The sequence below is a fragment of the Enterobacter sp. Sphag1F genome (assembly GCF_014193275.1).
Taxonomy (GTDB): Bacteria; Pseudomonadota; Gammaproteobacteria; order Enterobacterales; family Enterobacteriaceae; genus Pantoea; species Pantoea symbiotica.
The window spans coordinates 515,426-630,768 of the sequence record NZ_JACHZD010000002.1 but is presented as its reverse complement, the minus strand read 5'-3'; the positions used below and the strand labels follow the sequence as shown (position 1 = coordinate 630,768).

General features: G+C 54.1%; 99 protein-coding genes (2 of these 99 running past the window's edge). 60 read left to right on the top strand and 39 right to left on the bottom strand.

Annotation, left to right across the window (positions count from 1 at the left end; all coding sequences use genetic code 11):
* Positions 1 to 354 carry the 3' portion of an H-NS family nucleoid-associated regulatory protein gene (locus FHW71_RS08430; protein ID WP_008102525.1) on the top strand. It extends 48 nt beyond the left edge of the window, so the window shows 354 of its 402 coding nt (coding positions 49-402); its start codon lies off the left edge, out of view; it ends in the stop codon at positions 352 to 354.
* Positions 355 to 542: 188 nt separating this feature from the next.
* Positions 543 to 2,135 (top strand): ABC-F family ATPase, encoded by a 1,593-nt coding sequence (locus FHW71_RS08425; RefSeq protein WP_179451434.1) that lies wholly within the window; start codon positions 543 to 545, stop codon positions 2,133 to 2,135.
* Positions 2,136 to 2,217: 82 nt separating this feature from the next.
* On the opposite strand, the gene moeB is transcribed toward FHW71_RS08425, so the two are convergent.
* Together moeB and moeA are read right to left on the bottom strand one after the other, a co-directional pair.
* The gene (moeB, locus tag FHW71_RS08420; protein WP_061717213.1) at positions 2,218 to 2,970 is read right to left on the bottom strand and encodes a molybdopterin-synthase adenylyltransferase MoeB; all 753 of its coding nucleotides are present in this window, start codon (positions 2,968 to 2,970) and stop codon (positions 2,218 to 2,220) included.
* Positions 2,970 to 4,205, bottom strand: coding sequence for a molybdopterin molybdotransferase MoeA (moeA, locus tag FHW71_RS08415; protein WP_286176166.1), 1,236 nt, complete (start codon positions 4,203 to 4,205; stop codon positions 2,970 to 2,972). The genes moeB and moeA overlap by 1 nt, the downstream gene beginning before the upstream one ends.
* A 355-nt stretch (positions 4,206 to 4,560) precedes the next feature.
* On the opposite strand from moeA, the gene FHW71_RS08410 reads away from it, so the two are divergent.
* From FHW71_RS08410 to gsiD, 5 genes are all read left to right on the top strand, one after another.
* Positions 4,561 to 5,526 (top strand): isoaspartyl peptidase/L-asparaginase, encoded by a 966-nt coding sequence (locus tag FHW71_RS08410; RefSeq protein ID WP_154181443.1) that lies wholly within the window; start codon positions 4,561 to 4,563, stop codon positions 5,524 to 5,526.
* 9 nt (positions 5,527 to 5,535) lie between these two features.
* The gene (gene gsiA / locus FHW71_RS08405) at positions 5,536 to 7,392 is read left to right on the top strand and encodes a glutathione ABC transporter ATP-binding protein GsiA (protein ID WP_179451430.1); all 1,857 of its coding nucleotides are present in this window, start codon (positions 5,536 to 5,538) and stop codon (positions 7,390 to 7,392) included.
* 63 nt (positions 7,393 to 7,455) lie between these two features.
* Complete coding sequence (gene gsiB, locus FHW71_RS08400; protein WP_179451428.1) at positions 7,456 to 8,991, top strand: glutathione ABC transporter substrate-binding protein GsiB; 1,536 nt, start codon at positions 7,456 to 7,458, stop codon at positions 8,989 to 8,991.
* A gap of 49 nt (positions 8,992 to 9,040) precedes the next feature.
* The gene (gene gsiC / locus FHW71_RS08395) at positions 9,041 to 9,961 is read left to right on the top strand and encodes a glutathione ABC transporter permease GsiC (protein ID WP_061717203.1); all 921 of its coding nucleotides are present in this window, start codon (positions 9,041 to 9,043) and stop codon (positions 9,959 to 9,961) included.
* Positions 9,962 to 9,971: 10 nt separating this feature from the next.
* Positions 9,972 to 10,877, top strand: coding sequence for a glutathione ABC transporter permease GsiD (gene gsiD, locus FHW71_RS08390; protein WP_061717201.1), 906 nt, complete (start codon positions 9,972 to 9,974; stop codon positions 10,875 to 10,877).
* A 67-nt stretch (positions 10,878 to 10,944) separates the two neighbouring features.
* Here the strand turns inward: gsiD and FHW71_RS08385 are convergent, their stop codons facing one another.
* The gene (locus tag FHW71_RS08385; protein ID WP_179451426.1) at positions 10,945 to 12,606 is read right to left on the bottom strand and encodes a methyl-accepting chemotaxis protein; all 1,662 of its coding nucleotides are present in this window, start codon (positions 12,604 to 12,606) and stop codon (positions 10,945 to 10,947) included.
* A 115-nt stretch (positions 12,607 to 12,721) separates the two neighbouring features.
* Between FHW71_RS08385 and FHW71_RS08380 the strand changes: the two genes are divergently transcribed.
* A complete protein-coding gene (locus FHW71_RS08380; protein WP_008102491.1) occupies positions 12,722 to 13,171 on the top strand; it encodes a DUF4385 domain-containing protein in 450 nt (149 codons plus the stop codon).
* Here the strand turns inward: FHW71_RS08380 and rimO are convergent.
* Positions 13,168 to 14,493: a 30S ribosomal protein S12 methylthiotransferase RimO gene (rimO, locus tag FHW71_RS08375; protein ID WP_008102489.1), complete on the bottom strand. Its 1,326-nt coding sequence runs from the start codon at positions 14,491 to 14,493 to the stop codon at positions 13,168 to 13,170. The two genes, FHW71_RS08380 and rimO, sit on opposite strands and share 4 nt — an antisense overlap.
* A 326-nt stretch (positions 14,494 to 14,819) precedes the next feature.
* Here rimO and FHW71_RS08370 point away from each other — a divergent pair, with 326 nt between their 5' ends.
* The 3 genes from FHW71_RS08370 (at position 14,820) to FHW71_RS08360 (ending at position 17,468) form a co-directional block, all read left to right on the top strand.
* Positions 14,820 to 15,455, top strand: coding sequence for a carbonic anhydrase (locus FHW71_RS08370; protein WP_007887698.1), 636 nt, complete (start codon positions 14,820 to 14,822; stop codon positions 15,453 to 15,455).
* A 118-nt stretch (positions 15,456 to 15,573) separates the two neighbouring features.
* The gene (locus tag FHW71_RS08365) at positions 15,574 to 16,230 is read left to right on the top strand and encodes a DUF3313 domain-containing protein (RefSeq protein ID WP_008102487.1); all 657 of its coding nucleotides are present in this window, start codon (positions 15,574 to 15,576) and stop codon (positions 16,228 to 16,230) included.
* Positions 16,231 to 16,334: 104 nt separating this feature from the next.
* Entirely contained in the window at positions 16,335 to 17,468 is a 1,134-nt protein-coding gene (locus FHW71_RS08360) for a PQQ-dependent sugar dehydrogenase (protein ID WP_179451424.1), read from the top strand.
* 1 nt (position 17,469) lies between these two features.
* Here FHW71_RS08360 and FHW71_RS08355 read toward each other — a convergent pair whose 3' ends face one another.
* Positions 17,470 to 18,126 (bottom strand): HAD family hydrolase, encoded by a 657-nt coding sequence (locus tag FHW71_RS08355; RefSeq protein ID WP_008102483.1) that lies wholly within the window; start codon positions 18,124 to 18,126, stop codon positions 17,470 to 17,472.
* Positions 18,127 to 18,400: 274 nt separating this feature from the next.
* Between FHW71_RS08355 and FHW71_RS08350 the strand changes: the two genes are divergently transcribed.
* Positions 18,401 to 19,606 (top strand): serine hydrolase, encoded by a 1,206-nt coding sequence (locus FHW71_RS08350; RefSeq protein ID WP_179451422.1) that lies wholly within the window; start codon positions 18,401 to 18,403, stop codon positions 19,604 to 19,606.
* Positions 19,607 to 19,669: 63 nt separating this feature from the next.
* On the opposite strand, the gene ybjG is transcribed toward FHW71_RS08350, so the two are convergent.
* Positions 19,670 to 20,275, bottom strand: a complete 606-nt coding sequence (ybjG, locus tag FHW71_RS08345) for an undecaprenyl-diphosphate phosphatase (protein ID WP_061717185.1) — start codon at positions 20,273 to 20,275, stop codon at positions 19,670 to 19,672.
* A gap of 352 nt (positions 20,276 to 20,627) precedes the next feature.
* A complete protein-coding gene (locus FHW71_RS08340) occupies positions 20,628 to 22,316 on the bottom strand; it encodes an aspartate:alanine antiporter (protein ID WP_061717183.1) in 1,689 nt (562 codons plus the stop codon).
* Between the two features lie 254 nt (positions 22,317 to 22,570).
* Here FHW71_RS08340 and ybjM point away from each other — a divergent pair, with 254 nt between their 5' ends.
* On the top strand, positions 22,571 to 22,942 hold the full coding sequence (gene ybjM / locus FHW71_RS08335) for an inner membrane protein YbjM (protein WP_008102476.1): 372 nt from the start codon (positions 22,571 to 22,573) through the stop codon (positions 22,940 to 22,942).
* Between the two features lie 33 nt (positions 22,943 to 22,975).
* On the opposite strand, the gene FHW71_RS08330 is transcribed toward ybjM, so the two are convergent.
* Positions 22,976 to 23,239, bottom strand: coding sequence for a GrxA family glutaredoxin (locus FHW71_RS08330; RefSeq protein ID WP_007887673.1), 264 nt, complete (start codon positions 23,237 to 23,239; stop codon positions 22,976 to 22,978).
* Positions 23,240 to 23,408: 169 nt separating this feature from the next.
* Between FHW71_RS08330 and FHW71_RS08325 the strand changes: the two genes are divergently transcribed.
* The 10 genes from FHW71_RS08325 to rlmC all read left to right on the top strand — a co-directional run bounded on the left by FHW71_RS08325 (position 23,409) and on the right by rlmC (position 32,148).
* Positions 23,409 to 23,660, top strand: coding sequence for a DUF1418 family protein (locus FHW71_RS08325; RefSeq protein ID WP_008102474.1), 252 nt, complete (start codon positions 23,409 to 23,411; stop codon positions 23,658 to 23,660).
* A gap of 16 nt (positions 23,661 to 23,676) precedes the next feature.
* Positions 23,677 to 24,399: an oxygen-insensitive NADPH nitroreductase gene (gene nfsA, locus FHW71_RS08320; RefSeq protein WP_179451420.1), complete on the top strand. Its 723-nt coding sequence runs from the start codon at positions 23,677 to 23,679 to the stop codon at positions 24,397 to 24,399.
* Positions 24,400 to 24,416: 17 nt separating this feature from the next.
* On the top strand, positions 24,417 to 25,319 hold the full coding sequence (rimK, locus tag FHW71_RS08315; protein ID WP_061717177.1) for a 30S ribosomal protein S6--L-glutamate ligase: 903 nt from the start codon (positions 24,417 to 24,419) through the stop codon (positions 25,317 to 25,319).
* Between the two features lie 87 nt (positions 25,320 to 25,406).
* Positions 25,407 to 25,886: a YbjN domain-containing protein gene (locus FHW71_RS08310; protein WP_008102469.1), complete on the top strand. Its 480-nt coding sequence runs from the start codon at positions 25,407 to 25,409 to the stop codon at positions 25,884 to 25,886.
* Positions 25,887 to 26,258: 372 nt separating this feature from the next.
* On the top strand, positions 26,259 to 27,368 hold the full coding sequence (gene potF, locus FHW71_RS08305) for a spermidine/putrescine ABC transporter substrate-binding protein PotF (RefSeq protein WP_008102467.1): 1,110 nt from the start codon (positions 26,259 to 26,261) through the stop codon (positions 27,366 to 27,368).
* Positions 27,369 to 27,482: 114 nt separating this feature from the next.
* On the top strand, positions 27,483 to 28,616 hold the full coding sequence (gene potG, locus FHW71_RS08300; protein ID WP_008102465.1) for a putrescine ABC transporter ATP-binding subunit PotG: 1,134 nt from the start codon (positions 27,483 to 27,485) through the stop codon (positions 28,614 to 28,616).
* A 9-nt stretch (positions 28,617 to 28,625) separates the two neighbouring features.
* Entirely contained in the window at positions 28,626 to 29,582 is a 957-nt protein-coding gene (gene potH / locus FHW71_RS08295) for a putrescine ABC transporter permease PotH (protein ID WP_008102463.1), read from the top strand.
* Positions 29,579 to 30,424 (top strand): putrescine ABC transporter permease PotI, encoded by an 846-nt coding sequence (gene potI, locus FHW71_RS08290; RefSeq protein ID WP_008102460.1) that lies wholly within the window; start codon positions 29,579 to 29,581, stop codon positions 30,422 to 30,424. Before potH ends, potI begins: the two co-directional genes overlap by 4 nt.
* 71 nt (positions 30,425 to 30,495) lie before the next feature.
* Positions 30,496 to 30,963, top strand: a complete 468-nt coding sequence (locus FHW71_RS08285; RefSeq protein ID WP_179451418.1) for a YbjO family protein — start codon at positions 30,496 to 30,498, stop codon at positions 30,961 to 30,963.
* A gap of 48 nt (positions 30,964 to 31,011) precedes the next feature.
* A complete protein-coding gene (gene rlmC, locus FHW71_RS08280; protein WP_179451416.1) occupies positions 31,012 to 32,148 on the top strand; it encodes a 23S rRNA (uracil(747)-C(5))-methyltransferase RlmC in 1,137 nt (378 codons plus the stop codon).
* 62 nt (positions 32,149 to 32,210) lie between these two features.
* On the opposite strand, the gene artJ (FHW71_RS08275) is transcribed toward rlmC, so the two are convergent.
* The 6 genes from artJ (FHW71_RS08275) to FHW71_RS08250 form a co-directional block, all read right to left on the bottom strand.
* A complete protein-coding gene (gene artJ, locus FHW71_RS08275; protein WP_097094391.1) occupies positions 32,211 to 32,942 on the bottom strand; it encodes an arginine ABC transporter substrate-binding protein in 732 nt (243 codons plus the stop codon).
* A 132-nt stretch (positions 32,943 to 33,074) separates the two neighbouring features.
* Positions 33,075 to 33,743 (bottom strand): arginine ABC transporter permease ArtM, encoded by a 669-nt coding sequence (artM, locus tag FHW71_RS08270; RefSeq protein ID WP_179451414.1) that lies wholly within the window; start codon positions 33,741 to 33,743, stop codon positions 33,075 to 33,077.
* Between the two features lie 2 nt (positions 33,744 to 33,745).
* Positions 33,746 to 34,459 (bottom strand): arginine ABC transporter permease ArtQ, encoded by a 714-nt coding sequence (gene artQ, locus FHW71_RS08265; protein ID WP_179451412.1) that lies wholly within the window; start codon positions 34,457 to 34,459, stop codon positions 33,746 to 33,748.
* Between the two features lie 6 nt (positions 34,460 to 34,465).
* On the bottom strand, positions 34,466 to 35,197 hold the full coding sequence (artJ, locus tag FHW71_RS08260) for an arginine ABC transporter substrate-binding protein (RefSeq protein ID WP_008102446.1): 732 nt from the start codon (positions 35,195 to 35,197) through the stop codon (positions 34,466 to 34,468).
* A 15-nt stretch (positions 35,198 to 35,212) separates the two neighbouring features.
* A complete protein-coding gene (gene artP / locus FHW71_RS08255) occupies positions 35,213 to 35,941 on the bottom strand; it encodes an arginine ABC transporter ATP-binding protein ArtP (RefSeq protein ID WP_008102444.1) in 729 nt (242 codons plus the stop codon).
* 239 nt (positions 35,942 to 36,180) lie between these two features.
* Positions 36,181 to 36,720, bottom strand: coding sequence for a lipoprotein (locus FHW71_RS08250; protein ID WP_154153077.1), 540 nt, complete (start codon positions 36,718 to 36,720; stop codon positions 36,181 to 36,183).
* Between the two features lie 98 nt (positions 36,721 to 36,818).
* Here FHW71_RS08250 and FHW71_RS08245 point away from each other — a divergent pair, with 98 nt between their 5' ends.
* Together FHW71_RS08245 and FHW71_RS08240 are read left to right on the top strand one after the other, a co-directional pair.
* Positions 36,819 to 37,139 (top strand): heavy metal-binding domain-containing protein, encoded by a 321-nt coding sequence (locus tag FHW71_RS08245; protein ID WP_007887640.1) that lies wholly within the window; start codon positions 36,819 to 36,821, stop codon positions 37,137 to 37,139.
* Positions 37,139 to 37,963 (top strand): N-acetylmuramoyl-L-alanine amidase, encoded by an 825-nt coding sequence (locus FHW71_RS08240; protein WP_179451410.1) that lies wholly within the window; start codon positions 37,139 to 37,141, stop codon positions 37,961 to 37,963. The genes FHW71_RS08245 and FHW71_RS08240 overlap by 1 nt, the downstream gene beginning before the upstream one ends.
* A 37-nt stretch (positions 37,964 to 38,000) precedes the next feature.
* Here the strand turns inward: FHW71_RS08240 and ltaE are convergent, their stop codons facing one another.
* The 3 genes from ltaE to FHW71_RS08225 all read right to left on the bottom strand — a co-directional run bounded on the left by ltaE (position 38,001) and on the right by FHW71_RS08225 (position 41,791).
* Positions 38,001 to 39,002, bottom strand: coding sequence for a low-specificity L-threonine aldolase (gene ltaE, locus FHW71_RS08235; RefSeq protein ID WP_179451408.1), 1,002 nt, complete (start codon positions 39,000 to 39,002; stop codon positions 38,001 to 38,003).
* 67 nt (positions 39,003 to 39,069) lie between these two features.
* Positions 39,070 to 40,791 carry a ubiquinone-dependent pyruvate dehydrogenase gene (gene poxB, locus FHW71_RS08230; protein ID WP_179451406.1) on the bottom strand — a complete coding sequence of 574 codons (1,722 nt, stop codon included), beginning with the start codon at positions 40,789 to 40,791 and terminating at the stop codon, positions 39,070 to 39,072.
* Positions 40,792 to 40,894: 103 nt separating this feature from the next.
* Complete coding sequence (locus FHW71_RS08225; RefSeq protein ID WP_154192089.1) at positions 40,895 to 41,791, bottom strand: lysine exporter LysO family protein; 897 nt, start codon at positions 41,789 to 41,791, stop codon at positions 40,895 to 40,897.
* 137 nt (positions 41,792 to 41,928) lie between these two features.
* Here FHW71_RS08225 and FHW71_RS08220 point away from each other — a divergent pair, with 137 nt between their 5' ends.
* Positions 41,929 to 43,569: an ATP-dependent endonuclease gene (locus tag FHW71_RS08220; RefSeq protein ID WP_179451404.1), complete on the top strand. Its 1,641-nt coding sequence runs from the start codon at positions 41,929 to 41,931 to the stop codon at positions 43,567 to 43,569.
* A gap of 92 nt (positions 43,570 to 43,661) precedes the next feature.
* Here FHW71_RS08220 and cspD read toward each other — a convergent pair whose 3' ends face one another.
* A complete protein-coding gene (cspD, locus tag FHW71_RS08215; RefSeq protein WP_007887624.1) occupies positions 43,662 to 43,889 on the bottom strand; it encodes a cold shock-like protein CspD in 228 nt (75 codons plus the stop codon).
* Positions 43,890 to 44,212: 323 nt separating this feature from the next.
* On the opposite strand from cspD, the gene clpS reads away from it, so the two are divergent.
* On the top strand, positions 44,213 to 44,533 hold the full coding sequence (gene clpS, locus FHW71_RS08210; RefSeq protein WP_007887621.1) for an ATP-dependent Clp protease adapter ClpS: 321 nt from the start codon (positions 44,213 to 44,215) through the stop codon (positions 44,531 to 44,533).
* A 55-nt stretch (positions 44,534 to 44,588) separates the two neighbouring features.
* Positions 44,589 to 46,868, top strand: a complete 2,280-nt coding sequence (gene clpA, locus FHW71_RS08205) for an ATP-dependent Clp protease ATP-binding subunit ClpA (RefSeq protein WP_008102430.1) — start codon at positions 44,589 to 44,591, stop codon at positions 46,866 to 46,868.
* Positions 46,869 to 46,958: 90 nt separating this feature from the next.
* On the opposite strand, the gene infA is transcribed toward clpA, so the two are convergent.
* From infA to trxB, 5 genes are all read right to left on the bottom strand, one after another.
* A complete protein-coding gene (gene infA / locus FHW71_RS08200; protein ID WP_002211347.1) occupies positions 46,959 to 47,177 on the bottom strand; it encodes a translation initiation factor IF-1 in 219 nt (72 codons plus the stop codon).
* 346 nt (positions 47,178 to 47,523) lie between these two features.
* On the bottom strand, positions 47,524 to 48,216 hold the full coding sequence (gene aat, locus FHW71_RS08195; RefSeq protein WP_036647907.1) for a leucyl/phenylalanyl-tRNA--protein transferase: 693 nt from the start codon (positions 48,214 to 48,216) through the stop codon (positions 47,524 to 47,526).
* 33 nt (positions 48,217 to 48,249) lie between these two features.
* Positions 48,250 to 49,980, bottom strand: a complete 1,731-nt coding sequence (gene cydC, locus FHW71_RS08190; protein WP_179451402.1) for a cysteine/glutathione ABC transporter ATP-binding protein/permease CydC — start codon at positions 49,978 to 49,980, stop codon at positions 48,250 to 48,252.
* Positions 49,980 to 51,749: a cysteine/glutathione ABC transporter permease/ATP-binding protein CydD gene (gene cydD / locus FHW71_RS08185; protein WP_179451400.1), complete on the bottom strand. Its 1,770-nt coding sequence runs from the start codon at positions 51,747 to 51,749 to the stop codon at positions 49,980 to 49,982. Before cydD ends, cydC begins: the two co-directional genes overlap by 1 nt.
* 145 nt (positions 51,750 to 51,894) lie before the next feature.
* Entirely contained in the window at positions 51,895 to 52,860 is a 966-nt protein-coding gene (gene trxB / locus FHW71_RS08180; protein ID WP_061717155.1) for a thioredoxin-disulfide reductase, read from the bottom strand.
* Between the two features lie 519 nt (positions 52,861 to 53,379).
* On the opposite strand from trxB, the gene lrp reads away from it, so the two are divergent.
* From lrp to serS, 5 genes are all read left to right on the top strand, one after another.
* Positions 53,380 to 53,874 (top strand): leucine-responsive transcriptional regulator Lrp, encoded by a 495-nt coding sequence (gene lrp / locus FHW71_RS08175; RefSeq protein WP_006118610.1) that lies wholly within the window; start codon positions 53,380 to 53,382, stop codon positions 53,872 to 53,874.
* Positions 53,875 to 53,993: 119 nt separating this feature from the next.
* Positions 53,994 to 57,380: a DNA translocase FtsK 4TM domain-containing protein gene (locus FHW71_RS08170; RefSeq protein ID WP_179451398.1), complete on the top strand. Its 3,387-nt coding sequence runs from the start codon at positions 53,994 to 53,996 to the stop codon at positions 57,378 to 57,380.
* Positions 57,381 to 57,555: 175 nt separating this feature from the next.
* Positions 57,556 to 58,167, top strand: coding sequence for an outer membrane lipoprotein chaperone LolA (gene lolA / locus FHW71_RS08165; protein WP_008102417.1), 612 nt, complete (start codon positions 57,556 to 57,558; stop codon positions 58,165 to 58,167).
* A 7-nt stretch (positions 58,168 to 58,174) separates the two neighbouring features.
* Positions 58,175 to 59,521 (top strand): replication-associated recombination protein A, encoded by a 1,347-nt coding sequence (locus tag FHW71_RS08160; RefSeq protein WP_179451395.1) that lies wholly within the window; start codon positions 58,175 to 58,177, stop codon positions 59,519 to 59,521.
* A 99-nt stretch (positions 59,522 to 59,620) separates the two neighbouring features.
* The gene (gene serS, locus FHW71_RS08155) at positions 59,621 to 60,913 is read left to right on the top strand and encodes a serine--tRNA ligase (protein WP_179451393.1); all 1,293 of its coding nucleotides are present in this window, start codon (positions 59,621 to 59,623) and stop codon (positions 60,911 to 60,913) included.
* 168 nt (positions 60,914 to 61,081) lie between these two features.
* Here serS and FHW71_RS08150 read toward each other — a convergent pair whose 3' ends face one another.
* Positions 61,082 to 61,279 (bottom strand): hypothetical protein, encoded by a 198-nt coding sequence (locus FHW71_RS08150; protein ID WP_179450910.1) that lies wholly within the window; start codon positions 61,277 to 61,279, stop codon positions 61,082 to 61,084.
* On the opposite strand from FHW71_RS08150, the gene FHW71_RS08145 reads away from it, so the two are divergent.
* Positions 61,227 to 62,378 carry an MFS transporter gene (locus FHW71_RS08145; protein ID WP_179451391.1) on the top strand — a complete coding sequence of 384 codons (1,152 nt, stop codon included), beginning with the start codon at positions 61,227 to 61,229 and terminating at the stop codon, positions 62,376 to 62,378. The two genes, FHW71_RS08150 and FHW71_RS08145, sit on opposite strands and share 53 nt — an antisense overlap.
* 55 nt (positions 62,379 to 62,433) lie before the next feature.
* Here the strand turns inward: FHW71_RS08145 and pflA are convergent, their stop codons facing one another.
* The 4 genes from pflA to ycaO form a co-directional block, all read right to left on the bottom strand.
* Entirely contained in the window at positions 62,434 to 63,174 is a 741-nt protein-coding gene (gene pflA, locus FHW71_RS08140) for a pyruvate formate lyase 1-activating protein (protein WP_008102409.1), read from the bottom strand.
* A 164-nt stretch (positions 63,175 to 63,338) separates the two neighbouring features.
* Complete coding sequence (gene pflB, locus FHW71_RS08135) at positions 63,339 to 65,621, bottom strand: formate C-acetyltransferase (RefSeq protein ID WP_179451389.1); 2,283 nt, start codon at positions 65,619 to 65,621, stop codon at positions 63,339 to 63,341.
* Between the two features lie 69 nt (positions 65,622 to 65,690).
* Entirely contained in the window at positions 65,691 to 66,551 is an 861-nt protein-coding gene (gene focA, locus FHW71_RS08130) for a formate transporter FocA (RefSeq protein ID WP_179451387.1), read from the bottom strand.
* A gap of 356 nt (positions 66,552 to 66,907) precedes the next feature.
* A complete protein-coding gene (ycaO, locus tag FHW71_RS08125) occupies positions 66,908 to 68,671 on the bottom strand; it encodes a 30S ribosomal protein S12 methylthiotransferase accessory factor YcaO (RefSeq protein ID WP_179451385.1) in 1,764 nt (587 codons plus the stop codon).
* A 309-nt stretch (positions 68,672 to 68,980) separates the two neighbouring features.
* On the opposite strand from ycaO, the gene serC reads away from it, so the two are divergent.
* From serC to FHW71_RS08065, 12 genes are all read left to right on the top strand, one after another.
* On the top strand, positions 68,981 to 70,066 hold the full coding sequence (serC, locus tag FHW71_RS08120) for a 3-phosphoserine/phosphohydroxythreonine transaminase (RefSeq protein WP_179451383.1): 1,086 nt from the start codon (positions 68,981 to 68,983) through the stop codon (positions 70,064 to 70,066).
* A gap of 81 nt (positions 70,067 to 70,147) precedes the next feature.
* Positions 70,148 to 71,434: a 3-phosphoshikimate 1-carboxyvinyltransferase gene (gene aroA / locus FHW71_RS08115; protein WP_179451381.1), complete on the top strand. Its 1,287-nt coding sequence runs from the start codon at positions 70,148 to 70,150 to the stop codon at positions 71,432 to 71,434.
* 198 nt (positions 71,435 to 71,632) lie between these two features.
* A complete protein-coding gene (cmk, locus tag FHW71_RS08110; protein WP_179451792.1) occupies positions 71,633 to 72,313 on the top strand; it encodes a (d)CMP kinase in 681 nt (226 codons plus the stop codon).
* 121 nt (positions 72,314 to 72,434) lie between these two features.
* The gene (gene rpsA, locus FHW71_RS08105; protein ID WP_052025984.1) at positions 72,435 to 74,111 is read left to right on the top strand and encodes a 30S ribosomal protein S1; all 1,677 of its coding nucleotides are present in this window, start codon (positions 72,435 to 72,437) and stop codon (positions 74,109 to 74,111) included.
* 86 nt (positions 74,112 to 74,197) lie between these two features.
* A complete protein-coding gene (gene ihfB, locus FHW71_RS08100; RefSeq protein ID WP_003849360.1) occupies positions 74,198 to 74,482 on the top strand; it encodes an integration host factor subunit beta in 285 nt (94 codons plus the stop codon).
* 207 nt (positions 74,483 to 74,689) lie between these two features.
* Entirely contained in the window at positions 74,690 to 76,948 is a 2,259-nt protein-coding gene (locus FHW71_RS08095; protein WP_179451379.1) for a DNA internalization-related competence protein ComEC/Rec2, read from the top strand.
* Between the two features lie 34 nt (positions 76,949 to 76,982).
* The gene (gene msbA / locus FHW71_RS08090; RefSeq protein ID WP_179451377.1) at positions 76,983 to 78,731 is read left to right on the top strand and encodes a lipid A ABC transporter ATP-binding protein/permease MsbA; all 1,749 of its coding nucleotides are present in this window, start codon (positions 76,983 to 76,985) and stop codon (positions 78,729 to 78,731) included.
* The gene (gene lpxK, locus FHW71_RS08085) at positions 78,728 to 79,729 is read left to right on the top strand and encodes a tetraacyldisaccharide 4'-kinase (RefSeq protein ID WP_179451375.1); all 1,002 of its coding nucleotides are present in this window, start codon (positions 78,728 to 78,730) and stop codon (positions 79,727 to 79,729) included. Before msbA ends, lpxK begins: the two co-directional genes overlap by 4 nt.
* Positions 79,730 to 79,751: 22 nt before the next feature.
* Complete coding sequence (locus FHW71_RS08080; RefSeq protein ID WP_179451373.1) at positions 79,752 to 80,969, top strand: winged helix-turn-helix domain-containing protein; 1,218 nt, start codon at positions 79,752 to 79,754, stop codon at positions 80,967 to 80,969.
* Positions 80,970 to 81,059: 90 nt separating this feature from the next.
* Complete coding sequence (locus tag FHW71_RS08075; RefSeq protein WP_007887424.1) at positions 81,060 to 81,242, top strand: Trm112 family protein; 183 nt, start codon at positions 81,060 to 81,062, stop codon at positions 81,240 to 81,242.
* Complete coding sequence (gene kdsB / locus FHW71_RS08070) at positions 81,239 to 81,988, top strand: 3-deoxy-manno-octulosonate cytidylyltransferase (protein ID WP_154153026.1); 750 nt, start codon at positions 81,239 to 81,241, stop codon at positions 81,986 to 81,988. Before FHW71_RS08075 ends, kdsB begins: the two co-directional genes overlap by 4 nt.
* A gap of 110 nt (positions 81,989 to 82,098) precedes the next feature.
* Entirely contained in the window at positions 82,099 to 82,992 is an 894-nt protein-coding gene (locus FHW71_RS08065) for a YcbJ family phosphotransferase (RefSeq protein ID WP_179451371.1), read from the top strand.
* Here the strand turns inward: FHW71_RS08065 and elyC are convergent.
* The gene (gene elyC, locus FHW71_RS08060; RefSeq protein ID WP_179451369.1) at positions 82,972 to 83,757 is read right to left on the bottom strand and encodes an envelope biogenesis factor ElyC; all 786 of its coding nucleotides are present in this window, start codon (positions 83,755 to 83,757) and stop codon (positions 82,972 to 82,974) included. The genes FHW71_RS08065 and elyC overlap by 21 nt on opposite strands.
* Before the next feature lie 124 nt (positions 83,758 to 83,881).
* Here elyC and cmoM point away from each other — a divergent pair, with 124 nt between their 5' ends.
* The 7 genes from cmoM to FHW71_RS08025 all read left to right on the top strand — a co-directional run bounded on the left by cmoM (position 83,882) and on the right by FHW71_RS08025 (position 94,558).
* Positions 83,882 to 84,652: a tRNA uridine 5-oxyacetic acid(34) methyltransferase CmoM gene (cmoM, locus tag FHW71_RS08055; RefSeq protein WP_179451366.1), complete on the top strand. Its 771-nt coding sequence runs from the start codon at positions 83,882 to 83,884 to the stop codon at positions 84,650 to 84,652.
* Between the two features lie 11 nt (positions 84,653 to 84,663).
* Complete coding sequence (gene mukF, locus FHW71_RS08050) at positions 84,664 to 85,986, top strand: chromosome partition protein MukF (protein ID WP_007887410.1); 1,323 nt, start codon at positions 84,664 to 84,666, stop codon at positions 85,984 to 85,986.
* The gene (gene mukE, locus FHW71_RS08045; RefSeq protein WP_008102376.1) at positions 85,967 to 86,701 is read left to right on the top strand and encodes a chromosome partition protein MukE; all 735 of its coding nucleotides are present in this window, start codon (positions 85,967 to 85,969) and stop codon (positions 86,699 to 86,701) included. The genes mukF and mukE overlap by 20 nt, the downstream gene beginning before the upstream one ends.
* The gene (gene mukB, locus FHW71_RS08040) at positions 86,698 to 91,164 is read left to right on the top strand and encodes a chromosome partition protein MukB (RefSeq protein WP_179451364.1); all 4,467 of its coding nucleotides are present in this window, start codon (positions 86,698 to 86,700) and stop codon (positions 91,162 to 91,164) included. Before mukE ends, mukB begins: the two co-directional genes overlap by 4 nt.
* A 156-nt stretch (positions 91,165 to 91,320) precedes the next feature.
* The gene (gene ldtD / locus FHW71_RS08035; protein ID WP_179451362.1) at positions 91,321 to 93,150 is read left to right on the top strand and encodes a L,D-transpeptidase; all 1,830 of its coding nucleotides are present in this window, start codon (positions 91,321 to 91,323) and stop codon (positions 93,148 to 93,150) included.
* Positions 93,151 to 93,337: 187 nt separating this feature from the next.
* Positions 93,338 to 93,889, top strand: a complete 552-nt coding sequence (locus FHW71_RS08030; protein WP_008102370.1) for a YcbK family protein — start codon at positions 93,338 to 93,340, stop codon at positions 93,887 to 93,889.
* Positions 93,890 to 93,925: 36 nt separating this feature from the next.
* Positions 93,926 to 94,558 carry an MBL fold metallo-hydrolase gene (locus FHW71_RS08025; RefSeq protein WP_179451360.1) on the top strand — a complete coding sequence of 211 codons (633 nt, stop codon included), beginning with the start codon at positions 93,926 to 93,928 and terminating at the stop codon, positions 94,556 to 94,558.
* Between the two features lie 44 nt (positions 94,559 to 94,602).
* Here FHW71_RS08025 and FHW71_RS08020 read toward each other — a convergent pair whose 3' ends face one another.
* The 4 genes from FHW71_RS08020 to pncB form a co-directional block, all read right to left on the bottom strand.
* Positions 94,603 to 95,793 (bottom strand): amino acid aminotransferase, encoded by a 1,191-nt coding sequence (locus FHW71_RS08020; RefSeq protein WP_179451358.1) that lies wholly within the window; start codon positions 95,791 to 95,793, stop codon positions 94,603 to 94,605.
* A 199-nt stretch (positions 95,794 to 95,992) separates the two neighbouring features.
* Entirely contained in the window at positions 95,993 to 97,102 is a 1,110-nt protein-coding gene (gene ompF / locus FHW71_RS08015) for a porin OmpF (protein ID WP_008102365.1), read from the bottom strand.
* 299 nt (positions 97,103 to 97,401) lie between these two features.
* Entirely contained in the window at positions 97,402 to 98,802 is a 1,401-nt protein-coding gene (gene asnS / locus FHW71_RS08010; protein WP_008102363.1) for an asparagine--tRNA ligase, read from the bottom strand.
* Between the two features lie 152 nt (positions 98,803 to 98,954).
* The gene (gene pncB, locus FHW71_RS08005; protein WP_036647933.1) at positions 98,955 to 100,160 is read right to left on the bottom strand and encodes a nicotinate phosphoribosyltransferase; all 1,206 of its coding nucleotides are present in this window, start codon (positions 100,158 to 100,160) and stop codon (positions 98,955 to 98,957) included.
* Between the two features lie 253 nt (positions 100,161 to 100,413).
* Between pncB and pepN the strand changes: the two genes are divergently transcribed.
* Positions 100,414 to 103,029 (top strand): aminopeptidase N, encoded by a 2,616-nt coding sequence (pepN, locus tag FHW71_RS08000; protein WP_179451356.1) that lies wholly within the window; start codon positions 100,414 to 100,416, stop codon positions 103,027 to 103,029.
* 39 nt (positions 103,030 to 103,068) lie between these two features.
* On the opposite strand, the gene ssuB is transcribed toward pepN, so the two are convergent.
* Genes ssuB through ssuE form a run of 5 tightly spaced genes read right to left on the bottom strand, consistent with a single transcriptional unit; the run spans position 103,069 to position 107,335 of the window.
* Positions 103,069 to 103,860 (bottom strand): aliphatic sulfonates ABC transporter ATP-binding protein, encoded by a 792-nt coding sequence (gene ssuB / locus FHW71_RS07995; protein ID WP_008102357.1) that lies wholly within the window; start codon positions 103,858 to 103,860, stop codon positions 103,069 to 103,071.
* A complete protein-coding gene (gene ssuC / locus FHW71_RS07990; protein WP_008102356.1) occupies positions 103,857 to 104,645 on the bottom strand; it encodes an aliphatic sulfonate ABC transporter permease SsuC in 789 nt (262 codons plus the stop codon). The genes ssuB and ssuC overlap by 4 nt, the downstream gene beginning before the upstream one ends.
* A gap of 11 nt (positions 104,646 to 104,656) precedes the next feature.
* Positions 104,657 to 105,802 (bottom strand): FMNH2-dependent alkanesulfonate monooxygenase, encoded by a 1,146-nt coding sequence (ssuD, locus tag FHW71_RS07985; protein WP_008102354.1) that lies wholly within the window; start codon positions 105,800 to 105,802, stop codon positions 104,657 to 104,659.
* A 2-nt stretch (positions 105,803 to 105,804) separates the two neighbouring features.
* Entirely contained in the window at positions 105,805 to 106,773 is a 969-nt protein-coding gene (locus tag FHW71_RS07980) for a sulfonate ABC transporter substrate-binding protein (RefSeq protein WP_061717113.1), read from the bottom strand.
* Positions 106,774 to 106,783: 10 nt separating this feature from the next.
* Positions 106,784 to 107,335 (bottom strand): NADPH-dependent FMN reductase, encoded by a 552-nt coding sequence (ssuE, locus tag FHW71_RS07975; RefSeq protein ID WP_008102350.1) that lies wholly within the window; start codon positions 107,333 to 107,335, stop codon positions 106,784 to 106,786.
* A gap of 755 nt (positions 107,336 to 108,090) precedes the next feature.
* Here ssuE and FHW71_RS07970 point away from each other — a divergent pair.
* The 5 genes from FHW71_RS07970 (at position 108,091) to FHW71_RS07950 (ending at position 113,358) form a co-directional block, all read left to right on the top strand.
* Positions 108,091 to 108,918, top strand: a complete 828-nt coding sequence (locus FHW71_RS07970; protein ID WP_179451354.1) for a hypothetical protein — start codon at positions 108,091 to 108,093, stop codon at positions 108,916 to 108,918.
* 97 nt (positions 108,919 to 109,015) lie between these two features.
* Positions 109,016 to 110,533, top strand: coding sequence for an oligosaccharide flippase family protein (locus FHW71_RS07965; protein WP_061723609.1), 1,518 nt, complete (start codon positions 109,016 to 109,018; stop codon positions 110,531 to 110,533).
* 2 nt (positions 110,534 to 110,535) lie between these two features.
* Entirely contained in the window at positions 110,536 to 111,537 is a 1,002-nt protein-coding gene (locus FHW71_RS07960) for a glycosyltransferase (protein ID WP_238541688.1), read from the top strand.
* A gap of 119 nt (positions 111,538 to 111,656) precedes the next feature.
* A complete protein-coding gene (gene pyrD / locus FHW71_RS07955) occupies positions 111,657 to 112,667 on the top strand; it encodes a quinone-dependent dihydroorotate dehydrogenase (protein WP_154192141.1) in 1,011 nt (336 codons plus the stop codon).
* Between the two features lie 148 nt (positions 112,668 to 112,815).
* Positions 112,816 to 113,358 (top strand): cell division protein ZapC, encoded by a 543-nt coding sequence (locus FHW71_RS07950; RefSeq protein ID WP_179451352.1) that lies wholly within the window; start codon positions 112,816 to 112,818, stop codon positions 113,356 to 113,358.
* Between the two features lie 5 nt (positions 113,359 to 113,363).
* On the opposite strand, the gene FHW71_RS07945 is transcribed toward FHW71_RS07950, so the two are convergent.
* Positions 113,364 to 114,473, bottom strand: coding sequence for an MOSC N-terminal beta barrel domain-containing protein (locus FHW71_RS07945; protein WP_179451350.1), 1,110 nt, complete (start codon positions 114,471 to 114,473; stop codon positions 113,364 to 113,366).
* Positions 114,474 to 114,581: 108 nt separating this feature from the next.
* Between FHW71_RS07945 and rlmKL the strand changes: the two genes are divergently transcribed.
* Positions 114,582 to 115,343, top strand: the beginning of a protein-coding gene (rlmKL, locus tag FHW71_RS07940) for a bifunctional 23S rRNA (guanine(2069)-N(7))-methyltransferase RlmK/23S rRNA (guanine(2445)-N(2))-methyltransferase RlmL (RefSeq protein WP_061717099.1). 1,356 nt of this gene lie beyond the right edge of the window; 762 of the gene's 2,118 nt are visible here — the first part of the coding sequence; its start codon is at positions 114,582 to 114,584; its stop codon lies off the right edge, out of view.

The following is a 115,343-nucleotide window of genomic DNA, read 5'->3' as shown; positions in this document are numbered from 1 at the left end:
CAGGCTCGTGAACTGCCATTGACCGATCTGGAAGAAATTCTGGAAAAATTAACTGTTGTTGTGACTGAACGTCGTGACGAAGTAAACGCAGAAGAAGCGCAGAACCGCGAAAAAGAAGAGAAGCTGTCTAAATATCGCGAAATGCTGCTGGCTGACGGTATTGACCCGAACGAATTACTGGGTGCTCTGGAAGTTGGTAAAAAACGCGCTAAGCGTGCACCACGTCCAGCAAAATATTCTTACACCGACGAAAACGGTGAAGTAAAATCATGGACCGGCCAAGGCCGTACCCCAGCTGCGATTAAAAAAGCGCTGGATTCAGGTAAAAGCCTCGATACTTTCCTGATCAAATAATCCGCACAATCCTTGTAAGTGGGAGCCGAAGGCCAACGCCTTCGGCTTTTTTATTTATTTTTTTGTATTAGCTCAAGACGTTCAGCCGATTACCCTCTCTGCCTCTGGCGCAGAGGTGGCGTACGGGTGCCCGCTTCTGGCATAATGCCCGCTGTTTTTTCCTCCACTGCGTAACAAAGGTCAATGCCGTGTTAGTTTCCAGCAATATCACCATGCAGTTCGGCAGTAAGCCGCTGTTCGAAAATATCTCCGTTAAATTTGGCGGCGGTAATCGTTACGGTTTAATCGGTGCGAACGGCAGCGGTAAATCTACCTTTATGAAAATACTGGGCGGCGACCTGGTGCCGACGGGTGGAAATGTTTCCCTCGACCCCAATGAGCGTATCGGTAAGTTACGTCAGGACCAATTTGCCTTTGAGCAATATAGTGTGCTGGACACCGTGATCATGGGCCACAATGAATTGTGGGCAGTGAAGCAAGAGCGTGACCGTATATATGCTTTGCCGGAAATGAGCGAAGAGGAAGGCTATAAAGTCGCCGATCTCGAAGTCGAATACGGCGAGATGGACGGTTACAGTTCGGAATCACGTGCCGGTGAATTATTACTGGGCGTTGGCATTCCGGTGGAGCAGCACTACGGTCCGATGAGCGAAATTGCACCGGGCTGGAAATTGCGTGTGCTTTTAGCGCAGGCATTATTTGCTAATCCGGATATTTTGTTGCTCGATGAACCGACCAACAACCTGGATATCGATACCATTCGTTGGTTGGAGCAAGTGCTCAACGAACGTAACAGCACCATGATCATCATTTCGCATGACCGTCACTTCCTGAATATGGTGTGTACGCATATGGCGGATCTGGATTACGGCGAACTGCGCGTTTATCCAGGTAATTATGACGAATATATGACCGCGGCTACTCAATCACGCGAACGTTTATTATCGGATAACGCCAAGAAGAAAGCGCAAATTGCCGATCTGCAATCGTTCGTTAGCCGTTTTAGCGCCAATGCCTCTAAATCACGTCAGGCGACTTCGCGTGCCAAGCAGATTGATAAAATTAAGCTGGAAGAAGTTAAAGCGTCCAGCCGTCAAAACCCGTTTATCCGTTTTGACCAGGATAAGAAACTGTTCCGTAATGCGCTGGAAGTTGAAGCGCTGACCAAAGGTTTTGATAACGGTCCGCTGTTTAATAAACTCAACCTGATGTTAGAAGTCGGCGAGAAATTGGCGATCCTCGGTGCCAACGGTATCGGTAAAACCACGCTGCTGAAAACGCTGATCGGTGAACATACGCCGGATAGCGGCACAGTGAAATGGTCCGAGAATGCGCGCATTGGTTATTACGGCCAGGATCACGCAGAAGACTTTGCTGAAGACCTGACGGTATTCGACTGGATGAGCCAGTGGAAGCAGGAAGGCGATGACGAACAAGCGGTGCGCAGTATTCTTGGCCGCCTGCTGTTTGGTCACGACGAGATCAATAAGCCAGCCAAAGTGCTGTCGGGTGGTGAGAAGGGCCGCATGCTGTTTGGCAAGCTGATGATGCAGAAGCCGAACATCCTGATCATGGATGAGCCGACTAACCACCTTGATATGGAATCGATCGAGTCGCTAAACATGGCGCTGGAGATGTACGAAGGTACCCTGATTTTCGTCTCGCACGACCGTGAGTTTGTCAGCTCGCTGGCTACCCGCGTGATGGAGATGAAAGCCGATCGTATCATCGACTTCACCGGTAACTATGAAGATTACCTGCGCAGCCAGGGGATTGTTTAAGTGTGAAAAATAAGGTGCGCATTAATGCGCACCTTACGAAAAATCGCACCTTACATATGTAGGGTCGCCATTTATGGTGACCTTATTCACCACACACTTCGCAATGCGCGTCTTGTGCCACCTTCATGCTGCGGAATTCTGCGCTCATCGCATCGTACATCAGTAAGCGCGAGCTAGCGGGTTGACCGAACGTCGTTAGCACTTTTAAGGTTTCCATCGCCTGCATTGCGCCAACCACGCCAACCAGCGGCGCCATCACGCCCGCCTCTACGCAACTTAACACCTGATCGCCAAACAAACGGCTAATACAGCGATAACATGGCTCGCCGGGCTGCCAGGTGAAGACGCTGAGCTGGCCTTCCATGCGAATCGCTGCGCCGGAGATCAGCGGCACCTTGTGCTGAAAACAGAGGCGATTGATCTGCTCGCGGGTATCGACGTTATCGGTGCAATCCACCACCGCGTCGTGCCGCGCAATCAACGCGCTGAGCTGCGCGTCGTCAAGTTGTGCATCAATTGGCTCCAGCTGGCAATGCGGATTGATTGCCGCCAGCTGCTGCTGTGCCGAGGCGACTTTTGCCATGCCAATCTTCGCATCGCTGTGCAGGATCTGACGCTGCAGATTGCTGAAGCTAACGGTATCGAAATCGAGCAAGGTGAGATGTCCCACGCCCGCCGATGCCAGATAGGGCGCTGCTGCACAGCCGAGTCCGCCGAGGCCGACCACCAACACGCGTGATGCCTTTAGCTTCTCCTGGCCATCAAAATCAAAACCGCGCAGTACGATCTGGCGGTTATAGCGCAGCATCTCTTCATCGCTCAACTCAACGCTCATTAGCCCTCCAGCAGCGTGTTAAAGGCTTCGATCTCCACCCATTCGCCGGGTTCGACATCGCCGCGATCGCGCTCGAGCACCACAAAGCAGTTGGCGAGCGCAAACGAGCTGAACACATGCGAACCTTGCGCACCGGTGCTGCGCACTTCCAGCACGCCGTCATCGCCACGGCTAACAATCGCACGCTGGAAGTCGAGACGACCCGGGGATTTCTTCAAACGCTGGGTGGCGCGTGCGCGTTGGCGCAGCGGCATGATGCGCGTGGTTTGACCGGTTAAGGTGGCCAGCAGCGGCTGGACTAATTGATAGAAAGTTACTGCCGCAGAAACCGGATTGCCCGGTAAACCGCAGAACCAGCTGTTTGCCAGACGCCCAAAGGCAAAAGGTTTACCCGGCTTAATCGCCAGTTTCCAGAAGGTGATGGCGCCGAGCTCTTCCAGCATCGCACGGGTGAAGTCGGCCTCGCCAACCGACACGCCGCCGGTGCTGATCACCACATCGGCCTGACGATCGGCTTCGGTAAAGGCGGTACGCAGCGCCGCCTGATCGTCGGCAATGACGCCGAGATCGATCACTTCGCAGCCCAGCTTGTTAAGCATTAACGCCACGGTAAAGCGGTTGGTGTCGTAAATCTGGCCTTCCGCCAGCGGCTGACCGACTGCTTGCAGTTCATCTCCGGTGGAAAAAATCGCCACACGCAGTTTGCGCAGTACGCTGACTTCAGCAATCCCCAGCGACGCCAGCAGCGGCAGTTCGGCCGCGCCGAGACGCACACCGGCGTCCAGCACCTGCTTGCCCGCCTGAATGTCTTCGCCGATGCGACGAATGTTCTGCGCGGCCTGCACCGGCGCGGTAATCACAATGCCGCCGTCGCGCTGCTCCGTTTGCTCCTGCATCACCACGGCATCACAACCGGCGGGAATCGGCGCGCCGGTCATGATGCGGATCACGCTGCCCGCTGGCCACGCACCGTTAAACGGCGCGCCAGCAAACGCTTTACCGGCCACCGGTAATACGCGGTCAGGCGCGATATCAGCCAGACGCAGCGCGTAACCGTCCATCGCCGAGTTATCAAACGAGGGCACATCCAGCGGCGAAAGAATCGGCTTCGCGGTGATGCGTCCGGCGGCTTCAAACAGCGAGACGTTAAGCGAATCGCTGATCGGCGTCAGCTGTTGCAGCATCTTTTGCTGCGCGTCTTCGAGGGAGATTAATCCTGCGGTAAAAGGTTCCATGTCCATCTCTGCCTGGTTAATTTCAGATGCGGTCTATTATGGGTAATGCGTGGCCGTTAAGCGAGAGTTGGTGGTCAGGAAGGGGTATTTCACGCTACGGCTGATTGAATTTTCGGTCACCATAAATGGCGACCCTACAATATTGCGCGTGTATTTGTAGGGTCGCCATTTATGGCGACCGGAAAAACCACTCACAACCAAAAAAGCATAATCCACAATAAAAGGTTATGACCGCGCAGGCAGTTTCTGCTTTACAAGATGAGGGGGCCTTTCTATAGTCGAAAATTGCCAAAAAAAGATGAAAACCATTCTAAATCAGTGTTTTTGGTTCTGATTCCTTCACAGGGTACCGGTTATGGCTAAAGCAGTTATCGCAATTCACGGCGGTGCGGGCGCGATTACGCGTGCGGCAATGAGCGCCGAAAAAGAGCAGCACTATCGTCAGCAACTCAGCGCAATCGTTACCGCAGGCCAGCAGATTCTGGCCGCCGGCGGCAGTGCGCTGGATGCCGTTACCGAAGCTGTGCGCCTGCTGGAAGAGTGTCCGCTGTTTAACGCGGGCAAGGGCGCGGTGTTCACCCATCAGGGCACGCATGAACTCGATGCCAGCATTATGGATGGCCGCACGCTGGACGTCGGCGCGGTCGCGGGCGTCAGCCACATCCGCAATCCGATTCTGGCGGCGCGTAAAGTGCTGGAAAACAGTCCGCACGTACTGTTTATCGGTGCGGGCGCAGAAGCCTTTGCCGCCGAGCAGGGTTTAGCGCCGGTCGAGGCAGATTTCTTCTCCACGCCGGAACGCTGGGAACAGCTGCAGCGCGCGCTGCACAGCCAGCAAATGGTGCTGGACCACGACGGCGAAGCAAACAGCCACAGCGACGATCCGCTGGACCCGGATCGCAAATTTGGCACCGTTGGTGCGGTGGCGCTCGATCTTCAGGGTAATCTGGCGGCCGCCACCTCAACCGGCGGCATGACCAACAAACAGGCCGGTCGCGTGGGCGATTCGCCGTTGGTCGGTGCGGGCTGCTACGCCAGCAACGACACAGTAGCGGTCTCCTGTACCGGCACTGGCGAAGTGTTTATCCGTACGCTCGCCGCTTACGACGTGGCGGCGCAGATGCATTACGCCGGACGCTCGCTGCAACAGGCCACCGCCAACGTCATTCATGACAAAGTGCAGGAGCTGGAGGGCAGCGGCGGGCTGATTGCCATTGACGCCGCAGGCAATGTGGCGCTGCCGTTTAACAGCGAAGGCATGTATCGCGGATTCGCCTACGTGGATGGCGACGTTGAGGTAGCGATCTACCGCGACAGCTAAGGAGCAGGCATGACGGACCAACAGCTGCAGTTTGCGCCGGAGCAGGTTCTGGCGGTGCGCGATCTTAACGTGCGCTTTGAGCATGAAGGTCGCATTACCGAAGCGGTACGCAACCTGTCGCTCGACCTGCATCGCGGTGAAACGTTGGCGCTGGTGGGCGAATCGGGCTCGGGCAAATCCGTCACCTCGCTGGCGCTGATGCGTTTGATTCAGCAGGCCGGCGGTGAAGTGAGCGGCGAAATCCAGCTGCGGCGTCGCAATGGCGAGGTGTTGGATGTGATGCGCGCGTCGAACGGTCAGATGCGCAAAGTGCGCGGCGCCGATATGGCGATGATTTTTCAGGAGCCGATGACCTCGCTCAATCCGGTATTCACCGTTGGCGAGCAGATTGCGGAATCCATCCGTCTGCATCAGGGCAAAAGTCATCAGCAGGCGCTGGCGGAAGCGCGGCGCATGCTCGATCTGGTGCGCATTCCCGAAGCGCAAAACGTGTTATCACGCTATCCGCATCAACTCTCCGGCGGCATGCGCCAACGCGTGATGATTGCCATGGCGCTGTCGTGTAAACCGGCGCTGCTGATTGCCGATGAACCCACCACCGCACTCGACGTCACCATTCAGGCGCAGATTCTGCAGCTAATCCGCGTGCTGCAAAAAGAGATGCAGATGGGGGTGATTTTTATCACCCACGATATGGGCGTGGTGGCGGAGATGGCCGATCGTGTGCAGGTGATGTATCGCGGTGATGTGGTGGAACGCGCGCCGGTGCAGCAGCTATTTGCTGAACCGCAACAGCCGTATACCCGCGCGTTACTGGCGGCGGTGCCCAAACTGGGGGCGATGCACGGCCAGCCGTTACCGGCTAAATTCCCCTTATTGCACAGCAACGGACGCGAAGAGCAGGCCGTGCCGCAGGACACGGTGCGCCACGATCGACCGCCGATTTTGCAGGTGCGTGATTTAGTCACGCGCTTTGATATTCGCGGCGGTTTGCTCAATCGCGTCAAGCGTCGCGTGCACGCGGTGGAGAAAGTCAGTTTCGATCTCCATGCCGGTGAAACGCTGGCGCTAGTGGGGGAATCCGGCTGCGGAAAATCCACCACCGGACGTTCACTGCTGCGGCTGGTGGCCAGCCAGGGCGGCACCATCACCTTTGACGGCCAACGCATCGATGCGCTGCAGGGCAATGCGCTGGCGTCGCTGCGCCGCGATATCCAGTTTATCTTCCAGGATCCTTACGCCTCGCTCGATCCGCGTTTGACCGTTGGTTTTTCAATCATGGAACCGCTGCTGGTGCATAAAACGCTGGATCGCCGTCAGGCGGAGAAACGCGTTGCCTGGCTGCTGGAGCGCGTCGGTTTGCTGCCAGAACATGCGCAGCGCTATCCGCACGAATTTTCCGGCGGCCAGCGCCAGCGTATTTGTATTGCACGCGCGCTGGCGCTCAATCCCAAAGTGGTGATCGCCGATGAGTCGGTGTCGGCGCTGGACGTGTCGATTCAGGCGCAGATCATCAACCTGATGCTCGATTTGCAGCGTGAATTTGGTATCGCCTTCTTATTTATCTCGCACGATATGGCGGTAGTGGAACGCATCAGCCATCGCGTGGCGGTGATGTATCTCGGACAGATTGTGGAGATGGGGCCGCGCCAGGCAGTATTTGAGCAGCCGCGCCATCCGTACACCAAAAAACTGATGGCCGCAGTGCCGGTGGCCGATCCGGCCCATCGGCATCGTGAGCGGGCGCTGATGGTGGATGAGATCCCCAGCCCGATTCGCCCGCTGGGCGATGAGCCGGAAGTGGCGCCTTTACTGGAAGTGGCGCCGGGCCATTTTGTCGCCCGACACGCAATTAGTGGCGCCTGAGCAGCAAACAACCGCACATCTTTGGATGTCGCGCATGACAGGGATTACAGGAGAACGATAACGATGCACCATATTATGCGAAAAGGGGTTATCACTGCCGGTTTGTTGAGTTCGGCGCTGGCGCTGCCCGCGTGGGCGGCGAAAGATGCGGTGATTGCGGTGGCCTCGACCTTTACCACGCTCGATCCGTATGACGCGAACGATACGCTGTCGCAGGCGGTAGCCAAGTCCTTCTACCAGGGCTTGTTCGGCTTCGATAAAGATATGAAGCTGACCAACGTGCTGGCAGAAAGCTATCAGGCAAGCAGCGACGGTTTGACGTACACCATCAAGCTACGCCCTGGCGTGAAATTCCAGGATGGCACCGACTTCAATGCCGAAGCGGTAAAAGTAAACCTCGATCGCGCCAGCAATCCGGATAACCATCTCAAGCGCTATAACCTGTTCAAATATATCGCCACCACCGAAGTGGTCGATCCGACCACGGTGAAAATCACCCTGAAGCAGCCGTTCTCGGCCTTCATCAACAACCTCGCGCACCCGGCGGCGGTGATGATTTCGCCAACCGCGCTGAAAAAATATGGCAAGGATATCGGCTTCCATCCGGTGGGAACCGGCCCGTTTGCCTTTGATACCTGGAACCAGACCGACTTCGTTAAAGTGAAGAAGTGGGATGGCTACTGGAAAAAAGGTTATCCGAAGCTGGATAGCATTACCTGGCGTCCGGTGGTGGATAACAACACCCGCGCGGCGATGCTGCAAACCGGCGAAGCGAGCTTTGCTTTCCCGGTGCCGTTCGAGCAGGCCAAACTGCTGGAAGGCAACAGCAAGCTCGATGTGGTCACCACGCCATCGATCATGCAGCGCTACATCAGCCTCAACGTGACGCAAAAGCCGTTTGATAACCCGAAAGTGCGTGAAGCGCTGGAGTACGCCATCAACCGTCAGGCGCTGGCGAAAGTCGCCTTTGCCGGTTACGCCACGCCAGCTACCGGCATCGTGCCACCGAGCATCGACTTTGCGCAGAGCTATCCGGCAATCAAATACGATCCGGCCAAAGCACGCGAACTGCTGAAGGAAGCGGGCTTCCCGAACGGCTTCGAAACCACCTTGTGGTCGTCGCATAACCACAGCACCGCGCAGAAAGTGCTGCAGTTCACCCAGCAGCAGCTGGCGCAGGTGGGCGTGAAGGTGAAAGTGACGGCGATGGATGCCGGTCAACGTGCCGCTGAAGTGGAGAGTAAAGGGCAGAAAGAGAGCGGTGTGCGCATGTTCTACACCGGCTGGTCAGCCTCAACCGGTGAAGCCGACTGGGCGCTGACGCCGCTGTTCGCCACCACCTCATGGCCGCCAGCGATCTTCAACACCGCGTTCTACAGCAATCCGCAGGTGGATAAAGATCTCGCCGATGCGCTGAAAACCACCGATCGTGACCAGAAAGCCAAACTGTACAAAGACGCGCAGGATCGCATCTGGAACGACCATCCGTGGATCCCGCTGGTGGTGGAACAACTGCTGTCAGCCAACAATAAAAACCTCAGCGGTTTTTATGTCATGCCCGATACCTCATTCAATTTTGATGAGGCCGATCTGAAGTAACAGACGCGGCCAGCCTTAGCGGGCTGGCCGATGCTGCGCAGGACTTCGCATGCTCAACTATTTTCTCAAACGATTACTGGGACTGATTCCCACGCTGCTGATTGTGGCGGTGCTGGTGTTCCTGTTCGTCCATTTGCTGCCGGGCGATCCGGCGCGCCTGATTGCCGGCCCGGAAGCGGATGCTTCAGTGGTGGCGCTGGTGCGTCAGGATCTCGGCCTCGATCAGCCGCTGATCAAGCAGTTCTGGCACTTTATGATTAATGCAGTGCAGGGCGATTTCGGCCATTCGCTGGTCTCGAAACGTCCGGTGATTGACGAAATTGCCGCGCGCTTTTTCCCGACGCTGTGGCTGACACTGAGCAGCATGGTGTGGGCGGTGATTTTCGGTATGGCGATTGGCATCACCTCGGCGGTATGGCGCAATCGCTGGCCCGATCGCATCGGTATGACGCTGGCGGTGTCGGGTATTTCGTTCCCGGCGTTTGCGCTCGGCATGCTGCTGATGCAGGTGTTTTCCGTCGAGCTCGGCTGGTTGCCGACCGTAGGCGCGGATAGCTGGAAACACTACATTTTGCCGTCGATCACCTTGGGTGCAGCGGTGGCGGCGGTGATGGCGCGCTTCACCCGCGCCTCGTTCGTGGAGGTGATGCAGGAAGATTACATGCGCACCGCACGCGCCAAAGGGGTACGCGAATCGCTGGTGGTGGTGAAACACGGCCTGCGTAACGCCATGATTCCAGTGGTTACCATGATGGGCCTGCAGTTTGGTTTTCTGCTCGGCGGCTCGATTGTGGTGGAAGTGGTGTTCAACTGGCCAGGCTTAGGCCGCTTGCTGGTGGATTCGGTCGAGATGCGCGATTACCCGGTGATTCAGGCCGAAGTGCTGCTGTTCTCGCTGGAATTCATTCTGATCAACCTGATTGTCGATGTGCTGTACGCGGCAATCAACCCGGCAATTCGCTACAAGTAAGGAGTCGCAATTGAAGAACTGGCGACGAGCCGCGGCATTGAAAACCATGCCGACTATCACGGAAAACCGGGTACGCACGCCGTGGCGCGAATTCTGGCGGCGCTTTCGCCGTCAGCATGTGGCGCTGCTGGCCGGATTGTTTGTGCTGCTGCTGATTGTGGTGGCGTTTATCGCGCCGCTGATTGCGCCTTTTGATGCGGAAAATTATTTCGATTACGACCGGCTAAATGAAGGGCCGTCGCTGATGCACTGGTTTGGCGTTGATTCGCTGGGGCGCGATATCTTCAGCCGCGTGCTGGTAGGCACGCGCATTTCGCTGATTGCCGGTTTCTTTTCGGTAGCGATTGGCGCGCTGATCGGCACCGTGTTAGGTCTGCTGGCGGGCTATTACGAAGGCTGGTGGGATCGCATCACCATGCGCATCTGCGATGTATTGTTCGCGTTCCCCGGCATTCTGCTGGCGATTGCGGTGGTGGCAATTATGGGCAGCGGCATGAGCAACGTGATTGTCGCGGTGGCGATCTTCAGCATTCCGGCGTTTGCCCGTTTGGTGCGCGGCAATACGTTAGTGCTGAAACATCAAACCTATATTGAATCGGCGCGCAGTATTGGTGCGTCGGACTGGACCATTATCATGCGTCACATCCTGCCCGGCACGGTGTCGTCGATTGTGGTCTATTTCACCATGCGCATTGGTACATCGATTATTACGGCGGCGAGTTTGTCCTTTCTTGGCCTCGGCGCGCAGCCGCCCACGCCGGAGTGGGGCGCAATGCTCAATGAAGCGCGCGCCGATATGGTGATTGCGCCGCATGTCGCCATCTTCCCAAGTCTGGCGATTTTCCTTACCGTGCTGGCGTTTAACCTGCTGGGTGATGGTTTGCGTGATGCGCTGGATCCGAAATTGAAGACCTGATGCTGTTTCGGTCGCCCGTAAGGTCGCCATTTATGGCGACCTTTTCACCCACCGCACAATCCCGCCCTTAAAACGTTTCCCAATTGTCATTACTGTGCGCGGCGGCAGGTGCGGCGCGGGTTGGCGTCATCACCGGTTTCACCACTTTCGCCAGCGGCGCAGCGGCCTGGCGAGCGCCGGTTTTGAAGCGGGCCACCGCAGAAGAGAGGCTGCTGGCCTGCTGTTCCAGCGATGCCGACGCATTAGCCGATTCCTGCACCAGCGTGGCGTTCTGCTGCGTGACGCGATCCATCTCGTTCACCGCCTGCCCAATCTGGTCGATGCCGCGACTCTGCTCATCGGATGCCGAAGCAATCTCGCCCATGATATCGGTGACGCGCGTGACGGCGCTCACGATCTCCTGCATGGTTTCACCGGCGCTGCTTACCTGTTGCGAACCTGTGTTAACACGCTGCACGGAATTCTCAATCAGCAGTTTGATCTCTTTCGCCGCCTGGGCGCTGCGCTGTGCCAGATTGCGCACTTCGCCTGCCACCACGGCAAAACCGCGCCCTTGTTCACCGGCACGCGCCGCTTCTACCGCTGCGTTAAGCGCAAGGATGTTGGTCTGGAAAGCGATGCCATCAATCACGCTGGTGATATCGGCGATTTTCTTTGAGCTGTCGGCGATATCGCGCATGGTTTTCACCACGCCATCCACCACGTTGCCGCCTTTGTCGGCGGTTTCCGAAGCGGTTTTCGCCAGTTGAGTCGCCTGACGCGCGTTATCGGCGTTCTGTTTCACCGTGGCGGTCAGCTCTTCCATGCTCGCCGCAGTCTCTTCCAGTGACGCCGCTTGTTGCTCAGTGCGTGAGGAGAGATCGTTATTGCCGGTGGCGATCTCGCTGGCGCTGCCAAAAATTGCATCCGCGCTATCACGTACATTGTTGATGGTGCTGAGCAGCGACTGCTGCATGTGGTTGAGGCTGGCGGCAATCGACGCCATTTCGCTGCGGCCTTCCACCTGCAAACTGGCGGAGAGATCGCCGTCGGCGAAGCGCTCCATCTGTTGCTGCACCTGCTTCATTGGTGCCAGCAGAATGCGACGCACCAGAATCCACACGGCAACCAGCAGCAGCAACACAACCACAGCCATTACGGCCATCATCACCAACATATGCTGGTAGGCGCTGTCGTAGTCTGCACTGCGCTCCGTTAACAATTGCACGTTATGTTCACGCCACTGTTTATAGGCCGCTTCCAGGTCATCCTGCGCCTGCTGGGCATCAAGATTTCCATAGGAGGCGTAATCATTGGCTTTCAGGAACGTCGCCGACTGTTTCAACAAATCAGCGAAGGCAGCAAACTTAGCGTCAACTACACTGGCTGAGTCCGCGCTTTGTCCGGCAATGTGCGGCATGCTCTTGTAGAGATCGTAATGTTGCTTTGCTTCATCCAGTGACGCACTTGCGCTGATCAGCAGTTTGTTGATGGCGGCGACTGACGCTTCATCCGTCTGTTTTTTCAGGATACGAATGGCGACGCGGTTGATGATCACACGGGTTTTCACCAGCGTTTGCCAGCCATCGGCCAGCTCACGCTGCTGGTGCGACAGCTGATTGCTGGTAGTGAAATTATGCTGTCCGGTAATCAGTGATGATAAAAACAGCGAGCCGGAAATCGCCTGCATCGCGGTGAAAACCACCAATATCATCATGATGGCCGTCACAATTTTCATTCGTTTAAACATAGGTGCGTCTCTGAGGAAGTAGGCTGATATTGAAGTTATCGGTATAAAAGCAAATCGCTTAAGTGCCAGCGGGAAATAATTACGTCACGGGATGATGAGAGGCGGGAAAAAACAGATGAAAGCGTTTAATTACGAGCAGGATTTCAAGCACATCGATTTTCGCCAGCAGCCAGAACTCTATCAGGTGGGGCGCGGCGAGCAGGGCGTGTTGATGGTCGAACCTTATAAAAGTGAGATTCTGCCGCACTGGCGTTTTCGCACCGTCGAGCTGGCAAAACAATCTTCACAGCAGATTATGCAGTTATTTGAAGCGTATCGCGCGCAGGACGATTTTGTCGGCATGGATATGGCGCGCAAATATATTCAGATGGGTTATACGCGTGCGCGCCGCTACAGCAATCATCAGGGCGGGCGGAAATATGACGAGGCGGGCAACGAACTGCCGCGAACTACAGAAAAAGAAAAGGCCGCTGCGGCGGCCGTTTTCAAAGCGTGCTGGGATAAACTGCGCGCGGATACTGACTATCTGGCGCGCAAACGTGCGCACCAGCAAAAGTATGGTTAAACGCGCGTGCCCCAAAGATCGTATTCGTCGGCGTGTTCGACTTTAACGCGTACCACATCACCGACTTTCACCTGACGATCGCCGTTCAGATAGACCGCGCCATCGATTTCCGGCGCATCAGCCATGCTGCGGCCTACCGCGCCTTCTTCGTCCACTTCATCAATCAGCACCAGCACTTCGCGGCCGATTTTCTCCTGCAGACGTTCGCTGGAGATCTTCTGCTGCAGCTGCATGAAGCGATCAAAACGATCCTGCTTCACGTCATCCGGTACCTGATCCGGCAACTGGTTGGCGGTTGCGCCATCTACCGGGCTGTACTGGAAGCAGCCAACGCGATCGAGGCGCGCTTCCTGCAGGAAGTCGAGCAGCATCTGGAAATCTTCTTCGGTTTCACCGGGGAAGCCGACGATAAAGGTTGAACGCAGCGTCAGCTCTGGGCAGATTTCACGCCAGCGCTTAATGCGCTCCAGCGTACGCTCTACCGCGCCTGGACGCTTCATCAGCTTGAGGATGCGCGGGCTGGCGTGCTGCAGCGGAATATCGAGGTACGGCAGAATCTTGCCTTCAGCCATCAGCGGAATGACGTCATCCACATGCGGATACGGATAAACGTAGTGCAGACGCACCCACACGCCGAGTTTGGCTAACTGCTCGCACAGGCTCACCATGCTGGTTTTCACTGGCGATCCGTTCCAGAAACCGGTGCGATGTTTGACATCCACGCCGTAAGCGGAGGTGTCTTGTGAGATCACCAGCAGCTCTTTCACGCCGGCTTCGACCAGACGTTTGGCTTCGTCGAGTACCGAACCGATTGGACGGCTATCCAGATCGCCACGCATCGATGGAATGATGCAAAAGGTGCAGCGATGGTTGCAGCCTTCGGAAATTTTCAGGTAGGCGTAATGGCGCGGCGTCAGTTTGACGCCTTGCTCTGGCACCAGGCTGAGGAACGGGTTGTGCTCTGGCTTAGGCACATAAGTGTGCACGTGCGACAAAACCTGCTCGTAGCTGTGCGGGCCGGTGATCTCCAGCACCTTTGGATGCACTTCGCGGATCTGATCCACTTTGGCACCGAGGCAGCCGGTGACAATCACTTTGCCGTTCTCGTTCAGCGCTTCACCAATCGCTTCCAGAGATTCCTGTACGGCGCTATCAATAAATCCACAGGTGTTAACGATGACGATCTCCGCATCATCGTAGCGTGGCACCACGTCATAGCCTTCAGTACGCAGCTCCGTCAGGATGCGTTCAGAGTCGACGAGGTTTTTCGGACAGCCGAGGGAGACGAACCCCACGCGCGGTGGATTTTTGACTTGGCTCATAAGGTTAAAAATTCATCATAATTAGTGTGGATAGGGGGGCGATTGTACAGAGGTTGCAGAGGAAAATGTATAGGCTGTGTAAGAATCTCCTTATCGACAACCAATGTGCTGTAGATATGCTTAACTCAGTGAGCGACGCGCGCTCTGGTTAAGCGCCGCGCCTGAGTTGCTCGTCTGCGAACGTGATCCGAGTTGTGTAAGCTGACGTGTTTTGCTTAAATGTTGGGTCGGTAAAGGTAAGTACTTATCTTCACTGAAAATTTCAAATCGCACTGATAGTGAATCCTCACTGCCAGGGCAGAAGTGGATAATGTGAGAGCAGACATATGCAAGAGATCGTCAAAGGTTTTCTGAATTTTCAACAGAATGTGTTCCCTGAAAGGAAGGATCTTTTCAAAAGTTTGGCATCCAACCAAAATCCCAAAGCCCTGTTTATCTCCTGCTCAGACAGCCGTCTGGTGCCAGAGCTGGTGACGCAGTCGGAGCCGGGTCAGCTGTTCGTGATCCGTAACGCCGGTAATATCGTGCCACCGTTTGGTCCAGAGCCGGGCGGCGTGTCCGCCACCATTGAGTACGCAGTAGTGGCGCTGGGCGTGACCGAAATTATTATTTGTGGTCACTCCAACTGCGGTGCCATGAACGCGATTGCTTCCAATGCCGATCTGGAAACCATGCCAGCGGTTGATCACTGGTTGCACTACGCCAACGCGGCGAAAGCGGTGGTGGAAGAGCGCAACTACGATTCGGTTGAGAAACGTCTCAACGAAATGGTGAAAGAGAACGTGATCGCGCAGCTGCACAATATCAAAACACACCCTTCTGTGGCGGTCGCGCTGCGTAAAGGCAAAGTGCGCCTGCACGGGTGGGTTTATGATATTGAGAGCGGTGGCATCATTGCGCTGACCAAAGGCGGTGAATCCTTTATTTCACTGTCGGAAAACCCGGAAACCTGCTTCGAGTAATTCCGCCTAACCACCTGCAATGCAGGTGGTTTTTCCTCGCATTTCGCTAATATTTCCTCCCGCGCTGAAAACCAACTTCTACACTTGAGAAGCAATTACCTCTGATAAGGGCTCTCTCATGCGATTTCCCCTTTGTGTTCCCGTGTTAACGCTGGCACTGCTGGCCGCGGGTTGTACCTCTCATGTGGCCGACAAAAAACAATATTCCGGTTTTCTCGGCGATTACAGTCAGCTGCAATCGACCCAATCGCCAAGCGGTAAACCGACGCTGCGCTGGATCTCTCCCGATTATCACGATGCTGATTATCGAGGCGTGGTTTACACGCCGGTGGTCTATTATCCGGCGGCGCACCCGACTGCACGTATCAGCCAGCAAACGCTGGATGAGGTGCGCAGTTACACCGATAGCCAGCTGAAGCGGGCGATTTCTGAACGCAAACCGCTGGTGACCACCAAAGGCCCGCGTACGTTGCTGGTAAAAGCGGCGATTACGGCGGTATCGGCAGAAAATGAAGGCGTGCAGTTCTACGAAGTGGTGCCGATTGCCGCCGTTGTTGCCAGCACCATGGCGGCCACCGGGCACCGCACGCAAGAGAGTTCGCTGTTCCTCGAAATCGAAGCAGTGGATGCTCAAACCGGTAAGCCGATGATTAAAGTGGTGCGTAAAGCCTTCGGCAAAACCTTACCGAATAACAACACGCCAATTACCCTCACCGATCTCCGTCCAGGCATTGATGAGATGGTGCGCGACACGTTGGCGTTCTCCGTGCCGTGAACCTGTGCCCGGCCGTGTGCCGGGCTTAATGTTTTGTAAATCCTGCACATCCTTTGTCACGCGCTGACTACCCTTAACGGCAGACCGTGATAAAGGAGAATGCCATGCGTTTACTGCCCGCCGCGCTGCTGTTTGGCGCTTTAAGCACGTCCTTACCGTTATTCGCTGCCGATGTGCAGGTTCAGGTGCTGCAGGACAAGCTCGATCATCCGTGGTCCGTGGCTTTTCTGCCCGACAATCAAACGCTGTTAATCACTGAACGATCCGGCCAGCTGCGCAGCTGGCAGCCGGGCAAAGGCCTGTCGCAACCGATCGGCGGCGTGCCGAAGGTGTGGGCGAATCGTCAGGGCGGCTTGCTGGATGTGGTGCTGGCGCCGGACTTTGCCCAAAGCCGCCGCGTGTGGCTCAGCTACACCACCGCCGATGCCAGCGGCCGCGCCGGTGGCGTGGTGGGTTATGGCCGATTAGGCGATGACAACCGCCAACTGAGCGACTTTAAAGTGGTGCTGGAGCAAACGCCGAAGCTGTCGGGTGGCGCCAATATCGGCACGCGACTGGCGTTTGATCGTCAGGGCTTTCTCTATATCGCCTTCGGTGACAACTTCGCCAGCAGCAGCGCGCAGCAGCTGGATAAGCTCTCCGGCAAAATCGTGCGTCTGACCAAAGACGGTGAAATCCCGCCGGACAATCCGTTTGTCGATCGCCAGGGCGCGCGCGCTGAAATCTGGTCTTACGGCATGCGCAATCCGCAAGGGCTGGCGCTCAATCCGTGGACGCAGCAAATGTGGGAAAGCGAACACGGCCCGCGCGGCGGCGATGAGGTAAACATCCCGGAGAAGGGCAAAAATTACGGCTGGCCGCTGGCAACTTACGGCATTGATTACAGCGGAGAGAAAGTGCCGGAAGCGAAAGGCAGTGAAGTCGAAGGTACCGAGCAACCGCTGCACTACTGGAAAGTCTCGCCCGCCATCAGCGGCATGGCTTTCTATAACAGCGCGCGCTTCCCGCAGTGGAAAAACTCACTGTTTATCGGCGCGCTGAAGGAGAAGAGTTTGATTCGCTTGCAGGTGAATGGCGAGAAAGTGGTGGAGGAGCAGCGCTTACTGGAAGATCGTGGCGAGCGTATTCGTGATGTACGACAAGGCCCGGATGGTTATCTCTATGTGCTAACCGATGAGTCCAACGGCAAGCTGCTGAAAGTGGGGCTGCCAGACGCCGCCAGCGCCCCACGCGGTTAACTTAGCGTGCCCAGTTACACACTTCCCATCCGCGCTGCTGTGCTTCCTGCAGCAGCAGCGGATTGGGATTCACCACCCATGCATGGTCGGCATGCGCCAGCAGCGGTAAATCATTCATTGAATCGCTGTAAGCCCAGGTGCGTTCAAAGCGTTGGTCCTGCTGTAACGCTTTCCAGTCGCTGAGGCGCGTCACTTTGCCTTCACGATAGGTCATGGTGCCGTAAGTTTGCCCGCTGTAGCGTTCATCCACCACTTCAACGCCAATAGCCAGTGCGCCGTGAACACCAAGGCGCTCGGCGATGGGAACAGCAAGATGATCGCCGCTGGCGGTGATGATCATTACCGTGTCGCCGCGCTGCTGATGCCACTCAATACGCTCGCGGGCGGCGGGGAAAACGCGCGGCATGATGTCGCGATGGATAAAGCGGCGTACCCAGCCTTCCACGGTCATGGTGGCCATACCGGCGAGTGGCGCCAGCGTGGTGTTCATATACTCTTCAATCGATAACGTACCGGTGTGATATTTTTCCATCAGAATTTTCTCCTGCTGGATGATCTCTTCGGGGGCAAAGCCCTGTGAAACCAACCAGCGCAGCCACAGGCTGGTGCTGTCTTCACAAATCAGGGTTTCGTCCAAATCGAAAATGGCTAAGTCCATCGCGGCTCTCCTCAGGCTGACTGAATTCAGGTTAGCGGAAATTTGTGACTGGCTTAACCGTTCTGCGAAAAATCGGAATTACACGCAAAATTTTTCAATAGTCAGATGGGCAAAAGTGGCGGCGCTGCACGGTTGGTGCCAGGGTTACTCTAATAAACTCTATAAAACTTTACGATTGGACGGTTTTTTTCGCTGGCCTGAACCGTTAGCGTGGGATGAGACACGTCTTATCTGCAAAAAACCAAGATTTAACAAGGACAATCTGGTCATCCTCATGAGAAAAAACACCTTCGCTACTGCATGGCGGCCGCTGGCTGCATCGTCACTATTATTACTTTTCATTCCTATTTCAACGCTGGCAGAACAAGCTCCAGCCGCTCCGCAGATAGACGCCAAAGCCTGGATCTTAATGGATTACAACAGCGGCAAAGTGCTGGCGGAATCCAATGCCGATCAGCGCCTCGATCCCGCCAGTTTGACCAAAATGATGACCAGCTATGTGGTCGGCCAGGCGCTGAAATCGGGCAAGATTACCAACGATGATATGGTCACCATCGGCCAGGATGCGTGGGCAACCGGCAATCCTAAACTGCGCGGTTCATCGCTGATGTTCCTCAAACCTGGCGATCGCATTCCGGTCTCTGAACTGAATAAAGGCGTGGTGATTCAATCTGGCAACGACGCTTGTATCGCATTGGCTGATTATGTCGCGGGCAGCCAGGATTCGTTTATTGGGTTGATGAACAATTACGTAAAAGCCTTTGGTCTGCAAAATACCCACTTTATGACGGTGCACGGCCTGGACGCCGAAGGGCAATACAGCACCGCGCGTGACATGGCGATTATCGGCCAGCGCCTGATCAGCGATGTGCCGGAAGAGTATGCGATCAACAGCGAAAAAGAGTTCACCTTCAATAAAATTAAGCAGATGAACCGTAACCGTCTGCTGTGGAGCACCAATCTGAAGGTGGATGGCATCAAAACCGGTCACACCTCCGGCGCGGGTAATAATCTGGTGGCCTCGGCAACTGAAGGTGATATGCGCCTGATTTCCGTGGTGCTTGGCGCGGCAACCGATGCAACGCGTTTCCGCGAAAGTGAGAAGCTGCTGACATGGGGTTTCCGCTTCTATGAAACCGTGACGCCGATTAAAGCCGAAAAGCCGTTTGCGCAGCAGCGCGTATGGTTTGGCGATCACAGCCAGGTCAATCTTGGCGTGGCAAAAGACGCTGCGATCACCGTGCCGAAAGGGCAGATGAAAAACCTTAAGGCCAGCTTTACTCTGAATTCACCGCAGCTGGAAGCGCCGCTGGAGAAGAATCAGGTGGTGGGCACTATCGATTTCCAGCTGGATGGCAAAACCATTGAACAACGTCCGCTGGTGGCGATGGAAGCAGTGCCGGAAGGGGGCTTTATTGGCCGGATTTGGGACTTCATTATGATGAAATTCCACGGCTGGTTCGGGAAGTGGTTTAGTTAATAAAAAACGGTGCGCATCAAGCGCACCGTGTTGTAGGGTCGCCATTCATGGCGACCTCATCCCTCACTCACGTATCCACCCTTTCTTAATCGGCATAGCAAACAGTGCGCGATACACCTGATGCGTAAACGCCAGCATCCGCTCGCCATACAGTTGCCACGCCATATGCGACGCCAGACACGCCAGCAAACCAACCAAAAAGCCGCCCAGCATATCCATTGGCCAGTGCACGCCAAGGTAGACGCGTGACCACGCAATGGCGCTGCCGATCACCAGCAACAGCACGCCCGACCACAAGCGATGCCAGAAGATAAATGCCAGGGCAAAGGTAAAAATGGTGGTGCCGTGATCGCTCGGATAAGAGTCATCTGCGGCGTGAGATAAGAACTGATGTCCGAAGCCAATGGCAAACGGACGTGGATGCGGCAACAGCTGGCCGACGCACCATGAGATACTCAGCGCGTACAGCAGCGCCATGCCGGTTTTCAACACCAGCGCACGTTGCGATTGCACATGTTCGCGCGGTCCCCACAGCCACAGCGCCACAATCAGCAGCGGCACGATGGCAATCACATCTTTGGCAATAAAGGTCGCCAGACTAATCAGCCACTGCGGCGAATCCTGTGTGGCGTTGATCCATAAAAAAAGCGTGTGGTTCAGAGCTTCCATCACGATTCCTTGTCCTCGTCTTGTTTACCCGAAAAACAGCAGCGCAAATATGGCTGCAAAATAAGTTTGATAGCCTAAAAGCGGACCAGCTATGAGTACATAGTCGCGCTCTTAAACTTATTGCGGGTTGTTGGAGTGTTTAACTTTGATGAAAGTTGCAAGAAGGTTTAATTAAAACAGGGCGAAGCAAGAGGATGACGAAGGGGATTTTGGCAATCTGGCGAAAAAGCCATAAAAAAACCCGCAAGTCAGTGACCGGCGGGCTCCACAATTTGGGGATTTCAAAGAAAAGCAGTGGCACTTATTCAGACTGCGCCCCCCAAAGAAAGTTCTGGACAGCGCGAAAATATTTTTATAAAGGCAAAAGCGGCCAGATTATCACGATCAAGGTGCCGGCCAACGTCAGCAAAACGTTAGCAATCGCATACGTTCCTGCATAGCCTAAAGCTGGAATGCTGCTGCGCGCGGTATCGCTGATGATCTCCATTGCTGGCGCACAGGTGCGCGCGCCCATAATGGCACCAAACAGTAGCGCGCGATTCATGCGCAGCACATAAGCGCCGAACAGATAGCAAATCACCACCGGCAGCAAACTCACCAGTAAGCCGCTCACCAACATCAACGCACCGGCGCTGCCAAAACCGTGCTGCAAACCGCTGCCCGCGCTCAGGCCAACGCCCGCCATAAACACCATCAAACCAAACTCTTTCACCATCGTCAGCGCACCCTGCGGGATATAGCCAAAGGTCGGATGGTTGGCGCGCATAAAGCCGAGCATGATGCCCGCGAACAACAAACCGGCGGCGTTACCGATGCCAAAGCTGAAGTTGCTGAACTGGAAGGTGATCATGCCGATCATCAAGCCGACGATAAAGAAGGCGCAGAAGGCGAGCAGATCGGTGATTTGGCTGTGAATGGCGATAAAACCAATGCGATCGGCAAGGCTCTTGACGCGGCGTGCTTCGCCGCTTACCTGCAGCACATCGCCTTTGTTGAGCATAATGCTGTCATCGATCGGCATCTCGATCTGGCTGCGAATCACGCGGTTGAGGAAGCAGCCGTGATCGGTCAGCTTGAGATGGCTCAGGCGCTTATTCACCGCGTTGTGGTTTTTCACCACGATCTCTTCGGTGACGATGCGCATATCCAGCAGGTCGCGATCGAACACCTCTTTGCCGTTACGGAAGCTGGGATCAAGGCGCGCGTGCGCATCGGGATAGCCCACCAGCGAGATATCGTCGCCCAGCTGCAGCATCGCGTCACCGTCCGGGCTGGCGAGAATGCCGTTGCGGCGCAGACGCTCGATGTAGCAGCCGGTCTGGCGATGAATGCCCAGCTCGCGCAGGTTTTTGCCGCCGCTCCACTCCACCAGTTCCGGACCGACGCGATAGGCGCGAATCACCGGCAGAAACACTTTGCGCTGGCTGTCGGCGTCGAGGCCGCGCTCACGCGCGATTTGCTGCGCACAGGTCGGTAGATCCTGATGTTGCAGGCGCGGCAGATAGCGTGCGCCAAAAATCAGGCTGACTAAACCCACCAGATAGGTGAGGGCATAACCGAGGCTGAGATTATCCTGCATCAACGTGAGCTGATGGCTGTCGCTGATGCTTTGCCGCAGCGTATCGCCAGCGCCCACCAGCACCGGCGTCGAGGTCATCGAACCGGCTAACATGCCTGCGGTTAAACCAATATCCCAGCCGAATACTTTGCCAAGCGTCAGGGCGATTAACAGCGCGCTGACCACCATAACAATCGCCAGGAAGAAGTAGTTTTTACCGTCGCGGAAAAATATCGAGAAAAAGTTAGGTCCGGCTTCCACGCCGACACAAAAAATAAACAACATAAAGCCCAGACTTAATGCGTCAGTATTAATGGCGAAATGCTGTTGACCTAAAATCAACGAAACAACCAGGACACCAATGGAATTACCGAGTTGGACCGAGCCGAGGCGTAATTTACCTAAGCAGAGTCCGAGTGCTAAAACGACAAATAATAACAGAACGTCATTTCCGCTTAACAATTCTGCGACGTTAATGTTCACGGTTTAACTTCTTCTTAACCTGTAACCAGTTGATGAGAGAGACTTTTTTCGCTATCTTGTGCCGAACGTTAAGGTTCCTGCAACAAAAGCGTTCAAGCCGAAATCTAAAGCGGCGTCATTCTAATCATAATTAACACCCTCAGCTATCGGCAGTTTTCATTCCTTTCGCCTCCAGCTGTTTCTTTTTATTTCCAGTCGTGCGCATCAGGGCAGAAAAAGTTTCATAATTGTTAACGTCAAAGTTGAGGATAATTATGTTGCAGCGCAATAATCGCTGGCCAGCATCCATTCTGGGCGTGATGCTTTATACGCTGGTGTTTATTTATGCACATCATTTCTGGGCCGCCGCCAGTGAACAAGCCGTGCGCGGACAGCCAGAATTACTGCTGTTTTTACTGCCGGGATGTTTGATGGCGCTATTGCAGCCGGAAAGTCCGCTGATCAGCACCTTGTGGGTGGCGCTGGGCGGTACGCTGCTGGGCATGATGTGGTTGATGCTGGCGGTGCCAATGACGCATAGCGGCTTGTTGATTGTGGCCTGGAGTTTGAGTGCGCTGTTCTGGGCGGGATGTGGTGCGCTGCTGGTGCGCTTGCTGCGGATTATGCTGGCGATGCGTGCCGAATAGCACCAACAAAAATGGGCCCGCAGGCCCGTTCTCTTATGCTTCGATACCCAGGTTTTCTTTGGTCCAGGCAGCGAATTCGGTGTAACCACCAATGTGCTGATCGTCGAGGAAAATCTGCGGCACGGTTGTTACCGGCTTGCCGGCACGGGCTTCCAGATCGGCTTTAGTAATGCCGGTAGCCTGAATATCAACGTACTGATAGTTAAAATCGTCGCGCTCGCTGGTCAGCTTGGCGGCCAACTCTTTCGCACGTACGCAGTAAGGGCAGCTAGAACGGCCAAAAATCACTGCAATCATTGCTTCTCTCCTTCCGCTGCTGTTTTGTGACTAGAATCACATCACAGCGTGAATAATGCGTCACATCATGCCCGCCCATCCTGCTTAATGAAAGAAGAAGTTACCTGTTATTCTGATACCTGCTGCCTATGCAGACGCTTAAACTGATTGAACGCCAAGGAACCCTCGCATGCGTGATCTCGCCACATTACCGAAACCCGTGTTACTGCTCGAAGTGCTCGGCGTGCTTGCCGTGATTGGCGCATTGTTGCTTACCAACGATTGGGTGAGCGCACCTGATTTCATCGCGAAAAAGCCGCTGGCGACGCTGCTGTTTTTTCTCGGCATCGCGCTGATGCTGCCTGCCGCATGGATGATGATGTGGCGCACGGCGAAGGCGATGGCTCCACAATTGTTCAATCATTCCAACAAAAAGAAGTAACCACCGGAGAGGATTTATGACGCCGACTATCGATTTACTGTGCAGCCACCGTTCTATTCGCGCCTTCACCGAACAAGGTATTGATGAAGCGCAACGCAGCGCCATTATTGCAGCGGCACAAGCGGCTTCGACCTCCAGCTTTTTACAATGCTCCTCAATTATTCGTATCACCGATCCCGCAAAGCGCGAGCAGTTGGTACAGCTGACTGGCGGCCAACCGTGGGTCAGCGCGGCGGCGGAGTTTTGGGTGTTCTGCGCGGATTTCAATCGTCACCAGCAGATCTGCCCAGACGCGCAACTCGGGCGTGCTGAACAGCTGCTGCTCGGCTGTGTTGATACCGCGCTGATGGCGCAAAATGCCATGGTGGCGGCGGAATCGCTGGGCCTTGGCGGTGTATTCATTGGCGGGATTCGTAATAGCATCGCTGAAGTTACCGAGCTGCTGGAGCTGCCGAAGTTTGTGTTGCCGCTGTTCGGCTTCTGCGTCGGTCATCCAGCTGATGCGCCAGACGTCAAGCCACGCATGCCGCAAGCGATGCTGGTGCATGAAAATCGTTATCAGCCCGTCGATAAAAAGCTGCTGGCACAGTACGATGAGCAAATTACTGCCTATTATCAGCAACGTGATAGCAACCAGCGTTCCGAAACCTGGAGCCAGCTGATTCAACGGCTGATTATTAAAGAAACGCGTCCCTTCATACTGGATTACCTGCATCAGCAGGGTTGGGCGACGCGCTAAGCACAAGGAACTTTGCAATGAAAATGGCCATTCTCACCCGCGATGGATCGATCTATTCGTGTAAGCGTCTGCGCGACGCAGCGGAGGAGCGTGGTCATCAGGTGCAGATCATCGATCCGCTCTCCTGTTACATGAACATCAATTCCGATTCACCGGCGGTGCACTATCGCGGCGAGACGCTTGGGCATTTTGATGCAGTGATCCCGCGTATCGGTACCGCCACCACCTTTTACGGCACCGCAGTGCTGCGCCAGTTTGAGGTGCGAGGCAGCTATCCGCTCAATGAATCGGTGGCGATCACTCGCGCGCGCGACAAACTGCGTTCGCTGCAGCTGCTGGCGCGTGAAGGCATTGATATGCCGATCACCGGTTTTGCCTCCTCGCCGGATGATACCGATGATTTGATTGCGATGGTCGGCGGCGCGCCGCTGGTGGTGAAGCTGGTGGAAGGGACGCAGGGGATCGGCGTGGTGCTGGCGGAAACGCGCCAGGCGGCGGAGAGCGTGATCGACGCTTTTCGTGGCCTCAATGCGCATATTCTGGTGCAGGAGTTCATTAAGGAGGCGCAAGGACGTGATATTCGCTGCCTGGTGATTGGCAATGAAGTGGTGGCGGCGATTGAGCGTGAGGCGAAAGAGGGCGATTTTCGCTCTAATCTACATCGCGGCGGCAAAGCGCGCGCCGTGCACATCACCGATCAGGAGCGGGATATCGCGGTAAAAGCCGCCAGTACGCTGGGGCTTGAAGTGGCTGGCGTGGATATCCTGCGCGCCCATCGTGGACCGCTGGTTATGGAGGTGAACGCCTCGCCCGGACTGGAAGGAATTGAAGGCATTACCGGTTTAGATATCGCCACCATGATGATCAAGTGGATTGAGCAGCATGCTTGCCCCGGCTATCGTCCTAAAACCGGCGGCTAACCCGCGCTTTTCAGCGGTTTTCGTGGCATCCAGATCGGTTTTTCCGTAAGCTAAGGCGCTCATTTCTTCACCCCACAGGATATTACGATGGATTCACTGGTCGTTCCGGACATTGACGTGCTGCGTCGCTGGCTGGATCAACAAAATATCACCTGGTTCGAATGCGATGCCTGTCAGGCACTGCATCTGCCGCATATGCAGAATTTTGACGGGGTGTTTGATGCAAAAATTGACCTGGTGGATAACGTTATCCTCTTCTCCGCGCTGGCAGAAGTAAAACCGACGGCGCTGATTCCGCTGGTAGGCGATTTATCGCAGATCAACGCCAGCTCGCTCACTATTAAAGCCTTTGTTGATATTCAGGACGACAATCTACCGAAGCTGATTGTCTGCCAGTCGATCAGTACCAGCGCCGGATTAACCTTCGGTCAGTTCTCCCACTTTATGAAGCAGAGTGAAGAGGGCGTTTCCATGGTGATCATGGAAGCCTTTGCTAACCACTTGCTGGTGGTCGAAGAAGAAGAGGAGCGACAACCCAGCTCCAGCAGCCACGCGATGCTGCACTGAGTTCCCCGCCTCGCTAACTGCCGCTTTTTGCGGCAGTTTTCATTTTTGCCCCACCATTTTTTATTCTGCACTTTGCCCTTTATTGCCAGATATTAGTCGTGCTTTATGCCACTAACGCCAAACCCCATAGCAGAAACATGCATAACTTATCGCGAAAAGGCGTTTTTTAAGCTGGGATCTGGTGCAGGTGGTGCGGGGGGGCTATTCTTGCGGGGCTGCTTGAGACGTGCAACCTCAGCGCAGGTATAGGTTTTTGCTATTAAACTCCCGCTGAATATTGATTCATTGTGTGCCTGTGATTTAACAGAAAACGCAACGTCCGGATCGCCGTGTATGCAGCGTTGTGATGACCCGCTCAGGAGGAAGTAAAACATGTTCAACCAACGTAAAAAATGGTTGTCAGGTGTGGTTGCTGGTGCATTGATGGCTGCGGCCGGCGGTGCGCAGGCCGAAGGTAGTACGGTTCATGTGTATAACTGGTCCGATTATATCGCGGCGGATACCGTGCCGAACTTCGAAAAGCAGACCGGCGATAAAGTGGTTTATGACGTCTTTGACTCCAACGAAGTGTTGGAAGGCAAACTGATGGCCGGTAGCACCGGTTATGACGTGGTTGTGCCCTCGTCGAGCTTCCTCGCGCGTCAGCTGCAATCCGGCGTGTTCCAGGAGCTGGATAAGAGCAAGCTGCCGAACTACAAAAATCTTGATCCCGATCTGATGGCGAAAGTAGCCCAGCACGATCCGGGTAACAAATACGCGATTCCTTATCTGTGGGGCACCACCGGCATCGGCTATAACGTCGATAAAGTGAAAGCCGCACTGGGCAAAGATGTACCGCTGGATAGCTGGGATCTGGTGCTGAAACCAGAAAACCTGGAAAAACTGAAAGGCTGTGGCGTCTCCTTCCTCGATGCACCGGAAGAGATCTTCGCTACCGTGCTGAATTACCTCGGCAAAGATCCAAACAGCTCTGACGCGAAAGATTACTCTGGCGCGGCGACTGATCTGCTGCTGAAACTGCGTCCAAACATCCGTTACTTCCACTCGTCGCAGTACATCAACGACCTGGCGAACGGCAACATCTGCGTGGCGATTGGCTGGTCGGGCGATATCCTGCAGGCGAAAGATCGCGCGGATAAAGCCAACAACGGTGTGCATCTGGGCTACATCGTGCCGAAGCAGGGCGCACTGGCGTTCTTCGACATGTTTGCGATTCCTAAAGACGCGAAAAATGTGGAAGGGGCGTATCAATTCCTCAACTACATGATGGATCCAAAAGTCATTGCTGACGTTTCCAACAACATGAACTATGCCAACGGTAATAAAGCCTCGCTGCCGCTGATCAATGCGGACGTGCGCAACAATCCGGGCATCTTCCCAACGCCGGATGCCATGGCCAAACTGTTTGTGCTCAAGGTCCAGGATCCGAAACTGGATCGTGTGCGTACCCGTGCATGGACTAAAGTAAAAAGTGGTAAGTAATTCGTTCTGAACGATTATTGCCTGAAGACGACAGCAGAGGCGCAGTGATGGCCTCTGTTGTGCCATTTTTAGCGGCTGGCTGTGCCGCGCGATTTTAGCGCCGGAGAAATGTTAGTGAACGACGCGATTCCCCGCCCCCCAAATAAAACGGCTAAGGCGATGACGCCGCTGCTGGAAATTCGCAACCTGACCAAATCTTTTGACGGCCAGCATGCCGTAGATGATGTCAGTCTGACCATTTACAAAGGTGAGATTTTTGCGCTGCTGGGCGCATCCGGCTGTGGCAAATCGACCTTGCTGCGCATGCTGGCGGGATTCGAACCGCCAACCAGCGGCCAGATTGTGCTGGATGGTCAGGATCTCTCCCATGTTCCGCCGTATCAGCGCCCAATCAATATGATGTTTCAGTCCTACGCACTGTTCCCGCACATGACGGTGGAGCAGAACATTGCCTTCGGCCTGAAGCAGGACAAACTGCCGAAAGGCGAAATCACTAGCCGCGTCGAAGAGATGCTATCGCTGGTGCACATGCAGGAGTTCGCGAAGCGCAAGCCGCATCAGCTCTCTGGCGGTCAGCGTCAGCGTGTGGCGCTGGCGCGTAGTCTGGCGAAGCGTCCTAAGCTGCTGCTGCTCGACGAACCGATGGGCGCGCTGGATAAAAAACTGCGTGACCGCATGCAGCATGAAGTGGTCGATATTCTCGAGCGTGTCGGCGCTACCTGCGTGATGGTGACGCACGATCAGGAAGAGGCAATGACCATGGCGGGCCGTATCGCCATCATGAACCGTGGCAAATTCGTGCAGATTGGTGAGCCGGAAGAGATCTACGAGCATCCAACCAGCCGCTACAGCGCGGAGTTCATCGGTTCGGTGAATGTGTTTGAAGGCTTGCTGCGCGAGCGCGGTGAAGACGCGCTGATCATTGACGCGCCTGGCTTAGTGCATCCGCTGAAAGTGCAGACCGATGTCTCCGTGGTGGATAACGTGCCGGTGCATGTGGCGCTGCGTCCGGAAAAAGTGATGTTGTGCGAAGAAGTCCCAGCCGATGGCTGTAATTTTGCCGTGGGTGAAGTGGTTCACATCGCCTATCTCGGCGACCTGTCGATTTATCACGTGCGTCTGCGCAGCGGCCAGATGATCAGCGCACAGTTGCAAAACGCCCATCGCTACCGCAAAGGCGCGCCAACGTGGGGCGATGAAGTGCGTCTCTGCTGGGACGCCGACAGCTGTGTGGTTCTGACGGTTTAAGGGGGCGATATGAGCCAGATTTCTCAACGCAGCGAGCCCGAAGTGGTGGGCACGCCGCTGCAGCGCTGGGCCACGCGCATCAAGATGCAGCACGGCCGCAAGCTGGTGATTGCCTTGCCATATCTGTGGCTGATCCTGCTGTTCCTGCTACCGTTCCTGATCGTGCTGAAGATCAGTTTCGCCGATATTGCGCGCGCCATTCCGCCGTACACCGATTTGGTCACCTGGGCCGATGGCGAGCTCAATCTGGTGCTTAACCTCGGTAACTACTTCACGCTGACCGACGATCCGCTGTATGCCGACGCATATCTGACGTCGCTGAAAGTGGCGGGCATCTCCACCATTATCTGCCTGATGATCGGATATCCGCTGGCGTGGGCGGTGGCGCACAGCAAGCCATCAATGCGTACGATTCTGCTGCTGCTGGTGATCCTGCCGTCGTGGACCTCGTTCCTGGTGCGCGTATACGCGTGGATGGGCCTGCTCAACAACAACGGCATTCTTAACCGCTTCCTGATGTGGCTCGGCGTGATCGATCATCCGCTGGTGATCCTCTACACCAACACGGCGGTGTATATTGGCATCGTTTACTGCTATCTGCCGTTTATGGTGCTGCCAATTTATACCGCGCTGACGCGTATTGATTATTCGCTGGTGGAAGCCTCGCTGGATCTCGGTGCACGTCCGTTGAAAACTTTCTTCAGCGTGATTGTGCCGCTGACCAAAGGCGGAATTATTGCTGGCTCAATGCTGGTGTTTATTCCGGCGGTCGGTGAGTACGTGATCCCGGAACTGCTCGGCGGCCCAGACAGCATCATGATTGGGCGTATTTTGTGGCAGGAATTCTTTAACAACCGCGATTGGCCGGTAGCTTCCGCGCTGGCGGTGATCATCCTGTTGATTCTGATATTGCCGATTATCTGGTTCCATAAGCACCAGAACCGTGAAGTGGGAGAGAAAGAATGAGCCAGTTACCGACCATTCGCTCTCCGTGGCGCACAGTGATTCTGGTGCTGTGCTTTATGTTCCTGTACGCGCCGATGCTGCTGCTGGTGGTTTACTCCTTCAACAGTTCGCCGCTGGTTACGGTGTGGGAGAACTTCTCATTCCACTGGTACAAGGTGCTGTTCCAGGATCAGGCGATGCTGGATGCGGTGGGTCTCAGCCTGACCATCGCCGCGCTCTCAGCTACCATGGCGGTGGTGCTTGGCACCATGGCGGCGGTGGTGATAGTGCGCTTTGGTCGCTTCCGTGGGCATAACGGCTTCGCCTTTATGCTGACAGCGCCGCTGGTAATGCCCGATGTGATCACCGGTTTATCCTTGTTGCTGCTGTTCGTGGCGATGGGCAATACCTTTGGCTGGCCGAGCGATCGCGGCATGCTGACTATTTGGCTGGCGCACGTGACCTTCTGTACCGCTTACGTGGCGGTGGTGATCAACTCGCGTCTGCGTGAGCTGGATCGCTCGATTGAAGAGGCGGCGATGGATCTCGGCGCAACGCCGGTGAAAGTGTTCTTCGTGATCACCGTGCCGATGATCGCGCCCGCGATTGTTACCGGCTGGCTGCTGGCGTTTACCCTATCGCTGGATGATTTGGTGATTGCCAGCTTCGTGACCGGCCCAGGCGCGACCACTTTGCCGATGGCGATTTTCGCTACCGTGCGTCGTGGCGTGAATCCGGAGATCAACGCTTTAGCCTCGCTGATTCTGTTTGTCGTCGGTTTAGTCGGTTTTATCGCCTGGCGCTTTATGGCGCACGAAGAAAAGCAGCGTTTACGCGATATTCAGAAGGCAAAACGTGGCTGAACGCCGTAACATTAGGATGTACGGTTTTGTAGGGTGCGCATTTATGCGCACCTCAGTCACGGAGCTCCACCATGTCGGAAACCCTGAAACACGGTTCAATGATTAACGCTACGCCGGTGCCGGTAATGGTCGCAGGCTGCGCCATCATCATTACGCGCTGCCTCAGCGTGTTGATGCTGGCCAACGAACTGGGTTACGACGAACTTGCCAATTTCGTGCATCGCAGCGCGCAAGCCTGGGATTCCACGCTGATCTTTATCGCCAGCCAGCTGATTTTCCTGTTTGAACTGCGCTGCGCTTTTACCCTTATGCGCGGCAAAAATCGTGGGCGCTGGGGCTATGTCGCGACGCAAATCATTGTGTTGATCTACATGTTGATGGCATCGGTGGGCTGGATCTACCCGGAAATTTTCAGCATCCCTGGCGAAAGTAATGCGCAAATTATTCATCACACGCTGCTGCAAAAACTGCCGGATGTGCTGGTGTTAGCGCTGCTGTTTGTGCCCGCCAGCAGTCGCGCTTTTTTCCGGCACCGGTGATACAATCGCCCCCCATTTTTTCTCCCGATTCTGAATACAGGCATTTGCATGCATTGCGCGCTTTATGATGCCGGTCGCTGTCGTTCGTGCCAGTGGCTGGAAAAACCCTATCCGCAACAGCTCAACGACAAGCAGTCGTTGCTGGAACAACTGCTGGCTGAGAGGCCGGTGGGCGAATGGTTGCCGCCGGTGCAATCCGCGCAGCAAGGATTTCGTAATAAAGCCAAAATGGTGGTGAGCGGTAGCGTTGAGCGGCCGATTTTCGGCATGGTGGCGCGCGACGGTGATCCGGTCGATCTCTGCGCTTGTCCGCTCTATGCCGACAGCTTCAGCGCGGTGTTCACGCTACTCAAACCCTTTATCGCCCGCGCTGGTTTAACGCCGTATAACGTGGCGCGCAAACGCGGTGAACTGAAATTCCTGTTGCTGACCGAGAGTACCCAGGGCGGCATGATGCTGCGTTTTGTGCTGCGTTCCACCAGCAAGCTGCAGCAGCTGCGCGCTGCCTTGCCGTGGCTGCAACAGCAGCTGCCGCAGCTGAAGGTGATCTCCGCTAATATTCAGCCGGTGCATATGGCGATTCTTGAAGGTGATGAAGAAATTGCGCTGACGCCGGATCAGGCGCTGGCGGAGCGCTTTAATCAGGTGCCACTGTATATTCGTCCGCAAAGCTTCTTCCAGACCAATCCACAGGTTGCCGCCGATCTCTATGCCACCGCGCGTGATTGGGTTGCGCAGTTGCCGGTTAGCAGCATGTGGGATCTGTTTTGTGGCGTCGGGGGATTTGGTTTGCACTGCGCAACGCCGGAGATGCAGCTGACCGGTATCGAAATCAATGCTGAAGCCATCGCCTGTGCGCAGCAGTCGGCGCAGCAGCTTGGATTAGAAAAAGTGAGTTTTGCCGCGCTGGATTCCACTCAGTTCGCCACTTCGCGTGAAGCGGTGCCGCAGCTGGTGCTGGTGAATCCGCCGCGTCGTGGTATCGGCGCAGAGTTGTGTGCTTATCTCAGTGAGATGGCGCCGGATTACATTCTCTATTCCAGCTGCAATCCCACCAGCATGGCGCAGGATATTGCGCGTCTGGCGGAGTATGACGTGATCCGAGTGCAGCTGTTCGACATGTTCCCGCATACTGCGCATTTTGAAGTGCTGTGTTTGTTAAGCAAGAAGGGCGGAACAGCGTAGCGTTCACCGGAACGGAGGACGTGCAGAACCTGTCTGGCGCCCGCCACGCTATCCCATAATGCTTATTCCGGGAACCACTTCTGATTGATCTGCTGCCAGGTGCCGTTGGCTTTCAACGCCACTAACGCGCTGTTCAGCTCGTTGAGCAGCGGCTCATTGCCTTTGCGTACTGCAATGCCTAAACCGGTGCCGAAGAAGTCGGTATCGGTGATGTGCTCGCCGACAGCGCTGAGATCATCATTGGCCTTCAGCCACTGATTTACCACCGCCGTATCACCAAACACGCCGTTCAGCCGACCGTTTTTCAGATCGAGAATCGCGTTCTGATAGCTGTCATACGCCACCGCAATCACCTCCGGATGTTTCTCCAGCAGGTATTTTTGATGCGTGGTGCCGTTCTCAACGCCAACGCGTTTGCCTTTCAGCTGGCTGAAATCGGTGAACTGGCCTTTATGCGCAATCACAATCGCCGAGTTAGCGTAGTAAGGCTGGGTGAAATCGACCTGCTTACTGCGATCGGCGGTGATGTCCATGCCGGAAATCACCGCGTCATAGCGACGGAATTTCAGCGATGGAATCAGGCTATCGAAGGCGTTATTGGTGAAGGTGCAATCCGCTTTCATCTGCTGACACAGTGCTTTTGCCAGATCGATATCAAAGCCAACGATTTGGTTGTCGTGATCAAGGGATTCGAACGGGGGATAAGTTGCGGAAGAGGCGAAGCGGATTTTTTCAGCCGCATAAGCATTCATTGCCAGAGTTGCCAGTGCAGCAGCAACGATCCATTTTTTCATTATGTAACTCCTGTAAACCATGCCAGAGACGGAACGGGTTACACGATGCCAGTTAATGAATTTATATGCAATATTTTTGCTTAATAATTTAAATTAAATCAGGCGCCGTTTCGGGCGCCTGTTGTGGTGACATCAGTTACGGTGCTCGAATGCCAGCGCACGCTTCTCAACCAAACGCATCATCAGCGTCAGTAAGCCGTTAACCACCAGATAGATCAGGCCAGCGGCAGCGTACACCGAGATATCGTAAGTGCGGCCATACAGCAGCTGCCCGTGGCCCATCACTTCCATCAGCGTAATGGTGTAAGCCAGCGAGGTACTTTTGAATACCAGCACCACTTCATTGGAGTAGGACGACAGGGCGCGCTTGAAGGCGTACGGCAGCAGAATGCGCAGCGTATCTTTGCGGTTCATGCCGAGCGCCGCGCAGGACTGCCATTGACCGGACGGAATCGCGCGCACCGCACCGTAAAACAGCTGAGTGGTGTAAGCCGCACTGTTGAGTGACAGCGCCAGCAGCGCACACAGCCACGGCTGCGACAGCAGATGCCACAGCCACGGAATGTTCTGGATGCTGGGGAATTGGCCGGGACCGTAATAGATCAGGAAGATCTGCACCAGCAGCGGCGTGCCGGTAAACAGGGTGATATAGCCTTTCACCAGCCAATTCAGCACTGGCACTTTGAGCGCCAGCACGATGGTGCAGAGCACAGAGAGCACCAAAGCCGCAATCAGCGAAGCCACGGTCAGCGTCAGGCTGGTGTGTAACCCTTTCAGCAGCTCGGGTAAGTAATCCAGCATGCTTAAGCCCCTCGCTCAAAACGCGTGGTGCGCAATTCAATGCGGCGCAGCACGAACTGACTGAACAGCGTAATAATCAGATAGATCGCCGCGGCCACCAGATACCAGGTAAAAGGCTCTTGGGTGCGCGTGGCAATGCTTTTGGTTTGCAGCATCAGATCGTTGACGCTGATCAGCGAGACCAGCGCAGTATCCTTCAGCAAAACCAGCCATTGGTTACCCAAACCGGGCAGCGCGTGACGCCACATCTGCGGCATGATCAGGCGCAGAAAAATCGCCGACTTCTTCATACCCAGCGCCTGGCCCGATTCCCATTGACCCACCGGTACCGCTTTCAGCGCGCCGCGCAGGGTTTGTGACGCATAGGCGGAATAGAGCATCGCCAGCGCAATCACACCACACAGGAAAGGACTGACGTCGAAGTTTTCAATCTGCACCTGCACCGGAATGTTGAACAGGCCGAGATTGATGTGGAAGCCATCGGAGAGCGTCAGCAGCAGCTGAGAAGCGCCGAAATAGATAAACAGCACCACCAGAATTTCCGGCAGGCCGCGAATCAGCGTGACCAGCGCGGTACCGAGCCACGCCAACGGTTTCCAGCGTACCGATTCCCAGCCAGCAAAAATCATCGCCAGCACAAGGCCGGCGATCAGTGCACAAACGGCAAGGCCGACGGTCATACCGGCGGCGCTTGCGAGTGGAATCATTTCATTCATCAGAAATTACTGCTGGAACCATTTGCTGTAGATGGTTTTGTAGGTGCCGTCAGCTTTGATCTTCTCCAGCGCAGCGTTGAATTTGCCCTGCAGCTCGCTGTTGCCCTGACGCACGGCAATACCTAAACCGGTACCGAAGTAATCTTTGTCCGTCACTTTCTCACCCAGCGGCGCGAGGTTGGCGTTCTGCTTCAGCCACTCGTTCACCACGGCGGTGTCACCGAATACGGCATCGATGCGACCGTTTTTCAGATCCAGCACCGCGTTCTGGTAGCTGTCGTAAGGCACAACGGTGATGTCGCTGTGCTTGTCAGAGAGATATTTCTGATGCGTGGTGCCGTTCTGCACGCCAACACGCTTGCCTTTCAGCGCGGCCACGTCAGCCATTTTGCCTTTCTGCGCAATGAAGATGGCAGAGTTGTCGTAGTACGGCTTGGAGAACAGCACTTGCTTCTCACGATCTGGCGTGATGTCCATGCCCGCCATCACCGCGTCAAAACGACGGAATTTCAGGCTGGGGATCAGGCTATCGAACGCCTGATTGGTGAAGGTGCAGGTCGCATCCATCTCTTTACACAGCGCGTTAGCCAGATCGACATCAAAGCCCTGAATTTTGTTATCAGAGTCGACGAATTCAAACGGAGGATAAGAAGCCTCGGTAGCAAAACGCAATGTCTGTGCCGCTGAAGCGCTGAGGCTCAGGCCAGCAAGGAGGGCAGCAATTACAACTTTTTTCATTAGAAGCATCCTGACTTAATGCGAAAGATAATTAGCAAACGCGTCGGTTTGCGGCTGTGTAAAGTGGCTGGCATCGCCTTGCTCAACAATGTGACCGTTTTCCATATACACCACGCGGCTGGCGGTTTTACGCGCCACTTCCACTTCGTGCGTGACGATCACTTGTGTGATGTTGGTCTGTGCCAGCTCACGAATAATGCTGACGATCTGGGCGGTGATTTCGGGATCAAGCGCGGCGGTCGGTTCATCAAACAGCAGCACCTGCGGCTCCATCATCAGCGCACGGGCAATCGCGACGCGCTGCTGCTGGCCGCCGGAAAGATGCAGCGGGAAGCGATCGGCGTACGGCGTCAGGCGCAGACGATCCAGCAGCTTTTCCGCACGCGCACGCGCGGCATCTTTGCTGAGACCGAGCACGCGGCACGGCGCTTCAATCAGGTTTTGCACCACGCTAAGGTGCGGCCACAGATTGTATTGCTGGAATACCATGCCCACGTTCTGCCGCAGCTCGCGAATCGCGCTGTCGGAAGGGGCTTTGGTGAAATCAAACTGGTTGCCGGCAATCTGCAGGCTGCCGGAACGCGGTTGCTCCAGCAAGTTGAGAACGCGCAGGAGCGAACTTTTACCCGCGCCACTCGGGCCGAGCAACACCAGCGTTTCACCCTGCGGACAAGCCAGGTTGATATCGAACAGTGCCTGATGGGCACCGTAAAAACAGTTTATGGCGTTTAGTTGAATACTCATGCGCTAAAAATGAATAGTAATTAGTGTCGCGGATTTTAACGTCACCAGAATAGTTATGCAATTGTGGTGGGTTAATATTTATTAAAGAGCAGTGAAACCTCCAAAGCGTAGCACAATATCGCGCAACTCAAGGTGGATGAGGGCTGGCGAGCCCTATTTAGTTCACAAAATATCAACAAAAAGCGCCGCAAGGATGCGGCGCGCTAATCAATGGTGTTAACTGCGGGAAAAGTGAACGGTTACTTTTTCGCTTCCAGCAGCTGCGTCAGCGAACCGCCACCGACGTGTGGCACCTGGCCGACATAACGCACATCATCAACTACCCAGCAAGTGCCTTCGTGGATCATCAGCACTTCATCTTTCCAGGTTTTGTTATCGCGGCTCAGCTCAACGCGCAGCGGGATATTGCGCGCGTCGCGATTAGGAATGGTGGATGCGCTGGCAACCTCTGCCGACGTTGGGCCTTGCGCCAGGCTGGAGAAGAGATCGCCGCTGGTCCAGGCCGCCGGTTTTGGATTCTGGCTGCTGGCACTCAGCAGTTTCTGATACAGGTGATCGCTGAGGTAAGGGCGATATTTCGCCAGCGTGTTGCTGTCTGGCAAACCTTGTGTCGGCTGACTGACGCGTAAATCGTAGAACTGTTGTGCCACGCTGTCCGGACCACCTTCAACACAGGCAGCGGTGCGCGGGCCATTATCCTTAATGACCGGCTCAACGGTGGTACAAGCACTCAGCAGCAACGCTGCAGGAATAAGCAGCGCAAAGGCATTGTTTCTCATCTCGATTTCCTTATTGTTCACTGGCAAAGCGCCATTTTTAGCATAGAGTATAGCCTTGCTTTTAAGCGCTACGAGCTGATTCAGAAAAGGAGAACATCATGAAATTTTCTACAACGCCCACGCTGGAAGGACACAGCATCAGTGAATATTGCGGCGTGGTCGCCGGTGAAGCGATTCTCGGCGCCAATATTTTCCGCGATTTCTTCGCCGGCATTCGCGATATCGTCGGTGGCCGCTCTGGCGCCTACGAAAAAGAGTTACGTAAAGCACGCCAGATCGCCTTCAAAGAGCTGGAGGAGCAGGCCAAAGCGCTTGGCGCCAACGCGGTAGTAGGCATCGATATCGACTACGAAACCGTGGGTAAAGAGGGCAGCATGTTGATGGTGAGCGTCACCGGCACCGCCGTGATTATTCGCTAATGCGCGTGGTGGTTCTGTTGGCGATGGCGTTGTTACTGAGCGCTTGTCAGTCATCAATTGAAGCGCGCCACGGTTATTGGGTCGATACCGCGCATCCGGCGCAGGGCGCGCGACCGCGCATTAAGGTGGTGGTGATTCACTACACCGCCGAGGATTTCTCCAGTTCGCTGGCGACACTGACCGATCGGGACGTTAGCGCGCACTATCTGATTCCGCAGCATCCGCCGCAGAAAAACGGCAAGGGCGTGTTGTGGCAGCTGGTGCCGGAAAGTCAGCTCGCGTGGCATGCGGGCCCGAGTTTTTGGCGCGGCGCAACGCGCATCAATGACACCTCGATTGGCATTGAAATCGTCAACAGCGGCTATCGCCGCACTTTGACGGGTTTGCAGTGGCAGCCTTTTACGCCGCAGCAAATCAGCGCGCTGATGGCGCTGGTAGAGGACATCACACAGCGCTACGGTATCGCGCCGGAAAATGTGGTCGGACACAGCGATATCGCGCCGCAGCGTAAGCAGGATCCCGGACCGCTGTTTCCGTGGCAGCAACTGGCAGAGCAGGGTTTAGGCGCGTGGCCAGAGCAGGCAACGGTGCAGCGCTATCTTAACGGACGCGAGGCGGAGGAGGGCGTGGATCAGGCTGAATTGCTGGATGCGCTGCAGCGCTATGGCTACGATGTCCCGGCGGCAACCACGCCGCAGATGCAGCGCAAGCTGATTGCGGCGTTTCAGATGCATTTCCGACCGCGTGATTATCGCGGCATCGCCGATGCGGAAACCCTGGCGATTGCGCGTGCGTTATTAGCGAAGTACGGTGCGGCGCAGTGATGCGCCGCATCGGTCGTCATAAATGGCGACGGTTTGTTTACTGCTGCAGAAACGCCTGCCAGTGTGCCACCAGCCGTTGCAGATCCTGACGGCTGACATCCAGATGCGTGACAATACGCGTCACGGGCCCGACGCTGATTAACACATCGCCTGACTGCATCCAGCTTTTCAGCGCTTCAACTTTTTCGGTTGGCACCTTCACAAACAGCATGTTGGTGTGCTGATTGAGCACTTCAACGCCGATGGCACTCAGCTGCTCGCCTAACCATGCTGCGTTGTCATGGTCGTCTTTGAGACGCGCGACATTGTGCTTTAACGCATACAGGCCCGCAGCGGCCAGAATGCCCGACTGGCGCATGCCGCCGCCGGTCATTTTGCGCCAGCGACGCGCTTGCTCAATGTAGGCTTCATCGCCACATAACAGCGAACCAATCGGCGTGCCGAGCCCTTTTGACAGACAGATGGTTAAGGTGTCGCAGTAACGTGCAATCGCTTCCAGTTCAACGTTCTGTTCCACCACAGCGTTAAAAATACGCGCGCCATCAATGTGCAGCGCCAGCTTGCGCTCGCGGGTGAATGTCCAGGCTTGCTCCAGATAGCTGAGCGGCAGCACTTTACCGTGATGGGTATTTTCCAGGCTCAACAGACGCGTGCGGGCGAAGTGGAAATCGTCGGGTTTGATGGCGGCAGCTACATCCGCCAGCGGCAGGGAACCATCTTCGGCGTGCAAAATCGGCTGCGGCTGAATGCTGCCGAGCACCGCTGCACCACCGGCTTCATATTTATAGTTGTGCGCCTGCTGACCCACGATATATTCATCGCCGCGCTGGCAGTGACACAGCAGCGCCACCAGATTGGCCTGCGTGCCGGTAGGGAAGAACAGGGCAGCGGCTTTGCCGCTCAAGCGTGCGGCTTCGACTTCCAGTGCGTGTACGGTGGGGTCATCGCGGTAGACATCATCGCCAGTTTCGGCTGCCATCATGGCATCGAGCATGGCAGCACTCGGGCGGGTTACGGTATCACTGCGTAAATCGATCACGTCGCTCTCCTGAAATAAAAAAGCGGGCAGAGCGCCCGCGTTATCATCATGTTTGGCCTGAATTGTTTTACCTCAGCCAGTTGGTTTTCGCCAGCTCCACGATCTCATCACCACGTCCATTCAGAATGGCGCGCATCATATAGAGGCTGAAACCTTTGGCCTGCTCGGCTTTGATCTGCGGCGGCATCGACAACTCTTCCTTGGCGGTAATCACATCAAGCAGCACCGGACCATCATGTGCAAAGGCTTCCTGCAGCGCGCCGTTGAGATCGGAGGCTTTCTCGACGCGAATGCCTTTGATGCCGCAGGCGGCGGCAATGGCGGCGAAATCAGGGTTTTCGAGATCGGTGCCATCGGTTAGATAGCCGCCAGCTTTCATCTCCATCGCCACAAAGCCCAGCACGCTGTTATTGAAGATCACCAGTTTCACCGGCAGTTTCAGCTGCGCCACCGAAATGAAATCGCCCAGTAGCATGCTAAAACCGCCGTCGCCACACAGCGCAACCACCTGACGCTGCTTGTCCAGCGACTGCGCGCCCAACGCCTGCGGCATGGCGTTGGCCATCGAACCGTGATTGAACGAGCCGATTAAACGACGTTTGCCGTTCATCTTCAGATAGCGCGCCGCCCACACGGTTGGCGTGCCGACGTCGCAGGTAAAGATGGCGTCGTCATCGGCATATTCACTGATTTGCTGGGCCAGATATTGCGGGTGAATTGCCAACTTATCGTTGGCGGTGGCCAACTCATCCAGCCCTTTACGCGCATCGACATAATGCTCCAGCGCTTTATCCAGATGCTGGCGATCGGTTTTGCTGGTGAGCTGCGGCTGCAGCGCATGCAAGGTGGTTTTGATGTCACCGACCAGCGCCATATCCACATGGCTGTGGGAGCCAAGGCTGCCGGGATTGATGTCGATCTGGATGATTTTGGCATCGGCCGGATAGAAGGCGCGATAGGGGAACTGCGTCCCCAGCAGCACTAAAGTATCGGCGTTCATCATGGCGTGGAAACCAGAGGAAAAGCCAATCAATCCGGTCATGCCGACATCGTAAGGGTTGTCGTATTCGATGTGCTCTTTACCGCGCATCGCATGCACGATCGGCGCTTTCAGCGTTTCTGCCAGCTTCACTACTTCGGCGTGCGCGCCAGCACAACCGCTACCGCACAGCAGAGTGATATTTTTCGCTGCGTTCAGCGTTTCGGCTAAGGCGGATACTTCGCTGGCGGTTGGCACCACATGCGGCAGCTGCGGTGGATACCATTCGCTGCGTGCGCTTTCCGGCGCTGGCTGCAACGCCACGTCACCGGGGATCACAATTACCGATACGCCACGATTGAGAATCGCTTTACGCATTGCAATGCCCAGCACCTGCGGCAGCTGCTCCGGATTGGACACCAGCTCGCAATAGTGGCTGCATTCGCGGAACAATTCTTGCGGATGGGTTTCCTGGAAGTAGCCGCTGCCGATTTCGCTGGAAGGGATGTGGGCGGCGATCGCCAATACCGGAACGTGGTTGCGGTGGCAATCAAACAAGCCGTTGATGAGATGCAGGTTGCCCGGTCCACAGGAACCGGCGCATACCGCCAGCTCGCCGCTGATTTGGGCTTCGGCGCCGGCCGCGAACGCCGCCACTTCTTCATGGCGCGTTGGCATCCATTCAATGGTGCCCATGCGATTCAGGCTGTCGCTCAGCCCGTTAAGTGAGTCACCGGTGACGCCCCAAATGCGTTTCACGCCGGCGTTTTCGAGGGTTTTTGCCAGCATTGCTGCCACAGTTTGCTTCATCGTTATGCTCCTTTCTGGTGTTGAGCCATCCATGCCGATGGCGAAAACGTGTCAGTCAGAAAGCGTAGACGATGAAGCTGGCGTGCAGCCGTGAAAAAATGCGTTATGCCGAGAACAGTGCGATCAGGATAGGCGCCAGCAAACTCATAATAAAACCGTGCACAATGGCGGCGGGCACGATTTCCATGCCGCCGGTGCGTTGCAGGATCGGCAGGGTGAAATCCATCGAGGTCGCGCCGCTCAAACCTAGCGTCATGCTGCGTTGACGCGTTATCAGCAGCGGAATCAGCATAATGGTAATCAGCTCACGCAGTAGGTCATTGAAGAAGGCGGCGCTGCCTATCACCGGGCCGAACGATTCGCTCATCAGTATTCCTGAGAGTGAATACCAGCCGAAGCCGCTGGCTAACGCCAGACCGGTTTTAAGCGGCAGATCTAACAGCAGCGCGGCAATCATGCCGCCCACCAGTGCACTGCACAGCGATACCAGCGCCACCAACATGCCGCGCCGGTTGATGGTGATTTGACGCAGCGTCATGCCGCTGCTGCGCAGTTGAATACCGACCAGCAATAGCATCAGCATCAAGGCGTATTCACTGATCGTCGAGGCATGACGAAGCGGCGCCCACTGACTCAAACCAAGCAGAAAGCCCGCCAGCACCGAACCGCACAACTTGAGCGACTCCAGCGCCATATGCAGCCTTGACGGCAGCGCTTGAGGTTTGTGCTGATGACGCCACGGCCAGCGCCGCTCCAGCAGCCACAGCGCCAGCAGCGAGCAGGCAAGAATGCTCAACATACTCACCAGCGCGATGTGGAAAATGGCCAGCAGATTGCTGCTCAGGTTATCGAGAAACGCCAGGCTGGTGCCCATAAAGAACAGAATGATGTAGACCAGCGCGCTCAGCGTGCGGCCAACCGCCTGTAAAAGCGTGGTGTGCCGCAGCGGCAGCAGATAGCCGAGAATCAGCGGCAAAAGGATGATAATCAATCCGTACATGTGGGTTTTCGATCCATGATTGGCGGGCTGCCACGCTAGCGAAAAACAGTTGAAGTGTAAACCTTTTCCCCCGTCGCTGACTTGACCAACGCAACGTGGCGGACCATGCTCAGGCAAAGCTTCGGATGGAATGTATGATGATTCTGGAACATATCGAAATTCACGGTTTTCGCGGTATTAATCGGCTGTCGTTGCCGTTGACCAACACCAATTTGCTGATTGGGGAAAATGCCTGGGGTAAATCGAGCCTGCTCGATGCCTTGACGCTGTTGCTGGCGCCTGCCGCCGAGCCTTATCAATTCACTGAACACGACTTCCACTTTCCTCCCGGCGATATTGATGCCCGCATGCGTCAGTTGCAGCTGATATTTCGTTTTCGCGCTCAGAGCGATGATGAAAGCGCGTTGTTTCAGCCCTTCTGGCAGCACGATGAGCACGGCCGCTACATTCGCTTTAGCACTCGCGCTAAGCGTCAGGATCAGGGCGTAAAAACCAGCTGGCGGTTCATCGATCAGCATAACGATGTGTTGCCGCTGGCAGGCACCGACGCGGCGCTGGCACATCTGCGCGCTTATTATCCGGTATTGCGTTTACGCGATGCGCGTTTTGGCCGTCGTAACCGCCATGCGGACAGCGATGTTGAACGCCGCGCGACGACGCTGACGGCATTGGCACAGGAAGTGGAAAATCTGACGCGCGATTTGGTGGTGCGGCCACAAACGCTGAGCGACGAGCTGTTGCGGCAGGGATTGCACACCATGCAGCAGCTGCTGGAACACTATTTTCTGGTGCAGCAATCAGGCAGTAGCGCGCCGCGCGTGGCACCGGAAGTTCGCGATGGCAGCGAAGGCTGGCGATCGCTGGATAAACTAAACCACCTGATTGCCGGTACGGAATCGCGCAGTCGTCAGGTGATTTTGCTGCGTATGTTCTCGCTGTTGATTCAGGCGCACGGCAACGAACCGCTGCCGGCGGGCGCGCATCCGCTGCTGCTGGTGGAAGATCCAGAAACGCGGCTGCATCCCATTATGCTGTCGGTGGCGTGGAATTTACTGGAGCTGATGCCGCTGCAAAAAATCGCCACCACCAACTCGGGCGAACTGCTATCGCAGGTGCCGCTGGAGAATATCTGTCGTCTGGTGCGCGAACCCGCGCGCGTGGCGGCATGGCGCATTGGACCCGAAGGTTTAAGTGCTGAAGAGAGCCGCCGTATCGGTTTCCACATCCGTGTGAATCGTCCTTCGGCGCTTTTTGCCCGCTGCTGGCTGCTGGTGGAAGGCGAGACCGAAGTGTGGATCATCAATGAGCTGGCGCGACAGCGTGGCTATCACTTCGCTGCGGAAGGGGTGAAAGTAATTGAGTTTGCGCAATCGGGTTTGAAACCGCTGCTGAAGTTTGCTCAACGCATGGGCATCGCCTGGCATGTGCTGACCGATGGCGACCAGGCGGGCAGCAAATATGCAGCTACCGCCCGCAGTCAGCTGCCATCGGCGGCGCGGGAGAGCGATCATCTCACTCAGTTTCCAGCACCGGATATCGAACATTTTCTCTATAAACAGGGCTTCAGCGATGTTTATCACCAGACGGCGCACCTGCCGTTAAACGCGCCGATGAATACGCGGCGTATTATTAGTAAAGCCATTCAGCACAGCTCGAAACCTGAGCTGGCGATTGCCGTCGCGATGGCTGCGGCTGAACGCGGGCCACAGGCGATTCCGCCGTTGCTGGATCAACTGTTTGCGCACGTGATGTGGTTGGCGCGCGGTCGGGCGGATTAATGAAAGGGTGAGATGCGCCAAATAAAAATGCCAGCGTCTGCGGCTGGCATTTTTTTTCGGGAGTGGTCAGAATATGTGAAACAGCATGCGTGTTAAGCGACCGCAGCTTGCGTAGCTTCACAGGGCACGATCAGGCTGGCATGATTGCCTTTTGGTCCTTCATGGACATCAAACTGAACCTGCTGGCCAGCTTTCAGCGTTCTGTATCCCTCCATCTGAATCGTGGAGTAGTGTGCGAAGATATCGTCGCCGCCGCTAATCGGACAGATAAACCCGAAGCCTTTGGCGTTGTTGAACCATTTTACTGTACCCGTCTCCATGCTTTTACTTCCCTCGCAAGACATTTTGATAAGTAGGTGAGGTCATTGAAGCTGTGAGTCGAGTTTGTTTAAAACTCAATCAGCTTGTGTTAGTAGAATGTAGAGAAACGGACCTTATCGTCAAGCAAACGGCCCTGGCGGACGGGGATAAATTCATCAAAATTTGAGGCAGTTAACGCTATTGCAAATTTTGTGATACAGGTCGCGCATGTGCTTTTAGGGCCAGTTTTTATCATCTGAAAACCGGCTTGACAGGCATGTTAAACTTTAGGAATGGGCGCAGAGATGTGCACAACCGTAACGCAGAATTTCGACGGAACATTATGGCAAACACAAACGACTGGCTTAATTTTGAACATCTAGCCGAAGATAAAGTACGCGAAGGGTTAAAGCCGCCTTCAATGTATAAAGTCATTCTCAACAATGACGATTATACACCTATGGAATTTGTTATTGACGTTCTGCAAAAGTTCTTTTCTTATGATATTGAACGTGCAACGCAGCTGATGTTGAAAGTTCACTACCATGGAAAAGCAATCTGTGGTGTATTCACTGCAGAAGTGGCGGAGACCAAAGTAGCCCAGGTGAACAATTACGCACGAGATAATGAACATCCGTTGCTGTGTACGCTAGAAAAAGCCTGAAGCCATCTCCATATAGGAGATAGGTTGTCAGAGCGATAATTGGGGGAGGTGCCAAATGCTCAATCAAGAACTGGAACTCAGTTTAAATATGGCTTTCGCCAGAGCGCGCGAGCACCGTCATGAGTTTATGACCGTCGAGCATCTGTTGCTGGCATTGCTCAGTAACCCGTCGGCCAGAGAGGCACTGGAAGCCTGCTCGGTGGATATCGTGGCTCTGCGTCAGGAACTCGAAGCCTTCATCGAACAAACCACGCCGGTGCTGCCTGCCAGTGAAGAGGAGCGCGATACCCAACCTACGCTCAGCTTCCAGCGCGTGTTGCAGCGCGCGGTATTCCATGTCCAGTCTTCCGGTCGCAGCGAAGTCGCAGGCGCGAACGTGCTGGTCGCGATTTTCAGCGAGCAGGAGTCGCAAGCGGCTTATCTGCTGCGCAAACACGAAGTGAGCCGCCTCGATGTGGTGAACTTCATCTCCCATGGTACGCGTAAAGACGAACCCGGCCAGCCGCAGAACAACGCGGAGAATCCGGTTAACGAAGAGCAAGCAGGCGGGGAGGATCGTATGGAAAACTTCACCACCAATCTTAATCAGCTTGCTCGTGTCGGCGGAATCGATCCGCTGATCGGCCGCGATAAAGAGCTGGAACGTACTGTTCAGGTATTATGCCGTCGTCGTAAGAACAACCCGCTGCTGGTGGGCGAATCGGGCGTGGGTAAAACCGCGATTGCTGAAGGGCTTGCCTGGCGCATTGTGCAGGGCGACGTACCGGAAGTGATGAAAGAGTGCACCATCTATTCACTCGACATCGGTTCGCTGCTGGCGGGTACCAAATACCGTGGTGATTTTGAAAAACGTTTCAAAGCGCTGCTGAAACAGCTGGAACAGGACAGTAACAGCATCCTGTTTATTGATGAAATTCATACCATTATCGGTGCCGGTGCGGCATCGGGTGGCCAGGTCGATGCGGCAAACCTGATCAAACCATTGCTCTCCAGCGGTAAAATCCGCGTGATGGGTTCAACCACTTATCAGGAATTCAGCAATATCTTTGAGAAGGATCGTGCGCTGGCGCGTCGTTTCCAGAAGATCGATATTACCGAGCCTTCTGTGGAAGAGACCGTGCAGATCCTTAACGGCCTGAAGCCGAAGTACGAAGCGCACCATGATGTGCGTTATACCGCGAAAGCGGTGCGTGCGGCGGTGGAACTGGCGGTGAAATACATCAACGATCGCCATCTGCCGGATAAAGCTATTGACGTGATCGACGAAGCCGGTGCGCGTGCGCGCCTGGTGCCGGTCAGCAAGCGTAAGAAAACCGTCAACGTTTCGGATATCGAAACGGTGGTGGCGCGTATTGCGCGTATTCCTGAGCAGAGCGTGTCAGCAACCGATCGCGATACGCTGAAAAATCTTGGCGATCGTCTGAAGATGCTGGTGTTTGGTCAGGATAATGCGATTGAAGCACTGACTGAAGCGATCAAAATGAGCCGTGCAGGTTTGGGTCAGGATCGTAAACCGGTTGGTTCCTTCCTGTTTGCGGGCCCAACCGGTGTCGGTAAAACAGAAGTTACTGTCCAGTTAGCCAAAGCGCTGGGGATCGAGCTACTGCGTTTTGATATGTCCGAGTATATGGAACGTCACACCGTCAGCCGCTTGATTGGTGCGCCTCCGGGCTACGTTGGCTTCGATCAGGGCGGTTTGCTGACAGATGCGGTCATTAAACACCCGCACGCTGTGGTGCTGCTGGATGAAATTGAGAAAGCGCACCCGGATGTCTTCAACCTGCTGCTGCAGGTGATGGACAACGGTATGCTGACCGATAACAACGGCCGTAAAGCAGACTTCCGCAACGTGGTGCTGGTGATGACCACCAACGCCGGTGTACGCGAGACTGAACGTAAGTCGATTGGCCTGATTCATCAGGATAACAGTACTGACGCGATGGAAGAGATCAAAAAGATCTTCACGCCAGAGTTCCGTAACCGTCTCGACAACATTATCTGGTTCCGTCACCTGTCTCAGGAAGTGATTCATCAGGTAGTGGATAAATTCATCGTCGAGTTGCAGGCTCAGCTGGATGCGAAGGGCGTATCGCTGGAAGTTAGCGATGACGCGCGCGATTGGCTGGCTGATAAAGGTTACGACAAAGCGATGGGAGCGCGTCCGATGGCACGTGCCGTACAGGAAAATCTGAAGAAACCGTTGGCGAATGAACTGCTGTTTGGTTCGCTGGTTGATGGTGGATCGGTATCAGTAGCGCTGGATAAAGATAAAAACCAGCTTACTTACCATTTCCTGAGTGCGGAAAAGCGTAAAACCGAAGGTACAGTGCACTAAGCGAAATGCAGATATGAAAAAGGCCGGATGCGAATCCGGCCTTTTTTTCGCGCTATGTAAATATAACCATCGCGAGATGTGAATATTTACTTAGCGACTACGGAAGACAATGCGGCCTTTGCTCAGGTCGTACGGGGTCAACTCGACAGTCACTTTGTCGCCCGTCAGGATGCGGATGTAGTTTTTGCGCATTTTACCGGAGATATGAGCGGTAACCACGTGCCCGTTTTCAAGCTCTACGCGGAACATGGTGTTCGGTAACGTATCCAGTACGGTACCTTGCATTTCAATATTGTCTTCTTTGGCCATCGAATCCTCTGGGTGTACTACCAAACTGTTGAACCGGCAAGATAATGCCGAATTCCATGATTTATGTAAAGAACCGTTGATGATTTTGCCAACGCTTCGCCGTGCGTCGCGCCGTTGCGCGTGCAGTACGGATAAATTAGGGTGTTTTTTGACGTCTGCGGGGGATTAGCGGGCTAAGAATCTGTAGCAATCGGCATCAGTTGCACAATCAAAACAGCTTCGGGAAATGTGTGAGATTCCCAACCTGGCAATTCCGGCTCGCCACAGCGAAGCGCGGACGACATACCAAACTCGCTTATTGTATCACTTTTGTCGGGAATTGTGTGCAAAACATCGGTGACCGATGTCAAAAAAGGGTTTGTGTTTGCCAGCAACTCTCGGAAACCGGTTGCCACGCCAGCGTTTGCACGTACTGTAGATAATCGACGCGGGGAATTTCAACCGCACCAAGGGAAGCGGTATGCGGGTTCAGTACCTGACAATCAATCAGTCGGCCCTGATGCGCGAGAAAATGTTGCGCGAATACCCAGAGTGCGGTTTTCGAAGCATTTTCCTGACGGCTAAACATCGATTCACCGCAAAAAATTTGCCCCAGCGCCAGGCCATACATCCCGCCAACCAGTTGCTGATCGCACCAGACTTCGATCGAATGTGCATGGCCCAGTTCGTACAACCGTAGCCACGCACGTTTCACTTCAAATGTAATCCACGTACCTTCCTGTCGACCGCTGGCGCAGCCTTCCAGCACCTGTGGAAATGCATGATTCATGGTAACCCGATACGGTGAGCGCTTATGGAAGCGCGCCATACTGCGGCTGAGATGGAAAGATTCTGGCAGCATTACCGCGCGGGGATCCGGCGACCACCAAAGAATCGGATCGCCCGGAGAAAACCACGGGAAAATGCCACGCTGATAAGCATTCATCAGGCGAGCAGGGGAGAGATCGCCGCCCATCGCCAGTAATCCATTGGGCTCGCGCAGCGCCATTTCCGGTGGTGGGAAATTTAATGAATCTCGTGAAAGCTGTATCAGTCTCATTGCGTCAATCACACTCAGGGCTGTTGGCTAAGACTATAGCGTAAAGCGCTGATGGAAACGCCAGTAGCGGCCTGCTTTTGAGATTAATTCGGCGTGTGAACCGGATTCGATAATCTGTCCCTGATCCATAACGCAAATACGGTCCATGGCATCTAAACCGCTTAAGCGATGCGTCACCATAATCAGCGTTTTACCGCGGGTGACGTGCTGCAATAGCGTCAGAATCTGCTGCTCGGTGCTGGCATCAAGACCTTCAGTGGGTTCATCCAGCAGCCACAAATCGCCATCGTGCAGCAGAGCGCGCGCAATTGCCAGACGACGCAGTTCACCGCCAGATAACGGTCGACCGCCATCGCCCATCCATGCGTTCAATCCTTCGTTGTGTTCGGCCAAATGAGCCAGATCGACCTTGTTTAATGCATCAACCAGTTGCACATCACTGGCATCAGGTTTTGCCAGCAACAAATTGTCGCGTAGCGTTTGGCTAAACAGATGCACGCGCTGTGTTACCACGCTAATGCGGCTGCGCAGCGAAGCTTCATCCCATAAAGCGATATCGTTGTCGTTCAGGCTAATCGAACCTTGTTGCGCTTCCCAACCTCGGGTAATCAGCGCCAGCAGGCTGGATTTGCCGCAGCCGGTTGGACCGAGCAGCGCCAGATGTTCGCCTGCATTTAGCGATAGAGAGAAATGCTGCAACACCGGTTCAGGACGTTGCGGATAGCTGAAACTGATGTTTTCCATTTTCAGGTTAATACCTGAAGCACTACTGATTTTAGCGTGGGGAAAATGTATCGCAGCGGGCTGCTCAATGATTTCCTGTACCCGCTTAGCGGCGCTGGTCACCTGTGAAAGCGGCAGAAACGCTCCGGCAACTGGGGCCAGCGCTTCGAATGCCGCCAGTCCGCAGAACACAAACAGCGCGATAAATGCGCCCGGTGCACTGTTTCCCCCTACGCCATTGGCGGAGATCCATAACAACAGCGTCACCGTTGCGCCGCTGATGACCAGTAGCAGACTTTGCGCCAGCGCCTGCAGGCGATGCTGTCTGCGTTGCGCCTGTTGCCAGTTGAGTTCTTCGCGATCAAGCTGGGCGCGCCACAGATGTGCAGCGCCATAAATTTTCAGCTCGGACAGACCAGTAATCCAGTGCGTCAACTGCATGCGCCAGATGGCCTGATGCAGGGCAATCTGGTGTCCGGCTGAAGTGCCAAGCCGCCAGAATAGCGGCGGCATAAGCAATAGCGTCAATAGCATGATGCCGCCGAGCAGCAAAGCTAGCGGTACATCCAGCAAGGCTAAGCCGCAGGTGACCACCACAATCACCACGGCTGCGCCAATTAACGGCGAGATCACACGCAGATAGAGATGGTCGAGGGTATCGACATCGCTGACAAAACGGTTGAGTAACTCGCCCTGACGAAATCGTGCCAGCTGTTCTGGCGCGAGGGCGATGAGTTTGCCAAAGGTAAATACGCGCAAATGTTGCAGCACACGGAAGGTGGCATCGTGGCTCACCAGGCGCTCAAAATAACGCGCAGCTGTTCGCGTGATCGCCGCGCCACGTACGCCAGCTGCGGGCAACATATAGTTGAACGTGTAAAGTCCCGCTACGCCCGCCAGTGAAGAGGCGGCGAGGAACCAGCCGGATAACGTAAGCAGTCCAATACTGGCAAGCAAGGTGATGATGGCAAGAACAACGCCAAGTCCTAAACGCCATGGATGACGGCTAAACAGACGCAGGAAAGGCAATAAATCGTTCATTATGCGATCTCCTTTTGACGATGCTGCGCCATTTCACGCAGTGGTCCATCTTGTTCAATCAGCTCCTGCCAATGACCTTGTTGCACCAGTTGCCCCGCCTGCATCACCCACACTTCATCCCAACTCGCGAGCTCGTTAAGTTGGTGTGTGATCATCAACGTGGTTTGCTGAGTGGCTGCTTGTTGCAAGGCATTGATGACATGCTGCTCGCTCTGGCTATCCAGTCCGGAACCGGGCTCATCAAGCAGCAGCAATTGCGCTGGTTTAAGCAATGCACGCGCTACGGCAATACGCTGCGCCTGACCGACGGAAAGACCCACGCCGCCATCGCCTAAAACGGTATCTAATCCTTGTGGCAGACGATCTAAAAATTCATCAACACCCGCGCGCTGTAGAACCGTCATGAGCGTAGCGTCATCAATGCGGCTATTGAGCAGCAGATTTTCGCGCAGCGTTTGCGCGGGTAAATGGGGATTTTGGCCTACCCAGGCGATATGTTTTTGCCAGCTATCGCGGCTGATATCGCGCAGCTCCTGTCCATTGATCTGCAGCGAACCTTGATAAGGCAGGAAACCCAGCAAAACGTTCATCAGGGCGGTTTTCCCTGCGCCGCTTTGTCCTACTAACGCCACGCGTTTACCTGCGTCGAGAGTAAAATTCAGCGATTGAGACAGCGCTTCACCGCTGGCGGTCATTACCACTAGATCCTGCGCATGAAGGTGTAGCGGTGCTGTGAGGGAAAGCTCGCGAGAAGCGTGTTCTAAGGTTGGATCGGGACTTTCACGTAGAAATTGGTCCAGCGCATCAGCTCCGCCAATCGCTTGCGCTTTGGCGTGATAAAAGGTGCCTAAGTCCCGCAACGGCTGGAAAAATTCAGGTGCCAGAATTAAGGCCAGGAAACCGGCAAACAGGGTTACGCCGGTGCTGTAATGACCAAAATTCAGTTCGCCAAGGTAAGAGAAACCGAAATAGACCGCGACGACAGCAATCGCCAGTGAGGCAAAAAACTCCAGCACGGCGGAAGAGAGAAACGCCAGGCGCAACACTTCCATGGTGCGTTGACGGAAATCGGTGGTGCTGGTTGCAATCGCTTCTTGCTCTGCCGCGCCGCGATAGAACAAGCGCAGCGTTTCACGTCCACGCAGACGATCATAAAAATCACCGCTTAGTCGGGCGAGAGCAACAAAGTTACGGCGGTTGGCATCCGCCGCGCCCATACCAACCATCGCCATAAACAGGGGAATAAGTGGCGCGGTCACCAGCAGAATCAATCCTGCCGCCCAGTTAATCGGGAAAATGGCGATCAAAATAGCTAATGGAATAAAGACCGCCAGCGACATTTGTGGCAGATAGCGCGCGTAGTATTCCTGCATCTCTTCGATTTGCTCGAGCAGCAGCGTAGCCCAGCTGCCTGCGGGTTTGCCCTGAATCCAGGCGGGACCGAGCACATTGAGGCGATCCAGAACCTGCTGACGCAGCGCACGGCGAATGGCGACGCCAGCGCGATGTCCTGCCATTTCGCGGGCGTAATGCAATCCAGCACGTAAGACAAAGCACAGCAGCAGCAACAGAAAATCGGTGAGCAGTGATGCGCGAGGTTGTTGCGCGACCAGCAGATTTTGCAGCAGTGAAGCCATTAACCAGGCTTGGGCGATAATGACCAGTGCGCCAGCAAAACCCAACAGCGAAGCCGCACGCAAGTTGCGCGCACCGTGATGACGTTGCTGACGGAGCCAGCGGAGAAGTTCTTGTTGCCGTGATTTGTTCATGCGATGCCGTTTGGTAACTCAAAAGAGATGTGAATCCCGGATGAAAACCCAGCAATGTCGGGCGCGTGAACTGTAGCACGCAGGTAACAAAAAAGGCGACCAAAACTGGCCGCCTTTAGGCGATTATGATCAGGTTATTAACAACTTACTTATCGTTTTTAACCAGTCCATCGAGGAAGCGCTCGGCATCCAGCGCAGCCATGCAGCCGGTACCGGCAGAGGTAATGGCCTGGCGATAAATATGATCCATCACATCGCCGGCAGCGAACACGCCAGGGATACTGGTTTGCGTGGCGTTACCGTGCAGACCAGACTGCACTTTGATGTAGCCATTTTCTAAATCCAGCTGACCATCAAAGATTGCGGTATTTGGACTGTGGCCGATAGCGACAAACAGACCAGCGACATCGAGTGATTCCGCCGCTTCACCTTTGGTAGAAAGCAGTTTCAAGCCCGTCACGCCCATTTGATCGCCGACCACTTCGTCCAGCGTGCGGTCGGTGTGCAGCACGATGTTGCCATTACGCACTTTTTCCATCAGGCGGTCGATGAGGATTTTCTCCGCGCGGAAGCTGTCGCGACGGTGAATCAGATGCACTTCAGCGGCAATGTTAGCCAGGTAAAGTGCTTCCTCAACGGCGGTGTTACCTCCACCTATCACGGCAACTTTCTGGTTGCGGTAGAAGAAACCGTCACAGGTCGCGCAAGCAGATACGCCTTTGCCTTTGAACGCTTCTTCTGATGGCAGACCGAGATAACGCGCTGAGGCGCCAGTTGCGATGATCAAGGCATCTGCAGTGTATTCACCGCTGTCGCCGACCAGACGGAACGGACGGTTCTGCAAATCGACGGTATGAATGTGGTCAAAAATGATCTCGGTGTTGAATTTCTCAGCATGTTCTTGCATGCGCTCCATCAACGCTGGACCGGTCAGATCGTTTGCATCGCCTGGCCAGTTCTCCACTTCGGTGGTGGTGGTGAGCTGACCCCCTTTCTCCAGCCCGGTGATTAATACCGGATTCAGGTTAGCGCGCGCTGCATATACCGCAGCAGTGTAACCGGCAGGGCCGGAGCCCAGAATGAGCAGCTTACTGTGTTTGGCCGTACTCATGCGTTCCTCAATTTTTCTGACAACATAGTTTTTGATTGTAGGGAAATTAACGTCGCAAAAAAAGGCTTCAGCAATTTTGTTAACAATCACTGCGAGCGGCGTAGACGATGAGTGTAAATTTTGCACGCGCCTTGCGCCAAAAGGGGGCAATGCTCGGCAATTTGTGGTGCAGCAGCATAAAAATTCTCATTTAAAAACAGCAACCCAGAACTCTATCTGGCATCTTGTACTGAATTTGGATGTTTTACTTTGACAATCGCCTGCGCTTTTGCGAAAACATTGGGAGAAGCAGAGAATATTTAGCGATTCAAAACAGAATTTCATTTCTGTTTTGGCTTTTTTAGCCGAATAAACTCAGCCTGACATTGGTAGTGACGCATGATGTGGACAGACAACATGCGTCATACGGATGGACGCGTTACTGCACAGGCTTATGGTCTTCACTTCAGTAAGGCCCTGAACAATGAGCGTTTTCAGGGTGTGGCAGGTAAAGGGAAGGAATTAAGAGAGACAATAATAATGGTAGACAATAAGAAACGCCCCGGAAAAGATTTAGATCGTATCGACAGAAATATTCTGAATGAACTGCAGAAAGACGGTCGAATTTCCAATGTCGAGCTTTCCAAACGTGTTGGATTATCGCCAACTCCTTGTCTTGAGCGCGTACGCCGCCTCGAGCGTCAAGGCTTCATTCTGGGCTACACTGCGCAGCTCAATCCCCATTATCTGGATGCTTCACTGCTGGTTTTCGTTGAGATTACTCTGAATCGTGGTGCGCCAGATGTGTTTGAACAATTTAACGCCGCTGTGCAAAAACTTGAGGAAACTCAAGAATGTCACCTCGTTTCCGGTGACTTTGACTACCTGCTGAAAACTCGCGTACCGGATATGTCCGCCTATCGTAAACTGCTGGGTGAAACCTTGCTGCGTCTGCCGGGCGTAAACGACACCCGTACTTACGTGGTGATGGAAGAGGTCAAACAGAGCAATCGTCTGGTGATCAAAACCCGGTAGTGCAGGGCAGGTGCAAAGCTTGCAGGATTTCGGTACACTCCTGTGAATTCATACAGGACCAGCGTCGGGCATGCCCGACGTTGTTGCCTTCTTAATTTACAGGCACCTGGAGAGTTCTCTTGAGCCAGGAATATACAGAAGATAAAGATGTTTCGTTACAACCGCTGAGCAGTGGACGTCGTCTGCTGGAGGCGTTGCTCATTCTTGTGGCCTTGTTCGCCATCTATTTGATGGTGTCGTTGGTCAGTTTTAACCCTTCAGATCCAAGCTGGTCACAAACCGCATGGCACGAACCTATCCATAATTTGGGTGGTAGCGTCGGCGCATGGCTGGCCGATACGCTATTGTTCATTTTTGGCGTGATGGCTTACGCCATTCCTCCCGTCATTATTGGTCTGTGTTGGATCACCTTCCGCCAACGCGATCGTCAGGATTACATCGACTACTTTGCCGTTGGTTTACGTCTGATTGGCGTACTGGCCCTGGTGGTGACGACTTGTGGTCTTGCGGCGCTCAACGTTGATGATATCTGGTACTTTGCTTCCGGCGGCGTCATTGGCAGCCTTGTCAGCAATGCGATGGCGCCGTGGTTCAGTTCCGCTGGCGGCACTTTAACGCTGCTTTGCGTCTGGGCTGCCGGGATCACCCTTTATACCGGTTGGTCATGGCTGACGATTGCCGAGAAGATCGGCGGCGTTGTAATGGGTGTTCTGACCTTTGCCAGCAACCGTTCACGGCATGACGAACCCTGGCAGGAAGAAGAATACGACGACGAAGAGCACGCTGATGAGGTGTCACCTTCAATGCCTGCTTTACAGCCTACAAATGAAGAAGACGATGTCTTGTTAGCCAAACCGCGCAAGATCAGCGAACCCGTTGTTGCAGAGTTGGGCGATGATCCGCTACTAGCGAAGGCCAGTGCGGCAACTGCCGCTGCAATTGCGGTTACCACGCAAGCCGCACAGCAAACCCCTGCAGCCACGCAGCCTGCGGCAAGTGCGCCTGCAGAACCGGCCGCAGTGCCCCGCGTTGCTGAACCTGCTGCCCAGCCAACTTCGGTTCCACAGCCTGCCACTGCGCCGCCTGAACCGATCGCGCAGCCTTCTACGCCGCTCTATCGTTTCGAGATGCCAAATGAACCGGCACCTTCGCCGTTTTCGCCGGCTGATGACGATGAAGGCCCGAGTATGGGCAACTGGCAGGATGCCGCTCCATCTTCAGCGCCTTTAAACAGTGTCGCCGCTGCATCATTGGCTGCGGGAGCAGTAAAAGCAGCATCTTCAACAGCTGCTTATTCGCCTGCTTTCGATATCGTGCCTGAGCGTGATTACAACCCGCAGGTCAAGCAGGGCATTGGCCCAGAATTGCCGCGTCCGAATAAGGTTAAGTTGCCAACACGACGCGAGTTAGCGTCGTACGGCATCAAGTTGCCTTCGCAGCGTATGGCGGAAGAGCAGGCTAAAGATGCTGAGCAGCAACAGCCGGAAGTCACCGCGTCTTACAGCGTTCCTCCTCAGGAAGAAGCTGTTGAGCTGCAAGAGGCGCAGTTGCGTGAAGCCTTCGCATCACAGCAGCAGAATCGTTACGGTGAAAGCTGGCAGGATGTGGCTGAGTCTGAAGATGAGGATGCATTGCAGCAGGCTCAACTGGCGCGTCAGTTCGCCGATCAGCAGCAGCAACGCTATAACGAACCTGAAGTGAAGGAAGCGCCGGTCTTTAATCTGGACACATCGTCTGCTTTTGATTTTTCGCCAATGAAAGATCTGGTCGACGATAGCCCAAGCGAGCCGCTCTTTACGATTTCTGCAGCGCCAGAGCCAGAAGAACCTGCGCAGTGGCAGCAACCCGCAGCGCCGGAGCCAGCGTCATTACCTTCGTTGAGTGCTGAATCTAGCCCGTGGTCGTCACCGGAACAGGAAGCCTATTCTGCGCCGCCTGCGCCAGTGAAACCTGCAGCGCCAGCGCAGGATAGCTTGTTCCATCCGTTCCTGGTTCGCCATGAACAGCCGCTGGAAAAACCCTCTACGCCGCTCCCAACGCTGGATCTGCTCACGTCACCACCGGCAGAAGAAGAGCCGGTTGATATGTTTGCACTTGAGCAAACGGCGCGACTGGTTGAGGCTCGACTGGCTGATTATCGTGTGAAGGCGGAAGTAGTAGGTATTTCGCCTGGGCCAGTCATCACCCGTTTTGAGCTCGACTTAGCGCCAGGCGTTAAAGCCTCACGTATCTCTAACTTATCGCGTGACCTGGCGCGTTCATTGTCAGCGGTTGCCGTGCGCGTGGTGGAAGTGATTCCAGGCAAGCCTTATGTTGGGCTTGAACTGCCAAATAAACATCGTCAAACCGTTTATCTGCGCGAAGTGCTGGATTGCCCTAAATTCCGTGAAAATCCGTCACCGCTTGCAGTGGTGTTGGGCAAGGACATTGCTGGCCAGCCGGTTGTGGCTGATTTAGCGAAAATGCCTCACTTGCTGGTTGCCGGTACCACTGGTTCCGGTAAATCGGTGGGCGTTAACACCATGATCATCAGCATGTTGTATAAAGCCACGCCGGAAGAAGTGCGCTTTATCATGATCGACCCGAAAATGCTTGAGCTGTCAGTCTATGAAGGCATTCCGCACCTGCTGACGGAAGTGGTTACCGATATGAAAGATGCGGCTAATGCGCTGCGCTGGAGTGTTGGTGAAATGGAGCGCCGCTATAAGCTGATGTCTGCATTGGGCGTGCGTAACCTTGCCGGATATAACGAGAAGATTGAGCAGGCTGCAGCGATGGGCCGACCAATTCCCGATCCGTTCTGGAAGCCGGGCGATAGCATGGACACCACGCCGCCGGTGCTGGAAAAACTGCCTTATATCGTGGTACTGGTCGACGAATTTGCTGATCTGATGATGGCGGTCGGTAAGAAAGTTGAAGAGTTGATTGCTCGTCTGGCACAAAAAGCACGTGCGGCGGGTATTCACCTGGTGCTGGCGACACAGCGTCCGTCGGTCGATGTGATTACCGGTCTGATCAAAGCCAACATCCCGACGCGTATCGCCTTTACCGTTTCCAGTAAGATCGACTCACGTACCATCCTCGATCAGGGCGGTGCGGAATCGCTGCTGGGCATGGGTGACATGCTGTACATGCCGCCAAACTCCTCAATGCCAGTGCGTGTGCACGGTGCATTCGTGCGCGATCAGGAAGTCCATGCGGTCGTTCAGGACTGGAAAGCACGCGGTCGCCCGCAATACATCGAAAGCATCACCGCTGGTGAAGAGAGCGATAGCGCGGCTGGCGGTATGATGGGTGATGAAGAGCTGGATCCGCTGTTCGATCAGGCCGTCTCTTTCGTGGTGGAAAAACGCCGGGCGTCCATCTCTGGGGTTCAGCGCCAGTTCCGTATCGGTTATAACCGTGCTGCACGCATCATCGAGCAGATGGAAGCGCAGGGCATCGTTTCTGAACCGGGACACAATGGCAACCGTGAAGTGCTTTCACCGCCGCCACACGAAATGTAAATTATCGCGTGTGATTGTCTGCTTATGGGCCAGTTAACACTGGCCCATTGTTTATCTGTTGGTCGATCCCCATATCTTCGGGAGCTTTCGGCTTTTTCTCCTGTCGAAGAGACAGGACGGCAACTACGTTTAATGCAGTAAGTGTCGGGAAACAATGAATAAGGAATCGAATCAGATGAAATTACGCGTTATTGCCTGTGGCCTGTTGGCCAGTTTTGTTTCCGCATCAGTATTGGCGGATGCGTCCAGCGATCTGCAACAGCGTCTCAATAAAGTGAACAGCTTCCATGCCAGCTTCAGTCAGAAAGTGACCGATGGCAGCGGCGCTAACGTGCAGGATGGTGAAGGTGAGCTGTGGGTTAAGCGTCCAAGTTTGTTTAACTGGCACATGACCGCGCCGGACGAAAGCGTAATTATTTCTGATGGCAAAAACCTGTGGTTCTACAATCCCTTCGTTGAACAAGCCAGCGTTAGCCTGCTGCAAAATGCGGCAAGTAATACGCCGTTTATGCTGATTGCGCGTAATCAGCCAAGCGACTGGAAACAGTACAACATCAAGCAACAGGGCGATAACTTCGAGCTAACGCCGAAGAGCAGTGATGGCAACCTCAAGCAGTTCACCATCAATGTGACATCGTCTGGCACCATCAATAAGTTCAGCGCGATTGAGCAAGATGGTCAGCACAGCGATTATCAGCTGAAGAGCCAAAACAACGGCGCCATTAGCCCAGATAAATTCACCTTTACGCCGCCAAAAGGGGTAACGGTGGACGATCAACGTCAGTGAGGTCACGGTGAGTAACCTGTCTCTGGATTTCGCACCTTCGAATGAGTTTCAGCCGCTGGCCGCACGTATGCGGCCAGCTACGCTGCAACATTACATTGGGCAGCAGCATTTGCTGGCGCCTGGTAAACCGCTGCCGCGCGCTATTGAGGCCGGGCATCTGCATTCGATGATTTTGTGGGGACCGCCGGGGACAGGGAAAACAACATTAGCCGAAATCATCGCCCATTACGGTAAAGCTGATGTTGAGCGGATTTCTGCGGTTACTTCTGGCGTCAAAGACATTCGTGAAGCGATAGAGCGCGCCCGACAAAATCGTCAGGTGGGCCGACGCACCATTCTGTTTGTCGACGAAGTTCATCGCTTTAACAAAAGTCAGCAGGATGCATTCCTGCCACATATTGAAGATGGCACCATAACGTTTATCGGTGCCACCACCGAAAATCCCTCGTTTGAGCTCAACTCGGCGCTGCTATCGCGTGCTCGTGTCTATTTACTCAAATCTCTCACCACTGCTGATATCGAACAGGTTTTGCTGCAGGCGATGCAGGATGACGATCGCGGTTATGGCAAAAGCGATATAGTGCTGCCGGATAATACGCGCCGCATGATTGCAGAGTTGGTGAACGGGGATGCGCGTCGGGCACTGAATACGCTGGAAATGATGGCGGATATGGCCGAAAGTAACGCTGAAGGCCAGCGTGAATTAACGCCACAATTGCTGAACGAAGTTTCCGGTGAAAGAGCGGCGCGTTTTGATAACAAAGGCGATCGTTTCTACGATCTGATCTCCGCTCTGCATAAATCGGTACGCGGTTCAGCACCTGATGCGGCGCTTTACTGGTATGCAAGAATCATCACCGCCGGCGGCGATCCGCTTTATGTCGCCCGCCGTTTGCTGGCTATCGCCTCGGAAGATGTGGGTAACGCCGATCCGCGCGGTATGCAAGTTGCGTTAGCGGCCTGGGATTGCTTCACCCGCGTCGGTCCAGCTGAAGGCGAAAGGGCGATTGCGCAGGCGATTGTCTACCTTGCCAGCGCACCCAAAAGTAATGCCGTTTACACCGCTTTCAAAGCCGCGATGCGCGATGCGCGCGAATTTCCTGACTACGATGTGCCGGAACATTTACGCAATGCTCCGACCAAATTGATGAAGGAGATGGGGCTGGGTAAAGAGTATCGCTATGCGCACGACGAGACTAACGCCTATGCCGCTGGCGAAGTCTATTTCCCGCCAGAAATGGCGCAGACACGCTACTATCAACCGACTAATCGCGGGCTTGAAGGGAAAATTGGCGAAAAACTCGCCTGGCTGGCTGAGCAGGATCAAAATAGCCCGATAAAACGCTACCGCTGATAAACACCTTACGGTAAGGTGAGCAAGGATTTCATTGCATTCCATAGGGATGCAAGTCCCGCCATTCGTTCAATCAACCTTTTATTACACAGGATTAGCATGCTCGATCCCAACCTGCTGCGTAACGAGCCAGACGCAGTCGCAGAAAAACTGGCACGCCGAGGATTTAAACTGGATGTGGAAACCTTACGTTCGCTCGAAGAGCGTCGTAAAGTCTTGCAGGTAGAAACTGAAAATCTGCAAGCTGAGCGTAATTCCCGTTCCAAATCCATCGGTCAGGCCAAAGCACGTGGGGAAGACATCGAGCCGCTGCGTCAGGAAGTGAACGCACTGGGCGAACGCCTGGATGCGGCTAAAGCAGAACTGGATGCCCTGCAGAACGAAATTCGTGACTTTGCCCTCGTATTGCCAAACCTCCCGGTTGACGAAGTCCCGTTAGGTAAAGATGACAGCGAGAATCAGGAAGTCAGCCGCTGGGGCCAGCCGCGCCAGTTCGATTTCCCGGTAAAAGACCATGTTGAGTTGGGTGAAGCTGCCAAAGGTCTGGATTTTGCCGCAGCGGTGAAACTGACGGGTTCACGTTTCATTGTGATGCAGGGCCAGATTGCGCGTCTGCACCGTGCGCTTAGCCAGTTTATGCTTGACCTGCACACGCAGCAGCACGGTTATCTTGAAACCTATGTTCCGTATCTGGTCAATCAGGAAACGCTGTATGGAACCGGACAGCTGCCGAAGTTTGGTGAAGATCTGTTCCATACCAAGCCGCTGGGCGAAGAAGCAGGTAGCAGCAACTATGCGTTGATCCCAACCGCTGAAGTGCCGCTGACCAATCTGGTGCGCGATGAAATCGTTGAAGAAGAATCTTTGCCGCTCAAACTCACCGCACACACGCCATGCTTCCGTTCTGAAGCCGGTTCGTACGGACGTGATACGCGCGGTTTAATCCGTATGCACCAGTTCGACAAAGTGGAAATGGTGCAGATTGTGGCGCCTGAAACTTCTATGGACGCACTGGAAGAGTTGGTCGGCCATGCAGAGAAAGTGCTGCAGCTGCTCAATCTGCCATACCGTAAAGTGCTGCTTTGCACCGGCGATATGGGCTTCGGTTCTGCCAAAACTTACGATCTGGAAGTTTGGCTGCCAGCACAGGACACCTATCGTGAGATCTCCTCTTGCTCCAACATGGGTGATTTCCAGGCTCGTCGTATGCAGGCGCGCTGCCGCAGCAAAACCGACAAGAAACCACGTTTGGTGCACACGCTGAACGGTTCTGGTCTGGCGGTTGGTCGTACTCTGGTTGCTGTGCTGGAAAACTACCAGCAAGCAGATGGTCGCATTGAAGTGCCTGAAGTGTTGCGTCCTTATATGGGCGGACTGGAATTCGTTGGCTAATCAACGCGCAATTATATAAGCCCGGCAATGCCGGGTTTTTTGTTTCTTAAGCTGAAAAATAATTATTTTTTAGTCGGAATTAATCAGAAATAAACGTTATCGATAATAAATGGCCGTTAACCATTAAAAATCTTAAATTCAAATAGATAGATGCCTGCCTGTTATCTTTCACCCTGCCTCTAACCCGCTGAAGATAAATAAAATAAATTGTGCTGCAGCAAATCGTGCGGCGACGATTTTTTGCACATTGACTTTAAAATAGCAAATGGCAAACTGCGCGCAATTATCGTCATCTCTTTTGGTTTTATTCCCTATGTCAACCTGGTCGCGCCCCGTCGTTTTGCTGCTTTGCGGCTTAATGCTCATGACGGTGTCTATCGCTGTGCTTAATACGCTGGTACCGCTATGGCTTACCCATGATCAATTGCCAACCTGGCAAGTGGGTATGGCTAGCTCATCGTATTACACCGGTAATTTGCTGGGAACTTTGCTCGCCGGCTGGTTGATCACGCGTTACGGTTTTAATCGCTGTTTCTATCTTGCCAGCCTACTTTTTGCCGTGGCGACCATGGGCATGGTGATGCTGGATGGTTTCTATAGCTGGACCATGCTGCGTTTCACCGCAGGTGTGGGCTGTGCACTGATTTGGGTGGTGGTGGAGAGCGCCTTGTTATGCAGCGGCACCGTGCGTAATCGTGGTCAGCTGCTCGCGGCATATATGATCATCTACTACCTCGGCACGGTTGCCGGCCAGTTGTTGGTGAGTCGCGTGTCGACAGAGCTGCTTCACGTGATTCCGTGGGCGACTGCGTTGATTATCTGTGCGGTATTGCCGGTCGTGTTTGTGCATGTTAACGCCAGCGCTGCGACGGAAGAAGCCTCAACGGGTCGCCTTTGGGTGATGTTGCGTCGTCGTAGTTCTCGTCTCGGCATCAATGGCTGCATCATTTCCGGTATCGTTCTCGGCTCGCTTTATGGCTTGATGCCGCTGTATCTCTCTCATCAGGGCATGAGTGATGCTACCGTCGGTTACTGGATGGCATTACTGGTTAGCTCGGGTATTGTCGGGCAATGGCCAGTAGGACGTTTAGCCGATCGCTTTGGTCGCCTGATGGTGCTACGTGTGCAAGTGTTCGTGGTTATTCTGGGTGCGATTGCCATGTTGGGTGATGCAGCTATGGCGCCAGCACTGTTTGTGCTGGGGCTGGCGGGTTTTACTCTCTACCCAGTGGCGATGTCCTGGGCGTGCGAAACCGTGGCGCATCATGAGTTAGTGGCGATGAATCAGGCATTACTGTTCAGCTATACTGTAGGTAGTTTGGTGGGGCCGGGAATGACGTCAATGCTGATGCAGAATTACTCTGACCGCCTGCTGTTTGTGATGATTGCTGCAGTTGCACTGGTTTATCTGGTGATGTTACTGCGCAAAGCCGATCATCAGGCAACGCCGGTTGCACATGCTTGACGCATTAATATGAAATAGTAAAAAGGGGAGCCAGCGGCTCCCCTTTTGTTTGCGGTTAATACATCACTTCATGACCGTAGCTGGCGAGGATATTCTTCACTCGCTCCATGGTTTCTTTGCTCGGCGGCTTAACACCATCCAGCTTGTACTCTTCACCCATGGCAATCCATTTATGTTTGCCTAACTCGTGATAAGGCAGCAGTTCAATCTTCTCAATGTTATCCATATCCTTAGTGAACTCACCTAAGCGATGTACGGAATCATCATCATCAGAGTAACCAGGCACAACAACGTAACGAATCCAGGTTCGTTTGCCTCTCTTCTGCAGATAACGAGCAAAATCCAGCGTGCGGTGATTGGAAACGCCAACCAGAACTTCATGCACCTCATCATTAATTTGTTTCAGATCAAGCATGACCAAGTCAGTGGCATCCAGCAATTCATCGATCACCGGGTCGTAGCGACGAACAAAGCCGTTGGTGTCAAGGCAGGTGTGAATACCTTCTGCCTGGCAGGCGCGGAACCAGTCACGCACAAACTCGGCTTGTAAGATCGCTTCGCCACCCGACGCGGTCACGCCGCCGCCAGATGCATTCATAAAGTGACGATATGAGAGCGCATCCTTCATCAACTCTTCAACGGTCACTTCTTTACCGCCATGCGTGTCCCATGTATCGCGGTTATGGCAATACAGGCAGCGCATAAGACAGCCCTGAAAAAAGGTGATGAAACGGATGCCTGGGCCATCAACGGTGCCGCAGGATTCAAAGGAGTGGATACGACCGATGGTTGACATTGCGATGGGTTCTCCAGGTGAGCCTGAACATCAGGCAGCACAATCTATGTCGTGCTCTAAAAGTGAAAGTCGATTTTGCCAGGTCGCCAGCACCAGCAAGCTGGCAAAACGGACTTGTGGAGAAAAGGCTCCCGCAGGAGCCTTTTAATCTCAGTAAAGTGCTATTACAACGACTGAGTGAACGTACGGGTAATTACATCTTTCTGCTGCTCTTTGGTGAGCGAGTTGAAGCGAACAGCATAACCGGATACGCGAATGGTCAATTGAGGATACTTCTCAGGATGTTCCATCGCATCCAGCAGCATCTCACGATTCATCACGTTAACGTTCAGATGCTGACCGCCCTCAATGTTAGCTTCATGGTGGAAATATCCATCCATCAAGCCAGCAAGGTTAGTTTTACGCACGTTATCATCTTTACCCAGTGCATTCGGCACGATGGAGAAGGTATAAGAGATGCCGTCTTTAGCGTAAGCGAAGGGCAGTTTCGCGACCGAGGTCAGTGAAGCCACCGCACCTTTCTGGTCACGGCCGTGCATTGGGTTAGCACCCGGTCCGAACGGCGCACCCGCACGACGTCCGTCTGGCGTATTACCGGTTTTCTTACCATAAACCACGTTAGAAGTGATGGTCAGTACTGACTGAGTTGGCACCGCATTGCGGTAGGTTTGCAGTTTCTGAATTTTTTTCATGAAACGTTCAACCAGATCGCACGCCATGTCATCAACGCGCGAGTCATTGTTACCAAACTGCGGATATTCACCTTCAATTTCAAAGTCTACCGCTAAACCATCTTCATCACGGATGGTTTTCACTTTGGCGTATTTGATGGCTGAAAGTGAGTCAGCCGCAACAGACAGACCCGCGATACCACATGCCATGGTGCGATAAACGTCACGATCGTGCAGCGCCATCAGTGAAGCTTCATAGCTATACTTATCGTGCATGTAGTGAATGATGTTCAGGGAGGTGACGTACTGCTTCGCCAGCCAATCCATGAAGTGATCCAAGCGCTCCATCACGATGTCGAAATCAAGAATTTCGTCAGTGATTGGTGCTTCTTTCGGGCCTACCTGCATTTTCAGTTTTTCATCAACGCCGCCGTTGATTGCATACAGCAGGGTTTTTGCCAGGTTGGCACGCGCACCGAAGAACTGCATCTGCTTACCGACAATCATTGGGCTAACGCAGCAGGCGATAGCATAGTCATCGTTGTCGAAGTCAGGACGCATCAGGTCGTCATTCTCATACTGCAATGAGGACGTATCGATAGAAACTTTTGCGGCGTATTTCTTGAAGTTAACCGGCAGTTTTTCTGACCACAGGATGGTCATATTTGGCTCCGGAGATGGACCCATGGTGTAAAGCGTATTCAGGAAACGGAAGGTGCTTTTGGTCACCAAAGTACGGCCATCGACGCCCATACCCGCTAATGATTCTGTTGCCCAGATTGGGTCACCGGAGAACAGCTCATCGTATTCAGGCGTACGCAGGAAGCGCACCATACGCAGTTTCATCACCAGGTGGTCAATCAGTTCCTGTGCGTCTTCTTCAGTCAGTTTCCCGGCCTGAATATCGCGATCAATGTACACATCAAGGAAGGTGGATACGCGACCGAAGGACATCGCCGCACCATTCTGAGATTTCACCGCCGCGAGGTAGCCGTAGTAAGTCCACTGAACGGCTTCTTGTGCATTGGTAGCGGGCAACGAGATATCTGAACCATACTTCGCAGCCATCTCTTTGATTTGACCCAGCGCACGATGCTGTTCAGAAATCTCTTCACGCAGGCGAATAGTGGCTTCGAGGTCAACGCCATTCTCCATATCGCTTTGCAGAGAATTGAACTGAGCAACTTTGTCTTTCATCAGGTAATCGATGCCGTACAGCGCGACGCGGCGATAGTCACCGATGATACGACCGCGGCCATAGGCATCAGGCAAACCTGTCAGTACGCCTGATTTACGGCAGCGCATGATGTCTGGGGTATAAACATCGAATACGCCCTGGTTATGAGTTTTACGGTAATCAGTGAAGACTTTTTTCAGTGCGGGATCGAGTTCGCGGCCATAAACCTTGCAAGAGCCCTCAACCATTTTGATGCCGCCAAACGGAATGATGGCACGTTTCAGAGGCGTTTCAGTTTGCAGACCAACGATTTTTTCCAGCGATTTGCTGATGTAGCCGGCGTCGTGAGAGGTGATGGTTGAAGCCAAATCGGTGTCAAAATCCACCGGCGCGTGAGTGCGGTTCTCAATTTTGATGCCTTCAAGCACGCTGTCCCACAGTTTGGTCGTGGCTGAGGTTGCGCCAGCGAGGAAGGATTCGTCGCCTTCATACGGTGTATAGTTTTTCTGGATAAAGTCACGGACGTTGACGCTGTTCTGCCATTCGCCGGCGCTAAATCCTTCCCAGGCTGACGCCATTTTTTCATTCAGTTCGGACATGATATACCTGCCTTATTTAGGGAGACTTTGACGTATGGCGCGCTGCTTCAGCACGCCAGTACCAATTCATTAATGCACCGGCTCATCGCCACGCAGATAGATTACCCAGTAGGTCAAACCGACTAATAATCCGCCGCCAATAATGTTGCCGATGGTTACGGGAATAAGGTTATTAAGAATAAAATCGCTAACGCTGAGTGAGGGAAACTGTGCTGCGCTTGCACCAGCCATTTGCCAGAATTCCGGGCTGGCAAAATCACGGATAACAATGGCCATCGGAATAAGGAACATGTTGGCGATGCTATGTTCAAAGCCGCAGGCAACAAACATCGCTACCGGTAAGATCATCGCAAACATTTTATCCATCAGGCTGCGGCCGGAGTAACTCATCCATACCGCCAGGCAAACCATCAAATTAGCGAGCGTGCCGAGACTGACTGCTTCGATAAAGGTGTGATGCATCTTGTGGTCGGCGGTTTGCAGAAGGTTCAAGCCCCAGGCACCATTCGCCACCATGTGTTCACCGGCTAACCAGATCAGCGCTACAAAGAACAGCGCGCCAAACAGGTTACCTATATAGACAGTCAACCAATGTCGACCGAGTTGGAGCCAGGTGATTCGGCCGCTGGCTTTTGCCACTACGATCAGAACAGTTGAGGTGAACAGGTCAGCGCCACACACGACTACTAACATTAAACCGAGTGAGAAACAGATACCGCCGATCAGTTTTGCTATGCCGTAGGGCATGGCTCCACTTCCGGTAGTTGCAGTGATATAGAAGACAAATGCAATTGAGATAAATACGCCAGCAGTGATGGCAAGGAAGAATGTGGTTAAAGGATGTTTAGTAGCTTTATATATGCCGGCTTCTTCTGCAACTTTCGCCATTGCCGCCGGTAATAATGAATTAAAAGGGTTGTCAGCTTTCACACTAACGCTCTCCAAAAATTGCCTGTAAAGATACTAACAAAGGAGTATAGGTCAGAAATTGATATGGATCATATTTGACCGGGAGGCTGCTGGTAAGCGAAGCGATAAAGTAAGTGTTTTGAATTTAATCTATTGAATTAATTGAAATAAATAAATTTTAAATTATGCAAAATAAGTTTAAGGTAGCTGTAGTTAAGGATGGTTTTGTTAAATATCATTAACGAATAAAGCTTAATTGTTATTCAATAATGCGCTTTAATCTCTTTGCATGACCAATATAAAAAAATGGCACTGATTTTTTCAGTGCCATTTACCAATATGCTAATTTTTATAAATAACCATTAAAAGCGCCAAGGCTATTTTTGTGACCAATAACGACGTTTAGCTGTCTGCAGTTTTTCATAGGCAGCGAGTAATGATTGATGCGCTGGAAAGGCTTTCAGGTCCAAATCGACCGCTTGCAATCCATAGAAAGGCACTTCACCACTGATAGCCGCTGAAGCGGCCTCAACTGCCGCCTGGCCATACATACGGATAAAGGCACGATGATATTGAAGCGGATCGCGTTCCTCTTCCATTGCCAGCAGCAGCAAGGTTTGCAGGCAGCGATAGTAGTTAGCGCGCTCTTCGCTGAAGATGGACTGGTTAAATTCCATCGTCCATTCAGTCCAGATCAGAGCCTGATCCAGGTCGCCACCTGCCAGCGCTAGCATCGCTTTCAGCTCGCCGATACGCAGCGTGTACCAAGCATTATCTTTGCCTGATGCCAGACCCAGCAGTTCGCGCACGCGAGTAAAGTCATCATGACCTTCCTCATCCAGTTGCACGATCAGCTCGAGATAGGCCTCAGGTTCCCATTGGCTTTCCGGCAGCGCCAGCAGCGTTTCGCGCAGTGGTGCACCCATGCTGTTATTCGCCAGCAGCAGATCTTCCGCTGGATAAATATCAGACATACCAGGAACGATAATGCGGCAAGCGTAAACGCTCAGATGTTCATAGTCAGCGATATAGACTTCTTTCTCTTCCGCACGGAAGATCGCCATCAACGTATCAAACTCTTCGTGCGTGGTACCCGCAAAGCTCCAGTCGACGAAAGGATAGTCAGCATCGTCTTTGAACATATCCCATGAAATCAGACCGCTTGAATCGATGAAATGCGTTTCCAGGTTAGCGTGTTCCGCCACTTCTTCATCATCAAACGTCGGCGGTGTGAACACGTCGAGATCTTTCAGACCACGGCCCTGCAGCAGTTCAGTAACGGTACGCTCCAGTGCGACGCCAAAGTCCGGATGTGCACCAAATGAAGCGAAACAGGTACCATTTGCTGGATTGAACAGCACTACGCAGATAACCGGATATTTACCGCCCAGTGAAGCATCGTAAGAGAAGATTGGGAAACCTTCTGCTTCCAGACGTTCAATCGCTTCAATTACGCCAGGATAACGTTGCATCACCTCTGCTGGAATTTCTGGCAGGCTGATGGATTCGGCGATGATGCGATTCTTGATATGGCGCTCAAATACCTCAGACAGGCCTTGTACGCGCGCTTCGTTCGCGGTGTTACCAGCTGACATACCATTCGAAACGTACAGATTTCCGATGATGTTCATCGGGATATAAACCGTTTGCTGGTCAGATTGGCGGGTAAATGGCAGGCCACAAATACCGCGCTCATCATTGCCGGATTGCAGATCAATCAGCTCTGAAGCACCCAGGCTCTCTTCAGGATCATAAAATTTGCGGAGGCGCGCATCCAGAATGCCTTCTGGCAGGCTGTCGTCCTCGGTGAGCGGGAACCACTTTTCATTCGGATAGTGAACAAAATCACCATTAGCGATGGATTTACCTAACCAGAAATCGGCGAAGAAGTAGTTAGTAGAGAGGCGCTCAAAATATTCGCCCAGTGCTGAAGCCAGAGCGGCTTTTTTGCTAGCACCTTTGCCATTTGTAAAGCACAGCGGGCAGTCGCGATCGCGAATGTGCACTGACCAGACGTGTGGTACCGGATTCAGCCAGGAAGCTTCTTCAATATTGAAACCAAGGTCTTGCAGTTTCTGTTGAAAGCGTGCAATGGAATCTTCCAGTGCGGCGTCTTTTCCGGGGATAAACGTTTGCGTCATGGTGGCGCTCTCTTAAGTCAATGGGGTGGGCGTAAAGCGCGCAATAATACGGGTTTTATGCATGCTTCGCTATTCAGTCAGCCAAATTTATCTCAGTCTGGCTAAGGTTTTTACGCCATTCGGCTTTCCCCTTTTCTTTCTGGAACTACATCACAAAATTCCATAGCTTAATGCATTTATGACATAAGCTGCGGTGGAGCTGGCTCTGGAAATGTGATCGCTGCCGGATTAATGATTGCAGCCATCTGGAGGCAATGATAAAACCGGTGAAGTATTCATAACCGTTCGATATGACAGTAGTGAGGGGAAATGACTCAGGTTTATAATTTTAGCTCTGGCCCGGCTATGCTGCCGGTAGAAGTGCTCCGTCGCGCAGAACAAGAACTGACAAACTGGCACGGGTTAGGCACCTCGGTGATGGAGATCAGTCACCGCAGTAAAGAGTTTATTGCTGTTGCTGAAGCGGCAGAACAAGATTTTCGCGATCTGCTGAAGATCCCAGCCAATTACAAAGTTTTATTCTGCCACGGCGGTGCGCGTGCACAATTCGCGGCCATCCCCGGCAACTTATTGGGTGAGGCAAAAACCGCAGATTATATTGACGGCGGTTACTGGGCTCACAGCGCAATTAAAGAAGCCGAAAAATTCTGCTCGCCAAATACCATTGATATAAAAACCACGCGTGATGGTAAACGTGCTTTATTACCAATGCGTGAATGGCAGCTAAATGATGATGCGGCTTACGTCCATTTCTGCCCGAACGAAACGATTGATGGCATTGCTATCGATGAAGAGCCGGATTTTGGCGATAAGATCGTGGTTGCCGATCTCTCTTCTACTATTCTGTCTCGTCCAATCGATGTGAGTCGTTATGGCGTGATCTACGCCGGCGCGCAAAAAAATATCGGTCCGGCGGGCTTAACCTTGGTGGTTGTGCGCGAAGATCTGCTGGGTAAAGCACAGCGTTATGTGCCTTCAATCCTTGATTACAAGGTGCTGGCCGAAAACGAATCGATGTTCAACACCCCGCCAACTTTCGCATGGTATCTCTCTGGGCTGGTATTCAAATGGCTGAAAGAGAAGGGCGGCGTGGCCGAGATGGACAAGCTGAATCAGGCAAAAGCCGACTTACTGTATGGCGTGATTGATAACAGCGCGTTTTATCGCAACGATGTCGCAAGCGAAAACCGTTCACGTATGAACGTGCCATTCCAGTTAGCCGATTCATCTTTGGACAAAGTGTTCCTGGAAGAGTCTCTCAAGGCTGGTCTGCATGCGTTGAAAGGCCATCGCGTGGTTGGCGGTATGCGTGCATCGATCTACAATGCGATGCCGCTGGAAGGCGTTAAAACGCTGACTGAGTTTATGGTCGACTTCGAACGTCGCCACGGCTAATTGCTTTTTTCATGCCAGCTTGTCTGGTATCAGACCCCGTCGCAAGATGGGGTCTCGTATTTTCTGGAGATTTGGTTTCACATGCAGGACTCCCTGACTCTACAACCGATTGCTCGCGTTGACGGCACGGTAAATTTACCGGGTTCAAAAAGCGTCTCGAACCGCGCTCTCTTGCTGGCCGCGCTGGCAAAAGGCACCACTCGCCTGACTAATTTGCTCGATAGCGATGACGTTAAGCACATGCTGAACGCCCTGAAAGCGCTGGGTGTCAGCTATACACTCTCCGAAGATCGCACCGTATGCGAAGTAGTGGGTAACGCTGGACCTTTGCGCGCTGAAAAGCCGCTTGAGCTGTTTCTGGGTAACGCAGGCACTGCGATGCGTCCATTGGCCGCTGCGCTGTGTTTGGGCCAGCAGTCAATTGTCCTGACTGGCGAGCCGCGCATGAAAGAGCGTCCGATTGGTCACCTGGTTGATGCACTGCGTCAGGGCGGAGCAAAGATCGACTATCTTGAGCAGACCGATTACCCACCAGTGCGTCTCAATGGCGGTTTTATTGGGGGCGAAGTCAGCGTTGATGGCAGCGTATCAAGTCAGTTCCTGACGGCGTTGCTGATGACCGCGCCGCTGGCGCAGCAAGACACCATCATCACCATTAAAGGCGATCTGGTTTCCAAGCCTTATATTGACATTACCTTGCACCTGATGCGCTGCTTTGGTGTGGACGTTGATAACCAGAACTATCAGCGTTTTGTGGTCAAAGGAGAGCAACAGTACCAGTCTCCGGGCGATTACCTGGTGGAAGGTGATGCGTCTTCTGCTTCTTATTTCCTCGCTGCGGCAGCCATTAAAGGCGGTACCGTGCGTGTAACCGGTATTGGCCGCAACAGTGTGCAAGGCGATATCCGTTTTGCTGATGTGCTGGAAAAGATGGGCGCAGTGATTGAGTGGGGCGATGATTACATCTCCTGTACGCGTGGATCGTTGACGGCAATCGATATGGATATGAACCATATTCCCGATGCGGCAATGACGATTGCAACCACAGCACTGTTCGCACAAGGCACCACGCTGATGCGCAACATCTATAACTGGCGCGTAAAAGAGACCGATCGTCTGGCTGCGATGGCGACTGAGTTGCGTAAAGTCGGTGCTGAAGTGGAAGAAGGACACGACTTTATTCGTGTGACACCGCCAGCTCAGTTGCAACATGCGGATATCGGTACCTATAACGATCATCGTATGGCGATGTGCTTCGCCCTGGTGGCTCTGTCTGATACGCCGGTAACCATCCTTGATCCAGGCTGCACCGCGAAAACCTTCCCAAGCTATTTCCAGCAGTTGGCGAAAATCAGTCATACTTCCTGATCGTCTAACCCGGCGCACTACGCCGGGTTTCTTTGCTTTCCTTTGGCCTTATCAGGCGGAAATTCTTCTGAATCTGTCTATATTTCTAGCGATGTCTACGCTAAAGGGTAACTAACCTGATGCGGGCAGCGTATAATGCCGCGCAATCCAGGCGGCCTGGAAGGGCTGACAATAAGCATGCAGCAACAGGAGAGAACAATGACGGCAATCGCCCCGGTTATTACCATCGATGGGCCAAGTGGCGCAGGTAAAGGGACTTTATGTAAAGCGATGGCGGAGTCGTTGCAGTGGCACTTACTGGATTCTGGCGCTATTTATCGCGTTTTAGCATTGGCTGCACTTCACCATCAGGTGGATATTGAGTCTGAAGAAGCATTAGTTCCGATTGCTGCGCATCTTGATGTGCGTTTTCTGTCGGTAGACGGTGAAATGCAGGTAGTGCTTGAAGGTGAAGACGTTACCGGTGAAATCCGCACGCAAGAAGTGAGCAACACCGCATCGCGCGTCGCCGCTTTTCCGCGGGTGCGTGAGGCGCTGCTTCGTCGCCAACGTGCATTCCGCGAAGAGCCCGGTTTAATCGCTGATGGACGCGATATGGGAACCGTGGTTTTCCCAGATGCACCAGTGAAAATTTTCCTCGACGCCAGCTCGGAAGAGCGTGCGCATCGCCGTATGCTACAGTTGCAGGAGAAGGGCTTTAATGTTAACTTTGATCGCCTTTTATCCGAGATAAAGGAACGCGACGACCGCGATCGTAATCGTGCAATCGCACCTTTAGTGCCTGCCACAGATGCTCTGGTACTGGATTCAACCAGTATGTCGATTGAGCAAGTGATTGAAAAGGCACTTTATTATGCTAAGCAAAAGCTCGGCATTTAATCTTTCGGCAACCGAATTGCTGTAACCCTGTACCAAGGACCCGGTGCAGGGCATGTGAAACAACCCCATCCGACAATGAAGTCAGGTGGACGTTAAATTGAAGAATCCTAAGATTATCAATATGACTGAATCTTTTGCTCAACTCTTTGAAGAGTCCCTGAAAGAAATCGAAACCCGTCCGGGTTCCATCGTTCGTGGCGTTGTTGTCTCTATCGACAAAGACGTAGTTCTGGTTGATGCGGGTCTGAAATCTGAATCTGCAATTCCTGCAGAGCAGTTCAAGAACGCAGCCGGCGAACTGGAAATCCAGGTAGGCGACGAAGTTGACGTTGCGCTGGACGCAGTAGAAGACGGCTTCGGTGAAACCCTGCTGTCCCGTGAGAAAGCTAAACGTCACGAAGCTTGGATCACGCTGGAAAAAGCTTACGAAGACGCTGAAACTGTTACCGGTGTTATCAACGGCAAAGTTAAAGGTGGCTTCACAGTTGAGCTGAACGGTATTCGTGCGTTCCTGCCAGGTTCATTGGTAGACGTTCGTCCGGTTCGCGATACTCTGCACCTGGAAGGCAAAGAGCTTGAATTCAAAGTAATCAAGCTTGATCAGAAACGTAACAACGTCGTGGTTTCACGTCGTGCAGTTATCGAATCTGAGAACAGCGCTGAGCGCGATCAGCTGCTGGAAAACCTGCAGGAAGGCATGGAAGTTAAAGGTATCGTTAAGAACCTCACTGACTACGGTGCATTCGTGGATCTGGGTGGCGTTGACGGCCTGCTGCACATTACCGATATGGCTTGGAAACGCGTTAAGCATCCGAGCGAAATCGTCAACGTGGGCGACGAAATCACTGTTAAAGTGCTGAAGTTCGACCGCGAGCGTACCCGTGTATCTCTGGGCCTGAAACAGCTGGGCGAAGATCCTTGGGTGGCTATCGCTAAGCGCTACCCAGAAGGCACCCGCCTGACTGGTCGTGTAACCAACCTGACTGATTACGGCTGCTTCGTAGAAATCGAAGAAGGCGTTGAAGGTCTGGTACACGTTTCTGAAATGGACTGGACCAACAAAAACATCCATCCGTCTAAAGTTGTAAACGTAGGCGACGTGGTTGAAGTAATGGTTCTGGACATCGATGAAGAGCGTCGTCGTATCTCCCTGGGTCTGAAGCAGTGCAAATCTAACCCATGGCAGTTGTTCGCTGAGACCCACAACAAAGGCGATCGCGTTGAAGGTAAAATCAAGTCAATCACTGACTTCGGTATCTTCATCGGCCTGGACGGTGGCATCGACGGTCTGGTTCACCTGTCTGACATCTCCTGGAACGCGACTGGCGAAGAAGCCGTTCGTGAGTACAAAAAAGGCGACGAAATCGCTGCCGTTGTACTGCAGGTTGATGCAGAGCGCGAGCGCATCTCTCTCGGCGTGAAGCAGTTGGCTGAAGATCCATTCAACAACTACATCACCCTGAACAAGAAAGGCGCTATCGTGACTGGTAAAGTCACTGCAGTTGATGCTAAAGGTGCTACAGTTGAATTAGCTGACGGCGTAGAGGGTTACCTGCGCGCTTCTGAAGCTTCTCTGGACCGCATCGAAGACGCAACTCTGGTTCTGAGTGTTGGCGACGACGTTGAAGCTAAATTCACTGGCGTTGACCGTAAGAACCGCGTTGTGAGCCTGTCTGTTCGTGCTAAAGACCAGGCTGATGAGAAAGAAGCTATCAACACTGTTAACACCAAACAGGATGAAGGCAGCAACTTCTCTAGCGCGATGGCTGAAGCGTTCAAAGCGGCTAAAGGCGAGTAATCGACCTAAGGCACCGGACGATGAAAATCGTCCGGTTTCGGTAAAAGCTGTCATACCTTTCCCAATAAGGATTAACCGGAGGTTACATGACCAAGTCAGAACTGATTGAAAGACTTGCTGGCCAGCATACTCATATTCCGGCGAAAGTCGTTGAGGATGCGGTCAAAGAGATGCTTGAGCACATGGCCACTACGTTGGCCCAGGGCGAGCGCATTGAAATCCGGGGATTCGGCAGCTTTTCTTTGCATTACCGTGCACCGCGTACGGGTCGTAACCCGAAAACGGGTGACAAAGTGGATCTGGAAGGTAAATACGTTCCCCACTTTAAGCCGGGCAAAGAATTGCGTGACCGTGCGAATATCTACGGCTAAGCCGTTACCGAACGATAAAAACGACACTTTAGGGTGTCGTTTTTTTTTTGCTTCAAGCATGCTGAACTGCGAGCTGGTTACCAAAATAAAGTCTCACCAATGTAATCTCTGCAAAAGTCTCTGAACCCATCGCAACACACTCTCTTTTCACTGAAGCAAATCCCCCGTCTTCACTGCACACTCTTCCCCCAACGAGGGAGAGCACAAATGCATATGAACTGGATTGTTCTGGCGAGATTGATGATTGCCTCGGCGTTGCCGTTGGGCATATTGCCGCACATACCCACTGCGAGCGTAATACTCACCATGGCTGGATTCGCAGTATTGCTCGTGTTGACGCCAATCATGTGGCTGCGGATTTCAGGTATTGCTCTGTTAATGTTGGCCTGGACATTGAATGAAGCTCGTCAGATGGTCAATAGCATTGAGGAACTGGCTGCCGCATCTATTGAAGCTACAGTACATATCACTGAAGTGCGTGAACAGAAGCAGCAGCTGACAGCGCAAATACTGCGTGTCGGCCAGCGTTATCAATTTCCACCTCTTTTTGTGACGCTCAATAATGCTTCCACTAAGGAACAGTATTGCGCCGGTCAGCGCTGGAAGATGAAACTGCGACTGCGTGCCGTGCACGGCAGACTGAATGAAGGGGAGTTCGATCTGCAGCGTTTTGCTTTATCAAATCACACCCCACTACAAGGGCGCATCATCAGTCAGCAGGTCGAATCCCTAACCTGCAATTGGCGCACGCGTTTCATTAATTATCACTTACCAACATTCGATACGCTCCAGCAATCCGCAATTATGCAGGCTTTAGCATTTGGTATACGTGCCAACATGACCGAAGAGCAGCGGCAGTTGCTGCGGGAGACAGGCACCGCCCACTTGATGGCCATCTCAGGAATGCACATTGCGTTAGCTGCCAGTGTTGGATGGTTATTGGCGCGTGTTATACAAGTAACTTTACCTGCACATTTGATTGGCTATTTGTTTCCGCTGCTAATTAGCATCATAACCGCAGCCATCTACACGTGGGTTTCTGGCAGCCATGCACCGGCCCAGCGCGCGATTATCGCGCTCATGCTTTGGACAGGTATTCGTAGCGTTGGTTGGCAACTCAGTGGCTGGCAAGTCTGGACGTTGTGTATTGGCGCATTGCTGGCACTTGATCCATTAACCGTTCTGTCAGAAAGCTTTTGGTTGTCAGCGCTGGCGGTCGCGATGCTGATTGTCTGGTATCAATGGTTTCCATTGCCGCATCGCTTGCGCGCAAAGCGTCGCTGGCTGCTACTGCAATTGCTACATCTGCAGCTTGGCATGATGATCCTCATGGCACCGCTACAAATCTTCCTGTTTCAGGGAATAAGCCTGAGTGCTTTATTGGCAAATCTGATCGCGGTGCCGGTTGTGTCATTTGTCACGGTGCCAGTGATATTGCTGGCAATGCTCTTGTCTGTGCCGCCGATTTCAGCGGGATTATGGTATCTGGCGGATCTTTCTATAAACAAAGTATTGCTAGTGCTGCAGTGGTTACCCGCGGGCTGGTGGGCATGGAGCGATACCTTACCCGCGATCGTGCTGCTGTGGGTGGGATTACTTCTTTGGCGTAGCAAGCTGATATATCGCAGCCTTATGCCGTGTTTTAGCCTGGTACTCGCGATCATCCTTTGGCGCAGCACTACTCAGCGTGATGATTGGCAAATCGACATGATTGATGTGGGGCACGGCCTGGCTATTGCCATTACGCAAGGCAATGAAGTGGTGCTATATGATGTTGGACCGGGCTGGAAGCAGGATGATGCCGGTTCACGCGTCATCCTGCCATGGTTGCAGTATCACGGCAGAAGCCTTCATTCTCTGATACTAAGCCACAAGCATCTGGATCACCGTGGTGGGCTACACTCATTGCTCAAAGTTAATCCAGCGGTAGCAATTCGAAGTGCCTTAGCGGAAAAGGGACACCTGCCATGCTTCCGTGGCCAGCAGTGGCAATGGGGCAAATTGCAATTTACCGCCTTGTGGCCGCCAAAGAGTCAGACTCAGGGACAAAATAACGATTCGTGTGTGGTGCGAATCGATGACGGGCAATTTAGCGTATTGCTCACCGGTGATATTGAGTTAGAAGCCGAGAGAAAAATTGTCGCGCTGGAAAAAGATGCGCTCAACGCGACGATTTTGCAGGTGCCGCATCATGGCAGTCGCACTTCGTCAGGCGCGTTACTGTTACGTAATGTTGCTGGTAAGGCGGCATTCGCTTCGGTGGCGCGTTATAACGCCTGGCGTATGCCGGCACCAGCCGTGGTGCAGCGCTATCGTCAGCAAGGCTACATGTGGTACGACACGGCACAATCGGGGCAGATTCATGTGGGTATCAGACAAGGTCATTGGCAAATTAAGGGCTTAAGAGAGCAAATAAAGCCTCGCTGGTACCATCAGTGGTTTGGCGTCAAACGCGATTCCAGGTAGAATGAGCGGCTATTTCAAACAGCGTGAATAAATAATGCATCAAGATAAAGATCTCTCAACGTGGCAGACATTCCGTCGACTCTGGCCGATGATTGCGCCCCACAAGGCTGGCCTGTATGTGTCAGCGGTGGCGCTGATACTCAATGCGGCAGGCGATACCCTGATGCTCTCTCTGTTGAAACCTTTACTGGATGATGGCTTCGGTAAAGCTGACAGATCCGTAATGCTGTGGATGCCGCTGGTGGTAATCGGCCTGATGCTGGTGCGTGGCGTGACCAGCTATATCTCCAGTTACTGCATCTCATGGGTTTCCGGCAACGTGGTCATGAACATGCGTCGCCGTCTGTTCGGCCATATGATGGGCATGCCGGTTACCTTCTTCGATCAACAGTCAACGGGTACGCTGCTATCACGCATCACCTACGATTCTGAGCAAGTTGCCTCTTCTTCTTCAAGCGCATTGGTTACCGTGGTGCGTGAAGGGGCCTCGATCATTGGCCTGTTCATTATGATGTTCTATTACAGCTGGCAGCTGTCTCTGATTCTCATTGTGTTGGCACCGATCGTCTCCTTTGCTATTCGTACCGTTTCCAAGCGTTTCCGCAGCATCAGCAAGAACATGCAGAACACTATGGGACAGGTGACAACCAGCGCCGAACAGATGCTGAAAGGGCATAAAGAAGTGCTGATTTTTGGTGGTCAGGAAGTTGAGGCAAACCGTTTTTCTCAGGTCAGCAATAAAATGCGTCAGCAAGGCATGAAACTGGTGTCGGCGTCTTCAATTTCTGATCCTGTGATTCAGTTGATTGCCTCGCTGGCACTGGCATTTGTGCTTTATGCCGCCAGCTTCCCAAGCGTGATGGATACGCTCACAGCCGGTACCATCACCGTGGTCTTCTCTTCAATGATCGCCCTGATGCGTCCGCTGAAGTCACTGACCAACGTCAATGCGCAGTTCCAGCGTGGTATGGCGGCATGTCAGACGCTGTTCTCGATTCTCGACAGTGAGCAGGAAGTGGATAACGGCAAGCGTGAGATGGATCGCGCCAAAGGTGATGTTGAATTCCGCAACGTGACCTTTACCTATCCAGGCCGTGAAATCCCTGCGCTGCGCGATATCAACCTGTCGCTGCCTGCCGGTAAAACGGTTGCACTGGTCGGTCGTTCCGGCTCGGGTAAATCCACCATGGCCAGTTTGTTGACGCGCTTCTACGACATCGACAGCGGTGAAATTTTGCTGGATGGTCACGATTTGCGTGAATACACCCTGCGCTCACTGCGTAACCAGGTCGCGCTGGTTTCCCAGAATGTGCACCTTTTCAACGACACCATCGCCAACAACATTGCGTATGCCCGCAATGGCCAATACACGCGTGAACAAATTGAGCAGGCTGCGACCATGGCGCATGCGATGGACTTCATCCAGAAGATGGATAACGGCCTCGATACCGTGATTGGTGAGAATGGCGTGCTGCTTTCTGGTGGTCAGCGTCAACGTATTGCGATTGCGCGTGCGTTATTGCGCGACTGTCCAATCTTGATTCTCGATGAAGCCACATCAGCGCTGGATACCGAATCTGAGCGTGCGATTCAGGCCGCACTAGATGAGCTGCAGAAGAACCGTACCTCACTGGTGATTGCGCACCGTCTGTCGACCATTGAAAAAGCTGATGAGATCGTCGTGGTTGAAGATGGTCGCATTGTCGAGCGTGGTACTCACAGCGTGCTGCTGGAACAGAAGGGCGCCTATGCGCAGCTTCACAAGCTGCAGTTCGGTCAATGATTGAACGCATCTGGAGCGGGCGCTCGCCGTTATGGCTACTACTATGGCCGCTGAGTCTGCTTTATGGGGCGATCACCTGGCTGATTCGCCTCAGCTTCCAGCGCGGGTGGCGAAAAAGCTGGCGCGCTCCTTGCCCGGTGATTGTGGTGGGGAACCTCACCGCAGGCGGGAATGGTAAAACGCCCGTAGTGATTTGGTTGGTGCAGGCGCTGCAACAACGCGGTTTACGTGCTGGCGTGGTGTCGCGGGGTTACGGCGGAAAGGCTGAACGATATCCGCTGTTGGTTACCGCTGAAACGCCCACGGCGCAGGCTGGCGATGAACCTGTTTTAATCGCTCAGCGTACGCAGGCGCCAGTCGCGGTTGCACCGCAGCGGCGTCTGGCGGTAGAAGGTCTGCTCGCTGCGCACGATCTGGATGTGATCATTACCGATGATGGCCTGCAGCATTACGCGCTGCAGCGCGATCGTGAAATCGTGGTGGTGGATGGTATGCGTCGTTTTGGCAATGGCTGGTGGTTACCGGCTGGGCCGATGCGTGAACGTGCTTCGCGACTTCAGACGGTGAATGCGGTGATCGTTAATGGTGGTGATGCGCAGGCAGGCGAAATTGCGATGACATTGCAGCCCGGTCTGGCGGTAAACCTGATCAGCGGCGCAACCGTAGCGTTAGCGCAGTTGCCGGAAATTGTCGCGATGGCCGGTATTGGTCATCCGCCGCGCTTCTTCAACACGCTCAAACAGCAAGGTATTCAGCCGGTGGCAGAAATTGCCTTCGCCGATCACCACGCTTACAGCGAAGACGAATTGCAACGTCTGACTCAGGCAGAACAGTGTTTGCTGATGACGGAAAAAGATGCGGTCAAATGCCGTGGCTTTGCTCGCCGAAACTGGTGGTATCTGCCGGTGGATGCGCATCTGCAGGGCGCGACGGTGGCAACCTTGTTAGACGATATCACTCATCTCTGCAGCAACGCGCGCGACGCCCGTTCGCGCTAATCTCCGAAAAGGGAACTGAGTCATGAACCGCGTCGCTTCCCTCTCGTTACAAACTGCTCGTCACCTTCATCTGGCTGCTCAGGGACTGTTACGTCCTCTGGGCCGCCGAGCGCGCTTTACCGATATTCACGCCACTGTGCGTCAAATGTCTTTGCTGCAAATCGATACCATCAATGTGGTGGCACGCAGTCCTTATCTGGTGCTGTTTAGCCGCCTTGGCGCATACCAGGCCAATTGGCTGGAACAGGCGCTGGCATCTGGCGCGTTATTTGAATATTGGGCGCATGAAGCCTGTTTTATTCCTGTCGAAGATTACCCATTGCTGCGCCATCGCATGCTGGAACCGCAGCGACTTGGCTGGAAGTACAACCAACAGTGGGTTGAGGAACATCAACAGGAAATCACTGACCTTCTGCAACACATATCCGCCAATGGTCCGGTACGTGCAGCCGATTTCAGCAATGATAAACAGACCAAACCAGGCTGGTGGGCGTGGAAGCCGCATAAGCGTCATCTGGAGAATTTGTTCAGTGCCGGTCAATTGATGGTGGTGGAGCGGCGCAACTTCCAGCGGGTTTATGATCTGCACAGCCGCGTAATGCCGGACTGGATTGATGAACAGCATGCACTGAGTGAAGACGAAGCAGTGATACAGATGTTGAGTCACAGCGCGCGCAGCCTCGGCATTTTTCGTGATAGTTGGCTAGCTGATTACTATCGCCTCAAACGCGCACCACTTAAGTCGTGGCTCATGGATGCCGCCGCACGCGGAGAGATAGCTCGCGTTGAGGTCGAGCAGCTGGGTGAAATGTGGCTACACCACGCGTTATTACCGCTGCTGGAAAAACCACTCTCGGCCACGCATACCGCGCTGTTGTCACCCTTTGATCCGGTGGTATGGGATCGTCGTCGTGCGCTGGAGCTATTTAATTTTGATTACCGCATCGAGTGCTACACGCCAGCAGAGAAGCGCAAATATGGTTATTTTGTCCTTCCAGTGCTACATCGTGGCGTATTGAAAGCGCGCATCGACGCCAAAATGGGGCGTCAGGCACAACAATTGGTAATTCGTGCATTCTGGCTGGAAGAAAGCACACGCGTCAGTAACGCTTTCCTTAATGACGTACAAAAAGCCATTAATCGCTTTGCTGCGTGGCAAGGTGCCAATGAAGTGATTATCGAAAATGCGCCGGCAGAACTGCTGGCTGCCTGGTCAAATCGCTGGTCGATTGGTGAATAAAGCCGCCATTTGTCTGGCTTGAGTGCGCCATTCACGCGCACGCTATTATGATATGCTAACCGCCTGAATCGGTCCTGAATGGAGAAGATTATGGATCACCGTTTACTCGAAATCGTTGCCTGCCCGGTATGCAACGGAAAACTCTATTTCAACAAAGAGCAGCAAGAGCTGATCTGTAAACCGGATGGCCTGGCTTACCCGGTACGTGACGGCATTCCAGTGCTGCTGGAAGTGGAAGCTCGGACGCTGTCTGTTGAAGAGATCCATCCATGAGTTTTGTTGCCATTATTCCCGCGCGTTACGCTTCAACGCGTCTGCCCGGCAAACCGCTGGTGGATATTCAGGGTAAACCGATGGTGCTGCACGTCATGGAACGCGCGCGTGAATCGGGTGCCGATCGCGTGATTGTCGCCACCGATCATCCGGATGTGGCGGCGGCGGTAACCGCAGCGGGCGGCGAAGTGTGCATGACGCGAGTCGATCATCAGTCCGGCACCGAGCGTTTGGCAGAAGTTGTCGAGAAGTATCAGTTTGCCGACGACACCATCATCGTTAACGTGCAGGGCGATGAGCCGATGATCCCGGCGGAGATTGTTCGTCAGGTGGCAGGCAATCTGGCGCAATCTGAAGCCGGAATGGCGACGCTGGCGGTACCGATTACCGATGCAGAAGAAGCCTTTAACCCGAACGCGGTGAAAGTGGTGATGGACGCCAAAGGTTATGCGCTCTACTTCTCACGCGCCACCATTCCCTGGGATCGCGAGCGTTATGCTCAATCGCGCGAGCAGATTGGCGATACGCTGCTGCGCCACATTGGTATCTACGCTTATCGCGCCGGTTTTATCCGTCGCTATATCGCGTGGGAACCTTGCCCGCTGGAGCACATTGAGCTGCTCGAACAGCTGCGCGTGCTGTGGTACGGTGAAAAGATTCACGTCGCGGTGGCAAAAGCTATCCCAAGTGTTGGGGTGGATACGCCGGAAGACCTTGAGCGGGTTCGTCTCGCTATGCAGGGTTAATCTCCGACCGGCCAGCGGCTCTCGCTGGCCTTAAAGTTTGATCTGGCGCTAAGCTTTGCGCCGCCATCACCTCCAGCATATTCCAGCCCTTTGACTTCGGAGGATATTGCATGGAACAGCTCCGTTCAGAACTCGCGTTGGTGCTCGGTGAAAGCATCAGTCGTCTCGAAACCATTAGCGAGAATACGCACACGCGGTTGTATGCGCTATACGATAACGCCGGTAAACCGATGCCGCTGGTAGCGAAGTATTTTCGTCATCAGGGACGTGCTGCGCTGGAAGCCAAAAAGCTGACCATGCTCGGCCATGATGGCTTAATTGCTGTGCCCGCAGTGTTTGGTCTGGTGCTTAGCCAGCAAAAGCCGGTACATGAAATGTTGCTGATGGCGCGCTTTAACGGCGTCTCGGCGGAAGCTCCGGCACGCAGCGCAGCACGCTGGGAACAGCTGTGCGAGCAGATCGTCGAAGGCGTATTGGCGTGGCATCGCATCGACAGTCATGGCTTAGTCGGCAGCGTGGACAGCGTGCAGGAAAATAGCTGGCCCGCATGGTATCGCCAGCGGGTGGATGTATTGTGGTCGACGCTGGGTTATCTGTCGCCGCCGTTTTTCACGCTGGAAGATCGTCAGATTCTGTTTCGCAGCCGTCAGTTATTACCGCGTCTGTTCAACGGCTTTGATGATCCCTGCGTGTTGATGCATGGCAATTTGCGCTTAGCCAGCATGCTGAAAGATGCGCACAGCGATCAGCTGATTGCGATGATGCAGCCGGGCAACATTCTCTGGGCACCACGCGAATATGATCTGATGCGCCTGGCGGATAGCGGCGCAGAAGCGTCACTGCTGCAACACTATCTGCAGCGTGCGCCCGTGGCGGAAGGTTTTCTCTGGCGACGCTGGATGTATCAACTGTGGGATTGCGTCGACACGCTGGTCAGCAGCGGACAGTTTGACCGCCCGCGCTTCGATCATGCTCGTGCGCAATTACTCCCCTGGCTGGGTTGAGGTGAGATCGTCACCGCGCAGTTTCTGCCAGATCTGTCCCAGCGTTTCATAGATCGCTCGCTCACTGTGACCGAGCCACAGCGGTGACGGAATGGCGCGTTCCCACCAGTTGAGCGGCGATGTCACCGCCAGCTGGTTCGCCGGTGCAGCCAGCGGATTCATGCCAGCACTTTGGAAGAATTGCATCGCACGTGGCAAGTGGTTGGCGGATGTCACCAGTAAAAACGGATGTTCCCCAATCGTCTGTTTCACCGCGCGAGCTTCACCAATCGTATCCCGTGGTTGATCCAACTGAATAATCGCTTCTGATGGCACACCCAGACTTTCTGCCACTTCAGCCGCCACGCTGGCGCTGCTGCGTGGGTTTTCGCCTGCTGCTGCGCCAGTAAAGATCATTTTCGCCTGCGGATAGCGCCGCCACTGACGCACGCCTTCAGCCACGCGCGGCAAACTGTTACTGATTAAATTCGAACTCGGCGCCCAATTCGGATTGAAGGTATAGCCGCCGCCAAGCACCACGATATAATCGACCGGCTCGTTACCGTTCCAGGTGGGATAATGATTTTCCAGCGGTGATAGCAGGCGATCGGCAATCGGCTGCAGGCTTAAAACCAGTAATAGCAGCCAACTGCAAGAGATGAGGATTTTGCCGCTTTTTTGCCAGCGGCTGAACCAGAGCAGTAAAAGTCCTGCCGCCATCAGCAATAACAGCAGCGGCAAGGGGAGCAACATCCCGCCAATGACTTTTTTAAATGCGAAAAACATCGAATATGGCCTCTTTTGTCCAAAAAAACAGCTGCCAGACGGTTACTGCGGCATGAAAGGTTCATTCTTGTTGAGCCTGTGACAAAATAGCACAAGTTGAATGCAGCAAAGCGGAGCCATCATCATGCAGGATCGTAACTTTGACGATCTGGCGGACAAATTCTCACAGAACATTTATGGCACGCGCAAAGGGCAAGTGCGCCAGGCGATTGTCTGGGACGAGCTGGAAGCCCTGTTACCGACACTGCCTGCCGGACCTTTAAAGGTGCTGGATGCCGGCGGTGGCGTGGGACAAGTCTCAAGCGGGCTGGCGGCGCGCGGTCATCAGGTGGTGCTGTGCGATCTCTCTGCTGAGATGCTGAAGCTGGCGGAAGCCCATGCGCTCGCCGCAGGTGTGAGCCACAACATGCAATTCAAACAAATTAGCGCCCAGCAGGTGGGCGAACATTTGGATACGCAGGTTGATCTGGTATTGTTTCACGCGGTGTTGGAATGGGTCGCGCATCCGGAAGAGGTGCTGCAAGCGCTGTGGCACACACTCAAGCCCGGCGGCGTGCTGTCGTTGATGTTTTACAACGCGCACGGCTTAACCTTCCGCACCCTGACGCTCGGCAATTTCGGCTATATGCGCGCCAATATGAGCAAACGTAAAAAGCGCACGCTGTCGCCCGATTTCCCGCGCGATCCCGATGATGTGACGCGCTGGCTGACAAACTGTGGATTTGAAATTGAACGGCGTGCAGGCATTCGCGTCTTCTGTGATTACATGAAGCCGCAACCCGGCGCAGGGAAGAGCGTTGAGGAAATCATTGAGATGGAACGGCGTTTCTGTCGCCAGGAGCCCTTTTTAAGTTTAGGGCGCTATATCCACGTGACCGCGCGCAAACCCAGCTAGAAGGATCAACTATGAGCGAATTTTCCCAGACGGTCCCCGAATTGGTGGCATGGGCGCGCAAGAACGATTTTTCGCTTGCGCTGCCGGTAGAACGTCTGGCCTTTTTGCTGGCCATCGCCACCTTAAACGGTGAGCGCATGGACGGCGAGATGAGTGAAGGCGAGCTGATTGACGCGTTTCGTCACGTTAGCAAAGCATTCGAACAAACCCACGAAACCGTGCAGGTCCGTGCCAACAACGCCATCAATGACATGGTGCGTCAGCGCTTGCTTAATCGCTTTACCAGCGAGCTGACGGAAGGCCACGCCATCTATCGTCTGACGCCGCTCGCCATCGGCATTACCGACTATTACATCCGTCAGCGCGAGTTCTCGACGCTTCGCCTGTCGATGCAGCTGTCGATTGTGGCGCAAGAGTTAAAACGTGCCGCAGATGCCGCCGAAGAAGACGGTGACGAATTCCACTGGCATCGCAATGTGTTTGCACCACTGAAATATTCGGTGGCGGAAATCTTCGATAGCATCGACATGACGCAACGTCTGATGGATGAGCAGCAGCAAGCGGTGAAAACCGATATTGCCGATCTGCTCAACAAAGACTGGCGCGCGGCGATCTCCAGCTGTGAAATGCTACTGTCGGAAACCTCCGGTACGCTACGTGAACTGCAGGATACGCTGGAAGCAGCGGGCGATAAGCTGCAGGCCAATTTGCTGCGTATTCAGGATGCAACGCTGAGCAGCCCGGATCTGGGCTTTGTCGATAAGCTGGTATTTGACCTGCAAAACAAGCTCGATCGCATCATCAGCTGGGGCCAGCAGGCTATCGATCTGTGGATCGGCTACGACCGCCACGTACACAAGTTTATTCGTACCGCCATCGACATGGATAAGAACCGCGTGTTTGCGCAGCGTTTACGCCTGTCGGTGCAAAACTATTTCGATCAGCCGTGGGCGCTGACCTACGCCAATGCCGATCGTCTTTACGATATGCGCGATGAAGAGATGACGCTGCGTAATGACGAGGTGATGGGCGAGCTGCCGCCGGAAATGGAATACGAAGAGTTTAATGAGATTCGCGAGCAGCTGGCCGCGATGATCGAAGAGGCGCTGCAAATTTATAAGCAGGAGCAGAAGCCGCTCCATCTTGCCACGGTGATGCGCGACTATCTGTCGCAGTATCCGCGCGCGCGCCACTTTGATTTGGCGCGTATCGTCATCGATCAAGCGGTGCGACTCGGCGTGGCCGAAGCTGATTTAGCCGGTCTGCCTGCGCAATGGCAGGCCATTAATGATTACGGAGCCAAGGTGCAGGCACATGTCATCGACAAATATTGAACAAGTGATGCCAGTCAAACTGGCATTGGCTCTGGCAAACCCGATTTTCCCGGCGCTCGATAGCCAGTTACGCGCGGGTCGCCACATTGGCATTGAAGAGCTAGATAATCACGCCTTCCTGATGGATTACCAGGAATATCTCGAAGAGTTTTACGCGCGCTACAACGTTGAGCTGATCCGCGCGCCGGAAGGCTTCTTCTATCTGCGTCCGCGTTCAACCACCTTGATTCCGCGCTCGGTGCTGTCCGAGCTGGACATGATGGTGGGCAAAATTCTTTGCTATCTCTACCTCAGCCCGGAACGTCTGGCAAATGAGGGGATTTTTACCCAGCAAGAGCTGTATGACGAACTGCTGTCGCTGGCCGATGAGAGCAAACTGCTTAAGCTGGTAAACCAGCGATCCACCGGTTCCGATCTTGACCGCGCCAAGCTGCAGGAAAAAATGCGTGCGTCGCTGAGCCGCCTGCGCCGTCTTGGCATGGTGTGGTTTATGGGCAACGACAGCAGCAAATTCCGCATCACCGAATCGGTGTTCCGCTTTGGCGCCGACGTGCGCAGCGGTGATGATGCGCGTGAAGCGCAGCTGCGCCTGATTCGTGACGGTGAAGCGATGACGCTGGAAAGCGCGCCGGCTGCGGCAGAAAACGATGAAGCAGATAACGATATTGACGCTGATAGCGACGCGAGTGATAACGCGGAGGATGAACAAGCATGATTGAACGCGGTAAATTTCGTTCGCTAACGCTGATCAACTGGAACGGCTTCTTTGCCCGTACTTTTGATCTTGATGAACTGGTCACCACGCTTTCGGGCGGTAACGGTGCGGGTAAATCCACCACCATGGCCGCCTTCGTTACGGCGATGATCCCTGACTTAACCTTGCTGCACTTCCGTAACACCACTGAAGCCGGTGCAACATCGGGCTCACGCGATAAAGGTCTGCACGGCAAGCTGCGCGCTGGCGTCTGCTATTCGGTGCTGGATGTGGTCAACTCACGCCATCAACGCGTGATTGTTGGCGTACGTCTGCAGCAGGTAGCGGGACGCGATAAAAAGGTCGATATCAAGCCATTCAGTATTCACGGCTTGCCGAGCGATTCACAGGCCACCGATATGCTGACCGAAATCCTCAACAACCGTCAGGCGCGCGTATTGCCGCTGGCGGAAGTGAAGGAGCGCGTGGAAGCGCAGGAAGGCGTGCAGTTCAAACAGTACAACTCGGTCACCGATTATCACGCGGTGCTGTTCGAGCTCGGCGTGGTGCCGCGTCGTCTGCGTAACGCCAGCGATCGCAGCAAGTTCTATCGTCTGATCGAAGCCTCGCTGTACGGCGGTATCTCCAGCGCCATCACCCGCTCGCTGCGCGATTACCTGCTGCCAGAAAACGGCGGCGTGCGTAAAGCCTTCCAGGATATGGAAGCCGCGCTGCGTGAAAACCGTATGACGCTGGAAGCGATTCGCGTCACCCAATCCGATCGCGACCTGTTTAAGCATCTGATTTCTGAAGCCACCAGCTACGTTTCCGCCGACTACATGCGCCACGCCAACGAGCGTCGCATTCACCTCGATGGCGCGCTGCAGCTGCGTAATGAGCTGTTTACCAGCCGCAATCAGCTGATTTCCGAGCAGTATCGCCACATTGAAATGGCGCGTGAGTTGTCCGAGCACAACGGTGCCGAGAGCGATCTGGAAAGCGATTATCAGGGCGCCAGCGACCACCTGAATCTGGTGCAAACCGCCATGCGCCAGCAGGAGAAGATTGAGCGTTACGATGCCGATCTGGAAGAGCTGACTTATCGCCTTGAAGAGCAAAATGAAGTTGTAGCCGAAGCGCGCGAAGTGCAGGAAGAGAATGAAGCACGCGCCGAAGCGGCTGAAGTGGAAGTGGATGAGCTGAAAAGCCAGCTTGCCGACTTCCAGCAAGCGCTCGACGTGCAGCAGACGCGTGCCATTCAGTATCAGCAAGCCTTGCAGGCGCTGGAGAAAGCACGCACACAGTGTCAACTGCCCGATTTATCTATCGATAACGCCGCTGAATGGCAGGAAACCTTCCAGGCGCGTGAAGAGGAAGCCACCGAGCGCCTGCTGCGTCTCGAACAGAAGCTGAGCGTCGCCGAAGCGGCACACAGCCAGTTTGAGCAAGCGTTAGCGTTAGTCACCAGCATCGCCGGTGACGTTGGTCGTCAGGATGCGTGGCAAGTGGGGCGTGATTTACTGCGTGACGCCGGCAATCAGCGTCATCATGCCGAACAACTCTCCTCGCTGCGTCTGCGTCTCAATGAATTAGAAACCCGTCTGCGTGAGCAGCATGATGCCGAGCGTCTGCTGGCGGATTTCTGCAAACGTCAGGGCCAGCAATACGATGCGGATGCGCTGGACGGCTTGCAGCGTGAACTCGAAGCGCAGATTGAACAGCTGAATAGCAGCGTTGCCGATGCCGGCGAACGCCGCATGTTGATGCGTCAGGAGCTGGAGCAGCTGCGTGAACGCATCACTGCGCTGACCGCGCGTGCGCCACACTGGCTGGCGGCGCAGGAAATTCTGACGCAGCTGAGCGAGCAAACCGGTCAGGAGCTGACCAGCAGCCAGCAGATCACTGAATTTATGCAGCAACTGCTGGAGCGCGAGCGTGAAACCACGGTTGAACGCGACGAGCTGGCCGCGCGTAAGCGCGAAGTTGAACAGCAGATTGAACGTCTGAGCCAACCGGGCGGCGCGGAAGATGCGCGCCTGACGCAGCTGGCGGAACGTTTTGGCGGCGTGCTGCTGTCAGAAATTTATGATGACGTTACGCTGGATGACGCGCCGTACTTCTCGGCGTTATACGGTCCATCGCGCCACGCCATCGTGGTGCCGGATCTGTCGCTGGTGCGCGACTTGCTCGACGGTTTAGACGAGTGCCCGGAAGATCTCTATCTGATTGAAGGCGATCCGCAAGCCTTTGATGACAGCGTATTTAGCGTCGAAGAGCTGGAAAAAGCGGTGGTAGTGAAAGTGGCTGAGCGTCAGTGGCGCTATTCCCGCTTCCCGAAAGTGCCGCTGTTTGGTCGCGCGGCGCGTGAAAACCAGCTTGAGTTGCTGAACAACGAACGTGAACAGCTGGCTGAGCGTTATGCCACGCTGTCGTTTGATGTGCAGAAAACCCAGCGTCTACATCAATCCTTCAGCCGCTTTATCGGCAGTCATTTAGCGGTGGCGTTTGACGAAGATCCGGAAGCGCAGATTCGTCAGCTTAACAGCCGCCGTGGCGAGCTGGAGCGGGCGCTGGCGCAGCATGAAAATGACAATCAGCAGCAGCGTGCGCAGTATGAACAGGCAAAAGAGGGCGTCAGCCAGCTGAACCGCCTGTTGCCACGCGTTAATCTGCTGCTCGACGACACGCTTGGCGATCGCTGTGAAGAGATCCGCGAGCGCGTGGAAGAAGCGCAGGAAGCCGCGCGCTTCCTGCATCAGCACGGCAACAAACTCAGCAAGCTGGAGCCGCTGATTTCTGTACTGCAAAGCGATCCGCAGCAGCACGATCAGCTGCAACGTGACTATCAGCAGGCACAGCAGCAGCAGCGCGATGCGCGTCAACAGGCCTTTGCCCTGACCGAAGTGGTGCAGCGTCGTGCGCACTTCAGCTATGAAAGTTCGGCGGGCATGTTGGGCGGTAACAGCGATCTCAATGAACAGTTGCGTCAGCGTCTGGAACAGGCGGAAGGTGAGCGCAGCCGCGCACGTGAACGTCTGCGTGGACATCAGGCGCAGTTGACGCAGTATTCGCAGGTGCTGGCTTCGCTGAAAAGTTCTTACGATGCCAAACGCGACATGCTGAAAGAGTTGCAGCAAGAGATGCAGGACATCGGCGTGCATGCCGATGCCAGCGCAGAAGAGCGTGCGCGCATTCGTCGTGATGAGCTGTACAGCGCGTTGAGCCACAACCGTGCGCGTCGCAACCAGCTGGAAAAACAGATCACCTTCTGTGAAGCTGAAATGGACAGCCTGCAGAAGAAACTGCGCAAGCTGGAACGCGATTATCATCAGATTCGTGAGCAGGTGGTCAGCGCGAAAGCCGGCTGGTGCACGGTGTTGCGCCTGGTTAAAGAGAACGGCGTTGAGCGTCGTCTGCATCGTCGTGAACTGGCCTATCTCAGCGGCGATGAGCTGCGTTCGATGTCGGATAAGGCGCTGGGGGCTCTGCGTCTGGCGGTAGCGGATAACGAGCATCTGCGCGATGTGCTGCGCATGTCGGAAGATCCGAAACGTCCGGAACGCAAGATTCAGTTCTTTATCGCGGTGTATCAGCATCTGCGCGAGCGTATTCGTCAGGACATCATTCGTACCGACGATCCAGTTGAAGCTATCGAGCAGATGGAAATCGAGCTGAATCGTCTGACCGAAGAGCTGACGGCGCGTGAACAGACGCTGGCAATCAGCTCACGCAGCGCGGCGAACATCATTCGCAAAACCATTCAGCGCGAGCAGAACCGTATCCGCCAGCTGAACCAGGGTTTGCAGGCGGTGAGCTTTGGTCAGGTGCGCAGCGTGCGCCTCAACGTGAACGTGCGTGAAGCGCACTCAACGCTACTGGATACGCTGTCGGAAGAGCATGAACAGCATCAGGATCTGTTTACCAGCAACCGCTTAACCTTCTCGGAAGCGCTGGCGAAACTCTATCAACGCCTGAATCCGCAGATCGATATGGGCCAGCGTACGCCGCAAACCATTGGTGAAGAGCTGCTCGACTACCGCAACTATCTTGAGATGGAAGTGGAAGTGAATCGTGGCTCTGATGGCTGGTTACGTGCAGAAAGTGGTGCGCTCTCGACCGGTGAAGCGATCGGTACCGGGATGTCGATTCTGGTGATGGTTGTGCAGAGCTGGGAAGAGGAATCACGTCGTCTGCGCGGCAAAGATATCTCGCCGTGTCGTCTGCTGTTCCTCGATGAAGCGGCACGTCTGGATGCCCGTTCAATCGCCACGCTGTTTGAGCTGTGCGAACGTCTGGAGATGCAGCTGATCATCGCGGCACCAGAGAATATAAGCCCAGAAAAAGGCACCACTTACAAACTGGTGCGTAAAATGTTCAATAACACCGAACACGTGCATGTGGTCGGTCTGCGCGGCTTCTCGGCGGATCCTGCACCGAGCAAGGATCAAAGTCCTAAGGTCGGTCTTGAATTTGAGAATTCATAGCGCTTAATCTGGTTAAAAAACAGCACTACGTTTAATCTGTATGCGGCATCTGCACTTAGAGGCAGATGCCGTTTTTTATTCGTATACTCAACATTAAGAGTATGGCTGTACATGGCGATCACAGGGCGCTATGTCATTGGTGAGAAGGGGGCAGGGATGTTGCTAAACAATAAGCGCAAAATGAGCCGTGCTGCAGTAGCACTCGGTTTGTCACTGGTATTATCGCCGCTGGCTGTCAGCCATGCGGCCATCACCTCTACGCTACCCAACTCGACGCATCACAGTTCGATGTCGGTTGCTGCCAGTCAGCAGCAGATTCAGCAGGCGTTTAGCGCCACTGAACAACCCTTCTACTTGCCAGGCTTGGCCGGTATTTATGCGTCGCGTGACATGGCACCGCTGTGGCAGGACCCGCAAGCGGTGCAGGCCTTCCAGCAGCAGCTTGCGGAAGTGGCGCTCTCTGGCGTGCAGCCGCAGTTCACTCGCTGGGTGGAGCGGCTGACCAATCCGAACATTAAAGGCATGGCGCGCGATATCGTGCTCAGTGATGCAATGCTTGGCTATCTGCAATTTGTTGCCAATGTGCCGACGCAGGGTGAAAACTGGCTTTACAGCAACGTGCCGTACAAGCTGACCATGCCATCGCTGGCAGCCATCAATCAGTGGCAGAATGCGGTGAATGGCGGTGGCAGCCGTACTTTCGTGGTGTCACTGCAGCCGCAGCATCCGCAATATCTACCGATGCACAATGCATTGAAAACGCTGCTAAATGATCATCATCCGTGGCCACAGCTGCGTGATACCGCTACGCTGCGCCCAGGACAAATCAGCAATGATGTGCCTGCACTGCGTGAGATTCTGCAACGCACCGGTATGTTGACCGCCAGCCACAGCACTACACCAACGCCGGCGGAAGATGCGGTACCCACGGCGCCGGTTCCGGTGAGTCAGAGCAATCAGCCGGTGGCGGTGAGCCCGTCAGCGGCGAACTTTGATGATATTGATGCGGCTCCGGCACTCGCTGCTGCGCCTGAAGTCGCTAATAATGTGGCTGCCAATCCAGCGGCAACCGGACCCAACGTCTATGACGCTGCGCTGGTGGAAGGTGTGAAACGCTTCCAGCACTGGCAAGGCTTAGCCGATGATGGCGCAATTGGTCCGCGTACCCGTGAATGGCTGAATGTGCCGCCGCAGATGCGCGCCTCGCTGCTGGCGCTCAATATTCAGCGTCTGCGCCTGCTGCCAGATGATATGCATAACGGCATCATGGTAAACATTCCCAACTATTCGCTGACCTACTACAACAATGGTGCCACCATTTTGTCATCACGCGTGATTGTGGGCCGTCCCGATCGCAAAACGCCGCTGATGCGCAGCGCGCTGAATAATGTGGTGCTGAATCCACCTTGGAATGTACCAACCACGCTGGTGCGCCAGGATATTGTGCCGAAGGTGAAGCAGGATCCGTCATATCTTTATAAGCACGGTTATACGCTGCTGTCGGGTTGGAGTGCGGATGCGGAAGTGATCGATCCTTCAATGATTGACTGGCATATGGTGTCGGCGGCGAGCTTCCCGTATCGCATTCGTCAGGCGCCAGGCGCGACTAACTCGCTGGGTCGCTACAAATTCAATATGCCGAGTTCGGATGCTATCTATCTGCACGATACGCCAAACCATAATCTGTTCCAGCGCGATATTCGTGCGCTCAGTTCAGGTTGTGTGCGCGTCAATAAAGCCTCGGAATTGGCCGATCTGCTATTGCAGGATGTGGGCTGGAATGACGGCCGTATTTCGGACACCTTGAAAGAGGGGAATACCCGTTATGTGCCGATTCGCCATCGCATCCCAGTGAATCTTTACTACCTCACCGCATGGGTTGCAGATGATGGACTCCCGCAATATCGTACAGATATTTACAATTATGATAACCCCGCGCGTTCCGGCAGTCAGGTGCTGTATAAAGCCGGCCAATTGTTACTCTAGTACTTGATTTGTCTGTTTTCTCTTCACATGAATTTAACCAAGACCAGTCTCGAAAGTTTGATTTTGAGCTGGTTTTGGTCTTCTGCAACATATTCTGGGTTGACTGAGTCTTAGGCGGACGTTAATGTTCGGCCTTGTGTATTTTTCGCACATATTTTATCCGCTTTAGACTAGGTAACCTCGCTTCATGGCTAATATTGATTCTCAACGTCGTCGATTACTCTTGATTGGAGGCGCAGCTGCAGGATTATCACTGCTTCCTGGCTCCGCTCTGGCTTCGCTTTCCACCGCCCGCCCTCGAGTATTGACACTTAGTAACCTTCACACCGGCGAAACCCTTAAAACGGAGTTTTTTAACGGTAAGCGTTATGACAAGGATGAGTTAGCCCGCTTAAATCACTTTTTCCGTGATTACCGCGCCAATCAGGTGAAGAACATCGATCCCCATCTTTTTGATCAGCTTTACCGCCTGCAAACGTTGCTCGATACGCGTAAGCCGGTGCAGTTGATTTCGGGTTACCGCACTTTAGCCACTAACACTATGCTGCGTGAATCGGGTCCGGGCGTGGCGAAAAAAAGCTATCACACCAAAGGACAAGCGATGGATTTCCACATTGAGGGAATTTCGTTGAGCAATGTTCGCAAAGCCGCGTTATCTATGCGCGCCGGTGGTGTAGGATATTACCCGCGCAGCAACTTCGTACACATAGATACCGGGCCTGCAAGGCACTGGTCCTGATACCGGCAGCGCTGCGTGTGTCGGTCATGGAGCGCTATGAATTACCAAATTATTCCGGTTACGGCTTTTTCCCAAAACTGTTCAGTTATTTGGGATGACGAAACCCAACAAGCCGCATTGGTCGATCCCGGCGGCGATGCAGAAACCATTAAAGCCGTGCTGGCAGAACGTGGTTTAACGCCGTCACAAATCCTGCTCACACATGGACATCTCGATCACGTTGGTGCCGCTGCGGAACTTGCAGCACATTATCAGGTGCCGATTGTCGGTCCGCATCCGCTTGATGCTTTCTGGTTAGACAATCTGCCTACACAGAGCCGCATGTTTGGATTACCCGAATGCGCGCCGTTGACGCCCGATCGCTGGCTGGAAGAGGGCGAAACAGTGCAGGTCGGTAATGTTGTGCTGGAAGTGCTGCTTTGTCCTGGCCATACGCCGGGACACATCGTGTTCTTTGATCGTGCAGGACGTCTGCTGATTTCAGGTGATGTGATTTTCAACGGTGGCGTGGGACGTACCGATTTCCCGCAGGGCAGCCATAGCGACTTGATCGATGCGATTAAAACCAAGCTGCTGCCGCTGGGCGATGATGTGACTTTTGTGCCGGGTCACGGGCCTATCTCAACGCTAGGTCGTGAGCGCCTCAGCAATCCGTTCCTGCAAGAATAAAAAATGGGCCATCTAGGCCCATTTGTCGTTATTTGTAACCTGGCTTATAAAACCGCGACAATCGCTTCACACAGCGCCGACATGTTATCTGGCGTCATGCCTGCCACGTTAACGCGACCAGAATTTACAGCATACACACCAAACTCTTCACGCAGACGTACTACCTGATCTTTGGTCAGGCCGCTGAACGAGAACATACCATTTTGCTTGATGATGAAGCTAAAGTCCTGATTAGCACCTTTCTCTGCCAACGTGTTCACAAATAGCTGACGCATGCGCTGGATACGCTGACGCATATCGGTCAGCTCCTGAATCCAGATGGTACGCAGCGCATCGTTGCTGAGGATGGTGGCGACAACTGCCGCACCGTGTGACGGCGGATTGGAGTAGTTGGCGCGAATCGTATATTTCACTTGGCTAAACGCGGTTTTTGCCACGTCGCTGCTCGCTGCAACCAGCGTTAATGCACCAACACGCTCGTTATATAAACCGAAGTTCTTCGAGTAAGAGCTGGCAACGATCAGTTCCTGATGTGAAGCGGCAAAAATACGCAGCCCTTCCGCATCTTCGTCCAGACCGCGAGCAAAGCCCTGATAGGCGAAATCAAACAGCGGCAGCCAGCCTTTCTCTTGCGACAGCTGCGCCAGCTGCTGCCATTGCTCTGCAGAAGGATCAACGCCGGTTGGGTTGTGGCAGCAGCCGTGGAACAGGACTACATCGCCCGCTTTGGCTTCCTGCAGTGATGCAACCATAGCGTCGAAATCCAGGCTGTGGCTTGCAGCATCGTAATAATCGTAATCACATACTTCGAGGCCAGCAGCGTTGAACACATTGTTATGGTTCGGCCAGCTTGGATTGCTCACCCAAACGCGCTTTACGCTGGTCTGGTTTGCCAGAAAATCTGCCGCAACGCGCAGGGCACCGGTGCCGCCTGGCGTTTGTGCGGTGCAGGCGCGACCGGCTGAAATCAGTGCGCTCTCTTTGCCGAACAGTAACTCCTGCGTGCAACGTGCGAAATCCGCCAGACCATCAATGCTCAGGTAGTTCTTGGTGGTTTCATTTTCCAGCAAATACTGCTCAGCTTTTTTAACACTGGTGAGCACCGGCGTTTTACCGGTTTCATCTTTATAAACACCAATGCCAAGATTGATTTTATTCGTGCGGTCGTCGGCACGAAAAAGGTCAGCCAGTCCCAGAATAGGATCGGCGGGTGCGGCAGAGATCGATTCAAACATGAGTCAGTTCCGTTTGGGTGAACTTTAGCGAAATGAGTTATCAGGTTAACGTCAGTTGGCACGCTTGCCAACCGCTGATATAAAAAAGAAATATGTCAGCAGGATAAAGTAGAAAAGCTAATTGCGAAGCCGATCACTGAAATGCAAAACGGAGCCCGAAGGCTCCGTTTTTAGGTATTACGCAAATCTAATCGGGTGATTAGAACTGGTAAACCAGACCCAGTGCAACTACGTCGTCGGTAGCAATACCCAGTGGGTTGTCATCGTTCAGCTGGTTGATTTTGTAATCAACGTAGGTAGCCATGTTTTTGTTGAAGTAGTAAGTTGCGCCAACTTCAATGTATTTAACCAGGTCAGCATCGCCAACGCCTTCGATGTCTTTGCCTTTAGACTGAACATAGGCGATGGACGGACGCAGACCGAAGTCGAACTGGTACTGTGCAACAACTTCGAAGTTCTGAGCTTTGTTAGCGAACGCAGACAAGTCACCAGAGCTGATTGGAGTCGAGTTACGAGTTTCGCCGTACATTGCTGCCAGGTATACGTTGTTAGCGTCATACTTCAGAGCAGTTGCCCAGTTTTCAGCACGTTTACCAGCGCCAACACCAGTCGCTACGTTGGTTGAAGTATCAGTATCACGCACAGTACCAGCTGACTGCGCATTAGTACGGTCGCTGCTGCTATAGGCTGCAGCTACACCAACACCGATTGGTGAGGTGTAAGAGGTTGACAGACCATAGCCGTCACCGTTTGCACGGCGGATATCAGAGCGATCGTTTTTGCCCTGGTACTGTGCTGCGAAGTTCCAACCGTCAACCAGACCGAAGAAGTTGGTGTTACGGTAGGTCAGCAGGCCGGTGCTACGACCGTTCATGAAGTTGTCTGAGTAACCTGAGTCGCCACCGAATTCTGGCAGAACGTCAGTCCAGCCAATTGCGTCATATACAACGCCGTAGTTACGACCGTAGTCGATTGAACCCGCATCGCCAAATTTCAGACCTGCGAAGCCCAGACGGGTTTTGTTGCCGTCTTGTGCATCAGAACCTTCAGAGTTGTTAGCCTGAATGTTGTATTCCCACTGGCCGTAACCGGTCAGTTGGTCATTAATCTGGGTTTCACCCTTGAAGCCGAAGCGAACATAAGTCTGGTCGCCGTCGCTGCCAGCGTCATCCGAGAAATAGTGCAGACCAACAGCTTTACCGTACAGGTCCAGCTTGTTGCCGTCTTTATTATAGATTTCTGCTGCGTTTGCTGCGCCGGCAGCTAACAGAGCAGGGATAACCACTGCAAGAATGTTGCGCTTCATCATTTTTTATTACCCTCATTGGAGTTATTTGGACATCTGCCACTGCTGCCAAGAAATCTTTACAGAACCTTGAAAGAAGTTTGATGTCTCCTGTGTCTGCACGCATCTTTCCATCACAGGGTTGCTAATTCTAGCCCGAAAATGATTCAAATCTCTCGATTAGGTATCAAAAGGAAAATATGTATTACAAAATGTAAAATATCGGGAACTTTGTGAGAGAACTCTAAATTTACAAAAATAAAAAAAGGCCGGCTAGGCCGACCTCTTTATATATATGAATTACTTATAATTAATCGCTAAATTTAGAAATTCGCGTTGCGTGGAGTACGTGGGAAGGGGATAACATCCCTTACATTTTGTACGCCGGTGACATAGGCGATTAATCGTTCGAAACCTAATCCAAAACCAGCATGTGGCACGGTGCCATAACGACGCAGGTCACGATACCACCAATAATCTTCTTTATTGAGACCCATTTCCGCCAGACGCGCATCCAGCACATCCAGACGCTCTTCACGCTGTGAACCACCGATGATTTCACCGATGCCCGGCGCGAGTACATCCATCGCCGCCACGGTTTTGCCATCTTCATTCATACGCATATAGAAGGCTTTGATGTCTTTCGGATAGTTTTTCACTACCACTGGCGCTTTGAAGTGCTGCTCTGCGAGGTAACGCTCATGCTCGGATGACAGATCCACGCCCCATGAAACCGGGTTCTCGAAGGTCTGGCCGCTTTTCAGCAGGATTTCAACCGCATCGGTGTAATCCACCTGAGCAAAGTCGGTAGTCACGAAACGCTCGAGTCGCGCAATCGCATCTTTATCCACGCGCTCAGCAAAGAAGGCCATGTCATCAGCACGCTCGTTGAGAACGGCCTGGAACACGTATTTCAGCATAGATTCAGCCAGAGCTGCGGCATCATCCAGCGTTGCGAAAGCAATTTCCGGCTCCAGCATCCAGAATTCCGCCAGATGGCGGCTGGTGTTGGAGTTTTCTGCGCGGAAAGTTGGACCAAAGGTATACACCTTCGACAGCGCACAGGCGTAAGTTTCGGCATTGAGCTGGCCGGATACGGTCAGGAACGCTTCTTTACCGAAGAAGTCTTTATCGAAATCGATTTTGCCCTGCGGATCGCGCGGCAGGTTTTCCAGGTCCAGCGTTGAAACGCGGAACATCTCGCCGGCACCTTCGGTATCCGAAGCGGTGATCAGCGGAGTCGAAACCCAGAAATAACCGTTTTCGTGGAAGAAGCGATGCAGCGCTTGCGCCAGCGTATGACGCACACGTGCCACGGCGCCCACCAAATTAGTACGCGGACGCAGATGCGCCACTTCACGCAGGTATTCGATGCTGTGACGTTTTGCCGCCATCGGATAGGTGTCCGGATCGTCAACCCAACCGGTGACTTCAACCTTGGTTGCCTGCATCTCGAAGGCCTGGCCTTCGCCTGGCGACTCGACCACTTTGCCGGTAATGATCACCGAGCAGCCGGTGGTCAGACGCAGCACTTCATCCTGATAATTATTCAGAGAATTATTGACGACGGCCTGAACGGGATTAAAGCAGGAACCGTCGTAAACGGCGATAAAGGAAAGACCAGCTTTGGAATCTCTTCGGGTACGCACCCAACCACGTACGGTGACTTCACTGTCAACCGCGACACGGCCGTGCAGTACATCCGCTACAGGCACAACGCTCATAAAGTTCTCTCTATATATAAAAGAAGGTGGATAAAAGCCCTTTTTCAGGGTTTTGCTATGTTACTTGCGAGCCGACAGGAAACAAGCAAAATTGCCGGGTTAATCGGAGATTTGTTGCGTGAAAGCAGGGTGCAAGCACCCTGCAATAAGAATCAGCTGGCTCTTTTGACCAGCGGCAGATCGAAGGCTTTGCGCAAGGCGCGCACGAAGGCTTTATCCTGGCAAATGGTTTTGCCGGGGCTGTCGGAGAGTTTTGCCACCGGTTTGCCATTGCAGCTCACCAGTTTGATCACGATATTCAGCGGCGTCACGCCCGGAATATCGCAGGACAAGCGCGTTCCGATACCGAATACCACGTTGGCCCGTTGGCCGAAGTGACGATAGAGCGCCAGCGCTTTATCCAGATTGAGATTATCTGAGAACACCAGCGTTTTGCTTTTTGGATCGATATCCAGACGCTGATAGTGCGCAATGGCTTTTTCACCCCATTCCACTGGATCGCCGGAGTCATGGCGCAGGCCTTGATAACGATGAGCAAAACCGGGACCAAAGTCGCGCAGGAAGGCATCCATGGTGATGCAGTCGGTCAGGGCGATACCTAACTGGTCGTCATACTCGTCCAGCCAGGATTGCAGCGCCGCACGTTGGCTGTTCGCCAATACCGGACTGATTTGCTGGTGCGCCTGGAACCATTCGTGTGCTTGCGTGCCCACCGGATTAAGCTGCAGGCGACGCGCCAAATCGTAGTTACTGGTGCCAACCAGCCACGGAAATTCCGCTTTGAGCGTAGCGACAATCGCTTCCTGCACCGCTTTGGAGTAGCGCCGACGCGTACCAAAATCCATCAACTGGAAGCGTGACATATCCAAATCGCCGACCTGCTGGCGGAAATCCGTAAGCTTGTGCTGCAAGTGCGCAACAGCCTGATCCACACCCATTTGCGGCGTGCGATGGCGATGCACCACCTCACTGATCAGCGCCAGCAGCGGCACTTCCCACAGAATCACTTCACGCCACGGCCCGCTGATCTGAATCGTCAGATGGCCGTTGTTATTACGCACGTTGACTTGTGACGGATCGAGGCGGAACTGGCGCAGCCAGTTAAGGTAATCGCTTTGGAAGAAAGGCAGCCCGCTGAGGTAGTGATACTCATCGTCGCTCAGGGCGAGCGTTTGCAGGGTTTCAATTTGTGCGCGGATCTCGTCCGCATAAATACCGAGCAGTTCGTCGCCACGGCAGCGAAATTCCGCCGTAACCGGGACATCATAATAGCGATGATAGACGGCCTGCTGCATATGAAGCTTGTACGCATCGGTATCAAGCAGCGTGGTCAAAATCGGGGAAGCATGTCCAGTCATGGTGCGTTTCAGCATCCTCTTCCGCGGAGCAGAGCCCGGTGTTCAACAAAGTCATAAAGACGCAGGAGTATAAAACAGTAATGACCGCGATCACACCATAATTGCGGGTGGCAGGTCGAGGGTCATTTGTGCCATTGTTAATGAATTGTAGCCTTTTCAACGAACGCACGCATTGACCGTGGCAACCAAGGCACAACCCGCTTAGACTTTGACGGGTCAACATATTAACGATTTAACGATGCGAGAAGGACTCATGACGCAACAGCCGCAAATTAAATATCGCCACGATTACCGTGCGCCGGATTACACCATTACCGATATCGACCTGACTTTTGATCTGGATGCAGCTTCGACGCGCGTCACAGCGGTCAGTCAGCTGAAGCGTCTGGGCGCTGCCGATGCTGAACTGCGTCTGGATGGCGAAGATCTCACACTGGTATCGCTGGCGGTGGATGGCAATCCGTGGTCGCATTACCGCGAAGAAGAGGGTGCGTTGTTCATCAGCCAGCTACCGGACAACTTCACTCTGACCATCATTAATGACATTCATCCGGATAAAAACACCGCGCTGGAAGGGTTATACCAATCTGGCGAGGCGCTCTGTACCCAATGTGAAGCCGAAGGTTTCCGCCACATTACGTGGTATCTCGATCGCCCTGACGTGCTGGCGCGCTTCACCACCACCATCATTGCCGATGCCGCGCGTTATCCTTACTTGCTCTCCAACGGCAACAAGCTGGAGAGCGGGCGCCATGAAGATGGCCGCCATTGGGTGAAGTGGCAAGATCCGTTCCCGAAACCGTGCTACCTGTTTGCGCTGGTGGCGGGTGATTTCGACGTATTACGCGATAGCTTTACTACCCGTTCTGGTCGTGATGTGGCGCTGGAGATCTTTGTCGATCGCGGCAACCTCGATCGTGCCGATTGGGCGATGACCTCGCTGAAAGCCAGCATGAAGTGGGATGAAGAGCGCTTTAACCTTGAGTACGACCTCGACATCTTTATGATCGTCGCGGTGGATTTCTTCAATATGGGCGCGATGGAGAACAAAGGCCTCAACGTCTTCAACTCCAAATATGTGCTGGCGAAAGCTGAAACCGCCACCGACAAAGATTACCTCGGTATTGAAGCCGTTATCGGTCACGAATATTTCCACAACTGGACCGGCAACCGCGTGACCTGCCGCGACTGGTTCCAGCTCAGCCTGAAAGAGGGTTTGACGGTGTTCCGCGATCAGGAGTTCAGCTCCGATCTCGGTTCGCGCGCGGTGAACCGTATCGATAACGTACGCGTGATGCGCGGTGCGCAGTTCGCGGAAGACGCCAGCCCAATGGCGCATCCGATCCGTCCGGATCAGGTGATCGAAATGAACAACTTCTACACCTTAACGGTGTATGAAAAAGGTTCAGAAGTGATCCGCATGATGCACACCTTGCTGGGCGAAGAGAACTTCCAGAAAGGCATGCAACTCTACTTCGAGCGTCACGATGGCAGCGCCGCAACCTGTGATGATTTCGTGCAGGCGATGGAAGATGCGTCGAACGTCGATCTGTCGCAGTTCCGCCGCTGGTACAGCCAGGCGGGCACGCCGATTCTGACGGTGCGCGATGACTACAATCCAGAACTGGAACAGTACACGCTGCACGTCACCCAGCGCACGCCAGCCACCGCCGAACAAAAAGAGAAGTTGCCGCTGCACATTCCGCTGGATATCGAACTGTACGATAACGAAGGCAAGGTGATCCCGCTGCAGCATAACGGTCATCCGGTGCATCACGTGCTGAATGTTACCGAAGAGTTTCAGACCTTTATTTTCGATAACGTGTATTTCCAGCCGGTACCATCGCTGCTGCGTGAATTCTCGGCGCCAGTGAAGCTCGATTATAAATGGAGCGATGCACAACTTACCTTTCTGATGCGCCACGCGCGCAACGACTTCGCGCGCTGGGATGCGGCGCAAAGCCTGCTGGCGACCTACATTCGCCTCAACGTGGCGCGTCATCAGCAAGGTCAGCCGCTGTCGTTGCCGCTACATGTGGCCGATGCGTTCCGCGCGGTATTGCTGGATGAGCAGGGCGACCCAGCGTTGAAAGTGCTGATTCTGTCGCTGCCGTCTGAGAATGAAATCGCCGAACTGTTTGATGTCATCGATCCGCTGGCGATCTCGGCAGTGCGCGATGCGCTGGTACGTACGCTGGCTAAAGAGTTGAGTGACGAATTCTTCGCGCTCTATCTGGCCAACCAAAGCGGCGAATACAAAATTGAGCATGCGGAGATTGGCAAGCGCACGCTGAAAAACGTCTGCCTCGGCTATCTGGCGTTTGCCGATGCGGCACAGGCCGACAAGCTGGTGCAGGCGCAATATCAGCAGGCGAACAACATGACCGACGCATTAGCGGCGCTGGCGGCAGCGGTAGCGGCGAACCTGCCATGCCGCGATTCGCTGCTGGCGGCCTATGATGAGCGCTGGCATCAGGATGGTTTGGTGATGGATAAATGGTTTGTGCTGCAAGCCACCAGCCCAGCGGCGGATGTGCTGAGCAACGTGCGTAAGCTGCTGAATCACCGTTCGTTCACCATGGGCAACCCGAACCGTATCCGTTCACTGATTGGTGCGTTTGCCTCAGGCAATCCAGCGGCATTCCACGCCAAAGATGGCAGCGGTTATCAGTTCCTGGTGGAGATGTTGACCGATCTGAACACGCGCAACCCGCAAGTGGCTGCACGGATGATCGAGCCGCTGATTCGCCTGAAACGCTACGATGCCGATCGTCAGGCGCTGATGCGTAAGGCGCTGGAAACGTTGAAAGGGCTGGATAAGCTGTCTGGCGATCTGTACGAGAAGATTACCAAGGCGTTGAACGCGTAAAAGTAACCGTAGGGTCGCCATTTATGGCGACCTCTATCACTAACTCTGCTGCGCAAACTTCAACGGCTGTTCCGACAAACCGCGTTTCATCACCCGATCCAGCACTTCCGCTTCCAGCTCTGCCAGACGTGCCGATCCACGACGGCGTGGGCGTGGCAAATCGACGAGCAAATCCAGGCCAATCTGTCCTTCCTCGATGAGCAGCACGCGATCGGCAATCGCCACCGCTTCGCTGACATCGTGCGTCACCAGTAGCACAGTGAAGTTATGCTGCTGCCACAGCGACTCAATCAATCCCTGCATTTCGATGCGCGTCAACGCATCCAGCGCACCGAGTGGCTCATCGAGCAGCAGCAAACCTGGACGATGAATCAGCGCACGTGCCAGCGCCACACGCTGTTTCTGTCCGCCGGACAACGCAGCAGGCCACTCGTTGGCGCGGTCCGCCAATCCCACGGCTTCCAGCGCGTCCAGCGCGGCGGCGCGCCATTCGCGGCCTTTCAGTCCCAGCCCAACGTTATCAATTACCTTTTTCCACGGCAGCAAGCGTGAATCCTGGAACATCAAACGCGTATCTTCGCGTGCCTCGGATAACGGCGCATTGCCCGCCAGCAAGGCACCGCGCGTGGTCGATTCGAGTCCCGCCAGCAGACGCAACAAGGTACTTTTCCCGCAGCCGCTGCGGCCGACGACGGCGACAAACTGCCCGGACGGAATATGCAGATCGATATTATTCAGGATGGTGCGATCGCCATATTGCTTGCTGACGCCATTCACACCAACCGGCGTACCGCGATTTAAACGCGCCGGATTTAGGGTTGCGTTGCTCATGCGTTCTCCTTCAATTGGTAGGCCGGATGCCAGCGCAGCCAGACGCGCTCCAGCAGTTGTGCCGCAACGTCAGCCAGTTTGCCGAGCAGGGCATAGAGAATGATGGCCACCACCACCACGTCGGTTTGCAGGAATTCACGCGCGTTCATTGCCAGATAACCAATGCCGGAGTTAGCGGAAATGGTTTCGGCGACAATCAGCGTCAGCCACATCAGGCCAAGGGCAAAACGCACGCCAACCATAATCGAAGGCAACGCACCCGGCAGAATCACCTGAATGAACAGGCTCCAGCCAGACAAGCCGTAGCTGCGCGCCATCTCGACTAAACCCCGATCAATGTTACGAATGCCGTGATAAGTGTTGAGGTAAATCGGGAACAAGGTGCCCAGCGCCACGAGGAAAATCTTGGCGGATTCGTCGATGCCAAACCACAGAATCACCAGCGGAATCAGCGCCAGATGCGGCACGTTACGCAGCATTTGCACTGAAGTATCCAGCAAGCGCTCACCGACGCGCGAGGTGCCGGTTATCAAACCCAAAATTAAACCAATCGAGCCGCCAATGGAGAAACCGATGGCGGCACGCCAGCTGCTGATCGCCAGGTTTTGCCACAGTTCACCGCTCACCGTCAGCTTCCAGAAGGTGATGAGGATATTTTCTGGCGACGGCAAAATGCGCGTCGACAGCCAACCCACTTGCGATGCCAGTTGCCATACCGCAATCAGCACCACCGGCAACACCCAGGGCAGCACAGCATTCGTCAGCTTGGTTTTAACGTTCGCCATGATCGGCTCCTTTAGCTCTGTGACACTTTTTGCGGCGTGAAATCGTTGGCCACCGCTTCGCCGTGCGCTTGCACCACGCGCGGCTTCGGTACTTCCGGAATCGCCAAATCGAGGTGCGGGAACAGCAACTCGCCAACGCGATAAGCCTCTTCCAGATGCGGATAGCCGGAGAGAATAAAGGTCTCGATGCCGAGATCCTGATACTCCTGCATGCGCGCCGCCACGGTTGGGCCATCACCCACTAACGCGGTTCCCGCGCCGCCACGCACCAGACCGACACCGGCCCACAGGTTCGGGCTGATCTCCAGCTTGTCGCGACGTCCACCGTGCAGTGCCGCCATGCGCTGCTGGCCCACTGAATCGGTGCGCGCAAACGCGGCCTGCGCTTTGGCAATGGTGGCATCGTCAAGATGAGCAATCAGGCGATCCGCCGCTTGCCACGCTTCTTCATTAGTTTCACGCACAATCACGTGCAGACGAATCCCGAAGCGCACGGTGCGGCCTTGTGCCGCCGCTTTGGCGCGCACTTGCTCAATCTTCTCTTTAACTAACGCGGGCGGTTCGCCCCAGGTGAGATAAACATCAACCTGCTCGGCGGCCAGATCCTGCGCGGCATCCGACGATCCGCCAAACCACAGCGGCGGACGCGGTTCCTGCACCGCTTTAAACATCAGACGCGCACCGCGCACTTTCACATGCTTGCCTTCGTAATCGACCGTTTCGCCTTCGCTTACGCGACGCCAGACGCGGGTAAACTCGGCGGATTCTTCATAGCGTTCGCGGTGATCGAGGAATACGCCATCGCCTGCCAACTCTTCCGGATCGCCGCCGGTAACCAGATTAAACAGCGCGCGACCATTCGACAGACGATCCAGCGTGGCGGCCTGACGCGCCGCTTGCGTCGGTGAAATCACGCCCGGACGCAGTGCAACGAGGAAACGCAGACGCTGCGTCACCGGAATCAGTGATGCTGCCACCAGCCAGGCATCTTCACAGGAGCGGCCGGTGGGGATCAGCACGCCGCCGAAGCCAAGGCGATCCGCTGCCTGCGCAATCTGTTGCAGGTAACCATGATCAACCGGGCGCGAACCTTCCGCTGTGCCAAGATAGTGACCATCGCCGTGCGTCGGGAGAAACCAAAATACGGATACGCTCATGATTAATTTCCTTTAGGCTGGGCGGATTGTGGATGCCAGATGCGGTCAGCGATATTCACTTTTACCGGCATCAGATGATTGGCATAAAACAGATCGGCCGTTTGCTGTTGGGCCTGCGCGGTATGGGCGCTGACCGGCGTAATGGTGGTCGGTGGACGATGGTCGAGATAGCTGGCAATCACCGGTTTCGGTAAGCCCATGGCGTTTGCCAGCAGATCGATACTCTGGTCGCGCTGACTGCGCGTTAATGCATCGGCGTCGCTGAAGGTATTCAGAACCTGCTGCACGAAGGCGCCGTTAGCCTCGGTGTATTTGCGCGTGGCTAAATAGAAGGAGCCGGTTTGATTGAGTTTGCTGCCGTCGGCCAGCACGCGCACGTTGCCTTGCAGCAGGGCGGCTGAGTAGTAAGGATCCCAAATCGCCCAGGCATCGACGTCACCTTGCTGGAACGCGGCGCGCGCATCGGCGGGTGTCAGATAGGTTGGCTGAATATCTTTAAAGCTCAGTCCGGCTTGTTCCAGCGCACGCAACAGCAAGTTGTGCGAGCTGGAGCCTTTCTGGAACGCCACTTTATGGCCTTTCAGTTCGGCCACGCTGTGAATCGGGCTATCTTTCGGCACCAGAATTACTTCGGCCTGCGGCTTAGGTGGCTCCGAGCCGACGTACAGCAGATCGGCACCCGCAGCTTGGGCAAACAGCGGTGGAATGTCGCCGGTGCTGCCCAAATCGATGCTATCGACGTTAAGCGCCTCGAGCATCTGCGGGCCCGCCGGGAATTCCACCCACTTGATGTTGGTATGCGGGAAGCGCTGCTCAAGCAGCTTATGGGTTTTCGCCAAAACCATGCTCACCGAACCTTTCTGATATCCGATACGCAACTGTTCGGGTGCGTCGGCGGCCTGGGCGCTCACGCTCAAGGTGAGCAGTGCCGCTACGGCTGGCATGAGTAAACCCGTCAATATCCTTTTCATCTCTCTTCCTTTATACCGCTTGTGCGTAAGGTTGGTGGCGACGATGCAGCGCGTGCCAGAAGGTATCCAGCGCTTCGTCAATGCGTTGCGATAGCAGCGGATCGAGCAGCGGCTGGCGATCGTAATCAGTAATCTGGCCGTCAGTGGCGAACACGCCGTGCAGCACTTCCTGCGCCTTCAGCGCGTTCAGCACCGGCTTCAGCGCGTAATCCACCGCCAGCAGATGTGACGCGCTGCCGCCGCTGGCCAGTGGCAGCACCACTTTGTGCTCCAGCGCGCGCTCTGGCAGCAGATCGAGCAGAGTTTTCAGTGCGCCAGAAAACGAAGCTTTATAAATAGGCGTGGCGACAATCACGCCATCCGCCAGCGCCAAATCAGCTTTCAACGCGGCTAAGGCAGGTGAATCGAAGCGTGCATAGAGCAAATCTTCAGGCTGGAAGTTGTGAATATTCCACGGAATCACTTCGACGCCGCGTGCTTCCAGCGCGTGCTGGCAAAGGCTCAGCAGCGCAGTAGAGCGTGAAGGGTAGCGAGGGCTGCCCGCCAGCGTAATAACCCGCATGGTCACTCCTTATAACTGAAAGTTATTGATTATCTGATATTCAGAACTGATATGTTCAATACTGTCAGAGCGGGCAGCGAGGCTTAAATGATTTATCTGGTAATCCTAAGTCGCAAAATGGGATAGCCAGCGACATATAAAGGAAGGGTAAAAAAGCTGCCGATGGGCACTTAGGCATAATCTGAAAAGCGGTGCAGGAAGTAGGCGGTTATATAAATCCTGAGGCCCATTGGACTGAGTTTAATGATTAAGGGTCGTAATGCATGGGTAAAACAGAGAAGTAACCGGAGAAATATATTTACACAGACCACGTGGATGCCGGATAAATGCGGAGGTTACTATTGAAAGATATGGGGAAAAACCAGCAATTCACCACTATTCATTTTTTTATGAATCGGATTAACCTTAGTAAGGTTTGATTGTTTCCTAATATAGCGTGGTTTTTATTTCACGAAATTTATGTCGAAACGCGAATAAAGGTTAATAAAATACGTGCCATTCATCTTGCCGGTTACAACTAATGCAACTTTGCGCAGATCAACTTCACACTTCATGCAGTCGCGCTAAACAATGAATCTCTTAAGTTACGTGTTAATACTAATAGTGGTTGGAATTACAATCCCCGGCCTGTTTATAATTGGTTGAGCTAATTTCCGCTAGAACACGATAACGATATTTCACTTATTTATTTACGCCCGCGTTTTGTGGCGTGAACTGCCGTTGCGGCAAGCCAATTTATTCTTAGGGAGATAAATATGGGTAGTTCTTCATTTGCTCAGGATTTAACTGAGCAGCAGGTCGTGCCTGCCACCTTCAATCGCATCTCACCCTCACCTAAACCAGAAGAAGAGCTGGTGTGTTATTGGCTGCAACCCGATGCCGCGGGTGCGCATCTTACTTCTTCATTGCTGCCAACCTTCCCGCACAGCACGCCTGCAGAAGATGATTTCCTGCTGTTCAGCGCCGAACGCAGCGCCTTGCCGGCCAGCCTGCTGCAGGACGTGGCGAAGCTCAGTGACCAGCGTCCAGAGCTGAACTGCTTTATTATCTCACTGGCGAAGCGCGAGCTGGCGAACGGTTTACACTCGTCTCTGCAGCTGTTTCAGCAGCTGCATGAGCAGCGCTGGTGGCAGCAGGGCGGCTTTGCGGTGATCTTGCGTGCTGGCCTGGCCCGCGTGGGTGCGCCGCTGACGCGTATTCAGGATGTGATGCTCGCCGGATTACTGCATACGCAAACTGCGTGGGTACTCGATTACGCCAGCGAAGCGTCGCTGACCACCAAAGCCGATGCCTCGCCGCGCTTAACTTATCAGCAATTTATTACTGATTATGAAAAACTCACGCGTTTGTCACACTATATTCCAGAGCGAAACCGCTATCGGGAAAGTTATTTACGCAGCGGCTTATTGCAATTAGTCCAGTACGAGTTAAGTGGCGCGGCGAAATTCTCAGATAATACCCGCCACGCATTAACCTACTTTGCGGAAAACTTCCCGGCCAAGGGAGCAATGGAAAAACTTATGCTGAAACAACCTGACATCTATTTCTCCATGATGAAAATGAGAAAAAGGCTGGGCGCTTAGCACCAAGGTTAATTTTAAGAATAACTCCGGTGTGCGCGTGAATACTTTTATGTCACGCTTAAGGCCACTGAGATAATCCCCAGATGCCAAAACACCTATGTCTATAAAACGTAACGCGATTGCCAACTATGTTGGTCAAATCTATCTGACGCTGTCAGGTATTTTGGTTGTACCACTTTATATTCAACACTTAGGAATGGAAGCCTACGGTTTAGTGGGCTTCTTTTCGATCTTATTAACCTGGCTGCAATTACTTGATGCCGGTGTTTCTACTACCTTAATGCGGGAAGCGGCGCGCTATCGTGCAAATCAGGCGGAGTTCGTCTGGTTCCCGGCGCTGTTTGCCACGCTGACCAAATTCTTCCTGTTCTCCACCATTGTGCTGGTGGTGTTGGGTTGGCTGGCAACGCCGTGGATTGCCACGCATTGGTTAGATGCACGTCATCTTCCGGCGGGCGATGTGGTGATTGCCGTGGCGATTATGGTGATTACCGCCGCGATTCGCTGGCGCACCAGTCCGTATCGCAGCGTGATTGTCGGCTTCGAACATCAAGTCTGGCTGAACGGCGTCAACCTGGTCATCACCACCTTACGCACCTTCGGCGCAGTGCTGGTGATTCAGTTCTTCTCCAATCCGGTATTGGCGTTCTTTGTCTGGCAACTGCTGGTATCGATTGCCGAAGCGGCCTGCTGTATCTACAAATCCTGCCAGCTGATCCCCAAAGCGGCGCGCAAAGAGAAGCGCGGCGATCTGAAAGAGGTGCTGAAACCCTTTATTCGTTTTGCCCTCAGCGCGGCGTTTTCCAGTGCGGTGTGGACCTTTATTTCGCAAATCGACCGATTGGTACTTTCCAAGACGCTGCCGCTAAGCGAATACGGTTCGTTTACCGTGGTGGCGACGGCTGCGACCGGCATTCTGCTGCTCAGCAGCCCGATTATGCAGGCGATTGTGCCACGTATGACCGGCATGAAAACCCGTAAAGAGGGCGATGCGGAGTCGCTGAAACTCTATCGCTACACCACGCAGGCGGTGGCGATCTTTATGGCGCCGCTCAGCATTACTATTGCCTGTTACGCCGGCCCGCTGCTGTGGGCATGGACGCAGAAGAGTCAGATTGTTGATGAGATGTCGTTTGTTCTCAGCCTGTACGCGTTGGGCAGCGGCATTCAGGCCATCTGTGGCTTGCTCTATCACCTGCAATACATCAACGGCAACCTCAAGCTGCACATGAAAGGCTTCACCTGCTTTGCCGTGCTGCTGGTGCCGCTCAACATCTGGTGCGCTATTCACTACGGCGCGTTGGGCACCGGTTGGTTGTGGCTGGGGCAAAACATCTTCTATCTGGTGGGTTGGGCGTGGCTGGTGCATCGCCGTTTCGCGCCGGGCATTCATTTCACCTGGTTAACCCGCGACGTAATGCTGATTTGGGCGGTTTCCGCCGCCATCGCCTGGTTGAGCACTTTCTTGCCGATCGAGTGGAATCAAAATCGCTGGATCAACCTGCTGTGGCTCGGCTTGATTGGCGCGTTCAATCTTGGTGTCTGCTGCCTGCTGCACAGCGTGGTGTTGAAGCGTCTCAGAATTCCGTTGTTTAACGTTGAGGAAAGAGGATGAGCATGATGTCATCTCACCGTATCCCTACGGTTTCGGTCATCATTCCGAACTGGAATTGCGCGCCCTGGCTGCCAGAAGCGATGAGTTCTTTGTTACGGCAGTCATCGCCGCCGGAACAGATCATTGTTATCGACGATGGCTCCAGCGATAGCAGCGTGGCCTGGCTAACGGCGTTTGCGGCCCAGCATCCGCAGGTGATGCTGCTGAGCGGTGAGCGCGGCGGCGTCAGTGCCGCGCGTATGAAAGGACTGTCAGTCGCAACCGGCGATTTTGTTTACTTCATGGATGCGGATGATTTTGTCTCCACCGACTTGTTCGCCGACTTCCGTCGCGTGCAGGCGCGCCATGAGGATATTGACCTGTTCTGCTTTGGCGCAAAAATGTTCTTCGATCTGCCCGCCGCGCAGCGTCACTATCAAACCATTCACCAGCGTCATGTCAGTGGATTATTGCCCGGCGGCAGCACCAGCTTGCGTACGCTGATGCAGCATCAGTCGGCGCACCGCGTGGTGTGGAGCAGCATCATTTCGCGTCGCTTAATTGATCAACTGGCGCTGCAGTTTCTGCCGATCCAGAACCATGAAGATGCACCGTACATGTTTGCGCTCTATCTGCAGGCGCGTAACATCTATTGCACCAGTCAAAGCTACTACTACAAGCGCTTTATGCTGACCTCGTTATCGCAAAGCACGCGCGATTTTTCCTACGTGAAAAACTACTTTATTGCGCGTGAAAGCAGCGAACAGTTCCTGCGTGACCAGCAATTGCCGGTGGATGCGGCCTTGCTGGATAGCTATTACCAAACGGTGATGCACAGCTGCCTGGCGCAGATCCGCAAAAATCACATGGTGATTCCGACAGATTGGCAGCCGCAGGTGAATCAGCTGGTGCGCAATGTGTTGCAGCACAGCGCGCGTCTGAAGCTGATGTGGTACTGCCCGACGATTTACAGCGGCCTGCAGGCGTGTCGTGAACAGCTTGGCCGCTATTCTGCACGACGCTGATAACGATCAAATTGTGATGCAGTAGAACAATTTACTTTTGCGCCAGAGCACCTTACCATTCTGGCGCACATTTTCCCGTGCACCCCGACTTCCCTGGTTTCCGTCATTGAGGAGAGTGCATGTTATATCCTATCGTCCGGCCGGCGCTGTTTAAGCTTGATCCTGAGCGTGCGCACGAACTCACCTTTCAACAACTGCGTTTTATCAGCGGCACCCCGCTGGAAGGGCTGATTCGCCAGTCGCTGCCATCACGTCCGGTCACCTGCATGGGATTAACCTTCCCCAACGCGCTCGGCTTAGCGGCTGGCCTCGATAAAAATGCCGAGTGCATTGATGCCTTCGGCGCGATGGGCTTTGGTTTTGTCGAAGTGGGAACGGTAACGCCGCTAGCGCAACCGGGAAATGATAAACCGCGTATGTTCCGCTTAGTGCCTGCGGAAGGGATTATTAACCGCATGGGGTTTAATAATCACGGCGTTGATCATCTGATCGCTAACGTCAAAAAGTCGCGCTTTAAAGGCATTCTCGGCATCAATATTGGCAAAAATAAAGATACGCCGGTGGAAAATGGCAAAGACGATTATCTGATCTGCATGGAAAAGGTATATGCCCACGCCGGTTATATTGCCATCAATATTTCGTCGCCGAACACGCCAGGATTACGCACGCTGCAATATGGTGAAGCGCTGGATGATCTTCTCTCTGCCATCAAATTAAAACAGCAAGAGCTGCAAGAACGGCACCTTAAATATGTGCCGGTGGCGGTAAAGATCGCGCCGGATCTTACCGAAGAAGAATTGATCCAGGTTGCTGACAGTTTGCTGCGCCACAATATTGATGGTGTGATTGCCACCAATACCACGCTCGATCGTTCGCTGGTGACCGGCCTTAAATATGCCGAAGAAGCGGGTGGATTAAGTGGTCGTCCGGTGCAATCACGCAGCACCGAAGTGATTCGCCGCCTGGCGCAAGAGCTGCAGGGCCGCTTACCTATTATTGGCGTCGGTGGTATTGATTCCCTGGTTTCTGCGCGCGAGAAAATTGCCGCAGGTGCAACATTAGTGCAGATATACTCCGGATTTATTTATAAAGGCCCAGGCTTAATTAAAGATATCGTGACCCACCTCTAAGACATTTCCCACTTTACTGCGCCGAGGGGTTTATTTATCCCTTCGGCTCGTTTATATTTTGTCCTGCTGGTGCATTTTTCAGCTTTTTCTCAGATTTATTTTTTTAATTAAGCGCCATTTAGCGCAGCGATAAACCACAGGGCAGATCATGAAAATCAAACCTGATGACAACTGGCGTTGGTATTTCGACGCAGAGCATGACCGCATGATGCTGGATTTAGCCGACGGCATGTTATTTCGCTCGCGCTTTTCGCGTAAAATGCTGACGCCTGATGCATTTAATGTCAGCGGTTTTTGCGTTGATGACGCCGCGCTCTATTTTACCTTTGAAGAACGTTGCCGTCAGAGTGGATTAAAAGGCGATCAGCGTGCCGAATTAGTTTTAAACGCGCTGGTGGCCAGCCGTTTTCTCAAACCGTTAATGCCTAAAAGCTGGCACTTTGCTCATCACGCGCACAGCTGGCAGCCCGCTGCGGGCGATATGGTGGCCGTGACGCTGGCTGATAGCGGCGAACAGGCACAACTGTTTGTGGTTGAAAGCGGTGAAAATGCGGCGCTGTGCTTATTAGCGCAAAACGCGTTGAACGTGGCAGGTAAAGGTATGCAGTTGGGTGATGCGATAAAGATCATGAACGATCGCCTGCGTCCACAGCAGCAGGAACAAACCGCCCACTTTGCGCGGGCGGTGTAATCGGCTTACGCCAGTTCGATATCGCCTGACGGAATACAGCTGCAGCTCAATATCGTACCATCCGCGCGCACCGCGCTTTTCTTCAGTGCTTTCACTTCACCCGCGACCAACGTCACTTTGCAGCTGCCACAGAGTCCGGCGCGGCACGAGTAGGGAATGCGGAAACCCTGCATCTCCAGCTGTTCCAGCAACACTTGCTGATTGTCGCCGCTAAAGCGCGCACCTTGATAATCAATGGTCACTGCGCTGTGGCTGCTGGCGGCCGGCGCCAGCGTTTCAATCACGGCGCCCGCACCGTAAGCGCGTGGTGTTTGCTTCTCAAGAATAGTCACCGCATCGCCGACGCGAATAATGCCGCTGTTGAGCGCAATCAAATTCAGGCCGAAATCGATATCGCCGCTACCATCCTGCGCGCTGCGGAAACCCTGCAAGGTGGTGAGCGGTTCGCCATTAGGATGTTTACGGCCGGTTTCGGTGCCGACGGTGGTAAACACGCAGCGGCTGCACGGCTTCGGCATTTCAAAAGTGATCTCACCAATTTGCAGACGTTTCCAGCTATCTTCCTCCCACGCGGCCGCGCCGCTTACTACCAGATTGGGTCGGAACTGCTCAACGCGCACGCTGGCCGGACAGCGCTGTTGCAGATCCTGCAATGAGGCCATATTCACCAGCAGGTAGGGAAAACCGTCGGCAAAGCTCAGCGGCACATGATCAAAACGCTTCACGCGGCGCGTCGGTTCCGCGCCGGTCCAGCGCAGTTGCACCGGACGCGGGAAGAAGGTGCTCAACCAGCTATTAATCGTTTCCGGTGCAATACGCGCGGTGAAATGGTTGCCCCAAACTTCGGTAGGTGACTGCTCAGCGGTAAAATCATTGAAGCGGACCAGCGCCTGTGAACCATCCGGTGCTTGTAAAAACAGGCCATCCGGCAGCAGCGCGGGTGTGAAACGCACCATTTCCGGAAACTGGCGCGCGGTCACAAACGTGCCGTCCAGTTCGGTCACCATAAAGATGCGATCAAAGCCCAGACCGCTTTCCAGCACCTGCGCATGTGACAGTTGCAGACCGCGCATAGATTTAACGGGATGGATGTAAAGGCGTGAAAGCGTAATCATCACCACTCCAGAAATAGGGTCATAAGTTTAAAAGAAGCTAACTTTATGACATAGCACGCTGATTCGCTATAATGCGCAGCAATTTAAGCAAGAGTAAAAAGTGACGATATGAATTCTCTGTTTGCCAGTACGGCGCGTGGGCTCGAAGAGCTGTTGAAAAGTGAGCTAGACGCGCTGGGTGCGCAGGATTTGCAGGTGGTGCAGGGCGGCGTCCACTTTCAGGCCGACGACCATGTAATGTACCAAAGCCTGCTGTGGAGCCGTCTGGCTTCGCGCATTTTGCTGCCGCTGGGAGAATTTGGCGTCTGGAGCGATCTCGATCTTTACGTGGGTGCGCAAAGTATTCCATGGACCGAGATGTTCGACAGCAACACCAGTTTTGCCATCCATTTTAGCGGCACCAACGAGGTGATCCGCAACAGCCAGTTCGGTGCGCTGCGTATCAAAGATGCCATCGTTGACAGCTTTACCCGTCAGAACCTGGAACGTCCGAACGTTGATCGTGAACAGCCGGGCATCCGCATCAATGCGTGGCTGAACAAAGATCGCGTCAGCATTGCGTTGGATCTGAGCGGTGATTCACTGCATCAGCGCGGCTATCGCCAGCAAACCGGCGCCGCGCCGTTAAAAGAAACCTTAGCGGCGGCCATTGTGATGCGTTCGGGTTGGCAGAGCAGCACGCCGCTGGTCGATCCGATGTGTGGTTCCGGTACGCTGCTGCTGGAGGCGGCGCTGATCGCCTGCGATCGCGCACCTGGCTTGCTGCGTACCCATTGGGGCTTTAATCGCTGGAAGAAACACAATCAGGCGGTGTGGCAGGAGGTTCATGCTGCCGCGAAAGAGCGCGCACGCGTCGGCACCGCTGCGGCG

Coding starts and splice junctions, on each gene's coding strand:
- moeB (WP_061717213.1), bottom strand. CDS start 2,970: ATGAGCGTTGAGTTGAGCGATGAAGAGATGCTGCGCTATAACCGCCAG.
- moeA (WP_286176166.1), bottom strand. CDS start 4,205: ATGGAACCTTTTACCGCAGGATTAATCTCCCTCGAAGACGCGCAGCAA.
- FHW71_RS08410 (WP_154181443.1), top strand. CDS start 4,561: ATGGCTAAAGCAGTTATCGCAATTCACGGCGGTGCGGGCGCGATTACG.
- gsiA (WP_179451430.1), top strand. CDS start 5,536: ATGACGGACCAACAGCTGCAGTTTGCGCCGGAGCAGGTTCTGGCGGTG.
- gsiB (WP_179451428.1), top strand. CDS start 7,456: ATGCACCATATTATGCGAAAAGGGGTTATCACTGCCGGTTTGTTGAGT.
- gsiC (WP_061717203.1), top strand. CDS start 9,041: ATGCTCAACTATTTTCTCAAACGATTACTGGGACTGATTCCCACGCTG.
- FHW71_RS08385 (WP_179451426.1), bottom strand. CDS start 12,606: ATGTTTAAACGAATGAAAATTGTGACGGCCATCATGATGATATTGGTG.
- FHW71_RS08380 (WP_008102491.1), top strand. CDS start 12,722: ATGAAAGCGTTTAATTACGAGCAGGATTTCAAGCACATCGATTTTCGC.
- rimO (WP_008102489.1), bottom strand. CDS start 14,493: ATGAGCCAAGTCAAAAATCCACCGCGCGTGGGGTTCGTCTCCCTCGGC.
- FHW71_RS08370 (WP_007887698.1), top strand. CDS start 14,820: ATGCAAGAGATCGTCAAAGGTTTTCTGAATTTTCAACAGAATGTGTTC.
- FHW71_RS08365 (WP_008102487.1), top strand. CDS start 15,574: ATGCGATTTCCCCTTTGTGTTCCCGTGTTAACGCTGGCACTGCTGGCC.
- FHW71_RS08360 (WP_179451424.1), top strand. CDS start 16,335: ATGCGTTTACTGCCCGCCGCGCTGCTGTTTGGCGCTTTAAGCACGTCC.
- FHW71_RS08355 (WP_008102483.1), bottom strand. CDS start 18,126: ATGGACTTAGCCATTTTCGATTTGGACGAAACCCTGATTTGTGAAGAC.
- FHW71_RS08350 (WP_179451422.1), top strand. CDS start 18,401: ATGAGAAAAAACACCTTCGCTACTGCATGGCGGCCGCTGGCTGCATCG.
- ybjG (WP_061717185.1), bottom strand. CDS start 20,275: ATGGAAGCTCTGAACCACACGCTTTTTTTATGGATCAACGCCACACAG.
- ybjM (WP_008102476.1), top strand. CDS start 22,571: ATGTTGCAGCGCAATAATCGCTGGCCAGCATCCATTCTGGGCGTGATG.
- FHW71_RS08330 (WP_007887673.1), bottom strand. CDS start 23,239: ATGATTGCAGTGATTTTTGGCCGTTCTAGCTGCCCTTACTGCGTACGT.
- FHW71_RS08325 (WP_008102474.1), top strand. CDS start 23,409: ATGCGTGATCTCGCCACATTACCGAAACCCGTGTTACTGCTCGAAGTG.
- nfsA (WP_179451420.1), top strand. CDS start 23,677: ATGACGCCGACTATCGATTTACTGTGCAGCCACCGTTCTATTCGCGCC.
- rimK (WP_061717177.1), top strand. CDS start 24,417: ATGAAAATGGCCATTCTCACCCGCGATGGATCGATCTATTCGTGTAAG.
- FHW71_RS08310 (WP_008102469.1), top strand. CDS start 25,407: ATGGATTCACTGGTCGTTCCGGACATTGACGTGCTGCGTCGCTGGCTG.
- potF (WP_008102467.1), top strand. CDS start 26,259: ATGTTCAACCAACGTAAAAAATGGTTGTCAGGTGTGGTTGCTGGTGCA.
- potH (WP_008102463.1), top strand. CDS start 28,626: ATGAGCCAGATTTCTCAACGCAGCGAGCCCGAAGTGGTGGGCACGCCG.
- potI (WP_008102460.1), top strand. CDS start 29,579: ATGAGCCAGTTACCGACCATTCGCTCTCCGTGGCGCACAGTGATTCTG.
- FHW71_RS08285 (WP_179451418.1), top strand. CDS start 30,496: ATGTCGGAAACCCTGAAACACGGTTCAATGATTAACGCTACGCCGGTG.
- rlmC (WP_179451416.1), top strand. CDS start 31,012: ATGCATTGCGCGCTTTATGATGCCGGTCGCTGTCGTTCGTGCCAGTGG.
- artJ (WP_097094391.1), bottom strand. CDS start 32,942: ATGAAAAAATGGATCGTTGCTGCTGCACTGGCAACTCTGGCAATGAAT.
- artM (WP_179451414.1), bottom strand. CDS start 33,743: ATGCTGGATTACTTACCCGAGCTGCTGAAAGGGTTACACACCAGCCTG.
- artQ (WP_179451412.1), bottom strand. CDS start 34,459: ATGAATGAAATGATTCCACTCGCAAGCGCCGCCGGTATGACCGTCGGC.
- artJ (WP_008102446.1), bottom strand. CDS start 35,197: ATGAAAAAAGTTGTAATTGCTGCCCTCCTTGCTGGCCTGAGCCTCAGC.
- artP (WP_008102444.1), bottom strand. CDS start 35,941: ATGAGTATTCAACTAAACGCCATAAACTGTTTTTACGGTGCCCATCAG.
- FHW71_RS08250 (WP_154153077.1), bottom strand. CDS start 36,720: ATGAGAAACAATGCCTTTGCGCTGCTTATTCCTGCAGCGTTGCTGCTG.
- FHW71_RS08245 (WP_007887640.1), top strand. CDS start 36,819: ATGAAATTTTCTACAACGCCCACGCTGGAAGGACACAGCATCAGTGAA.
- FHW71_RS08240 (WP_179451410.1), top strand. CDS start 37,139: ATGCGCGTGGTGGTTCTGTTGGCGATGGCGTTGTTACTGAGCGCTTGT.
- poxB (WP_179451406.1), bottom strand. CDS start 40,791: ATGAAGCAAACTGTGGCAGCAATGCTGGCAAAAACCCTCGAAAACGCC.
- FHW71_RS08225 (WP_154192089.1), bottom strand. CDS start 41,791: ATGTACGGATTGATTATCATCCTTTTGCCGCTGATTCTCGGCTATCTG.
- FHW71_RS08220 (WP_179451404.1), top strand. CDS start 41,929: ATGATTCTGGAACATATCGAAATTCACGGTTTTCGCGGTATTAATCGG.
- cspD (WP_007887624.1), bottom strand. CDS start 43,889: ATGGAGACGGGTACAGTAAAATGGTTCAACAACGCCAAAGGCTTCGGG.
- clpS (WP_007887621.1), top strand. CDS start 44,213: ATGGCAAACACAAACGACTGGCTTAATTTTGAACATCTAGCCGAAGAT.
- clpA (WP_008102430.1), top strand. CDS start 44,589: ATGCTCAATCAAGAACTGGAACTCAGTTTAAATATGGCTTTCGCCAGA.
- infA (WP_002211347.1), bottom strand. CDS start 47,177: ATGGCCAAAGAAGACAATATTGAAATGCAAGGTACCGTACTGGATACG.
- aat (WP_036647907.1), bottom strand. CDS start 48,216: ATGAGACTGATACAGCTTTCACGAGATTCATTAAATTTCCCACCACCG.
- cydC (WP_179451402.1), bottom strand. CDS start 49,980: ATGAACGATTTATTGCCTTTCCTGCGTCTGTTTAGCCGTCATCCATGG.
- cydD (WP_179451400.1), bottom strand. CDS start 51,749: ATGAACAAATCACGGCAACAAGAACTTCTCCGCTGGCTCCGTCAGCAA.
- trxB (WP_061717155.1), bottom strand. CDS start 52,860: ATGAGTACGGCCAAACACAGTAAGCTGCTCATTCTGGGCTCCGGCCCT.
- lrp (WP_006118610.1), top strand. CDS start 53,380: ATGGTAGACAATAAGAAACGCCCCGGAAAAGATTTAGATCGTATCGAC.
- lolA (WP_008102417.1), top strand. CDS start 57,556: ATGAAATTACGCGTTATTGCCTGTGGCCTGTTGGCCAGTTTTGTTTCC.
- serS (WP_179451393.1), top strand. CDS start 59,621: ATGCTCGATCCCAACCTGCTGCGTAACGAGCCAGACGCAGTCGCAGAA.
- FHW71_RS08145 (WP_179451391.1), top strand. CDS start 61,227: ATGTCAACCTGGTCGCGCCCCGTCGTTTTGCTGCTTTGCGGCTTAATG.
- FHW71_RS08150 (WP_179450910.1), bottom strand. CDS start 61,279: ATGAGCATTAAGCCGCAAAGCAGCAAAACGACGGGGCGCGACCAGGTT.
- pflA (WP_008102409.1), bottom strand. CDS start 63,174: ATGTCAACCATCGGTCGTATCCACTCCTTTGAATCCTGCGGCACCGTT.
- pflB (WP_179451389.1), bottom strand. CDS start 65,621: ATGTCCGAACTGAATGAAAAAATGGCGTCAGCCTGGGAAGGATTTAGC.
- ycaO (WP_179451385.1), bottom strand. CDS start 68,671: ATGACGCAAACGTTTATCCCCGGAAAAGACGCCGCACTGGAAGATTCC.
- serC (WP_179451383.1), top strand. CDS start 68,981: ATGACTCAGGTTTATAATTTTAGCTCTGGCCCGGCTATGCTGCCGGTA.
- aroA (WP_179451381.1), top strand. CDS start 70,148: ATGCAGGACTCCCTGACTCTACAACCGATTGCTCGCGTTGACGGCACG.
- cmk (WP_179451792.1), top strand. CDS start 71,633: ATGACGGCAATCGCCCCGGTTATTACCATCGATGGGCCAAGTGGCGCA.
- rpsA (WP_052025984.1), top strand. CDS start 72,435: ATGACTGAATCTTTTGCTCAACTCTTTGAAGAGTCCCTGAAAGAAATC.
- ihfB (WP_003849360.1), top strand. CDS start 74,198: ATGACCAAGTCAGAACTGATTGAAAGACTTGCTGGCCAGCATACTCAT.
- FHW71_RS08095 (WP_179451379.1), top strand. CDS start 74,690: ATGCATATGAACTGGATTGTTCTGGCGAGATTGATGATTGCCTCGGCG.
- msbA (WP_179451377.1), top strand. CDS start 76,983: ATGCATCAAGATAAAGATCTCTCAACGTGGCAGACATTCCGTCGACTC.
- lpxK (WP_179451375.1), top strand. CDS start 78,728: ATGATTGAACGCATCTGGAGCGGGCGCTCGCCGTTATGGCTACTACTA.
- FHW71_RS08080 (WP_179451373.1), top strand. CDS start 79,752: ATGAACCGCGTCGCTTCCCTCTCGTTACAAACTGCTCGTCACCTTCAT.
- FHW71_RS08075 (WP_007887424.1), top strand. CDS start 81,060: ATGGATCACCGTTTACTCGAAATCGTTGCCTGCCCGGTATGCAACGGA.
- kdsB (WP_154153026.1), top strand. CDS start 81,239: ATGAGTTTTGTTGCCATTATTCCCGCGCGTTACGCTTCAACGCGTCTG.
- FHW71_RS08065 (WP_179451371.1), top strand. CDS start 82,099: ATGGAACAGCTCCGTTCAGAACTCGCGTTGGTGCTCGGTGAAAGCATC.
- elyC (WP_179451369.1), bottom strand. CDS start 83,757: ATGTTTTTCGCATTTAAAAAAGTCATTGGCGGGATGTTGCTCCCCTTG.
- cmoM (WP_179451366.1), top strand. CDS start 83,882: ATGCAGGATCGTAACTTTGACGATCTGGCGGACAAATTCTCACAGAAC.
- mukF (WP_007887410.1), top strand. CDS start 84,664: ATGAGCGAATTTTCCCAGACGGTCCCCGAATTGGTGGCATGGGCGCGC.
- mukE (WP_008102376.1), top strand. CDS start 85,967: ATGTCATCGACAAATATTGAACAAGTGATGCCAGTCAAACTGGCATTG.
- mukB (WP_179451364.1), top strand. CDS start 86,698: ATGATTGAACGCGGTAAATTTCGTTCGCTAACGCTGATCAACTGGAAC.
- ldtD (WP_179451362.1), top strand. CDS start 91,321: ATGTTGCTAAACAATAAGCGCAAAATGAGCCGTGCTGCAGTAGCACTC.
- FHW71_RS08030 (WP_008102370.1), top strand. CDS start 93,338: ATGGCTAATATTGATTCTCAACGTCGTCGATTACTCTTGATTGGAGGC.
- FHW71_RS08025 (WP_179451360.1), top strand. CDS start 93,926: ATGAATTACCAAATTATTCCGGTTACGGCTTTTTCCCAAAACTGTTCA.
- FHW71_RS08020 (WP_179451358.1), bottom strand. CDS start 95,793: ATGTTTGAATCGATCTCTGCCGCACCCGCCGATCCTATTCTGGGACTG.
- ompF (WP_008102365.1), bottom strand. CDS start 97,102: ATGATGAAGCGCAACATTCTTGCAGTGGTTATCCCTGCTCTGTTAGCT.
- asnS (WP_008102363.1), bottom strand. CDS start 98,802: ATGAGCGTTGTGCCTGTAGCGGATGTACTGCACGGCCGTGTCGCGGTT.
- pncB (WP_036647933.1), bottom strand. CDS start 100,160: ATGACTGGACATGCTTCCCCGATTTTGACCACGCTGCTTGATACCGAT.
- pepN (WP_179451356.1), top strand. CDS start 100,414: ATGACGCAACAGCCGCAAATTAAATATCGCCACGATTACCGTGCGCCG.
- ssuB (WP_008102357.1), bottom strand. CDS start 103,860: ATGAGCAACGCAACCCTAAATCCGGCGCGTTTAAATCGCGGTACGCCG.
- ssuC (WP_008102356.1), bottom strand. CDS start 104,645: ATGGCGAACGTTAAAACCAAGCTGACGAATGCTGTGCTGCCCTGGGTG.
- ssuD (WP_008102354.1), bottom strand. CDS start 105,802: ATGAGCGTATCCGTATTTTGGTTTCTCCCGACGCACGGCGATGGTCAC.
- FHW71_RS07980 (WP_061717113.1), bottom strand. CDS start 106,773: ATGAAAAGGATATTGACGGGTTTACTCATGCCAGCCGTAGCGGCACTG.
- ssuE (WP_008102350.1), bottom strand. CDS start 107,335: ATGCGGGTTATTACGCTGGCGGGCAGCCCTCGCTACCCTTCACGCTCT.
- FHW71_RS07970 (WP_179451354.1), top strand. CDS start 108,091: ATGGGTAGTTCTTCATTTGCTCAGGATTTAACTGAGCAGCAGGTCGTG.
- FHW71_RS07965 (WP_061723609.1), top strand. CDS start 109,016: ATGTCTATAAAACGTAACGCGATTGCCAACTATGTTGGTCAAATCTAT.
- FHW71_RS07960 (WP_238541688.1), top strand. CDS start 110,536: ATGATGTCATCTCACCGTATCCCTACGGTTTCGGTCATCATTCCGAAC.
- pyrD (WP_154192141.1), top strand. CDS start 111,657: ATGTTATATCCTATCGTCCGGCCGGCGCTGTTTAAGCTTGATCCTGAG.
- FHW71_RS07950 (WP_179451352.1), top strand. CDS start 112,816: ATGAAAATCAAACCTGATGACAACTGGCGTTGGTATTTCGACGCAGAG.
- FHW71_RS07945 (WP_179451350.1), bottom strand. CDS start 114,473: ATGATTACGCTTTCACGCCTTTACATCCATCCCGTTAAATCTATGCGC.